The following is a 112360-nucleotide window of genomic DNA, read 5'->3' on the forward strand; positions in this document are numbered from 1 at the left end:
TTTCGTGCACGTCTACAGGACAGGACCGGTAATATCGGAGATTGGACCGGCTGGATTAAGGGGCAGTCTAACGCGAACGCTGATGACTATCTTGAAAGTATTGGTGATGGTTTCCTGACGGATAAAGACGGCGACCGCCTTACTGGCGACATTGATACAAACATTGAGGCCATCATTCAGAACGCGCTGGCCAACAACGCGACGGTAGAGCACCAATGGGCGCAGTATGGCACGGTGCGTGCCGATATCCTCATTGTAAAAACTACCATAGCGGAAGTTGATCGCGGCCTGGCGGAATTGAGAACGCAGGTTCAGGTCCAGATTGACGATGTGACGGCGGTACTTGAGGACAAGCTAACCGCAACGATAGATGCTGATGGAGCTACGGCTATTCATACGTTGAAAGCTGGAATTCGCATTAACGACGTTTTCTACAATGCCGGTATGTCTATCGCGGTGCTCGCAGAAACCGGTAAACCGGTGATTACCCGGATTGGCTTCAACGCTAATCAGTTCGTGCTGATGAGCGGCAGCGGGGACAAGCAGTATTCGCCCTTTGCTGTCATCAATGGCCAGGTGTTTATCAGCGATGCATTCATTCAGGACGCCTCTATCACATCGGCAAAAATCGCGAACGCCTCAATAGGAACCGCGAAGCTGTCCGACCGTTTGTCCTCTGATAATTATTCACCTGGTATGCAAGGACTGAGTATCAACTTCAGAACGGGTGAGTTTGAGCTTAACGGGAATAGTCCAGGCCAGGGGCGTCGTGTTATGACGAACATCCGCGATGATTATTACAACGGTTCAAATCAGTTGGTATTACGTATTGGTAAACTGAGGTAAAAAATGGCAAGCGAGTACGGAATAATCACACGAGCGCAAAATGGTAAAATGATTGAGTTTAACTCCGGGCTAAGGATGGTTCGGCAGTTGCTTGATGGGCCGGTAAATTATGACACTAGAAATGGTAACGCCTGGACACCGTTACCTGGAATCTCAGCGGGAAGTGATATTTTTATTATTCCTGTAGATAAATACTACTACGAGATACCTAATGTTTCCTATCTTACTGGATATGCACGTGAAAATGATGGGCTAAAAATTTGGAGTGATAGTTTCCGACAGGGAGAGCCAGGTACATTTCGATGCAAGATATTTGAAACGCTACCACCGAGTGACCCGCCAGACTACGGTATTCTGATGACCGACTCCGTACAGTTCGCCACGCTGGGGAAATCTCAGACTTCATATATTACCCATATGGAAGAGATTAACTTTACGGGATACTGGCGTATACCTGAAGGTGTTCAGGGGCGAGCTAATTCCGTGATTTACGTTAGCTGGACGAATGCGAATGAAGAACTGACTATTCGTCCTGATGGGATAGATGCGATTAGAGGTTGGCGCATTATCAATAATGGGCATGATGCAACCAGCGATGGCATCAGTGCCACTATGCGTATTTGTGTGGTCGCCTCGGTGCCAGATTTGCAAATGCCTGATTATGGGATTGCTATCTGGAATAACTGGGGTGAGTTGGTTTTCACCACAGGATATACGCCGTTGTCATATAGTTCCTACCAGGTTATGAACGGTACCGGATCCATTGATACGGGGCTGGCGAGGCCAATGGTTCCGGTTTTGGACTATGGATTCCTTGGTGAAGGCACTGCCAACTGGACCGAGCTATTTTATCTCGGTATTGGTATTCAAGGGGGCAGAGTTTACGGGAGGAAAGGAGAAAAGTTTGGTGCCGGTAAGAATTTGATTGGCCGGACAATGACGCTCAATCACCGCATGATTATTTTAGATTCTGACCGATATTTTTAGCACCTACCCCGTTAAATTACCTGGCCACCATGCCGGGTTTTTTAATGCCAGAATTCAGGAGAGTATTATGCCAGCAGGCACTCTAACCATTACCAATAATTCAGCAGTCGTAAAGGGCGCAGGGACGGCGTTTAATACTGAGCTGAAATCCGGTGACATGATTGTAAGTATTGTCGGTGGTGTCACCTATACGCTGCCAGTGAAAGCTATAGACAGCGCCACACAAGTAACACTGATTAAAGCTTATGACGGTCCGACACAAGCTGGGGCTGCATGGTATGCCATACCACGTGATGCGATGAACCTTATCACCGCCCAGTTGGCCGCTGAGACCGCTAAGGCTATGCGCGGCATGAACTACGACAAGGATAACTGGCAGCAGGTATTCAGCAGTACCGGAAACATTGCGGTGACGTTACCTGACGGCAGCACTTACACCGGCCCGGCCTGGTCAGCATTGACGGAATCACTTAAATCTAAGGCAGATAGTTCATCTTTAGAAGAAAAAGCGGATAAAGTTAATGGCGTAGTACCTATTAACCAGGGCGGCACAGGTAGTAGTACAGCGCGAAATTTATTCACGAACAGCATTAATTCTGGGCAGAACTGGCAATATCCAGGTGTCACAACATTTGATAATAATCTTTGGGGGGTGCCTGATAAGTGGGGTTTTGTATTAACTATGTCAAATGGTGATACATCAGGAAATGGCGCAGATGGTCGTTGGTATGCCTATTTACAAATAACTACAACGGGGCTGTTGCGAGTAGCTGTAAATATCAATAATAAATTTGTTGGAGCCTATGATGTATGGTCTACAAGAAATACTACCGTTGATGGTAATGGGTTTATTAAAAAAGCATCGCCGATTGTCAAATTGTTTGGTGATGGTATATGCGAGTTGAACAACGAGAGCGAGGGTGTGACTACGGAGAGAGTGAGTGATGGGGTTTACCGTGTATCTGGCACCCTCGGTTTCAATGCTGATGCCGAATGGGGTGGCCCGGATGGTGGTATCGAGGTGCCGCTAGACCGCAACAAGCAGCCGCTAATCTGGGTAGATTACGAGGTTGAGGAAACCGGTAATCTGCTGATTAAAACTTATCACCGTACGCACCCGACGGCGCCGGAATTCGCCCGCAATGAAGTGCTGGGATATGAAGAAGGGATGCCGATCGATATTCCAAAGGGGCGCTGGGTTGATCTGCGTGTAGAAATGCCAACCAATATGGAGAAACAGAAATGACATTAATCAGCGGTGTATTAAAGGGACCCTACGGTGATTCTCGCTCCGGCGTAACCATTACGATGCGCTCAATGAAAACATCGTCAACGGTGCTGAATCTGGCAAAGTCACAGTCTGTCACCGACGATACTGGTCGGTATTCTCTTAATGTTGAGCCTGGTGCCTATGAAATCATTATTTCTGTCTATGGTGCCCAGCCAGAGCGGGTAGGTACGATTGAGGTTTATACAGACTCGCTACCCGGCACGCTCAATGATTTCCTGCGCCGCCCTGGTGAAAGCGACATCACGCCCGAAATTGTGCAAACTGTTGACCGCATGCGTCTTGAGGCAGCAGCGTCAGCCGCGGCAGCAAAACTCAGTGAACAGAATGCTGCAAATAGTGTTAAGCCCGTTGTTGCTGCTGGTTTTGGTTCTGGGCCGCTTCACACAGCTGATGTATTTGCAAAGGATAATAAATCCTCAATCCAGCGATACACTGTCGCTACTATGAATAGGCCAGGTAACGTATCTGGCGCGGTAATGTCGCTGCCTATTGATGGCGTCCCAAGTTGCGCATACTTTGCCATAGCCGTCGGGCGTCAATCCTGGGTTGGTTCATCCAATTCCGAATCACCTGGTGTGGTTGCCTGGGCAAAGCTTTTTAGTGATGTAGATAAGCCAATGGTTGAGGATATACCCAACCTCAAAGACTGGGGGCTGACAAAAGCAGTGACCGCGGCAGTTCGGGGTGATTTTGGCAGACAGATGAAAAGCCGCCGGGGGTATGTGGCGATAGACCCACTAGGGAATCCATTTAAAGACACCGGAACTTATTTTCTCGATACGCGTTCGTGGGCGGTTACGCAAGCCGAAACCGACGAGAGTTATCGCACAGTGCAAACCTGCTTTGGCTACGGGGCCAATGGCAACCAGCTTGGAAAAATAGCAGTCCGTGGTTGGACTGGTTCAGCTTTTACGCCTTGGCTGTGGATGTGGTCTGAGGCCAACACGACGGTAGACAGCAACGGGTTTATTAAGAAGGCATCGCCGATTGCCAGGTTGTCTGGTGTACCTGAAAAAATGGCTGATGACTATCTGGACGGGTTTACCCTTGCTGGTTGTGTTGCTGTAAATGCCGAGGCGGAAGGCGTATCTGCCGAACGGGTTTCTGTGGGGGTGTATAAATTATCTGGTTCTCTTGGTTTTGCGGAGGAGGGCTGGAATATCGAGGTACCGCAGGACGTGAACGGTAACCGCCTATGCTTTGTGGAAACCAGTACAAATCGAGACGGCACAATCTATGTGAAGGTCAGCAAACGCCGCTTTGATGTTGATACAGCGGCGATAGTGGCCGGTGAGCCGATGGATATTCCAGATGGTCGGTGGATTGACTTGCGGCTTCAAATGCCTGTCGCGGAAGAGATGGAAGAACAAACAAGCGAACCGTAACTATAAGAGGCCGGGACAACCCGGCTATTTCTTGTTGAGGTCGGTGATCTCGAAAGCGAGCGCGGCGTCTATAGCTAAGTTTTCTGTAGAGTAAGGAGTTTCTGAAACTAATTGCCAGCCTCGGTTGTGATAAGTGTACAGCCAGCCCTGACCTTCTTCATCTTCTCTAATCGCCAGCATGATCGCGCTGTTGTGATCAGGCGCTGGGAAACGTTCATTTTCTGTTAGAAAGAAGATTTGTTTAGCGCCTATTCTGAAACTAGCCATCACTTTTTCTTTGCCTCCTGTAACGCCGCAAATTTTTCATGTAGCGACTTCGGATAAAGCTCTGTATAGACCTGCCAAAGAGTATTAAGATTTTTATGGCCGGTTACCTGGGCTACTTCTTCAATGCTAAAACCTGCCTCAAAAAGCCTGCTGGCTCCCTCTCTTTTAAGATCGTGATACCGTAAATCTTCAATCCCAACCTTATCTTTTATCTGTACAAAAGCTGCGCTAATTGATTTTTCATTAAAGGGGAAAATTAGCTTAGAAGTTTTCTTCTGGCGCATGACTATGTCCCAAGCTTCCCCCAAGAGGGGTACACTCATATGATTACCTATCTTCTTTCTCGGATCCTTCCTATCCCTTACCAATACTGACTTTTGAATATAGTCAACATCATCCCATTCTATGCGGCAAACTTCGCCAATACGCATACAAGAAAGTATGGAAAAGTTAAAAATGTCCACAAAGGGAATTCTTGCGCGGGGATGCTCCTGCCTTTTTAGGAGTGCTTCAGTTAGAATTTCGATCTCAGTCTTGTCTGGTCTGCGTGAGCGTCTATTGGATTTTGAAATTAACCCCATGTTAGACAGTAGTGGTCTTGCCTCGTCGATCGGGTTGGCTGTGTAGTCAATGCCGTATATAGGCTTAGCAGCCTTTAATACGGTGCCAAGGTAACTCAAGTCATGGGAAACCGTTGACGGTGAGGTGCCGGTGGCAACGCGACGCCGACAATGCTCAATGATGTCGTTCGCTTGTAACTTTGAAAGAGTCGAAACGCTCAGTTCTGCCGTAAGCAATTTTGTAAGAGTGGATGTTTTATCCTTGCCAGCCTTGCCGCCGGTTTTTGGATCCTCGATGTATTTTTGAATGAGTTCAGCAACGGTGATCCTGTCAGCATCACTGGCATTGGGGATGCCATTCTTTTCCAACTCAGCTACACGATTAATTCCCCAGGTCTTGGCATGTGCCTGTTTAGTGAAGGTTCTGTTTTCACGAAACATATAGCGGCCTTTTTCACGCACACCGACTGTGCATCTATACCTGGTAGTGCCATCTGCCTTGGTTCTTTTTTCGATACTGTAATAGGCCATATAGTAACCACTTTCCGGGATGCATTGGGGGTGCTGTTAGGGGTGCTGATGATAGGAAAATACATTAAAGCTGATTGTAATGCATTAAAATAAAGCTATTTAATTAGTGCGTTACATGTTGATGTGATTGGTTTTTATATAAAAATACTGTATTTACATACAGTTATGAATCCGATGGTACACCGGATAAGCGATGGATAAAACCGCACATATTTCACCTATAACACAGGGTTGTTATGTCACGGATGTGAGGTAAGCTAGGGGAAACCGAAAAACCTGAAACCGGTTTCTCTTTTACCCTATGCAAGGAGAACACATGAAGCAAATCGTTTATGTCGCCAGCCCGGAGAGCCAACAAATTCACGTGTGGCAGCTCAGCGATACAGGTGCGTTAGCACTGTTGCAAACCGTTGACGTCCCCGGTCAGGTTCAACCGATGGCGATCCACCCGGACAGAACACACCTGTATGTGGGCGTGCGTCCGGCTTTCGGTATTGTCAGCTACCGCATTGAGGCGGATGGCACGTTGCAACAGGCCGGTATGGCACCGCTGCCAGGCAGCCCGACCCATATTTCTACCGATTTGCAGGGACGTTATCTGTTCTCCGCATCCTATAGCGGCAACTGCACCAGCATCAGCCCGATCGGCCATGACGGCGTAGTGGTGGCCCCTATCCAGCAGATTGATGGTTTAACCGCGCCGCATTCGGCGAATATCGACCCGACCAATCAGCTGCTGTTGGTTCCCTGCCTGAAAGAAGATCGCATCCGTCTGTTCAATCTGGATCAGCAAGGCACCTTGACGCCGCATGCTCAGGAAGCCGTAGCGACTGCCGTTGGCGCTGGTCCGCGTCATATGGCATTCCATCACAATGACAAATATGCCTATTGTGTCAATGAGTTGGATGGCACAGTGGATGTGTTCGCCATCAGCGAAAACGGCGGCAAATATACTCTGGTGCAAACTCTGGACATGATGCCGGCTGATTTCAATGGCACCCGCTGGGCGGCAGATATTCATATCACGCCGAACGGCCGTTTCCTGTACACCAGTGACCGCACCGCCAGCATTTTGACGATTTTCAGTGTGTCCGAAGACGGTAGCACCCTGTCGGTCGTGGGCTACCACCCGACCGAAGAGCAGCCGCGCGGTTTCAATATCGATCACAGTGGTCGCTTTGTGATTTCGTCCGGTCAGAAGTCCGATCATATTGGGGTGTATGAAATCGATCAGGCCAACGGCAAGCTGACTACCCTGGCGCGTTACCCGGTGGGTAAGGGCCCGATGTGGGTCAGCATAGTAGATACCCGTCATATTTGAAGTTGCCTCTGTGTTGGCTGCGTTTGCTCACCCCAGTCACTTACTTGAGTAAGCTCCTGGGGATTTACAAACTTGCCGCGTTACTCGGCAAAGCCTCGCCCCGTTGGGGCCAGCGCAAGCGCTGTTCAACAAAGCCGTGGCTTTGTTGTGATGCAACTCCAATTATTTGGGATATAGAAAAGGAATATTACGCAAGGTATGACAGGTGGTGATGTAGATTGGCTTTTGCAGTCTCATCTTCATCATATCTATGTCGAGCCAACATTCCCATCGGGGCGGGTATATCCGCCCCGAATCAAATCAGCTGTACGTCACCGTCAGCGTGGCGCTGCCGAGGCTGTGGAAGTGCACGTTAAAGCCGACCAGTGCACCGCTGGAGCCCTCATCCACCTCAATGTTTTCCACATCCAGCGCATGTACAGTGAAGTGGTAGCGGTGGCTTTCGCCCTGTGGGGGAGCCGCGCCGCCATAACCGGCGGAACCAAAATCGGTACGGGTCTGGATAGCCCCGGCCGGTAACCCCCCTTTGCCTGAGCCTGCTCCCTGCGGCAGTTCGCGCGCAGTCGCCGGGATATTGGCGACCACCCAGTGCCACCAGCCAGAGCCGGTCGGCGCATCGGGATCGTAAACCGAAATCACAAAACTCTTGGTGCCTTCCGGCACGCCATCCCAGGCCAGATGCGGAGACAGGTTATCGCCGTGATAACCCATGCCGTTAAAGACCTGAGGCTCCGGCATTTTTGCGCCGTCCTGCAGATCGTTGCTGTACAAACGAAAAGCCATGGTGACTCCCAGTTGTCGGTAAAAGCAGAGCCCCTAAGCTAGATCGTTTTGCCGCAACAACACAAGCATCATTGTATCTCGCCAGCTGTGTCACCAATGGGTTACCATAATTAACGCCGAGGCTACAAACTCGACATCTACAATTCACAGAACGATATAAAGTAACCATGATTTCATTAAAAAAACGCACGCCGTGGTTTGGCTGGCTGCGCCGCTGGGCCAAGGGCATTAAGCGCGACATTTATGCACTGTGGTTGGCGGCCCGTGACCGGCGCACGCCATGGTATGCAAAATTGATTGCCCTGTTGGTTGCGGGTTATGCCGTGTCGCCTATCGATCTGATCCCGGATTTTATCCCGGTGTTGGGCTATCTGGACGACGTGATCATCGTGCCGCTGGGCATCATGCTGGCGGTACGCCTGATCCCCCGGCCACTGATGGCGGAATTTCGTGAGAAAGCACAGCGGCGTATCGATAATCCTACCGGCCGCATGGCGGCAGCCATGATTATTGCGCTGTGGGTGTTATGTCTGGTGATGCTGGCCCGCTATTTGGACCAGCATTGGGAATCGATTACTGCACCGCTGCCGTGATGGCGGAGGTCAACTGGCTGAGCTGATCGGGTTCAATGATGTATGGCGGCATCAAATAAATCAGTTTACCGAATGGCCGGATCCACACGCCACGTTCAACGAACCCACGCTGTAGCTGTGCCACATCTACGGATTCACGCATTTCCACCACGCCGATAGCCCCCAACACTCGCACATCCGCCACTTTTGGCAGTGACTTCAGCGGTAATAGCTGCTGTTTCAACTGGGTTTCGATAGCGGCGACCTGCTGTTGCCAGCGATTTTCCGCCAGCAGTGACAGGCTGGCGTTGGCCACCGCACAGGCCAGCGGGTTACCCATAAAGGTGGGGCCGTGCATAAAGCAGCCTGCCGCGCCGTTACTGATGGTTTCCGCCACATGGCGGGTGGTCAGGGTGGCGGACAGCGTCATATAGCCGCCCGTCAGCGCTTTGCCCAGGCACAGAATATCCGGCACCACGTCGGCATGCTCACAGGCGAACAGCTTGCCCGTGCGCCCGAAGCCGGTGGCGATTTCGTCGGCAATAAGCAGCACTTGATGGCGATCGCAGAGTTCACGGACTCGCTTGAGGTAGGTCGGATGGTAAATACGCATGCCACCGGCTCCCTGAACCACGGGCTCCAGGATCACCGCGGCCACTTCTCCGGCGTGCTGTTCCAACAGCGCGGCGAACGGCGCGATATCATGTTCATCCCAGGCTTGGTCGAAACCGCATTGCGGCGCAGTAGCAAACAGGTGTGGCGCGAGGTAGCCTTGGTACAGGCTGTGCATTGAATTGTCAGGATCGCACACCGACATCGCACCGAAAGTATCGCCGTGATAGCCATGCCGCAGGGTCAGAATACGCTGCCGCTTTTCCCCACGCGCCTGCCAATATTGCAGCGCCATCTTCAGCGAGACTTCCACCGCCACCGAACCGGAATCGGCCAGAAACACACACTGCAACGCTTCCGGCGTCATATCCACCAGCTTGCGACACAGAGCAATCGCAGAGGGATGGGTAATGCCACCGAACATCACATGTGACATTTTTTCCAGCTGCTGTGTGGCTGCCTGATTCAGTTGTGGGTGGTTATAGCCGTGGATTGCCGCCCACCAGGAAGACATGCCGTCAACCAAACGACGGCCATCTGCCAGTTGTAGCTCAACGCCGCTGGCGGACTCTACGGGGTAACAGGGGAGCGGATGGCTCATTGACGTGTACGGGTGCCAAATGTGGCGCTGGTCAAATTCGAGGTCGGCAGCAGTGATAGACATACTTGTAAACCAAATCGTTTTCGTAATGGTTGACAGTATATCCACAATATCTAAACTGACGACACTTTTTTCATTTTTGGAGACGCCGTGATGGCCGATCGCATTCACTGGACAGTGGGTCTTGCCCAGACCCTGTTTGATAAACCCCTGCTTGAGCTGTTGTTTGAAGCACAGACTGTCCACCGCCAGCATTTTGACCCGCGTCAGGTGCAGGTGAGCACGCTGTTATCAATCAAAACAGGTGCCTGCCCGGAAGACTGCAAATATTGCCCGCAAAGTTCACGTTACAAAACGGGCCTGGAGTCTGAACGGTTGATGCAGGTGGAGCAGGTGCTGGAGTCTGCACGTAAGGCCAAGGCGAATGGGTCGACGCGTTTCTGCATGGGGGCGGCGTGGAAAAACCCGCATGAGCGCGATATGCCTTACTTGCAACAGATGGTGCAAGGGGTGAAGGCGATGGGCATGGAAACCTGCATGACGCTGGGCACGCTGGACGGCACTCAGGCGGAACGGTTGGCAGAGGCGGGGTTGGACTATTACAACCACAACCTGGACACCTCGCCGGAATTCTACGGCAGCATTATCACCACCCGCAGCTACCAGGAACGTCTGGATACGCTGGGAAAGGTACGCGGAGCGGGCATTAAAGTGTGTTCTGGCGGCATTGTTGGGTTGGGCGAGACGGTTCGCGACCGCGCCGGGTTGTTGGTGCAGTTGGCCAATTTGCCAACCCCGCCTGAAAGTGTGCCGATCAACATGTTGGTGAAGGTAAAAGGTACGCCACTGGCGGACAACGAAGACGTCGATCCTTTTGATTTTATCCGCACTATCGCGGTTGCACGCATCATGATGCCGGGTTCATACGTACGCCTTTCTGCCGGGCGTGAGCAAATGAACGAGCAAACCCAGGCGATGTGCTTTATGGCTGGTGCCAACTCCATCTTCTATGGCTGTAAATTGCTGACGACACCTAATCCGGAAGAGGATAAAGATCTGCAATTGTTCCGTAAGCTGGGCTTAAACCCGCAGCAGACCGAAACCGAGCATGGCGACAACCAGCAACAAGAAGTGCTGGCTGCACGACTGATGCAGGCCGATACCGCTGAGTTCTATAACGCGGCGCTGTAATGAGCTGGCAACAACGAATTGAACAGGCGCTGGATGAGCGGCAACAGAGTGCTGCTTATCGGCGCCGGCAGGTTAATCAGGGCGGCAATAGCCGCCATATTCAGCTTAACGGCGAGCGCTACCTAAATTTTTCCGGCAACGACTACCTTGGCCTGAGCCAGGATGCGCGAGTGATCGCCGCCTGGCAGCAGGGCGCGCAGCAGTATGGTGTCGGCTCTGGCGGCTCTGGCCACGTAACGGGGTTCTCTGCGGCGCATCAGGTGCTGGAACAACAATTGGCGGAATGGCTCGGCTATCCCCGTGCGCTGCTGTTTATTTCTGGCTATGCCGCAAATCAGGCGCTGCTTGCGGCGTTGATGCAAGCGGAGGACCGCATTTTAGCGGACCGCCTTAGCCATGCCTCGCTGTTGGAAGCCGCGGCGCATTCTCCCGCCCAGTTGCGGCGTTTCCGCCACAATCAGCCGCAAGCATTAGCCGATTTGCTGACGAAATCCTGCGGTGGCCAAACGTTGGCGGTCACTGAAGGCGTTTTCAGCATGGACGGCGACAGTGCGCCATTGGTAGAGCTGCAACGTTTGACCCGCCAAGCGGGCGCCTGGCTGATGGTCGACGATGCGCACGGTATTGGCGTTCAGGGTGAACAAGGGCGTGGCAGTTGCTGGCAGCAAGGGGTGCGACCGGAATTGCTGGTGGTCACCTTTGGCAAAGCTTTTGGCCTCAGTGGGGCAGCCGTGCTGTGTGATGAAGCCACGGCCGAATACCTACTGCAGTTTGCCCGCCATTTGATTTACAGCACGGCAATGCCACCGGCACAGGCCTGCGCACTGCAAGCGGCTTTGCACTGCATCCAGCAGGGCGACGAACTACGCGCCAGATTGCAGGACAACATTCAACGTTTCCGCCAGGGGGCAGCTCAGTTATCGCTTACCCTGACGGCGTCGGTTACTGCCATTCAGCCGCTGCTGGTTGGCGATAACCAGCGTGCACTCGATCTGGCACAGCACTTGCGTGCGCAAGGCCTGTGGGTGAGTGCTATCCGTCCGCCAACGGTGCCGCCAGGTAGCGCGCGTCTGCGCATTACCCTGACGGCGGCACATCAAGCGCAGGATATTGACCGGTTGTTGGAGGTATTGCATGACGTCAGCGTTTGAGCCGGTTAATAAGCACGCCGTAGCCTCGGCTTTCAGCCGTGCGGCGGGCAGTTATGACGCTGCAGCGGTGTTGCAACGTGATGTTGGTGAGCGCTTGCTGGGGATGGGGCAGGAGCACCGCGGTGAGCAATTGCTCGATGCGGGCTGTGGCACCGGTCACTTCAGCCGTCGTTGGCGCGCATTGGGCAAACAGGTCACTGCGCTCGATCTGGCTCCGGGCATGTTGGCGTTTGCTCGCCAGCAACAGGCGGCGGATCATTACCTGCTGGGGGATATCGAAAACGTACCGCTTCCCGCGGAGGCAGTGGATATGTGCTTTAGCAGCCTGGTCGTCCAATGGTGCAACGATCTGCCGCGTGCGTTAGCGGAGTTATACCGCGTCACGCGCCCAGGCGGCATGATTCTGTTTTCAACCCTGGCGGCTGGCTCGTTACGTGAGTTAGGCGACGCCTGGCAGCAGGTGGACGGCGAACGCCATGTGAATGATTTCCTGCCGTTGGCGCAGATCGCGTCGGCCTGTGCAGACTATCGTCACCGTCTGGACGTGGAATGGCAAACCCTGAACTATCCGGATGTCATGGTGCTGATGCGATCGCTCAAAGGGATCGGGGCGACCCATTTGCATCAAGGACGCGAGGCCGGGCTGCTGTCTCGCCGGCGGCTTGCGGCCTTACAGGCGGCCTACCCCTGTCAACATGGGCTATTTCCGCTGAGTTATCATCTGGTTTATGGAGTAATTTATCGTGATTAAGCGTTGGTTTGTCACCGGGACTGATACCGAAGTCGGCAAAACGGTGGCGAGCAGTGCCTTGCTGCAGGCCGCCAATCTGGCGGGTTACCGCACTGCGGGTTACAAGCCGGTGGCTTCCGGCAGTGAAATGACTGACGAGGGATTGCGCAACAGTGATGCGTTGGCATTGCAGGCTAACAGTGCGGTGGCGCTGAGCTACCACGAAGTGAACCCTTACGTTTTTGCCGAACCGACGTCACCGCATATTGTCAGCGCTGATGAAGGCCGACCGATCGAACTGGCGCAGCTTTCTGCTGGATTACGTCATTTGGAGCAGAAAGCAGACTGGCTGCTAACGGAAGGGGCAGGGGGCTGGTTTACACCACTTTGCGAGCAATATACCTTTGCGGACTGGGTACAGCAGGAACAGCTGCCGGTGATTTTGGTGGTGGGTATTAAACTGGGCTGCATTAACCATGCAATGCTGACCGCGCAGGCGATTCAGCAGGCGGGGCTGTCGCTGGTCGGCTGGATTGCCAATGACATCAGTGCGCCGGGCCGCCGGCATCAAGAATATCTGACTACGCTGCGCCGCAGGTTGCCTGCACCGTTATTGGGCGAGATCCCACATCTGCCTGAACCTGAACGACAAGCGTTGGGGCATTACCTGGATTTGAGCGTTTTATCCCTTTGAGTGTTAAATCCTCCGTCCCTGGACTCGCCATGGACGGAGATAACCTGATTTACTGTTTCACATGGCGGTGATGCAAGCATTATCGAGGTAAAGCACCCCGTTTTTCGCTAACGCATACAAATTGAAAGACAAGATGACATGGGTTGCCCAAACCGGCACTTTTCGTCTGTTGCTGTTAAAACGATACTCTTTGAACTCGGCATAGTCAGTGACCCTGAGCGTGCCGTCCCAGGCGGCGGTATCCGATTTGGCGATGATTGATACGCCGTTGCCTTCCGTTTCCTGAATGCAGGCGTACTGGAGTGAGCTATAGATATTGCTGGTGCCGCCATTCAGTATTTTCATCGTAAAACAGGCACCGAGTTGTTCATATTGCGAAACGGGAACAACCAACTGCACGCCCGCCCTGGAATTGGTATTGCCCAGCTTGGTCACTTTTAGTGCATTGCTGCCGTTAATGCCAGCCCCTGATTCGATGGCGAGAGTAATGGCATCTGAAGTGAAAGGATCGTTGATATTACCGCCGGAGACTTCCCAGCCAAAGGGTTTGGTGGTAAATGAAAAATTGCCGTCCTTTATTTTGTTATTGTTCTCGGTGGTCAAGGTTTGAATACCGGCACCCGCGCCGCCGCCGTCGAGACGGCTATTGCTAATCACGAAGTCGCCGGTGCCGCCGAAATAACGACCGGTCAGGGTTCTTACCCCATAGAATTTAACGTTTTCGACAATGATTCCGCTGCTACCCGTTTCGGCGTAAAAACAATAGTCTTGAGGCAAAGAGCCTTTCAGCGTGATGATCTCTCCACCTTGAATGAGTAATGAAGCATTCTGGTTAGCACTACAGCGGAATGGGATATCTGTGATTAGGCTGTTTTCATTGTTGAACTCGATATGACAGCCGTGCAATTCGACGCTGCCGGCTTTCACATTCACAATGGCACTGGCGTAATCTATTGATGTTCCAAAGAAACGAAATGCACCGTTAGGATTCTGGTTGCCGATAGCAAGCCCTTGCGAATTACCAAGGGTACCGCCAAAGAAATTGATACCTTCCCCAAAGTTTTTAGCCCCAGAGTCAGCGTGTGGCATATGTACGCATTCAAAGCAGCGGACGATCTCACAGGCATAGTGATGTCCAATATAGGCGTTGGTACCAAAATACATGCCGTAATAAAAACCGGAAATATAAACGCTGCTTACGGCGAAGTTTCCCAGCAAACTTTCCGGTGATTGAAAAATGATCCCATCAATAAAATTATACACTGGAGGCTGACCCTCCACTTCGGGTTGTTTTGCTCCTATTCCTTTGACAGTAAAGTTTTTCAGGATAGGTGCTGGACGAATGGGGATCCCATTATCCAATGCGAGAGACGTTGCGTAGCAACGCATAAAGTAGTTGTGATCGCTTTCAGTACCACCTGGAATATTAGTGGTAATTTTTACGCCATTACCGTCGATATAAACGAAGCCTACGTCGATATCGGTCTTGGGCGCGACCCATTCCTCAAAGGGCGCAGTGAATTTGACGATTGCCGGTCTTTTTAATGTGTCTTTAATGAAGGTTTGCGCTTTGATCAGTTCGTCACGTGACTTGACGTAAATGCCTTCCACATCGAGGCGTTCTTTTAACGTCCAGTGCTTATTGTCCAGATCGCTATATTGAATAAATTGTGCGTCATTATCAGCCATGGTCTAACCCTCAATTCAAGTTTAAATGGTGTGAAAACCCGTTGAATATGAAGGGAAGGCTTGGCAGTCGCCAGACTGCATGGTTCTGCCAGTGTTGGTACAACAGCGGGTGTCCTTAGCAAAGCACCCGTTCTCGATCTTCAATAAGAAGTGGGGCGAAATATTTCACGCCCCGCCTGTCACACTGCCAAATAGGCATTGATCAATTCCTCATCCAACTGTTCCAGTGTGCCATCTGCCACACTGCGTCCCTGATCCATGAGGCAAAAACGATCCGCTACGCGACGAACAAACGGCAGTTTGTGCTCGACTAACAGGATAGTCATACCCAGTTCGCGGTTAAGTTTACGAATCACGTTAGCGATGTCGCCAGCGATCGTCGGCTGAACGCCGTGAGTGGGTTCATCGAGTATCAGTAACTCAGGTTCCAGTACCAGGGCTCGGCCAATCGCCAGCTGTTGTTGTTCACCGTCGCCTAAGTCGCCGGCGCGGCGACTGCGCATTTCCCGCAGGTTGGGGAACAGGGCGTAAATCAATGGCGGAATACGGCGGGTCTTATCGCGGCCGGCCATGAGTGCTACCTGCAGATTTTCTTCTACGCTGAGTTGAGAAAAGATCTGCCGGCCCTGGGGTACATAGCTGATTCCCAGAGCGGCTCGGGTTTCAACCGGTTGCTGTAATAGATTCTGCGGAGGTTCGCCGGCCAATTGCCAGGTCATGCTGCCACTGACGACAGGCAAGTGACCCATAATACAGTTGACCAGTGTGGTTTTTCCCACGCCGTTACGGCCAATCAGCACCGTACATTGGCCGCGTTGCAGCTCAAGATTGATGTCCCAAAGGGTGTGATTTTGGCCGTAGAACTGATTTACTGCCCTTAAACTCAACATTTGGCATTTCTCCTCAAAGACCTGTATTCCACTCGTGGATGTACGCCCCCTTGGGGCGCTGGCGGAACGTCCCCTTAACGGGCCGTGCCGATCGCACCGGGTAGTGCGACAGGACGACCGGCGCAGGAACGTTAATCGAACTCTCTACTTCCTTGTTTTTTCCAATCCTTGTTGCCGTTTCCGCGTTTGCGGTTTCTTTCCCGAGTGTCTTAATGTCCAGAATAAAATGCTGTTAGGCTACCTTTAATGAGGTAGTTAGGTTCAGGCTTAAATCAGCAATGGATAGCCAAAAATGGCGACTAATAGCCGTTTATCAGCGTTCTTTTGTTTTTTACACGCAAATGATGGCTATTTCGTGCTGCCTTTTGAGTGAACGGATAGCCGATCATTTCCCCGTTCATTGGTGGATATTTATCCCGGCAGTCATTGGGTATGCAAAGGTAATGCAAGCTATGGGCCAACTTTTAAAATCAGTTAAAAATGAGGGATTGTTATTGCCTTGTTAACGGCTGGCCGGGCTAAGGCAGGGGCGTTGAACAAGTGAGAAAAGCGGCGGAAAGTTAACGCGGACGATTTTTGCACTCTTCCAGTGCTCTGCAGGATGGTCATGGTGCAAGCTGTTTCGGCGGTTGTGGAAAGATGCAACAGGTGACGGCAACAATGAGATAAATCTGTTTTTGGCAATGGGGCTTTTTAGCATTAATCGGCATAAACAAAGCGATATTTCTGTGAAAAAATAACTAAAAAAGCCGCTCAGGCAATGAGAAATGGCAAAAAGCGTTCTTTCTGCAACTCCCGTCGCTGGCGGGGCGGTGAGAGTTATCCACTATTCCTGTGGATAACCTTGTGCATTAGATTTAGAAAAGCGGTTTGAAGCGAGAGCTGACGCGGGTTCTGTTCGCTTTGTCCGCAATCTCGTCTTTTTTATAAATTAGTTATTTATCAATAAATTAATTAAAATCAAGCGGCCGATGTATTGATGAAGTCTCTATGTATGATTTTTCACCGCAGTGCTATCAATAAGTTAATTTGTGGCGGATTTTGGGGATAAATCTGTTATTGACAATAAAAATGTCACGCCGCTGTAACCCTGCCGGTGCATTCCGCCTGGTTTGACGCACGCTAAACAGACGAATCGCTTGAAGCTGGTTTTATATCCAGTATCATAGGCACTGGCGAAAATCGCCGGGGCTTTCCATAATTAGAGGCCATTCATCGAGCATCAGCTCTATGGCCGCCTGAGCGCGCACATCTCCACAGGGTAGCCGAGTCAATGAGTAAAATTTTCAAACTGCATTCTGATTTCAAACCGGCCGGCGATCAGCCGCAAGCCATCAGTAAGCTGGAAGAGGGCCTGGAAGACGGCCTGGCTCACCAGACGCTGTTGGGCGTTACCGGTTCGGGTAAGACCTTCACTATCGCCAATGTGATCGCCGATCTGAACCGGCCAACCATGGTGCTGGCACCCAACAAAACGCTGGCGGCACAGCTTTACGGCGAGATGAAAGAGTTCTTTCCCGAGAATGCGGTCGAGTATTTTGTTTCTTACTACGACTACTACCAACCCGAAGCCTACGTCCCGAGTTCCGACACGTTTATTGAGAAAGACGCCGCGGTGAATGAACACATCGAACAAATGCGCCTTTCTGCGACTAAAGCGTTGCTGGAGCGTCGTGACGTTATCGTGGTGGCGTCGGTGTCCGCGATCTACGGCTTGGGCGATCCGGATCTGTACCTGAAGATGATGCTGCATTTGACCAAAGGCATGATTATCGATCAGCGTTCGATTCTGCGCCGCTTGGCAGAGCTGCAATATACCCGTAACGATCAGGCCTTCCAGCGTGCAACTTTCCGCGTACGTGGCGAGGTGATCGATATTTTCCCGGCTGAATCAGACGAGTTGGCGCTGCGCATTGAGCTGTTTGACGAAGAAGTTGAACGGCTTTCGCTGTTTGATCCCTTGACCGGGCAGATCGAGCAGATAGTGCAGCGCTTTACCATTTATCCAAAGTCGCACTACGTGACGCCGCGTGAGCGGATCCTGCAGGCGATGGAAGAGATCAAAGTGGATCTGGCCGAGCGGCGAAAGGTGTTGCTGGCCAACAATAAACTGCTGGAAGAACAACGTTTGACGCAACGCACCCAGTTTGATCTGGAGATGATGAACGAACTGGGCTATTGCTCCGGCATTGAAAACTACTCGCGCTATCTGTCAGGGCGTGGAGAAGGCGAGCCGCCCCCAACGCTGTTTGATTATTTACCGGCGGATGGCCTGCTGGTGGTCGACGAATCCCACGTCACCATTCCGCAAATCGGGGCCATGTTCAAGGGCGACCGTTCGCGTAAGGAAACCTTGGTCGAATACGGTTTCCGTCTGCCTTCGGCACTGGACAACCGCCCGCTGCGTTTTGAAGAGTTTGAAGCACTGGCTCCGCAGACGATTTATGTGTCAGCTACGCCAGGCAAGTATGAGCTGGAGAAATCCGGTGATGACATCATCGATCAGGTTGTGCGGCCGACTGGGCTACTGGATCCTCAGATAGAAGTGCGGCCTGTGACGACGCAGGTGGATGACCTGCTTTCCGAGATCCGTAAGCGGGTGGCGATCAACGAACGCGTGTTGGTCACCACCTTGACCAAACGCATGGCGGAAGACCTGACGGAATACCTGGAAGAACACGGTGAGCGCGTACGTTACCTGCATTCGGACATTGATACCGTAGAACGTGTCGAAATCATTCGTGACCTGCGTCTGGGCGAGTTTGATGTGCTGGTGGGTATCAACTTACTGCGTGAGGGGTTGGACATGCCTGAGGTGTCACTGGTGGCGATTTTGGACGCCGATAAAGAAGGCTTCCTGCGTTCTGAACGTTCGTTAATCCAGACCATTGGCCGTGCGGCGCGTAACCTGAACGGCAAGGCGATTCTTTACGGCGACAGAATTACCGACTCAATGGCCAGGGCGATCGGCGAGACTGAACGCCGCCGCGCCAAACAGCAGGCGTTCAACGAAGAAAACGGCATTGTGCCACAGGGCCTGAACAAGAAAATTTCCGATATACTGCAGCTGGGCAAACCGGGTAATCGCGGTAAAGGCCGAGGAAAGGGCAAGGCGGCGGAAAATACCGAGCAATACCAGAACCTCACGCCGAAAGCGCTGGATCAAAAAATCCGCGAGCTGGAAGCGCAGATGTACACCCACGCACAGAACCTTGAGTTCGAACAGGCGGCGGGCTTGCGCGACGAGATTCACCAGCTGCGCGAGCAGTTTATCGCTATTTCGTGACCGGTTGGGGCGCCGCGGAGCGCGGCGCTGCCAAACATAAAGTCCTTGTCGCTCCCGCCAAAGCTGATTATGGTGTGCGGCCAATTCACTACAACGAGCTACCGATCATGACCGAACACCAGTCCAAAGACCCGCTGCACGGCGTCACTCTGGAACAACTTCTGAATAAACTGGTGGAGAGCTACGGTTGGTCGGGGCTGGCTGAACGTATTCGCATCAACTGCTTCAGCAGTGATCCCAGCATTAAGTCCAGCCTCAAGTTTTTGCGTCGTACCCCTTGGGCGCGCAAGCAGGTGGAAGATCTTTACATCGACATGATCGAAAAAGCCGCCAGCGATAACCCGTGGTTGCGTGGCGGCAAGTAAGTGCTTAGGCGCGGGTGCCTAATTCGATCAACGCCTGATCCAGCGCCTGGCGCAGCAATTGACGATCGTGGCGGTAGGGGATATCGGTCGCTTCCAGCGGTTGTTTGATCACCACGCGATCTTGCACTTCACTGGCATCCACCGAGGGGCCGACAATCAGCGCGTCGATCATCTGGCGACCAATCTTCTCTTCCATCAGCTCCAGCTTATTTTTCAGCGTCAAGGCTGCAGCCGCGACGCTCAGTTCCCGTCCCAGGTTACCGATATAAATCATATTGGCGCTGCTGCGGCGCAAGGCCTGCGTGAGGTCATCAAGCAGCAGCAGGGGCATCAGGCTGGTCAGGAAGCTACCTGGCCCGATCAGAATCACATCGGCCTGTGCAATGGCATCCAGCGCTTCGCGCGTCGCGTTGACGCGCGGTGACAGCATCAACTCTTGCGGCATGTCGGTCAGTTGATCGACATTCACTTCACCGTAGACATGGTTGCCTTCGTGATCGTGCGCCATCAGATCCACGGGCTGCTCGGACATCGGGATCAGGGCTGCATCTACCTTCAGTAAGCTTCGCACCAGATTGATCGCTTCCAGTGGGCGAACGCTGAGGTGATCCAATGCCTTCAGCATCAGGTTGCCGAGGTTGTGTCCCGAGAGCTCACCATTGCCGCTGAAACGATATTCAAACATGGCGGAAGCCACGCTCGGTTCCGTGATCAACTGATTGAGGCAGTTACGGGTGTCGCCCCAGGCGATGCCGCCTTCTGAACGTCGGATACGGCCGGTTGAGCCGCCGTTATCGGTGGTGGTGACAATACCGGTTAAACGGGATCCTAAAGACGACAGGGAAGACATTACGCGGCCCAGGCCATGGCCACCACCTAATGCCACCACCCGATCGAGATCGGCCAGGGTACGATTACGCATAAATTTCCTTACAAAGGGGCTTAACTGCCCGCATAAAGTAGCGGATTTGGCGCAAAAACGCGAAAAAGAGTGTGATTCACGTGATTCCGGTCAATTCGTCTGCGTAAAGGGCGTTTATCATGGTTTATCAGATTTGGAGCCGCCTAAAATCGCTGTATACGCAATTATATAGCGAAATTGCGCGTTGGCTATCCTGTTTGTTTAGCGCTAGAATTCTGATGAAAACCACGGTTTCGTTCCGGCTACTCAATCAGTAGGAACTGAAACCAAAACTCCTAGCCTCTGGGCCTACGTTGTTCTCGCGGATGATATGGCGCTTTGGCCGTGGCGAAGTTAGCCACCAGGGTGCAGAGTGGAAACGCTCGCGCCTCCCGACTTTGGAAGGTGTTATGGTGCCGCAACTCATTGATGCTTATGAGCGTAAGTTCTATTACTTGCGCCTGTCGATTACCGACGTGTGTAACTTTCGTTGCACCTACTGCCTGCCGGATGGCTATCGTCCTAATGGTAGCCCAAAAACCTTCTTGTCACTGGATGAGATCAGACGTGTTAGCCGCGCATTCGCCGAGCTGGGCACAGAAAAAGTGCGCTTGACCGGCGGCGAGCCCTCGCTGCGTCGCGATTTTACCGAGATCATTGCCGCCGTGCGTGAAAACCCGGCTATACGCCAGCTTGCCGTGACCACGAATGGCTACCGTCTGGCGCGCGACGTCGCCGGCTGGCGTGATGCCGGCCTGACGGCAATCAACGTCAGCGTCGACAGCCTGGATCCCCGACAATTTCATGCCATCACCGGCCAGGATAAATTCCGTCAGGTGATGGAAGGTATCGATGCCGCTTTCACTGCCGGTTTCAACAAGGTCAAGGTTAATGCCGTGCTGATGCGTGATGTTAACCATCAGCAACTGGGTACCTTCCTGCACTGGATAAAAGACCGCCCAATCCAACTGCGTTTTATCGAGCTGATGGAAACCGGCGAGGGCGGGGAACTGTTCCGCAAACACCACGTGTCTGGCGATGTGATTCGCTTACAGTTGGAGCAGCAAGGTTGGCAGCGCCAGCCACGCGGCCGTAGCGACGGTCCGGCCCAGGTGTTCAGTCACCCGGACTATCAGGGCGAGGTGGGCTTAATCATGCCGTACGAGAAAGATTTCTGTGCCAGTTGCAACCGACTGCGGGTGTCCGCCATCGGTAACCTGCACCTGTGTCTGTTTGGTGAACAGGGCATTACCTTGCGCGATCTGCTGGCGGATGACAGCCAGCTTGAGGAATTGAAGGGTCGCATTCAGGGCGGGCTGCTGACCAAAAAGCAAACCCACTTCCTGCACCAGGGCAACAGTGGCATCACGCAAAACCTGTCGTTTATCGGCGGCTGATACCCGGCATATTTCAAGCCGCAGCCTTGTTGGCTGCGAGCGTGCACCCCAGTCACTGACTTGAGTCAGCGCCTGGGGATTGACGCACTGGCCGCCGAGCTGCAACTTGAAATCTATTGGGCATCCTAAACAGGAGCATATTGAACAATGAGTCATGCCAGCAGTGAATTCATTCCGGCACATATCGCTATTTTGACCGTTTCAGACAGTCGTGGTGAAGCTGAAGATACCTCCGGCCAATACCTGCAGGAAGCCGCGCTTGAAGCGGGGCACCAGGTTGTGGATCGCGCCATCAGCAAAGACGACATTTATCAAATCCGTGCACAAGTTTCCGCGTGGATCGCCGACGAAAAAGTACAGGCAGTGCTGATTACCGGCGGCACCGGTTTTACGGCCCGTGATAACACGCCGGAAGCCCTGTTGCCGCTGTTTGATCGTGAAGTGGAAGGGTTCGGCGAGCTGTTCCGCATGGTGTCTTATGAAGAGATTGGCACCGCCACCATCCAATCGCGTGCCTTGGCTGGGATTGCTAACCAGACGGTGATTTTTGCCATGCCTGGATCGACCCGGGCCTGCCGTACGGCCTGGGAACGTATTATTGGAGAGCAACTGGACGCACGCCACCGTCCGTGCAACTTCCTGCCACATCTGAAGAAATAAAAATATGACGCAGCTAACTCACATTAACGCCGCGGGCGAAGCCCATATGGTCGATGTTTCCGCTAAAGCTGAGACGGTGCGCGAGGCGCGTGCCGAGGCTTTCGTGGAGATGCTACCCGCAACTCTGGCGATGATTATCGACGGCAGTCACCACAAGGGTGACGTATTCGCCACGGCGCGCATAGCCGGTATTCAGGCGGCAAAACGCACCTGGGAACTGATCCCACTGTGTCACCCACTGATGCTGAGCAAAGTTGAAGTGCAGCTGGAAGCACAGCCGGAACACAGCCGGGTACGGATTGAAACCTGCTGCCGGCTGACCGGTAAGACGGGGGTTGAAATGGAAGCCCTGACCGCAGCCTCGGTGGCTGCGTTGACCATTTATGACATGTGTAAAGCGGTACAGAAAGATATGGTGATCGGCCCGGTGCGGCTACTGGCGAAAAGCGGCGGTAAGTCCGGTGATTTTAAGGTGGAACTATGATTAATATTCTGTTTTTTGCGCAGGTGCGCGAACTGGTCGGCACCGGCGATTTGTCTATGCCGGCGGACTACCCAACGGTAGAGGCACTGCGTAAGGCGCTGTGTTCCCGGGGGGATCGCTGGGCGCTGGCACTGGAGTCCGGAAAGCTACTGACCGCGGTGAATCAGTCGCTGGTGGCAGCGGAACACCCGCTGCGCGCAGGTGATGAAGTCGCTTTCTTTCCACCGGTAACCGGAGGTTAATGGTGGAAAATACCCGTATCCGCGTAGGTGAAACGCCATTCAATGTGGGTGATGAATACCAATGGTTGGCGCAGTGCGATGACGATGGCGCTGTCGTGACGTTTACCGGCAAGGTGCGTAATCACAACCTGGGCGATAACGTCAGTGCGCTAACGCTGGAACATTATCCGGGTATGACCGAGAAAGCGTTGGCGGAGATCCTGGACGAAGCCCGTAGCCGCTGGCCGTTGCAGCGTGCAACGGTCATCCACCGCGTGGGAGAGCTGTTTCCTGGCGATGAAATCGTGTTTGTTGGCGTGACCAGTGCGCACCGCAGCATGGCCTTTGAAGCCACCGAGTTCATCATGGATTACCTGAAAACTCGCGCACCCTTCTGGAAGCGTGAAGCGGTTGGGCAGGGTGACCGCTGGGTCGATGCGCGTGACAGCGATCGACAGGCGGCGGAACGCTGGCATAAAGCGGTTAAATAGCCGATAAACAGCGGAAACAAATCAATACCTTTGCTGCTTTCGCGTTAGGTTTTCTGTGGTACGCTTATAGCAGGTAGATCCTTGGGATACCCTATGAATTTCAAGTTACCGCCAGGCAAACTGGGGCTTGAAAGGTGATGGGTATCGGGGGATTTAAATCTTGTTTCACACATAAAAGGTAACCGTCATGGACCGATATCCACGCTCTAATGGTTCAATCGTCGAACGTGCCAACAGCGGCATTCAGGCTTACATGGCGCAGGTTTATGGCTGGATGACCTGCGGCATGCTGTTGACGGCGTTTGTTTCCTGGTACGCGGCTAACACGCCTGCGATCCTTAACTTTATCTTCTCCAGCCAGATCACCTTCTTCGGCCTGATTATCGTGCAGTTGGGGCTGGTGTTTGTCATTTCCGGTATGGTCAACCGCCTGAACGGTACGGTAGCCACCGCGCTGTTTATGCTCTATTCGGCACTGACCGGGTTGACGCTTTCCAGCATTTTCATCGCTTATACCTACAGTTCAATCGCCAGCACGTTTGTGGTGACTGCCGGTATGTTCGGTGCAATGAGCCTGTACGGCTACACCACCAAGCGTGATTTGAGTGGTTTCGGCAGCATGCTGTTTATGGCGCTGATCGGGATTGTGCTGGCTTCACTGGTCAATATCTGGCTGAAAAGCTCGGCGCTGATGTGGGCGATTACCTACATCGGTGTGGTGGTATTTGTTGGCCTGACGGCGTACGACACCCAGAAGCTGAAAGCCATGGGCGAGCAGCTGAACTCGGATGACAAAGACAGCTTCCGTAAATACGCCATTGTCGGCGCACTGACGCTGTACCTTGATTTCATCAACCTGTTCTTGATGTTGCTACGTATTTTCGGCAACCGCCGCTAAATCCGTCTTCTTTCAAACTGCAGCTTGAAATCCATAGAATTTATAGTGAATAGTAAGACTCTGCGATCCCTATCGCAGAGTCTTTTTTTATGCAATTTTGCGTCGGAACATGGCGTAGGCGGCGCTGCCGGTGGTGGCGGTAATCACCAACAGCGGCCACAGGCTGTGCCAGATGATGCTGAAACTGGCGTCCTTCAGGTAAATCTGTTTGGTGATGTCGGTAAAGTGGCGGATCGGGTTGAGCCAGGTGAGGTTTTGCAGCCATACCGGCATGTTTTCCACTGGCGAGACATAACCGGAAAGCAGGATAGCCGGCATCATAAACACGAATACACCGATAAACGCCTGTTGCTGAGTGGCGCACAGCGACGAAATCAACAAGCCGAACCCCACCAACGACAGCCCGTAAACCAGCATCGTGCCGTAGAACAGCAGCAGTGAACCGGCGAACGGAATCTGATAGATAAAGATACCAATCAACAACACGATGCTGGCCTGGAAGGTCGCGACGATCAGCGCGGGGACTGCTTTGCCGATAAATATCTGCCAGGTGGTTAACGGCGACACCAACAGCTGTTCCAGCGTACCCTGTTCGCGCTCACGTGCTACTGACAGTGAGGTGACAATCAGCACGCCGATGGTGGTGATCATGGCAATCAATGACGGCACCACAAACCATTTATAGTCCAGGTTCGGGTTATACCAATTGCGTATTACCAACTCGCTGTTGTTAGGCTTGGCGCGCCCACCGATCAGCTCATTTTGATAGTCCTGCACAATTTGCTGCACATAGTTGGCAGCGATCTGCGCACTGTTGGAGTTGCGCCCATCCAACAACAGCTGCAGCGGAGCGGTATTGCCAGTGGCGATATCACGCGAGAATTGCGCTGGGAAGCGGATCAGCAGCAGGGCTCTTTGATTGTCGATGGTGGCTTGGATCTCCTGTGGGCTACGCAACAGCAGCACCTGGGAGAAGGCTTTTGCTTTGGCAAAACGCTGGGTCAGTTCGACGGAGGCATGGCCGTTGTCTTCGCTATAAACCGCGATGGTTGCATTGGTCACCTCCAGCGTAGCGGCGAACGGGAACAGCAGGACCTGCAAGATCACTGGCATAATCAAAATGGTACGCGTTTGCGGATCGCGCAGTAACGTCTGCATTTCCTTGATGATTAACGTCCAAAGACGGTGAAACATCATCTAGCTCCTTAATCCAGCCGTCGCTGGGTTTTCCAGGCGGTCAGGCCAATAAATACCACCGCCGAAGCGATCAGGAACAACAGGTTAACCATCAGCACTGTGCCGACGTTGCCCGCCAGAAACAGCGTTTGTAGCGTGCTGACGAAGTAACGCGCCGGAATGATGTAGGTTACGGCCCGTACGATGGCCGGCATGCTGTCTATCTGGAAGATAAATCCAGACAGCATGATCGACGGCAGAAAGGCAGCATTCAGCGCCACCATTGCTGCGTTGAACTGGTTACGGGTGATGGTCGAAATCAGCAGCCCCATGCCGAGCGTACTGGCAAGGAACAGGCTACTGATGACGAATAAAATCAGCAGCGAGCCGCGGTAGGGGACGCCAAGTACCCATACCGACACCCCCATGCACAACACCATGGCGATCATGCCGAGGAAGTAATAAGGCACCAGTTTGGACAGCAGCAGTTCGGCACGCGTGACCTGAGTGGAGAGCAGTGCCTCCATGGTGCCACGTTCCCATTCACGGGCGATCACCAGTGAGGTAAGGATAGCGCCGATCACCGTCATGATAATGGTGATGGCGCCGGGGATAATGTAATGCCGGCTGATCGCCGCCGGGTTGAACCAATAGCGCATCTGAACATCAATTAACGGCTTTTCCTCACGCCCGCGATCGGTGGCGCGTTGCTGCTGCCAGATTTGCCACACTCCCTGGGTATAACCTTGAACAAAGTTGGCGGTGTTTGGCTCGCTACCGTCGGTAATAATTTGAATCGGTGCGCTATCCTGTGGCCGTGCCATGCGTTGAGCAAAATCATTGGGGATCACGACCAGCCCGCGGATACGGCCCGCCTGCATCAGTTGGATTAACTGTTGGCGATTATCGCTAATGGTCGGTTCGATATAGGGTGAGCCGGCAAAGGCATTCGCCAGATCGCGTGCATCTTCGCTTTGTTGTTCCATCAGGATCCCCAGCCGTAGCTTGCTGGAGTCCAGATTGATGCCGTAACCGAAGATAAACAGCAGCATCAGTGGAATGACAAAGGCGATCAGCCCGCTGCTCGGATCGCGCAGGATTTGCCGCGTCTCTTTCAGGCACAGTGCGCGCAGGCGTCGCCAGGAAAAACCGCTGTCGTCGCGGGTGGCCATTTTGCTACTCATTGCTGCTCCTCCTGATCATAACCTTGCACCAGTTCGATAAACGCCTGCTCCATCGACGGATTGGGATTCTCGGCGCTGGCGATCTGGTGCTTGAGATCGTCCGGAGTGCCTGCGGCAATGATCTTGCCGCGGTACACCAGCCCAATGCGGTCGCAGTATTCCGCTTCGTCCATAAAGTGGGTGGTGACCATCACGGTCACGCCTTTGTCCACCATGCCATTAATGTGCAGCCAAAATTCACGGCGGGTCAGCGGATCGACGCCGGAGGTCGGTTCATCGAGAAACAGAATATCCGGCTCGTGCATAAGTGCGCAGGCCAGCGCTAACCGCTGTTTGAAGCCAAGCGGCAGCGAATCCGGTGTTTGGTCGAGGATGGGGCCAAAATTGAAGGCGTTGGACATCTCGCCGATTTTTTCGCGCTGCGCCTTGCCGCTCAGGCCGTAAACCCCGGAGAAAAACTTCAGGTTTTGCGCCACGGTCAGGTTACCGTACAGCGAGAATTTCTGCGCCATATACCCCAAATGCTGGCGAGCCTTGCCGGAACTGGTTTTGAGATCCATACCCAGCACCAGTGCTTTGCCTTCGGTTGGCACCAATAACCCGCACATCATTTTAAACGTGGTGGATTTACCGGCACCGTTCGGGCCCAGCAGGCCAAAAATCTCACCGCGTTGCACTGTGAAGTCCACGTGATCGGTGGCGGCGAAGTCGCCAAATTTCTTTGTCAGCCCCTGCGCTTCGATCACGGTTTCAGTTTTTTCGCCTTCAACGGTAGGCATGATCTCCGCCAGCGCTGATTTACTGTTCGGTCCACCGCCGAGCAAATCGATAAACGCATCTTCAAACCGAGGATCCGCCTCGCTCAATTCGGCGTCCGGCAGATCCAGTGCCTGTAGCAATTGCCGATGATCTTCACCTTCTTTGAGGATCAATCGCAGGTATTTACCCTGGATCACACCGTCAGTGACTGCAGGCAGACAGATCGCCCGTTGCAGCACGGCCCGGTGATTACCGGCGGGCGGCGCGATCAGCACGGTGCGCCCAGCCATGCGCTGGGTAAGATCCTGGGGGGCGCCACTAAAGAGCAGCTCGCCCTCATTGAGCAGCAAAACTTCGCGGCACTGTTCAGCTTCGTCCAAATAAGAGGTGCTCCACAGGATCAACATGCCGTCGTTGGCCAGTTCGTGCACCATGCGCCACAGTTCGCGCCGTGAGATCGGATCGACCCCGACGCCAGGCTCATCCAGCAGCAGCACCTGCGGCTGCCCGACCAGCGTACAGGCCAGCCCGAGCTTCTGCTTCATGCCGCCGGACAGTTTGCCCGCCAACCGGGTAGTGAAGCGGGTGAGATCGGTAAATGTCAGCAGCCGATCAAACGTCTGTTTACGCAGATCACCGGTCACACCGCGCAGATCGGCGTAAAGCGTCAGGTTTTCCATCACCGTCAGATCTTCATACAGGCCAAATTTCTGTGGCATGTAACCGAGGATGGCGTGCAGCTGGCGATCCTGGGCGATCGGATCCAGCCCGGCGACACGCAGTGTGCCGCTACTGGGTTTCAGTAGCCCTGCCAGCATACGCAGCAGGGTGGTTTTACCCGCGCCGTCTGGGCCAACCAGCCCGGTGACGGCACCGCTGGTCAGTCGGGTGGTGAGGCTGGCGACCGCCGGCTTTTCCAATGTCGGGAAACGTTTTTCCAGCGCTTCAAGTTCAATCACCTGTTCCATCACCACCCCCTTAAGGTTTGGCAAAGCGAACGGTGACCGGCATTCCCTGGCGCAATGCATCATCGGCGTCAGTGACGATAACGCGTAGCCGGTACACCAAATCGGTGCGCAGGTCCGGCGTTTCCACGCTTTTCGGCGTGAATTCAGCAGTGGGCGACACAAAGCCGATTTTGCCGTGATACGGCTTGTTTGGCCGGCTGTCAGTATAAATTTCCAGTTCGGTGCCGGGGGCTGCTTTGCCCAGACTGACTTCGTTGACATAGGCGCGCACCCACACCGGGCGCGTCAGCGACAGGGTAAATACAGTGCCACCGGCGGCAAGCATGCTGCCCGGTTCGACCGCACGGGTCAGCACCGTGCCCGCTGACGGGGAAACCAGACGGGTATCTTGTAAATTCAGCTGCGCCTGAGCCAGCGCGGCTTCGCTTTGCGCAAGGTTAGCTTTGGCTTCTTCAATCTCCTGTGGGCGGTTACCGCTCAGGTATTGCGATAGCTTGTCTTTCGACGCTTGCAGGTTGGCCAGGGCTTGATTGCGTGAGGTACGGGCATCTTCCAGCGCGTCGGCGGAGGTGGCGTTTTTTGCCCACAGCCCTTGTTGCCGCTTCAGGAAGCTATCGGCGTAGTTAAAGGCCGACAGACGTTGAGCCACTTCTGAGCGTACCTGCGCAATTTCCTCGGCGCGATAACCGGCCAGCAGCAGTGCCAGCTTGGCTTTGGCGCTACCCACATTAGCCTGCGCCTGCTGCAATGCGTTGAGGTATGGGGCATCGTCCAGTTTGCCAAGCAATTGCCCAGGCTGGAGGGTATCGCCTTCATCGATCGTCAGCGACGCCAGCCGCCCATCAACACGGAATCCCAAATTCACTGTGCGAATATCTACGTTGCCGTACAGCGTCAGCGGTTTTTCTTGCTGCTGTTGGTAATACCAAACCCCGTAAATGGCCGCGGCGATAAGTACAATAACTGCAACAATGAGGGCACTGCGTTTCTTATTCATAACACTCCCTGCCTGAATTTACGCGCCATAGCGTTGGCGCAGCCCATTAACCAGAATTTCAATGTGTTCAGCCAACACTTCGCTGATTTGATCCGCCTCGGCGGTGCCGATTTGCTGCCAGCCAGCCTGCCGGCGTACGGTTTCCCTCGCCACGCGGAACGACAACACTTCGCCGATCAGTGCGTGGGTATGCAGCACGATTTTGGTCGAATGCGGGTCGATGCCTGTGTAGGCCGCCAGCAGTCGGCAAAGCTTGTCATGCAAGGGGGCGACCACTTGTTGGTGAATCAGAGGATAGGCGTCAGTGGGGGAAAGCTGCTCACGCGACATAATCTTGCTGAGGTTGAGCGTCTGCGGTTGCGTCATCAGGTCGCTGAATGCCAGTAGGCCGCGTTTAAGGTGCTCGAGGTAGTATTCCCGCGGGCGTTCGGCCTCTGGCAACTGCCAGAAGCGATCAATCTCGTCGGCCAGGGGGCGAAATGCCTGCTGGATAAAGTCGGCAATCCACTGTGCGACGGCCAGGTAAAGGCCCTCTTTGGAATTGAAGTAGTAGGTGATGGCCGCGATATTGTGCCCGGCGCGCTGCGCAATATCTCGGGTGGTGGCACCCTGAATGCCGTATTCACCGAACATCTCGATGGCGGCGGCGATCAGCTGCTGGCGTGCCTGTTCACCGCGAGCCCGGCTGGCCGTTTGATTGTTTGGCATTGATGACGCTCGCTAAAGTTAATCAATCATATGATTAACTTTATGCCAGATTGCACGAAATGCAATCAGTAACCGTGATTTATTTAAGGGCTTTTTTTCGGACTAGGCTGAATTCTCGGCATATTGTGCTCTGAGTCACTTAAATTACGTTTTCTTGTTCGACTTCTGCTACAATCGCCCGCTTGGTGCACTGCAGTTTGTGCCAATCCCTCGTGGTCATGCTTAATGTCCCGTCTGATAATCCTCCCAGGAAACTGCACCGAACACTGTTAGGTTAGGGGGGATCTGGAGTTTTTCTCTTTATGTCATTTGAAACCCTCGGCTTAAGTGCTGAAATTCTGCGCGCTGTTGAAGAACAGGGCTATCGCGAACCTACGCCAATTCAACGCCAGGCGATTCCTGTCGTATTGGAAGGTCGTGACCTGATGGCCAGCGCCCAGACCGGTACCGGTAAAACCGCTGGCTTTACCCTGCCGCTGCTACAGCTGCTGAGTAAGCATGATCATGCGGTCAAAGGTCGCCGTCCTGTGCGTGCACTGATCCTGACGCCAACCCGTGAATTGGCGGCGCAGATCGGCGAAAACGTCGAATCCTACAGCAAATATCTGCGTCTGCGTTCGCTGGTGGTATTTGGCGGCGTGAGCATCAACCCGCAGATGATGAAACTGCGTGGCGGTGTTGATGTTTTGGTGGCAACACCAGGCCGTCTGCTGGATCTGGAACACCAACGTGCGGTTGACCTGTCCAAAGTTGAAATTCTGGTGCTGGACGAAGCGGACCGCATGCTGGATATGGGCTTTATCCATGATATCCGTCGCGTGTTGGCCAAGCTGCCTGCCAAGCGTCAGAACCTGCTGTTCTCTGCGACCTTCTCCGACGACATTAAAGCATTGGCTAACAAGCTGCTGCATAACCCGGCATCGGTTGAAGTGGCGCGTCGTAATACCGCGTCCGAGCAAATAGAACAGAGCGTGCACTTCGTTGATAAGAAGCGTAAGCGGGAACTGCTGTCCCAGATGATCGGTGAAGGTGACTGGAAGCAAGTGTTGGTGTTCAACCGCACCAAGCACGGCGCTAACCACCTGGCCGAACAGCTGAACAAAGACGGCATCACTGCCGCAGCCATCCACGGCAACAAAAGCCAGGGCGCCCGTACCCGTGCATTGGCCGATTTTAAAGATGGCAAAATTCGTGTGTTGGTGGCGACAGACATCGCGGCGCGCGGGTTGGACATCGACCAACTGCCACACGTGGTGAACTACGAGCTGCCGAACGTACCGGAAGACTATGTACACCGCATTGGCCGTACCGGCCGTGCAGAACGTACCGGTGAGGCTATCTCGCTGGTGTGTGTGGATGAGCACAAACTGCTGCGTGATATCGAACGTCTGCTGAAGCGTGAAATTCCGCGTATTGCCCTGCCAGGCTACGAGCCGGATCCAAGCATCAAGGCGGAGCCTATCATCAATGGCCGTCAGGGTGGCGGACGTGGTGCTCCACGCGGCAACGGCGGTGGTCAGCGTTCCGGTAACGGCGGTGGCCAGCGCAGCGGCAATGGCGGCCAGCGTGAAAATCGCGGTGGTGGCAGCGCCCGCCCGCAGGGTGATGGCAAGCCGCGTTCAGGTGCGCCTTCGCGCCGTCCGCGCAGCCGCCCAGCGGAGTAAATTGCGCTGCTGTCAGCGAATAAAAAGCCACCGTTTACGGTGGCTTTTTTTTATCAAAAAATCAGGATGATGCCCAATATCAGCGCATCTCAAGTTCCGGTACGACCGACATACCGACGCGCAGCCGCGCCAACGCCGGCTGATTGGGCTCCAGCAGAATTTTCACCGGCAGGCGTTGCACCACTTTGGTGTAGTTGCCGGTGGCGTTATCGGCGCTGATGGCGGCAAACGTGGAGCCTGTTGCGGGCGCAATGCTGTCTACGTGGCCCCGTAATGTCACCCCAGGCAGCGCATCTACGCTGATCGACACCGGCTGGCCGGCAGAGACGTTGGCCAGCTGGGTTTCCAGAAAGTTGGCGACCACATAGCTTTGTTGCAGCGGTACCACCGCCAGCAAGCGTGTTCCTGCGGAGACCCAGGCACCCTGACGTACCGCGCGCTGGCCGACAGTGCCGCCAATTGGGGCAACAATCCGCGTATAGGAAAGGTTCAGACGTGCCTGATCAACGCTGGCCTGTGAGGCGGCAATGTTCGCTTCTGCCTGTTTCCGGCTGGCCTGCAACACGCCAACCTCCTTGCGTGCAGACACCACGGCGGCCTGGTTCTGTTTCAACTGCGCTGCGGCGGTTTGCATCACGGAAGCGGATTTTTGCTGTTCATCCGCGGTGGCAGTACCGGTTTTTAACAACCGGCGATAGCGATCGGCATTTTGTCCGGCATAGTTAAGCGTAGCCTGGCTCGCGCTGACGCTGGCTTCTTGCTGAGCAATATTGGCCTGTTGTTGATCCAGCTGTGCTTGAATGCTGGTGAGTTTGGCCTGGCTAATTTGCAGATTGGCCTGTGCCGTTTCCAGCGCAACGCGGTAATCCTGGTCGTCGATGGTTGCCAGCACTTCACCGGCTTTCACCTGCTGATTATCACCGACATTCACGCTGCGGATATAACCGGAAATTTTGGGGGCCACCAGCGTGTAATCAGCACTGACTACCGCGTCATCGGTACGAAAATGATGACGATTGAGAGAGGCACGAATAAAGAAAGCGATAGCCAGCAGGACTAACAGCAGCAACGTCAAAGTTAAGGTTCGTTTTGCAGGGGTGAAGCTCATGGTTATGATCCTGATGTTTTTGGAACTAAAGGTAAAAGCGTTTGCGGTGGATAGACCCGCTTCGGCAACCAGGCGGTCAACAGCACCAGCAGCAGGGCGAAACCAATAATCAGCAGATAGGCGTCACTGATGCTGAGGATCACCGCCTGATGTTTTAGCAGCGTCGAAAAATGCCCAAGATTTTCCGCTGAACTGACCGAACCATCCGGCAACAGGGGCATAGCACCGCTGGCGCGATCGGCGTTCTCTGCCGTCATCAACCACGGGTGATTGCCCAACCGATCAACCAGCACCTGAGAGTGAAATTTCTCCCGGTGGGTAATAACGTTTTCTACCAGGCAGCTTGCCGCCACGGCGGAAAAACCGCGCACGGTGTTAAACATTGCCGAGGCAAAGGGGCCTTCTGGGGCCATGATCACGCTGGTAGACGTCATTAACACCGGTAAAATCATCATCGGTTGGCCAAACGCCTGGAGGCTTTGGATCAGCCAGAAATTTTGTCGCGCCCAGTCGTCTGTCAACTGCATTCCGAGCAGACAAGAGCAGGCTATTAGCGCAGCACCGAGGGTCAGTACCCAGCGGGCATCTATCCAGCGCAGGTTCAACAGGGTGGCGATTAAAGGCGCGATGACCAATTGTGGCAAGCCAACGGCCAACGCCAAGGGGGCGAATTGCACGGTGCGAAAGCCTTCCACCTGCGAAAAGTAAAAGGATGGCAGCATCGAGCCTGACAGCGCCAGCAACAGCACGCCAGCCAGCGTCAGCAGGCTATAAGAAAGATTTATTCGCTGCAGTAGTTGCAGTTTTAGCAGTGGCAACGGATGGAACCATTCGTTGATCAAAAATACCACCAACAGCGCAATAGAAACCGGCAACATCAGGCTGATCAATGGCGAATTGAACCAGTCGAGTCGTTCTCCCTGGGTTAGCGAAAGAATCAACAGCGCGATGCCACTACAGCCGGTGATCATGCCGAACAGATCGATTTGACGAAAACGTTCCAGGCGCAAAGGATCCTGCGGCAACCCCCAACTTATCAATAAGAAGGCGATCAGACACAGCGGGATCGCTTGCCAAAAGACAAACTGCCAGCCCAGATTGTCGGTCCATAACGCCGCCAGCGGTGCGGCGACATTGGGGCCAAAGGTGGCAGTGAGCGCATAGGCGGCCAGCCCGTAAAGCTTGATGGTGGGGGGCAGAAAACGCAGCGCCACTGTCATCAGCAAGGGGGGCAATGCGCCGCCAAAAAGACCTTGCACGACGCGCAACACAATAAACAGCCCAGGGTCTGTGATTAACGGCTGGATTACGCCGACGGCGGCAAAACCGCCGATCACCACCAGAGCAAAGCGGCGCAGCGAGAAGGTCACGGCAAACCAAGGGGCGATCATCATGGCCGAGACTTCCGCCGCCTGATAAACCGAGGTGATCCAACTGCCTTGATCGAAACCTATACCGATAGCCGTACGGATATCTGCCAGCGCCAGATCGCTTGTCCTGTCATTCAATCCAGAGGTCAAGGCGGCAATCAGCACGCCCACCAGCCCTAATGCCAGACGCAGAGTGAAAGGATGCGGCGCAGCGGCGGGGGGCGCAGGCTGAGCGTTCATAGTATGACTCCAGAAACGAAACTTACGATGCACTGTATTGTATGGCGATACATTGTGACGCATGCTACATTGTGATGCGTTGTATTGCAATGTGGTACATCGTGCCGACGGCCAGAAAAAAATGTTACAGTGTGGCCAAAAGTAAGGAAAAGAACCCCTATGTCTGAACCCTCTACATGCTGCGATGACGAAAGAACCGGCGGAATTCAAGTCATTACCCGTGCAGCGAAAATTCTCGATGCGCTGGGCGCAAAGCCAAATGGCATGAGCCTGGGCGAAATTGCGCTGGCGGTCGATCTGCCGCGTTCAACCGTACAACGTATTGTCAACGCGCTTGATTCTGTGCAGTTGGTGCGAGGCGGTGCCGGTGGCGTGCGTCTGGGGCCGTCGTTGCTGCGGCTGATTGCCAGCGTGCACACCGAAATGGTCGCGATTGCGACGCCCTGGCTACAGGCATTGAGTGACGCGACTGGCGAGACGGTTTCGCTGGGACGCGCCAGTGGCCTACAGTTGGCGGTGGTGCACTACATTGTTGCGGATCGCGAGCTGCGGGTGGTACCGCGCATCGGTATGAATCTGCCGCTGTACAGCACCTCCGGCGGACGCGCGCTGTTAGCGCTGAACAGCGATGATGCGGCCCGGGAGTTGCTGGGGGAGGCCTATATGGCGGTGACCGATATGACGGTGCGTGATTTCCCGGCATTGCTGGAACGCCTGACCGAAATACGCCGCACCGGCCTGTCCTACGATCGGGAAGAAACGCTGGAAGGTGTCTCCACCATGGCGGTGGCTATCGACACCATTCTGGGGCGCTTCTCCATCAGTTTGTTAGTACCCAGCACGCGTTTGGCCAAGAATGAAGCTCGCTTCCGCGAGGAAATCCTTAAGTGTAAAGACGCGCTGATCGACGAGATTGGCAAGGTCGCGTCGCGAGATTAACCGGAGAAGGTAATGAAAACACTGTTGGTCGCGGTTGATAACTCCGCCAATGCGCGCAAAGTCATTTCACTGGCTGCTGAACAGGCATTGGCTCAACAGGCGGCGGTCGTGGTGTTGTGCTGCGTAGACCTTAGCTATTCCATTGCCGGTCCGTATGACATTGAAGCGGGTGAAGATCCGGCGGATTTTGGTTGCGCACTGGATGAACAACAGGCCGCTGCCACTGTGGTACGCCAGGCGCTGAACGAGCTGCAAGGCGCGGGCGTCAATGCGCGTGGGCGTGTCGTCGCCGGTGAACCGGCAGAAACCATTGTTGCCCAGGCTAATGCGCTGAACGCGACGATGATAATTATGGGTCGCCGCCATCTTTCCCCCTTTAGACGACTGTTGAAAGGGTCGCATAGCGCCTTGGTGATTGAAAATGCCGATTGCCCGGTATTGGTTGACGTGCGTGCCGACTGACTGTGTTTGATCCCTGGAGCCTAAGATGAAACTAAAATGTGCCATTCTTGACGATTATCAGCAGGTCGCGCTCAACATGGCGGACTGGTCCGCCATCGCTGACCGGGTTGAGGTGTTCGCAATCAATCAACATTTTACCGATGAAGCGGAACTGGCAGTGCATCTGCAGGACTGCGACATTCTGGTGATCATGCGTGAGCGTACGCCGATGACGGCGACATTGCTGGCTCGCCTGCCCAAATTGCAGCTATTAATTACCTCAGGTATGCGCAATGCCTCGATTGATCTGGCCGCAGCAGCACAGCGCGGGGTTGTCGTCTGCGGTACCGACAGCGGCTCTGCAGCGCCGATGGAGCTGAGCTGGGCATTATTGCTTGGGTTGGCTAAACATCTGGTGCCGGAAAATGACGGTCTGCGGCACAACGGGCCTTGGCAGCAATCGCTGGGTGTGACGCTGCAGGGTAAAACGCTGGGTCTGCTGGGGCTGGGCAAGATTGGTCGTCAAATGGCCGTGGTGGCGCACGCTTTTGGTATGAAAGTGCAGGCCTGGAGCCAAAACCTGACGGCGGACAAGGCCAATGAGGTTGGCGTTACGCTGGCGGGATCAAAACAGGCATTGTTTGAACAGAGCGACTTTGTGTCCATTCACCTGGTGCTGAGTGATCGCAGCCGTGGGCTGGTTGGTCAACAAGAGCTGAAGGCAATGAAAAAAACCGCGTATCTGATCAATACGTCACGCGCAGCGATTGTCGATAGAACCGCGTTGATTGATGCGTTACAGCATGGGCAGATTGCCGGTGCCGGGCTGGACGTATTTGAGGTTGAACCTTTGCCGGCCGATGACATTTTCCGCCAATTGCCCAATGTGTTGGCGACGCCGCATTTGGGCTATGTGGCTGACAGCAACTATCAAACCTATTTCCGCGAGGCGCTCGAGGACATTGTGGCGTTTCTCGCCGATGAACCGATACGCCGTCTGAGCTAGACGCTTTTATTTCCCTGGATGCTTGTCTGATACTGGGGTTCGCCCGTATCATTGCGCGTCTTTTTTAGCAGGGGTAATCATGCGCGTATTATTGGCTCCGATGGAGGGCGTTCTCGATTCTTTGGTGCGCGAATTGCTCACCGAGGTGAACGACTACGATCTGTGCATCACCGAATTCCTGCGCGTGGTTGATCAACTGCTGCCTGCCAAATCTTTTTACCGCTTGTGCCCAGAATTGCATCACGCCAGCCGCACACCGTCTGGCACCCTGGTGCGCATTCAACTGCTGGGGCAATACCCGCAGTGGTTAGCGGAAAATGCTGCGCGTGCGGTCGAACTGGGCTCTTACGGCGTCGATCTTAACTGTGGTTGCCCGTCGAAATTGGTGAACGGCAGCGGCGGTGGGGCGACGTTGCTCAAAGATCCTGAGCTGATTTATCAGGGGGCTAAGGCCATGCGTGCGGCGGTGCCAGCTCACTTGCCGGTGACGGTAAAAGTGCGACTGGGGTGGGACAGCGACAGCCGCAGCTTTGAAATTGCCGATGCGGTGCAGCAGGCCGGCGCCACGGAGCTGGCGGTACATGGCCGCACTAAAGAGGACGGTTACAAGGCGGAGCGTATCAACTGGGCGGCGATTGGCGAGATCCGCCAGCGCCTGACCATTCCGGTGATCGCCAACGGCGAGATCTGGGATTACCAAAGTGCGCAAGACTGCCTGCAAACGACGGGCTGCGATGCGGTAATGCTCGGACGCGGCGCGCTGAATGTGCCAAATTTGAGCCGGGTAGTGAAATACAATGAACCGTGTATGGCCTGGCCGCAGGTGGTGCAGCTACTGCAAAAATACGTTCATTTGGAAAAGCAGGGCGATACCGGTTTGTACCACGTGGCGCGCATCAAGCAATGGCTGGGGTATTTGCGTAAAGAATATGATGAAGCGACTGAGCTTTTCGGTGAAGTGCGCGCACTGACCAATTCAAAAGATATCGCCCGGGTGATTTGCCGCTCGTAATAGTCTACACCCGCCAACCAAGCCTACACCAATACCTCGCGTAGGGGCGCTGCAGGTTGCGCCCGCGTTAGCTCAGCGTTTCAGTCGTCCAGATCAATCGAGAAATAGCGTATTAATGCTTCACGGCGTTCTTCTTCCGAATGCAGCGTCGACTCCCGACGGTGGTGATCTTCGGTGATAATCAGTTTGTTCTCGCTGATGGTCACTCGGCCGTTTTCCGTGGCGTGGGAGCACACCAGTTTCTGGGTAAAATGCGACTGCGGCGAGGTGCTGTGGTAATGGCACATGTCGGTAAATTCGTCGAGTTGGCGTTTTTGCAGGCTGAAACGGTAGAGCGTTTTGGCATGCGAGCGCTGATCGCCATTGCGACGCTCCAAAAAATAAACCTCGCCTTCCTGTTCCAAATGGAAGGTGCCGGTGCTTTGTGGCTGTTGCTCGGCCGTCGTGATCCTTAGCGGGGTCAGGAAGGAATCACCAAATCCCACGTCCACCAGATAGGGCTGATCCAGCTCGACCAGCAGTGCCATATGATCGAACGGCGGGCCAAAACTGCCGTCACGGGCGCGGATCTCGCCGGAAATAAAATGCACGCTAAAGCCAATGTCCTGCAGCAACAAAGCAAATAGCCGGTTTAGCTCATAACAAAAGCCGCCGCGGTTGTGTTCAACAATTTTACTGAACAGCGCCTTCTCTTCCAGATGAATGCCCTGATGATAAATAATGCTCAGGTTTTCAAAGGGAACCTTGAGCATATGACCACGGTGTAATTGTTGCAGCGTCGGAAGGTCGGGTTGGGGGATGCCTGCGAATCCAATATGTTGCAGGTAACGTTGTCTGTCCACGGCGTGTCTCACAGCAGAAAAATTGAACATAAAATAGTTGGATTTGGCAACGTTGTGGGGGCAATAAGTGCTATGTCAGAACGCCGGGGATTTGCCGGCGGCCTGCAGCAACAGATTTACCCAGCGGCGGGTGGTGGCGCTAACGAACGCGCTGTCTGCCCAGCAAAGGCGATACTGGTAGGCGGCAGGCAATTGCCGACCCTCGTCAAACACCCGCACCAGCTTGCCGGTGGCCAGCGCATCCTGCGCGACGGCCAGGCTTCCGAGTACAATGCCATTGCCTTCTATTGCTTCCTGCAGCGCATGACCGACGCTATTGAACGTGAGAATGCCGCGCGGCGCCGTAATACCCTCACCAAAGGCCATGAACCAGTCTTGCCAATTGGCGATCCCCAGCCCCTGAGCATCTTTCCACGGTGAGTGAATCAACTGCGATTGGGCGACATCTGCAGGGGTGGCGAGTTTAGGGTGTGCAGCGAGAAATGCTGGGCTTGCCAACGGCGCGAAGGCATCGGCGAGCAGCTCACGGGAGTGTGGCGGCGGGGTGCGCGTTGGACTGTAACGAATGGCGATATCCGCTTCGCCATTGGCCATATCGCGCAGGCTTTCATTGGCGTCCAGCACCAGCGAAACATCAGGATCGGCACGGCGCAATGCCGGCAGGCGCACTGCCAACCAGTGGCTGGCAATCCCCAGCGTACAGGTCAGTTTCAGTGTTTGCTGTTGCTCTGGCCGAACGCGATCGCTGGCTTTTTGTAGCAGCGTCAGTGCACGGGTAACGTCGATCGCTAGCCGTTTTCCCGTCTCATTGAGCGCAACGGCGTTACCTTTACGGTGAAATAGCTCGACCCCCAGCTCGTTCTCCAGATGGCGTATCTGGCGGCTGACCGCACCCAGTGTCACGTTCAACTCTTCTGCGGCCTCGGTAAAACTGGCGCAGCGCGCCGCAACCTCGAATGTATGCAAGGCCTTCAGCGATGGCAGACGTGGTTGAGCGTTCAGCTTGAGTTTCATTCAACCATATTGCCAATCTATCGATGTTCCACAAGTGATTTTTTGCATACTTTTGAGGCAAAGGTTCAAGAGGAATACGACGTGGATATACTGATGGGGCTGGCTGCCGCGCTGTGCTGGGGCGGTACGGATTTTTTGGTTGGGATTAACGCCAGATCGGTGGGGGTACGCAGGGCAGTATTTTTTTCTCAAGCGATCGGCTTTGTGATTTTTACTGCGTTGCTGTTGGTCTCAACGTCACCTGTCTTTGTGGCTTCAGGCGCAGTTTGGGGGTTGGCGCTACTGGCTGCCGGTTTGATGGTGAGTGGTTCGTTAGCCTTGTCACAGGCCTTTGCCATCGGCCAGGCGGCGATGGTGGCTCCACTGGTCACCTGCTATGGCGCTGTCACTACGTTGTTGTCGTGGATCAGTGGAGAACAGCTTACTGCGTTGACGCTGGTAGGGTTGGCGATCTGCCTATTGGGCGTAATGCTGACGGCGATAAGCCCAGGGCGGCAGCCGGGCCACCGGTCATCATCGTTACCGGCAATCGTCTTCGCGTTGCTCGCCGCGTTCTGTTACGGCACGGGGTTCTGGCTGCAAGGAAAATACACGCTGCCGGTATTGGGTCCCAGCGTTAGCCTGTGGCTCGGTTATACCCTGGGGTTGCTGGCTCTGCTGACGCTAACAACGCAGCGGCGAGCGCTGGTGTCGCGACCCGATTGGCGGCAGGCCGGGTTGCTGCTGGCAGCCAGTTTGCTCAACCTGGGCGGCTTTAGTGCATTTTCCGTGGGCGCCAGCGGCGGATCGGTGGCTGTAGTTACCGTGCTTAGCACCCTGTCCGGCGGTATTGCCGCACTGCTCGCGGCGCTGTTATTGCGCGAACGGCTCTCCGTTTTGCAGTGGGTGGGGGTCTTTACGGTATTGGCCGGGGTCGTGGCGCTGCACGTGAAATCGAGCTAGTTTGCCGCCTATCCGTTTTCTCATTTGGGTCATGGCCGTGCGTGATAAGCGATTGACGCGCCTATTATAATGCCTGCGCCCACAATAATAATATGCCTGTCCGGGAGACCCATATCGGCTTTCTTTCTCGCATGCACCGGGCGCAAACTGCCCCATAAATTAGATATCATGCAGATAAATGTGCGGTTGCGCTGTCGAGCAGCTGACGCCCCTTAAAGGCGCGCCTCGGCAGTGGGCCGGGGGCACCCAAGGCCCAGGACTTTCAACCGGCGTGCTGGGAGCGTCTGAAATAGGTCAACGGATTCAGCGAACGCAGGTGCAGTTGCAATACCACGCCGCGGCGGAAGAGGTAGTTGAGAACGGTCAACGACAACAGCTCAGTCAGCAAAGTGCTGTAGGCGGCGCCCATCATGCCGTACTGACGGATCAGGCAATACGACAGCGGGATATTGATGACAAACACCAGGAACATCTTCTTCGACAGGAAGCCGTAACCGGAGAACATCACAATGTATTTGTAGGCCAGGGTACCCAGCGCGGAAAGCAGGGTGGCAACCGCCAATACCCCCATAGCAGGATAAGCGGCTAAGTATTGTTCCCCGTACAATAAGACGATCACCGGTTTGCCGAGCAAGACAATGCCGGCCACGATCGCGGCGGAGATCGCCAGCACCAACCCATTCAGTTTGGCTGCGGTACGCATGGCATCATTGCGGTGATAAGCAAATATTTTGGCGAAAAACGAGGTGATAACCGCATCGGTGACAAACATCCAGGCGGTTGCCAGGGTAATGGCGACGGAGTAAATACCCAGCGCTTCGGCGGAAACAAACCACATCAGGAACAACTGCGCCAGTCGGGTATAAATGGCGATGGAAACATTGGATATTGCCAGCGGCAGGCCACTGGCGAGCAAATAGCGCACATATTTACGCCGAACGCGCCCAGGTGCGATAAAGCGCGGATGGCGGCGGTGGTACATGTGGTGGCGAATCAGATAGGGGATCAAATAAACCATCACAATCGGGATCGCCAGGTAATACAGGTGCAGATCAAAATACACAATCAAATAACGCACCAGCAGCGCACTGCCCAGCCCGGCCACGTTGGCCAACGTATTGAAGCGCGACTCCAGCCGGGCATCATGGTAAATGGTGAAGACGTCTCTCAATGAGAAAAAGCTGGCGACAAAAGTGGCGGCACAAAAGTAGAAGGTAATGAAGTCTTCTCGCAGGCCGGTGTAAATCAATATTGCTGCAGAGAGCACGATGAAACAGCCTTGGCGCAGCCGATTGGTGGAGAACATCAGCGCAGTTCCAGAGCCTGGATTGCGGCTAATTCGCTTGAACAGAACGGTATCGGAACCCAGTAGCGCCAGCGTTTGGGTAATGGCGAAAATGGCGGTAGCAAAGGTGATCTTGCCGAAGCTTTCCGGGCCAATATATCTTGCCATATAGGCGGTGATGAATATCACGCCCAAGATGGACACCATCTTTTCGGATATCATCCAAAACGCATTGCTCACTATCCTGATATCTATGAAATTTAATTTCATTCGCGCTTTCCCTGTCGCATCTTTTAATAGGAATTATCCGATTATTTCCTTAACCTCTGTAGGGATGACTCGCAGGGTTTTATAATTGAGATGCTATAACCGGAGTGTCAGAAGCATTTCTACGTATGCTATGTTCATGGAAGAAAGAGAAGAATGAGAAAACTCGTAAAACGACTCTATCGGGCCGCGCCCGATTTTATTTATTATCAAGTCAGCCATTACCTTGTCCACGGCTCTTTTGTTAACTTCAAATCCCCAAAGACATTTTCAGAAAAAATCTATCGACGCATGCGCTATCCGCATAATGATTTCAGTATGTTAGCGGATAAGATGGCGGTCAGGGAGTATATTGCCCAGCGGGTGTCGGATAAATACCTAACGCCTATTATTATGGCGACGCCTAATTTCACTGAACAAGACTATCTTTCTTTGCCACAATCATTTGTTATCAAAACAAATAATGCGTCACAACAAGTCAAGATAGTGAAAGATAAAAGCACGGTATCCTATCAAGATATTGCGAATATTCTTAAGCAATGGTCTGCAATAACCTATTGGAAAAGGTATCGAGAAAAGCACTACGCAAATATTCCGCAGCAGGTTATCGTCGAAGAGCTGCTGGATATTGAATGTGACGGTGAATTGATTGACTACAAGGTGCATGTATTTAACGGAAAACGGCCTTACGTGTTTGTCGAATTGCTGCGTGGTGGCCCTGAGCCGAGCTCGCTGGAGTTTTTAGATGAGCATGCACGCCATTGCTTTTTTACTCAGGCAGACATTCCGCAAGTCAATACGCTGTATGAAAAACCGGCTTTCTGGGATGAGATGATTCAGGTCGCTAAAGCGGTTTCCGCGGATTTGGACTATTGCCGCGTCGATTTTTATCTCACACGTGAGCAAATATACATCGGCGAATTGACGCTTACCCCAGGTGCTGGCAACGAAGTCTATTTGCCACGTGCCACCAATCTTCTGCTGGGCGAGATGATGTCTAAAGCGTGGTGATCCTTGTGGCAGGTTACTGCCCGCCGCCTGCAGGCGAGATGCTCTGTAGCCACGCAAGAAACTCAGCTGCTTTGGGTTTTTCCAGCGTACGTTGAGGATAAACCACGTAATAGGGCTTGCTGAGCGGTAGCGCCGGTTCTGCCAGCGGCACCAATGTCCCCTTGGCCAGTTCCCGCTGAATAAGTTGTTGCTGGCCAAGTAAAATACCCAGGCCTTCCACAGCGGCATCTATTGCCAATGAGGTCAGGTTATAGGTCAGGCCACGTCGCTGTGGCGGAGGCAAGCCGGCTGCGTTAAACCATTCATGCCACCCCGGCAGGAACTGGCTTTCCTTACCCCAATCGACATGGATCAGCGGCTGGTGCGTCCAGTCGCCAGCCGCCTGCAACTGCGGGCTGCACACCGGTTGAACAGCGTCCTGAAACAAACGCACTTTTTCCAATAGCGGGTAGTCTTGATCGCCAAAACACAGGGCAAAGTCTGCTGTTGAGCTGGCGAAGTCCACTTCGCCGTGGGTAGCATGCAGCCGGATATCGACCTGCGGGTGTTGCGTCAGCCAGCCCCCAATCACCGGGTTTAGCCATTTTGATGCCAGTGCCGGTAGGGCAAATAGCGTCAGCGTCTCCTTGCCTCGCTGGCGATCGACATGCTGCTGCGCGATACGCAGTGTCTCAAATGCCTGCTGCACGTACGCCAGGTAATCCGCGCCCTGTTCGGTTAGTGTTACGCCGCTTTTGGCTCGGGTGAACAGCAGAATGCCCAGGTGCTGCTCAAGCTGGCGGATTTGCTGGCTGACGGCGGCGGCGGTCAACGCCAGGCTGTCTGCCGCTTTGGCTAAGCTGCCGGTGCGAGCGGCGGTTTCAAAAGCCAGAATAGCGCTCAGTTTGGGCAGGCGGCTACGGGTGGGTGCGTTCATGGCAGTTATCGCTAAGAATTGGTTAACATATCCTTAACGCATTTTTGTTATTACGGCAATGTGACATTCGCTACAGTGGGGTTATCCGGCCTAATGCCAACAGGAGCCTCTGATGCAACCACTCGCTCATATCATTGATTTATCCGCCAACCCGATTGGCGACGCCGCTTTTCAGGCTCGCTGTAAAGCGACGCTGGATACGTCCGGGGCGCTGGTATTGCCGGGCTTCCTGACGGCAGCGGCCTTGGCAAGGGTGCGTCTGGAAGGGGCGCAGAACAGCCATGCTGCGTTTTACGCAGCCAGCAAGCATAACGTCTACCTCAAACCACAGGACGAAACGTTACCGGCCAATCATGCACGCAACCGGCTGGTTGTTTCATCCAAAGGCTGCATTACCGACGAAGAGATCCCGGCTGAGTCACCGTTGCGCACGCTGTACGACGCACAACCCTTCCGTGACTTTCTCTGTGCGGTACTGGAAGAGCAGCGCCTTTACCCTTACGCGGACCGGCTGTCTTCTATCAACCTGCATTATGCCCACCGAGGACAAGAGCTGGGTTGGCATTTTGACAATTCGTCGTTCGCCATCACGCTGCTGATCCAAAAACCCCAGGCCGGGGGGCGCTTTGAATATGTGGAAAACTTGCGTGATGCCGATCGTGGCGAGATGAATTATGCCGGTGTTTCCGAGGTATTGGACGGTGAGCGGGCAGCGAAGCCGCTGACGATGGAAGAGGGGGATTTGGTGCTGTTCCGTGGGCGCAATGCCATGCATCGCGTCACGCCGACGGAGGGGGATACCACCCGGATGCTGGTGGTCCTGGCCTACAATGCCCAGCCGGATATTGCGCTGTCGGAGAGTGCCAGAATGACTTTTTACGGCCGATTGTAGAGATAAAAAGAACTGCCCCGAAAGGGGCAGTTCAGCGGCTTAGTGGTGAGCGTCTTCGTGTGCTTGCTGTTCCAGTTTCACTTCCTGCGCGCGTTTGCGCAGGCCGAACCAGCCCAGCGTCAGTAACACCGCCAGTACCGGAATGGTGGCAATAGTCCAGGTGCCGTTCGGGTAGTCAAACGCCATCATGATTACGACCGCCAACAGGAACGCTAGCGTCAACCAAGAGGTGACGGGCGCGCCAGGCATTCTGAAAGATACCGGCTGGGCGCGGCCTTCACGCACGGCTTTACGCAGGCGCATCTGGCACACGATGATAAATGCCCAGGAAGCGATAATGCCCAGTGACGCGATGTTCAGTACGATCTCAAATACCCGCGAAGGCACCAAATAGTTCAGCAAAACGCCAATCACATAGATGCCGCAGGTCACCAGGATACCGGCGTAGGGCACTTGCTGGCTGCTCATTTTGGCCATGAATTTCGGCGCTGAACCGCCCATCGACAGCGAACGCAGGATGCGGCCAGTGGAGTACAGGCCAGAGTTGAGGCTGGAGAGTGCGGCAGTCAGTACCACGATGTTCATGATGGTGCCGATATAAGGCACGCCCAGCTTGCTGAAGAAGGTCACGAACGGGCTTTGTCCCGCCTGGTAGGCGTTCCATGGCAGCAGCAGCACCAACAGAACAACCGAGCCGACATAGAATAGACCAATGCGCCAGATAACGCTGTTGATAGCCTTTGGCATCATTTTGGCCGGATCCTTGCACTCACCGGCAGCGGTGCCGATCAGCTCAATCCCGGCGAAGGCGAAGATAACCCCTTGGACTAACACCAGCGCAGGCAGTAAGCCATGTGGGAACATGCCGCCGTTTTCGGTAATCAGGTGCAGGCCCGTGGTGTTGCCCGCTACCGGGGTGCCTGTACCGAGAAATACCACGCCAACCACCAGGAACAACGCGATGGCGACGACTTTGATCAGCGCAAACCAGAACTCCATTTCGGCAAACCACTTCACGCCGATCATGTTCATGGTAGCGACCACCCCAAGGGCGCAGAGTGCGAACAACCACTGCGGGACGTCGGCGAAGGTGCCCCAGTAGTGCATATACAGCGCCACTGCGGTGATATCGACGATACCGGTCATCGCCCAGTTGAGGAAGTACATCCAACCAGCGACATAAGAGGCTTTTTCGCCGAGAAACTCACGGGCGTAAGACACAAAACTGCCGCTGGAAGGGCGGTGCAGAACCAATTCGCCCAATGCGCGCAGAATGAAGAAAGAGAAAATACCGCAAACCAGATACACCAGCGCCAACGCCGGGCCGGCCAATTCCAGGCGGCCGCCGGTGCCGAGGAACAAGCCGGTACCGATCGAACCGCCGATGGCGATCATCTGTATTTGCCGATTGCCCATGCTTTTGTGATAACCGGATTCATGGGAGTCTAACCATCGTCTTCTGGCTGCGTGTTTGTCATGCGCAGACTTTTTATTTGATTGCATCATCCGTCCTGTTTACCTGTCTGTAGAGTTACCCTGCTCTGGTTACAGAGCAAACGATTGCTATTGCCAATCGTTATAAGAATGAGGTCATGGCATCATTCTGTTGTTTATTGTGTATACAAGCCGCCATTAAATAACGGCGGAGCATGCTACCTTTTCTCTGTAAAGGTGGCAAAAATTCCTGCGTATAAATCGTGAGCAATTGTGTTTGTTTTTTGCGCTATATATAAAAGAATATATTATTCAATAAGATGGTGGATTTTATCAAGACGGAAATAACGAGGAATAAAAAGTGATTAAAATCACACAATAATAATTACCGCGCAAACTACAGGGTGTTTGGCTTATTTATTCGCGATGAGAAAAAAGGGGGGAATAAGCGTCTCCCTGCCTGCGGCGATATTCTGGGCAGGCAGGGAGCAAAGGGGGGATTAACGGCTAATTCTTAAGCTGACTCGCCGGCTGGCAGTGCCGAGGTGGGCAGCCCGAAGATTTTGTCGAAGGCCCAGTTAAATACAAAGGTATAACAAGGGATAATCACGATCAGTGCCATATCCAGCAGTAGCGCCTGCCAAAGCGTAATCCCCATCCACCAGGCGATCAGCGGGATCAGATACACCACCAGCGTTAATTGAAAACCGATGGCATGCAGAATACGGCGTTTAAGCGTACGGCCGCGTGATGCCTGGCGGCTTTCCCACAGTTCAAACAGCGAGTTATAAATAAAGTTCCAGCTTACGGCGATCGTCGTGATGATCACGGCCAACGGCCCGGTGCTGCTTGGCGCATTGCCGGAAAGCAGGGCTAATCCGAGTGCGGAGATCGTCATGCCGATAATTTCATAGGCGGTGACATACACCAGTTTGCGTTTAACGCCCTGCATTACTTATCTCCTGATCCTGACTGAATTTTTGGCTTTGCGGTCGGGTGACCTTTTGCCGTCTGGCGAGTAAGATAGCGTCAATCATATTGATAGAAAAAGTCAGGAGCTGTCAGTTTTACTGACAGGTAATGCAATGAATTTTTCCAGCGATAATATTGAGCTGTTTCTGGCGGTATTGGATCGCGGTTCGTTTTCCGCTGCTGCTCGCTCACTGCGCCGCGTGCCTTCTGCGGTCAGCATGGGCATCGCCAACATGGAAGCAGAGTTGGGGTTTCCATTGTTTGACCGTTCGCACCGTGAACCCGTACCGACGCCGTTGGCATTGGCGTTGGCACCGCACGCGCGGCTGATTGCCGACCAGCTTAAGCAATTACAGAACCATGCTATCGAGCTGTCGCAAGGGTTAGAGAGCACGTTATCAGTCGGTGTCGCCTCGGACATCAATAGCAGCGGTCTGCTGGTGGCGATCAAAACGCTGGCTGAACGCTATCCCCTGCTGAATATCGAAGTGCTGACGGCCCCGCAGGATGATGTGCTTCATATGCTGCACCAGGGCAGGGTGGGTGTCTGCCTGGCGTTTGGTGGCCTGAATATTAACAGCCAGGAACAGTTTCATTTCGTGGGTGCGGAATCGTTGGTTGCCACACTTTCGCCACTGCACTCATCGCTGAACGGTGTGGCGGATGAGCTGTTTCTCGAGGATTTGGTCAACGTACGGCAGATTATGGTGGCCAGCCGCGACCTGCCTATTGCCGATCTGCGGCCTCGCGTGGCGGAGTCTTACTGGCGTACCGACAGCCTGCCGATGGCGCTAAGTATGGTTGAGGCCGGTTTGGGTTGGGGGAATTTTCCACTGTCGCTGACTGCACCTTTGTTGGCGCAGGGGCGTCTCATCCGGTTGAAGTTCAAAAATACCAAAAATGAACTGCGCTTGCCGATGCATCTGATCTGGTTAAAAAGCCGACCGCTGGATAAGGCCGCCGGTGAACTGGTAGCGTTGATGCGTGATATGTCGCAAACAGAATAATTCCCGCTATCTCATTGCTTTTATTTTCATCGCTGCGCTACTTTGAGCAATGGGATGTCAGGGGGCGCAGAAAATATGATGAGCGAAACGGCATTATCGGTATTAAGCATTAGTGGGGCGATTACGCTCGGGGCGATGAGCCCAGGGCAAAGCTTTGTTCTTGTCGCGCGTACCGCCGTTGCCTCTTCGCGCCGCGACGGTATGGCGGTTGCATTGGGCATGGGCGTCGGCTGTTTTATCTTTGCGCTCATCGCCCTGCTGGGGTTGCAGTCACTGCTGCTGGCGCTGCCGTGGCTCTACACCACACTTAAAGTGTTGGGGGGTGCTTATCTTATCTATCTGGCCTGTAAAATGCTGCGAGGCGCCAACCAGCCGCTGAGCGTAGAGGCGGTTGGTGAGCAACACCTGGGGTTCCGCAAGGCATTTACCACCGGCTTGCTGACGCAACTGGGCAACCCCAACACCGCCATTGTATTTGGCAGTGTGTTTGCCGCGTTGCTCAGCCATAAAATTTCGCCGGTGATGTATGTCGTGCTGCCAGTGATCGCACTGACGATCGATGTCGTGTGGTATGCCTTCGTGGCATTTGTCCTGTCGTCACCGCGCCCGCGGCGCACTTATCTGCGTTTTAAAGCCGGGTTCGATCGGCTCGGTGGCGGTGTGCTGGCGCTGCTCGGCCTGAAGCTGATGCTAAACCGATAGTGCCTTGCCCGCTTGAAGTGGCATCTTGGCTTGCTGCCTGCACTTACCCCGATCACGTACTCTGTGTACGCTCTCGGGGGCGGTTCGTCGCCGCCTCAATGCAACGCCAATTATGTTGGGTATAGCCTTAATCGGCATGGCGGCGGCGCCACCAAAACCGTAGCAGCAAGATAGCGGCGATCACCAGTGCGCAAAACAGCACGCTGGTGAGTCGTTTGTCGAAGCCGGAAATAAAGCGGGTAATCGCTTCACCACCGAAATACCCCAGCAGTACAAAGATCGTTGCCCACAGGATGGCACCGAGAATGTTCAGCGGCACAAAGCGTGACGGCGGCAACTTGCTGGCTCCGATCAACACGGGCCCGATAATGCGGAAACCATACATAAAACGAACGCCAATCACGAACAGCATCGGGTGACGAGCTATCAATTTTCTGGCCCGTTCGATACGTTTTTCCTGGCTTTTCATGCGTGAAATCACCCGTCCACCAAAGTGGCGGCCGAGGAAAAACAGCACCTGATCCCCCAGTGTGCCACCCAAGGCCACGACGGCAATCACCCAAGGTAAATGCAACAGTCCCTGATGCGCGGCAATGCCACCGAGCAGCGTGATGGTCTCGCCTTCGGCCAGGCAGCCGATGAACAACGCCCAATAGCCGTAGTCCGTAATATAATGGGCTAAATCCGCCATCCTGATTCCCTATGTCTATAACACATAAGGTTTAGTATACGCCCTGTGGACTAACCGCGGGAGGCAATCTGCGCCACCAGTGCCTGACGTTGCCGCAGGCTGTCAGCCATTTGTGCCTGAACGCGCGCCAGAATATGCGCAGGTGCCAGCTCAGATGTTCCCCCGAGGAACGGCGGCGCCGGCGCGTATTCCAGATACAGTTGAATCGTCTGCGCGGTTTCCTCATCATGCAATTCGGCGATCAACGCCAGGGCAAAGTCGATACCGGCGGTTACGCCGCCGCCACTGATCACGTTGCCGTCGCGTTCTACCCGTGCGTGGCTGGGGATGGCGCCAAACAGCGACAGGCTGTCGCGCATGGTCCAATGACAGGCTGCGCGTTTGCCCTTCAACAGACCCGCCGCGGCCAGGATCAACGAGCCGGTGCAGACCGAGGTCAGATACCGGGCATCGGGCCCCAGGCGGCGGATCTGGCGCATAAAGTCGTCATTCTGTAGTGCCTGGGTGCAACCGGCACCGCCGGGCACGCAGAGTACGTCGCAGCGAGTCACCTCTTCGAGCTTCTGTAATTGGGTAAAGTGCAATCCTTCAGCGCTGATATCTGCGCCACCGACTGAGGCGACGACAATCTCTGCGCCTGGCATGTGCCGTAAAAACTGCAGTGGGCCGGTAAAATCGAGCTGGGTGACGCCCTGATAGATCGGAAAAACAATCACTAACGGTTCAGACATGATATTCGCCTCAGTTTTATCATTTAACTTGGCTCATAATAGTCGCCCTGTTTTTGTCTTGTATGACATATAACCCTCAAAAAGCGCCATGATGAAAAATATCGGCTTTGTGGTTTTCCCCGGTTTTAACCTGCTGGACTTTGCTGGGCCATTGGCGGCGTTCGATAACGCCAATCAGTTCACGGCGACCCCGGTTTATCGCTGTGTGCCGTTATCAGAACTGGGGGGCAGCGTGATGAGTTCATCGGGTGTGGAAGTGCTTACGCACCCGTTCGACGAGGGGCACTTCGACACCTTGTTGGTTGCGGGGGGAAGCGGTAATGTCGTCGCTGCGCAGTCTGCGGCGTTGCTGGCGTTTTTGCACCGGCAAAGCCATCAGGTACGGCGTATGGCCAGTGTGTGCACTGGGGCATTTATTCTGGCCGAAGCAGGCTTGCTGGACGGTAAGCGAGCGACCACCCACTGGTACCATGCTGCACGTTTGCAGCAGGGTTATCCGCGCATCCGCGTTGACAGTAATCGTATTTATATCCGCGATGGCGCGGTCTGGACTTCCGCCGGGATCACTGCCGGTATCGACTTGGCGTTGGCGATGGTTGAGGAAGATCTCGGCAGCGAACTGGCTGCCAACGTGGCGCGGCAGCTGGTGGTGTACCACCGTCGCCCCGGAGGCCAGTCGCAGTATTCGCTGCTGTTGGAATTGAACCCGTCCTCAGATCGCATTCGCAGCGCGCTTTCTTATGTTCGCGAGCATCTGCATCACCCCCTGACGGTGTCGGGGTTGGCTGATGCCGCCTGTCTGAGCGAACGTCAATTTGGACGGCTGTTCCGCGCAGAAACCGGCCAGACGCCGGCCAAAGTGATTGAGCAACTGCGGGTTGAGGCGGCCAGAGTGCGGATTGAAGAGGGCAGTGAAGCGCTGGAGTCAATTGCTCGCGCCGTGGGTTTTAGCGATCCCGAGCGCATGCGGCGGGCATTTATTCGCGTCTTTGGCCTGTCGCCGCAGGCGATTAAGCGCCTGAGCCGCGCCGGTTAAATTATCCCGTCGCGCCCTGGTGGCGTGGCGCAGTAGAGGAGTGACAGATGTATCAGGATTTTGAAAGTGAACTGGATTGGGCCATGCGTCATATGCCACGAACCCGTGCAGCCGTTGCCGCGTTGCCCGATTTAAGCGGTGTGCGGTTGGCCTGCAATATGCACTTGGATCTGAAAATGGCACCGCTGGTGGCAGGCTTACTGGATAAGGGCGCAGCGATATACTTAACCACCTGTAACCCGACGACGGTGCAGGATGATGTGGTGGCCTGGTTAGAACGCCGCGGCGCGCAGGCGTATGCCTGGCGTGATATGAGTGACGCCGACTGGTCTGCATCGTTTGACCGTGCCTTGGCCTGGGAACCGACCCACCTGTGTGAAATGGGCGCGGACCTGACCACACGCCTGCACCAGTCAACCGAGGGGCCGCAGATTATCGCCGGGCTGGAGGCGACCGGTTCTGGTATTAGTCGGCTGAACGGCATGGCGCCGCGTTATCCGATTTTCAACTGGGATGACTTGCCGGTCAAAGAAGGGCTGCATAATCGCCATATGGTCGGCCTGACCGCGTGGCACACGTTCTTCCAGACAACCCATCTGACGCTGCATGAAAAATGCGTAGTGGTGATTGGTTATGGCCTGGTTGGGCAAGGCGTCGCTGCGGCGGCAAAAGCCTATGGCGGGCAGGTGATTGTGGCAGAGATCGATCCGGCACGCGCACTGCAAGCACGTTACGATGGCTGGGCCGTGGTCGATTTGGCGAGCGCAGTCAGCCAAGCTGATGTCATTGCCACTGCCACCGGGGCTAAAAACGTATTGTCGGCACAACACTTACAGCACGTGAAGGATGGCGTATTCATTCTTAACGTCGGCCATGTGACGGCGGAAATTGACGTCGGCTTCTTGCAGAGCCTGCCGCACAGCGAGCCTATGCCGTTTGTGAATGCCTACCAACTGGGTGATAAAACGGTTTATTTACTGGCTAACGGGTCGATGTTTAACCTGACGGCGGGCTACGGTGACAGCCTGAATGCCTTTGACGTAACACTGGCGGTGATGGCTGCGGGCATTGGTCATATCGTTGGCGAGGGGGCTCGCCAAACGCCCGGTTTGTATCTGTTACCGCAGTCGGCCTGGCAACCGGCACTGTAACTTTTTTATCGCGGGCGCTCACCCCAGAGCGCTCGCGGTTTGCGCAATTTTCTGTCCGACAGAATTTGTCACAAATCGGCTCGCATAATCCCAGTGCCAACTTAAGATCCCTCACATATAATTCGGAAAAATAAGACCTTCATCTTCTTCAGTGACAGAGTAATGCATGTGAAAATACGTGTTTTGGTACTAACCCTGCTCGCTTTGCAGGCAGGAGCAGGCATCGCGCCGCGCGCGCTGGCCAGCGAAAATAATGCCGTCACCCGTGCCGCCGAGCCTGAATTGGCGTCCGGCAGTGCGATGGTCGTGGATATGCAGACCCACAAGGTGATGTATGCGCGCAATCCTGATGAAGTGGTGCCGATTGCCTCCATCACGAAGCTGATGACCGCAATGGTGACGCTGGATGCTCATTTGCCGATGGATGAAATGCTGTCGGTAGATATTCACCAGACACCGGAGATGAAAGGGGTCTATTCGCGCGTCCGCCTGAACAGCGAAATCAGCCGTAAAGATATGCTGTTGCTGGCGCTGATGTCGTCAGAGAACCGTGCGGCCGCCAGCCTGGCGCACCATTATCCGGGCGGGTACGGCGCGTTCATTAAAGCGATGAATGCCAAGGCGAAGTCTCTGGGCATGACCAATACACGCTATGTGGAGCCAACCGGGTTGTCGATTCATAACGTGTCGACTGCACGTGACCTGACCAAACTGTTGATCGCGACCAAACAATATCCCCTGATCGGCCAGCTCAGTACTACCACTGAACGCATGGCGACGTTCAAGGATCCAAACTATACGCTGCCATTCCGTAACACCAACCATCTGGTGTACAACCCGAAATGGAACATCCAACTGACCAAAACCGGGTTCACTAACGAAGCGGGGCATTGCCTGGCGATGCGTACTGTGATCGGCAGCCGTTCAGTATCGTTGGTAGTATTGGACGCTTTCGGCAAATATACCCACTTTGCTGATGCCAACCGCCTGCGCAGTTGGATTGAAACCGGTAAGGTCACGCCGATCCCTGCGGCGGCTCGTGACTATCGTCGCCAAAAAGACGCCCGTCTGGCGAAGAACGACACCGAATAATCTGTTCTGCGGCCTGCGGAGCCTTTCTGCAGGCCGTTATCGCCCTTCAGGGCGTCTGATCACAAATCCTCGCTCTCGATCGCCGTCGAACCCGGCGCGCAGATACAGCTGATGTGCGCCGGTACGTTGCTGGCCGGAGAGCAGCATCACTTTGTAGCACCCTTTTCGCCATGCCAATTGCAGCGTGTATTCGAGCATCGCTAATGCAATGCCTTGCCCGCGATGCGATGGGGCTGTGATCACGTGTTCAATAATGCCGAACGGCTGCGCTTGATGGACCAGCCCCGGTACCATGGCCAGCATGCAGGTTGCTATGGGGCGTTCGTCCAGAGTGCTAACGACCAGACGAATTGCCGGATTGTCCAGCAGGCGTTGCAATGCACGCAACGCAGTGTCTGGGCGCATCGGTTGATCTTGCGGGCGCAATTCCTGATACAGTGCCAGCAGGCTGGCAAGATCGCTCAACTGGGCCAGACGGTGGGTGATGGTCATCTTTCCTCCTTTCAACCGTCGCGGCGGCTTATCCATCCGCTATCATCAATGAATACCCTATCGTACGCAGAGGGAACATCCAATGAGTAACGTTTCAACCTTTGTCATGTTTCAGGGCGATGCCCAACAGGCGATTGATCTTTATAGCGAACTGTTCCCCGGTTTCCGGGTTCAGCAGGTGCAGCATTATGATGAGCAGGATACGGGGCCGCGGCGGATCAAGTACGCGGCTATCGATTTTGAACGGCATAACCTGGTCTTTACCGACAGCCCAGTCAGCCACGATTTCAGCTTTACCCCCGCGGTGTCACTGCACGTTAATCTCGCGACCGACGCGGAACTGGAGCGGATTTTTACCCGTCTGGCTGCGGGCGGTGAGGTCTTGATGCCGATCGATGATTATGGTTTCAGCGCCCGTTTCGGCTGGCTGAATGACCGCTTTGGTTTGTCCTGGCAGTTGAACGTGCCGGCCGGTGATTTAGGCCGATAACCTTGGTGTTTTCAGCGATCGCCCCATACCCATTCAGGGGTGTTTAACACTATGCTAAACGGATAATGACCAATGACGTTGAAAAGGATGGATCACTTTGGCCGGAAGTAGCTTACTGACTTTAATTGATGATATTGCCTCACTGTTGGACGATGTCTCGTTGATGACCAAAATGGCGGCGAAAAAAACTGCCGGGGTCTTGGGGGACGATCTGGCGCTGAATGCGCAGCAGGTGTCTGGGGTAAAGGCCGACCGCGAGCTGCCGGTGGTGTGGGGCGTGGCCAAGGGGTCGTTTATTAATAAAGCGATTCTGGTGCCGCTGGCATTATTGATCAGTGCATTCGCGCCTTGGGCGATCACTCCGCTGCTGATGGTGGGCGGTGCCTACCTGTGTTACGAAGGTTTTGAGAAGGTGTTTCATAGCTTGACCCACAGCAAACAAGCGGGTGAAGAGAAAAAAGACGCGTTGGACGCCACGGAAGACGTGGTGGCCTACGAAAAACGCAAGGTAAAGGGCGCGATCCGCACCGACTTTGTGCTTTCTGCCGAGATTATCGCCATTACATTGGGTACCGTGGCTGGCGCGACCTTCAGCCAACAGGTGATCGTACTGTGCGGTATTGCGATTGTCATGACGGTGGGGGTTTACGGCATTGTGGCCGGCATCGTTAAACTCGATGACTTGGGGCTGTATCTGAGCCGAAAAAGCAGCGAACTGGTACGTTCGATCGGCAATGGGATTGTCAGTGCCGCGCCTTATCTTATGAAGACCCTGTCCGTTGTCGGTACTATCGCCATGTTTATGGTCGGGGGCGGCATTTTGACCCACGGCCTACCGCCTGTACATCATCTGTTTGAAGACTGGGCATCTTACGCCACCGTGGTGCCGACCTTCGGTCATATCCTACAGGGCGTTATTCCCGCCTTACTCAATGTGGCGTTCGGCCTGGTTGCCGGCGGTGCAGTGCTGCTGGTGGTGTCGGCTCTGGGTACGATTCGCGGTCGTTTAAAAGCCTGATCATTTCGCCGGGTGCATCTTCTGCACCCGGTTTATTTATTATTCTGCGGCAAACTATGATTACCCTCTCCCAGCATGCGCTGCATGATATGGGTGTCACGCCATTCACCGAACTTAAAGCCTACCGCTTTTAATGTGCCTACGCTGGTAAACCCCAGTTTCTGATGCAAGGCCAGCGAGCCATGATTATCCTTGGCATTGCCGACGGTCGCCAACATTTGACGCCAGGGGCCGCGTTCGCAGCGGGCAATCAGTTCTGACAGCAACGCTTTACCGATACCTTTCCCCTGCTGACCCTCGGCGATATAGACGGAGTCTTCCACGGTGAACCGGTAGGCCGGGCGCGGTCGATAAGGTGTGGCATAGCAATAACCCACCACGAGATGTGCTTGTTTGGCGAGCAACCAGGGTAAGCCCGCTTCCTGCACTTTGCTGAGGCGCTGTTGCATTTCTTCCAACGTCGGGGGCATTTCTTCAAATGACGCTGCGCCGTACAACACATGATGGGTGTAAATCTGCAGTACGGCGGCCATGTCGTCTGGCGTAGCGTCGACAAGCATCAGCGGAGCTGCTGGAGGCATAGGGATACCTGTTTACCTTGAAAAATAAGAAGATAAACGCATTATGCACCCTGTTCTACAACAAGGTAAATTGGGCTTTCTTATGCTGAAGATAAGAAAAACCTATGGTTAACCTATGGCCGAGCGCCGTGGCATAAAACGCATGAATATGCCCGAAGCCAAAAGCACGCCAAGGATCACCCAGGCTGCCCCGGCCAACTGCCAAGCATTGGGGGCGGTACCTGTGACTGTTGCCACCAACATGGTGAAAACCGGCGCCAGATTAAAGAAAATTGCGGTGCGTACCGAACCGATTTTTTCCAGCCCGTTGAACCACAGCAAGTAGGCCAGCAGTGACCCACACAGTGCCAGATACGCCACGGCGGCATGTACGCCAAGGCTGGCTGAGGCCAGGTTTTGCAGTGGGTTCTCGAAGATAAATCCCAGGGGCAGCAGGGCCAGGGTGCCGAACAGCATTGAATAACTGGTGTTTTCGATGGCAGTGGCATGACGGACCAGACGACGGGTGCCAACCATATTCAATGCCCAGGCGAGGCTACCGAGTAAAATAATGCCATCGCCGGGGCTCACCTCCAGACGCAACAGCGTTTGAATATGGCCTTTGGTGATCACCAACACCACGCCGATAAAACCAGCCAGCAGACCGGCGATGCGTGATCCGTTCAGTTTTTCATTCTCCCAAATTACGCCAAAGACCAGTGTCCATAACGGTGTCGTGGCGAGGATCAGCGCGCCATTGACCGGCGTGGTGGACTGCAGACCGAAAAAGGTGCACAGATTGAATATCGTGAACCCCAGTACACCCAGCACTAGATAAGCCAGCCAGTTGCTTTTCAGCGTACTCAGGCGCAGCTGCCCGCGCAGGCCGAAAAACACCAACAGCGCCAGCGTTGCCAAACTGAAACGTTCGATAGATGCGCTGATTGGTGGCTGATGGGCGATGATGTAGGCACCGGCATTAAAGTTGGTGCCCCAGAAAAAGGTGGCGACAATGACGCCCAGATAGGCCAGCGGCAGCGAGGTTTTCATCATGGTTTCCTGTGGTGACAAAATAAACAGAAAACAGTTTGCGCTCTAACTCTTTGCGTTAATATTCCCCATATGTTCACTTTTGATGTGAGAAAACGCCCATGTTTAATTGGGAAGATCTGCACTACTTCATGGTGTTCGCGCAGGAAAAATCGCTGTCGGGTGCCGCCCGCAGCTTGAAGGTCGATCACGCCACCGTCGCTCGGCGTATTGCCAGTCTGGAAACGTCGCTCAAGTTAAAGTTGGTGGATCGTCGCCCGCGCAGCTACTTGCTGACTGCCGACGGACAACGAATCGCCGCAGAGGGCGACAGCATGACCCTCAACGCTTTTGCGGTCGGCCGCGCCGCACTCAGCGGCCGACAGGGCATTGCAGGGGTCGTGACGCTAAGCGTACCGCCCGTGATGGGGCTGAAGCTGATCGCGCCGCGCATTGTCCAGTTACAGCGGCGTTATCCCGATTTACAGCTGACCTTACTGGCGGATACGGCTAACGTCTCGTTGCTGCGCGGGGAAGCGGATATTGCCATTCGCCTCAGTCGCGCCAGTGAGAGCGATCTGGTCACCCGAAAGATTGGCACTGTTGAATTTGGTCTGTATGCCAATGCGGGGTATTTACAGGCGACGCCGGAGACAGAATGGGGGTTTATCGGTTATCACGATCCGCGGGCGGCTTCGGTCCAGCAGAAATGGCTGTTGGAGCAGGCTGGCGAGCGAGCGCTGGTCATGCGCAGCAACGACTTGATGATTCAGGCCGCAGCTGCGGAAGCCGGCACGGGCATTGCGCTGTTGCCTCATTTTATCGGCCAGGAACTGGGGCTTGATCGTCTTGCGGGAACGCGTTCGCTCCAGCGCGAGATTTGGCTAACGGTGCATAACGACATCCGTCATGCACCGGGCATTGCCGCCGTGACGGCATTTTTATTGGACTGCTATGCGGACGTTGTCGGTATTACCCGGCTGGTGGACACCCTCGGCTGAGTGAGGCTAACCACGCATCAACTGCGCCACCGCCTGCTGCAAATAACGCAACAGCGGCGGTGTTAGCCAGGTGCCCTCAACCAACGTAGGTTCACGCTCCATTGCCTGGCGGATTTTCATTTGAGTGGCGGGGTCGGTACCCGCATAGGATTGGAACAGCTCAAGCCATTGAGCTGCCAGGCGTGTCGCCCGTTCAGATTCTGGCGGTACACCGTCATTCAATGCCTGGTGGAACTGGGCTATCAATGCCGGCCATTCCTGCAGCCGGGTGAAATAGTGCCGGCGGACATAGGCGTACTCTTCTGCCGACAGGTATTTTTGGTAAATAGACAGCTTGGTTTCAGCAAATGCGCGGGTGACGTAATCAGTCATTGCCGGGGTGATGCCCGTTTGTTCGCGCATTGAAGGCTCTTCGGCATGCATGGCATTTAACCGAGTAAGAAATGCCGGGTTGTTTGCGGTATCGCGTTCCAGCATCAGCATCCAACGTCGGGCCAGATCCTGAGCCTGTGGCGCTTGCGGCGCAACGCCGTTTTCGATCAGCTGGCGAATACCGCTGACCAGTTCGCCCCATTCCCGGTTACGCGTTGGGTTGGCCTGATAGAAAGGCAGTTGTGCCAGTTCGTCTGCGGTAAAATATTTATCGTACATGGTCATTAACTCCAACGTAGCCAGCCAGTCGTTCAACTCAGGTTCGTCACCGACGGAAAGCTGTGCGTGCATTTGCTGTAAACGGTCGCGCAGTGTGGCGGTCTGCACCAGTTGCCGATTCAGCATGGTGATTTGCTGTTCGATCACGGTGGTGAGTGCCATCCCTGAACGCGCCAGAATTGCCCCGACCTCCGCCAGCGTCACCCCCATTCGGCGCAATGCCTGAATATGGTGCAGGCGAGTGATGTCGGCCCGGTTATATAAGCGATAGCCGGCGTCGGAACGCGCAGAAGGAACCAGCAAACCTATGCTGTCGTAGTAATGTAACGTCCTGACCGTGATGCCGGAACGGCGAGCCAGTTCGCCAACTTTCAGTAACATGAAGTGTGCTCCTCCCTTGTGCGTGCAGAAATACTAAAGCCTGACGTCGCGTTAGGGTCAAGGGGGAGGATGGGGATATTTTGAGGGAGGGGTACGGGTTCTGCGATGAGAACCCGCAATTGACATTACCAGCCTTTTACCGCACCACCGTTAAAGATTTTTTCGGCGGCCTTGGCCACTTCATCCGACTCGTAGGCTTTGATGAAGTTTTGTACGTTAGGTGCATCTTTGTTGTCTTCACGCGTCACTATGATGTTGGTGTATGGTGAATTCTTGTCTTCGATAAAGATGCCGTCCTTGGTGGGTGTCAGGCCTGTTTGGTTGATGTAAGTGGTGCTGATGACAGCCACGGTGACTTTGGGATCGTCCAGCACCTGAGGCAATTGCGCCCCTTCCAATTCCATAATCTTATAGTTATGCGGGTTGGCGCTGATATCCAGCGAGGTTGGCAGCAGCCCTTTGCCCGGTTTCAGCGTAATCAAGCCGGTTTTCTCCAGCAGGAGCAGCGCACGGCCGAGGTTGGTGGGATCCAGGGGAATGGCAATGACCGCGCCATCCTGCAATTCTTTCAGTGATTTGATTTTTTTCGAATAACCGGCCATAGGAAACACGAAGGTATTGCCGACCGCGACCAGTTTATATCCGTGATCTTTATTCTGCTGTTCGAGGAACGGGCGGTGCTGGAAGACGTTAGCATCCAACTCACCTTTATCGGTAGCGTCGTTGGGCAGCAGTGAACCGCTGAACCCGACCAGTTCGACGTCCAGGCCGTATTTGTCTTTAGCCACCTGCTTGGCGACCTCCGCCACGTCCTGTTCTGCACCGTTGATTACCCCGACCTTGATATGGTTCTGATCGGTTTTTTTCTCGCAGCCTTGAAGCGCCAGTACGGCGGCGAACGCTGCCAGCAGAGGGGTATAACGCCAGTTTTTGGTCATCAAGTTTTCCCTGAAAAAAACAATAAAATCAGTTGGTTTTGTACTGCTAGCTAAGCCTGAACCTGCGGGGAAGTCAAACACTTGCTCAGCACAAAGAGGTATAGCTAATAACCGGACGTTTTATTGTGCACCTTTATTTTGCGCGCAAAACCACGATGCCTGGCGTGGCCAGCACGTAATCCATAAAGGGCGAGTCCACCACCTGCATATTCTCTTTGCGTGAAGAGGCATTACGCAGCACGGGGCCGTTTGGGGTCATGATATAGATGCCGGTATGGGTAACGTCCAGGCCGGCCAGATTGGTGTAAATACCGATATAATCACCGGTGTGCAACTGGGCCAACACGTGGTCATCAATAAAATCACTGGGCAGGTACGTGATACTGCGCTGTACGTTTTTCAGGCCCGGCAAATAGCTGCTGCCGTCGGACTTCTGGTTCAGGTTTTTCGTCAGCGTGACACTGTGCGGGCTGAGTGTAGCGGTAATATCCGTCACGTTGGTTTTAGCCTGGTGTGACCAGTCGGTAAAGAAGTGTTTGCGTTGCAGGAAGTTAATGTCGCCGTTGGCGTAGCGAATGTGAATCAGCCGCTGGACAAAGTCTGCCTGGTTGTTTGCCTGACTCAAGGCATCGACATAATCGATATAAGTAAAGCAATCCAAACCGCGGAAGTCGATCACCAATTTTTCCGGTGTATCCTGCGAACCCACCAGCATATTCGCGACGTAGGCTGTACCAAGGAATGGCCGGGATAGCAGGTCGATCATGCGTCCGTTATCTTTTTGCACGTCTGCCGGCGCGGCAGCGCGCAAGGAAAGAAGAGCGTTGAGTTCATTTAACGTGTGATTATCCATGCTGGCCTTGAGATTTGCAGGTGGGGTGGAAATGGGTTCAGGCGTTTGCCTTACGGGGATTTTATCTGCACAACCGGCAAGCGCAATAGCCAATATCAATGAAACAACCTTGTACATTGTACCCCCCACGGTTTTGGCGTGTTAACAGACAAATGTTAACAGTTCTCACCTTGGTCCGGCGTTTTAATGCTTAAACACAGCCTCAACGGTCGGCTATCACTCAATACCCCATTTCGCTGTTAAACGGCAAATACCAGAATAGCGCGATCTCGTGATCGGCGAGGTCAGGATGAGCGCGATACAGCAAATGGTCGATACCGCCGAGGATAAAACCAAAACGTTGATAGCAGCGGCAGGCGGGCAGGTTAGTATTTTGCGTTTCGAGCATCAGGCCGGAAGTTTCGTGGCGTTGTGCCCAGAGCTTCGCTGTTTCAAGCAGGGCTGTCGCAATCCCCAGGCGGCGCACATGGGCACTGACGACGATCTCTTCGATGAGCGCATAGCCATTCCAGTTATTGCTGAGCGTGATGTGACCCACCGCCTCGCCACGATGACGGGCCAAAAAGGTTTCGCTTTCCTCATTGACGAACGGGGCTAACGGGTAGTCTTTGCGGAATGGCGTGACCGGCAGCAGCGGCCAACTGTCGATCGGCGTGTCGAAAGCCGGCTGGGCATAGCGTGCAATCTGAAAGCCAAAGTCGCAGCTTGTCAGGTACCCGTCGGGTAAACGGGTGACGGGAGTAATTTGGATCGCTGGGCTCATGGGGCAAGCTCCCTCAACAAACGCGCCGGATTACCGGCATAGATCCCTTTGCGGGTGATGTTTTTGGTGACGACTGACCCGGCACCGATCACGGTGCCGCTGCAAATTTCCACTGCCAGCACCGTGGTACCGGAGCCAATAGAAACATGATCACCAATCAGTGTGCGGCCCCAGCTTGCGGCATCGGCATTGGGGGCGCCTTCTTTAAACAGATCGTTCGCGAAGGTGACATTGTGGCCGATGAAACAATCGTCGCCGATGGTGACATATTCACAGATAAAGCTGTGTGACTGGATTTTGCTGCGGGCACCAATGCTGACGTTTTTTTGGATTTCGACAAAGGGCCCGACGAATACGCCCTCGCCGAGCCGGCAGCCATACAGATTGCAGGGCTGAACGACGGTGACATTTTGTCCGGCGTCGACATCGACAATGCCAACATGGCGAACGGTAAGGACAGATGACATGGCGTTTCTCACGGCAGTGGCGCAGTGGGCGAATTATAAAACAAACTGTGGTTACGTCTGTGCTTTCCGAACGTTTTTTCAGCGAAAGACTATAATTAATACAGGGGAGAGAGCCCCGTGGCCGCAATCCTCGTACGGTTAGTCATCCGTCAGAGGGGTAAATTCGTTCGCCGATCGCGACCTACGGCGATGAGGAGGTGTCTCATGGTTAATCATGTTTGGGGACTTCTGGCGCATCCAAGCACCGAGTTCGAACACATTAAAAGCGAGAACGAAAGCGTCTCGCACCTTTACACCCATCATGTCCTGTTATTGGCGCTGATCCCGGTGGTTTGCGCGTTTATCGGTACCACCCAACTGGGCTGGCTCTCCGGCGAAGGACATGCCATCCGGCTCAATACGTTCACCGCATCTTATACGGCTGTCGCTTTTTATTTGCTGATGCTGGCGGGCGTGGCAATCATGGGGAAAGTCATCCACTGGATGGCACGGCGTTATGAAGTCCGTCCGAGCTTGCACCGCTGCATGGTGTTTGCCGGTTATGTTGCTACGCCGATGTTCCTCAGCGGTATAGTGGCGTTGTATCCCGTTGTGTGGCTGTGCCTGTTTGTCGGCGTGATTGGCCTGTGTTATTCGGGCTATCTGCTGAATCTGGGCATACCGCACTTCCTGAATATCGACAGTAAAGAAGGGTTTATCTTCTCCAGCTCGACCTTTGCCATTGGCATCTTGTTGCTTGAGCTGCTGCTTGGGGTAACGGTACTGCTGTGGGGGTATGGTTCCTGGTTATTCTGATGTCATTTTAATATTGCCCCTCATGCCGGTTTGGCGTGAGGGGCTTTTGCTATTTAGGGCTGGCGAAATACCAGCATGACGCCGGCCAGAATCGCCGCCATGCCCAGCATACTGATGGCTGCCAGCGCGTGCCCGAGCAGCAGATAGTCCAGTAGCGCGGTCACCGCCGGGATCAGGTAAAACAGGCTAGTGACTTGCACCAGGTTGCCGCGTTGAATCAGCTGATACAGCAAAAAGGTGGCCAACACCGAAATTACCACGGCCATCCATAGCAGAGGCACAATAAAGGCCATGCTCCAGTCGACGCGGAGGGGTTCAAACGGCAGCACCAAGGTGCACATCAACAGTCCGACGGCGTACTGTAACGGCAAGACCGCCAAAGGCGGCTGTGCCAGACCTTTTTGCAGCAGCGTACCGGCGGTCATGCAGCCGAGAGCGATAAAAGCGCACAGCATGCCAACCAGCGAAAAATGCGCAATCATCAGACTTTGATACACCACCAGCGTTAAGCCGCCCATGGCCAACAACAGGCCAAGACCACGCAGCCCCGAACACCGGCGTTCAGTAATGAACTGAGTGAGTATCGGCTGCACGCCAAGCAGGGTTGCCAGTACACCAGGGGTAATACCTTGTTCCAGCGCCAGCAGATAGCAAATCTGATAACTGCCAATCATTAACAGTCCGATCAGTGCGACACGGCGGCGGGTGCCAGGGGCGGGCAGGTATTGCCGTTGCCACAGGCCTATCGCCAGCAGCAATGCCAGCGCGATAGCACAGCGGAAGAACAAAAAAGCAAAGGCGGATGCATGTTCCAGCCCCCAGCGTGAGAAAATTGCGCCGCTGCTCCAGAGCAGGACGAATAAGGTCGCGAGGCCCGCGTTGGCCCATTGAGACATAAATCGCATTGAGTTTTCACCTGTCGTGAAAATAATAAGCTCCAGCAGACACGGCGTTCTATGCCGGGACGCACATCAAGCAATGCTGGAGAAGAGAATTCGGTTTGGCTTAGCGCACAACCACAGAGCGTGGCGGGTAAGCGGCAACCGCAGAGACGACAGAGAAAACGGCGGGTGGGGCAGAGGATGCGCACAGCAGAACGACGGCCGGAAGGGTCGTGTTCGCAGAATCTTTCATGTGCGCAAACTGAATCATGGGCATTCCTGAACGCAGGGCGTGATTAACCAAACCAAGATAGTGAAGTTTGGTTGACTGCGCAACATAAAATTAACATGCGTCTTGCCAGACGAGGTGGCCCCCGAATGTCGGGGGCGCAATCTGAGAGATGGCTTATTACGCCTTGTTATCGGCCCAGTGCTTCCGCTTGCTGGTTTTGCCGAGGCCTGGGTTAAAGCTGTTGGTGGGATCGGCAGATCGGTAAAACGCTTGCAGGTCGGGTTTGGCCGGATAGAGGTGGCCGACGTTATGTTCCGCAGGGTATTCCGCACCGCGCTGGTCGAGGATTTCGAGCATTTTTTCTTTCAGCGCGTGGCTATCGACGCCTTTTTTCACCACATAATCCTGATGGAACACGTGGCACATAAAGTGGCCGTAATACAGCTTGTGCACCAGTTGGCTGTCGATTTCCGGCGGCAGGGTTTCAAACCAGTCGGTGTCGTTACGGCGCAGCGCAATGTCCAATGCCAAAATGTCCTCTACCTTGTCGGCATGAACCGCATGGTAACGCACCGCGGCACCTGCGGCGGCGAAACGGTGCAAGAAGGCTTTCTTGCCTTCGTCTGGGGTGCAGACGAAGAACTCTCCGTTGCCATGGGCAAAATACTGACTCAGATACTGTTGCGCCTCTTCAACGCCCGGACCGGCCATTTTCAGCAGCAGGTGATGTTCAAAACGCTCGCGGTACGCTTTCATCCGTTTTGGCAGGTGGCTGGGGGCCAGGTGACTCAGGCCCTGCATCAACCTGTCGGTCAGGTTATGCGGCAGCAACGGCAGCTTGTTGAGGCTGGCGTCCATGCGGCCTTTTAAGGTAAAGAAGCTCGGCATTTGATCGGTTCCGAGCTTGTCGATCATCATAAAGGTGTCTTTGCCATACACTTCGGCGATATCAAAAATATCTCGGTGCATGTATTCGCCAGCGACCGGCAGGTTGTCGAAGGTGCTGAGCATGTGGCGGCGTAGTTCGGTCAATACGGCAGTGTCGTTGGTGCCGATGTAAAACACCTGTTCTTTGCCTTCTTTTTCAAACGTATCCAGCCGTACTGCAAATACGGCTAGCTTGCCGGCGCAGCCGGAAGCCTCAAACAGGCGGCGTTTGTCGGCGTTAAATCGGGAAGGGGTATCGGCATTGACGTCACGTACCCGGCTGGCATATTCGTTGTCGGACGCACGCAGTTCACCATATTCAACATCCTCTGGCCGGTAATCGCCTTTTTCCAGGCGGGTGAGGATTTCCTCCGGCGTATTGCCGAGTTTAATGCCCAAATGGTTGACCAGCCGCAGTTGGCCGTCTTCACCCAACTGTGCGTACAAAGCCATCTCGGTATAGGCTGGGCCGCGTTTGACCAGCGAACCGCCAGAGTTATTGCACACGCCGCCGATCACCGAAGCACCAATACATGAGGAACCGATCACCGAATGGGGTTCGCGGCCATACGGCTTGAGTAATTTTTCCAGCTGATTCAGTGTACTGCCCGGGAAACCCACCACCTGCTTGCCGTTATCCAGTACCTGCACATGGTTAAGTCGCAGGGTACTGACAATCACAATATCGCGGTCATAGTCATTGCCGCTGGGCGTCGAACCTTCAGTCAGGCCGGTATTTGCCGCTTGCATAATGACAATTTTATCGGCGGCGACGCAGGCCTCCAGCAGTTGCCACAATTGCAGCAGACGCGTGGGGAACACCACCGCCAACGCTTTGCCTTCGCCAGAACGGAAGCCTTTGCGATAACGTTCGGTGCTGCGTTCGCCTGTCAGCAGCTGTGGGCCACCGACGATGCTTTTGAGCTGATTGAGAAACGCCTGGTTAGTCGCGCTGGTAAACTGCGTCATGCCGATCTCCCTGTCGTACCCCATGCCTTTCCCGTTCGCCGTATCGTCGGCGGTAAAGTGAGAGCCATAGGGTAATAATGTAATGGCCTATTAGCTTGTTAGCTTATTAAGTTGATAGCTTGCGTGAATTAATAACGTTCCAGGTAGCCAGCCCGACGCTCTTCGTCTCGCAGCGTCAGGATTTCCACGCCGTCGGCGGTTACTGCGACGGTATGCTCCCATTGGGCAGAGAGCTTCTTGTCGCGGGTCACTACCGTCCAACCGTCTTTTTTCTGCTTAATCCGATGATCACCTTGGTTGATCATGGGCTCGATGGTAAACACCATGCCTTCCTGTAATACCATGCCGGTGCCCGGCATGCCAAAGTGCAACACCGCGGGTTCTTCATGCATGTCGCGACCAATGCCGTGGCCGCAGTATTCGCGCACAATGCTGTAGCCGGCTTTTTCGGCGTGCTGCTGAATAGCATGGCCGATATCACCCAATGTGGCTCCGGGTTTCACTACGCGGATGCCTTGCCACAGTGACTCATACACCGTGTTTACCAGCCGCTTGGCCAAGGGCGTGGTCTGCCCGATGCAGTACATTTTACTGGAGTCAGCGATGTAGCCGTCATTTTCCAGCGTAATGTCTACGTTAACGATCATGCCGGAACGCAAAATTTTACTGGCAGAAGGAATACCGTGGCAGATCACATCGTCGATCGATGTATTAAGCACATAAGGGAAGTCGTACTGGCCTTTGCTGGCCGGGCGCGACTTCAACTCATTGACGATAAAGGCTTCGGCGCGGTCGTTGATCTCCATAGTAGAGATGCCTTCGACAATCACCTCATCGAGCATAGCAAACACCTGCGCCAGCAGGGCGCCAGAGTGACGCATTTTGGCAATTTCTTCCGACGTTTTGATCACAATCTCTTTCACCCGACAATCTCCTTCAACGTCAGCGCGTTATCTTTCATCATTTTTTTTACCAATTGGGGGTAGGTCAGTTCCGGATGGAATTCCGCCAACATCCCGATCTTGATCCAGTATTCCGCCTGCGCGTTGATTGAACGCGTCATCGAGAGACTTGCGAGGCGAAGATCGTCATGCAGTGCGTCTGAAATTTTCACAATGCCCATAATCAGCTCCATAAGCGATTTATATACGAAGTATATACGTTTGGGATGTTGAGAATTGTGCAATCCGTGGCATAGGAAGATTCCGGGTCACAATGATTGCCGCCGTCGGGCAATGCGTTTATTGTGATAAACGACTTTTTTTGCACTGATTTTTCAGAAGGATTTAAGGCGTGGCTAAATTACGTGTTGGGGTGATCTTTGGCGGTAAATCGGCGGAGCATGAGGTTTCGCTACAATCGGCAAAGAACATCGTGGATGCAATCGACAAAGAGAAGTTTGACGTCACGCTATTGGGGATCGACAAGCAGGGGCAATGGCACATTAACGATGCGTCCAATTATCTGCTGAATGCGGAAAACCCGGCGCTGATAGCACTGAACCGCTCAAATAAAAATGTGGCTCTGATCCCCGGCCAGGAAAAACAACAGCTGATCGAATCTGGCAGCGCCAGCACGCTGGGCCAGCTCGACGTTATTTTCCCCATCGTTCATGGCACGCTCGGGGAAGACGGCTCGCTGCAGGGGTTGTTGCGGATGGCCAATTTGCCGTTTGTCGGTGCCGGTGTGCTAGGGTCGGCGGTCAGCATGGACAAAGATGTCACGAAACGTTTATTGCGTGATGCCGGGCTGGCAGTCGCGCCGTTTGTGACACTGACACGCGTTAATCGCGCGAAATTCAGCTTTGAACAGCTCAGCGAACGCCTGGGATTGCCCTTGTTTGTTAAGCCCGCTAACCAGGGGTCTTCGGTGGGGGTCAGCAAGGTCCAGGATCGCGCCGGCTTTGAGGCTGCCGTGACGCTGGCGTTCAGCTTCGATCATAAAGTGTTGGTGGAGTCGGCGATTGTTGGCCGTGAGATTGAGTGCGCCGTATTGGGCAACGATGAACCGCAGGCCAGCCTATGTGGTGAAATTGTGTTGAGCGATGCCTTCTACTCCTACGACACCAAGTACATCAATGAGCAGGGTGCTCAGGTGATCGTGCCGGCGGCGATTACGCCGGAGGTGAGCGACAAAATACGTGACGTAGCGCTGAAAGCGTTTCGTGCGCTGGAATGCTTCGGTCTGGCGCGTGTGGACGTGTTCCTGACGCCGGACAACAACGTGGTGATCAACGAGATCAACACGCTGCCGGGCTTCACCAACATCAGTATGTATCCCAAATTATGGGCCGCCAGTGGCGTCAGTTACAGCCAACTGATTACCCGCCTGATTGAACTGGCGCTGGAGCGCCATCAGCAAGATCGCGCGTTGAACAGTTCGGTGTTCGATCGCTAAAGCAAACAGGGGCGAAGTGATTTCCGCCCCTGGTTTTTTTACTTCACTGTCACATCAATATCGCCAAAGTATTTCTTTGCCAACTGGCTCACAGTGCCTTGCTGTTTCACTTTGACGATGGCGTCATTCAGCTTTTTCTTCAGTGCGTCATCCCCTTTACGCAGGCCGAAGGCAATGCCCTCACCCAGGATCTTGTCGTCACTGACCGCATCGCCAACAAAGGCGAAGCCTTTGCCGTCAGGCTGGGACAGAAAACCGCTTTGCCCTGAAGGAGCCATCACCAGCGTGGCGTCGAGGCGTCCGGCGGTCAGATCAAGGTAAGCCTGGTTCTGATCCTGATAAGACACGACGTCCACGCCTTGCGGTGCCCAATGTACCTTGGCGTAGGTTTCCTGAATTGAGCCTTGCAACACGCCGACATGCTTGCCAGCCAATGAGGCGGCATTTGGCAGCAGGCCGCTGTCCGCCTTGGCGATCAGCCGGTTCGGCACCTGATAGATTGCGTCGGTGAAATCTATGGCCTGACGACGTTGGTCAGTGACGTTCATTGCCGAGTTAATGGCGTCAAATTTGCGTGCTTTTAACGCCGGGATCAGGCTATCGAATGAGGTTTCGACCCAAGTGCATTTCAACTGTGCAGTGGCGCATACGGCCTTACCCAGATCGATATCAAAACCTTCAAGCTGACCGCTGGCAGATTTGGATTCGAATGGAGGATACAGTGCTTCCAGGCCGAAGCGCAGCGTATTTTCCGCCGCCAGCGTGGAACCGGCGGCCAGCAGGCAGCCTGCGGCGATCAACGTTTTCAGTGATTTCATATTCAGAGCCCTTTTCCCATGGTCAAAGCAAAAATGAATACATTACACCTGACACAGACGGCGTGCGCCTTCCAGCAGGGTTTCGTTATCTTTTGAAAAACTCAGTCGAATAATACCGGTGTCGGTTCCGTCGCTGTAAAACGCCGACAGCGGGATAGTCGCCACTTTGGCTTCGCGGATCAGTCGTACCGCAAAATCGTTGTCGCTTTCCTGACTGAAGCCGCTAAAACGGGCCAATATAAAGAAACTGCCACGGCTGGGCAGCAATTCAAAGCGAGAATCTTGCAGCGCGCTGGTCAGTAAATCACGTTTCTGCTGATAAAAGGCCGCCAGTCCCAGATAACTCTGCGGGTTGCTCAATGCGTCAGCGAAGGCATATTGCATCGGTGTATCGGCAGAGAACACCATAAACTGATGCACTTTACGGATCTCGTCCATCAAGGCTGCGGGTGCCATACAGTAACCGACGCGCCAGCCTGTCACGTGATAAGTCTTGCCAAATGACGAGACAATCACACTGCGTTCGGCTAATTGCGGGTGGCGTGCCATGCTGTGATGAATGTCACCGTCGAAAACAACGTGCTCATACACTTCATCGGACAGAATAACGATGTCGGTGTTACGCGTCAGGGCGGTCAGTCGCTCAATGTCATGCTCGCCAAATACGCTACCCGTTGGGTTATGCGGGCTGTTTACGATGATCATCCGCGTTTTGCTGTTGATGGCGGCAGCGACCTCATCCCAGTCAATGTGCAGATCCTGTAACGAAAGCTTGATGGCAACCGGGGTGGCACCCTGCAGACGTACAATAGGGGCATAGCTGTCGAATGCCGGTTCGAAATAAATAACCTCATCGCCCGGGTGCACCAGCGCGCTGATGGCGGAGTACAATCCTTCACTGGCGCTGGCAATGACCGTGATTTCTTCGTTGGCGTCGTAGCGCGCGCCATACAATTGTTCGACTTTATCTGCCAGTGCCGATCGTAACGCCGCTACGCCACTCATCGGGGCGTATTGGTTATGACCTGCACGCATGGCTTGCGCTACCGCCTCAACCAACTGCGGTTCACAGGCAAAGTTGGGTGCGCCCTGCGACAGGTTCAACGCCTGATGTTCAGCACTGAGCTGGCCAATAACGGTAAAAATAGTGGTGCCGACGTCCGGCAACTTCGAGCGGTGTGAGCAGGCGCTCTGCATGAGTGGCTCCAGGGAGAAGGGGGAAGTATCGTTTGATTAAGCATCAATGACGGTAGGCCAACAAGGGAAAGTTTGTCATACTTGCCATGCATGCAGATCATGCCTAATTCCCCTTCATTCTTGAAACGATCTCGGCGTTGGTTGCGTGATTTGGCCCATCCTTGGGCCTCACCCCTAAGGGAGCGGCTGCAAGCAACGTTCAAATATTTGCCGCTTAGCCGAATCACTGGCTCATGTCAGCTCATCGGGCTGCGTTCATTGGCCGCCTGGATGTCGTTCCAATTATTTGGGGGAATCTTTGTAATTTTGAGTATCCAGAGGAGCTCGCTATGCAGACACCATTACCGTCGCTCGATGTGTTAAAAACCTTTGTGGTGGTGGCTCAACGGCTGAATTTCACCCATGCCGCTCAGAGTTTGCACCTGACGCAGGGGGCCGTGAGCAGGCAGATCCTCGGGCTGGAGCAGCATCTAGGCTACCCATTATTTAGCCGTCAAGCACGTGGCCTGGCACTGACCCCACAGGGCGCACTGCTAGTGGTTCCGGTGCAGCAGGCTCTGGGGCAGTTGGATGAGGCGTTATCGCGCGTTGGGGCGCAGTCAGGAACCCTGCGTATAAAGTGCCCGACTTGTGCAATGCGCTGGGTGTTACCGCGCATTATTCGGCTGCAAAACGAACGACCGGAAATGCACATTGAGCTGACCGCTTCGGTATCGCACGGGCTGGATTTCGGCGCGGAACATTTCGATGCCGCCGTGGTGTTCGGGCGGCCTCAGGGCAAAAAGTTGACGGTGCATCATCTGTTCGATGAAATCCTCACGCCGGTCTGCACGCCGTCTTATCTGCCCGAATTACCCCAGCCACCAACCCTGGCCGATCTGTCAGAGAAAACCCTGCTGCACCCGACACGCGATCGTCGCGATTGGCTGTTGTGGTTGAAAGCGGCAGGAAAAGAGGCGCTGCCTTCGCGCAAGGCGCAGCATTTCGATACGCTCGATCTGGCGATGAGCGCCGCGCTACAGGGTTTTGGGATCGCCATCGGCGATTTGTGCTTGTTGGAAGAGGATATTCAGGCGCAGCGCATCGTCACACCTTTCGCACTCAGCGTTGTCAGCGGCGCGGCATACTATTTGGTCTATCCTGAACGGGCTGTGCAACCACTTGCATTAGCCACGCTGGTCGATTTCCTCGGCGACGAGGCTGCGCAAAGCCGTGTCCGGTTGCAAAACTATCGCCCAGCCTCCGCTAACAGCTTGTAACCTTTAACATTACAAATTATTTCTGCGGTGAAAAGGAGTATGGCACACTGCTTTTCACATTGATTGATCATCCCCGCCGCGGCCTGCGATGGGAACATGCCTGAGATAAAAAATATGAAATGGCTTTGTGTGGTGAGTATGTTGTCCGGTCTGGCCATCAGCCCGGTTTTTGCGCAGGAAAGCACCGTCATGCAAGGTGTCAATGCGCAGCAGCGCGACGCCTTTGTCTCCAACCTGATGAAACAGATGACGCTGGAAGAAAAAATCGGGCAGTTGCGATTAATCAGCGTGGGGCCGGATAACCCGAAAGAGGCGATCCGCGACGGTATCAGTAAGGGCCAAATTGGTGCCATCTTCAATACGGTTACCCGACCGGATATCCGCGCGATGCAGGACCAGGCCATGCAGCTCAGCCGCCTGAAAATCCCGTTGTTCTTCGCCTATGATGTGGTGCACGGCCAGCGTACCGTATTCCCGATTAGCCTCGGATTGGCCGCCAGTTTTGATCTCGAAGCCATTGCGCTCAGTGGCCGCGTATCGGCCCAGGAAGCCAGCGACGACGGCCTGAACATGACGTTCTCCCCCATGGTGGATATCACCCGCGATCCGCGCTGGGGCCGGGTATCGGAAGGTTTCGGTGAAGATACCTGGTTGGTGTCTACAATAGCCAAAGTGATGGTGGATGCGTATCAAAACGGCGATCCTTCCAAGCCCGGCGCAATCATGGCCAGCGTGAAACACTTTGCACTGTACGGTGCCACCGAAGGGGGCCGCGACTATAACACGGTCGATATGAGCCCGTTGAGAATGTACCAGGACTACCTGCCGCCGTATAAGGCGGCGGTGGATGCAGGCAGCGGTGGCGTTATGGTGTCGCTCAATTCGGTGAACGGCATTCCGGCGACCGCTAACCCGTGGCTGCTGAAAGATCTGCTGCGCGACCAGTGGGGCTTTAAGGGCATCACCATCAGTGACCACGGCGCGATTAAAGAACTGATCAAACACGGTGTGGCTGAAGATCCGCGCGACGCCGTGCGGCTGGCGATCACCTCTGGTGTCGACATGAGCATGAGCGACGAATATTACGACCAATACCTGCCGGGATTGGTGAAGGACGGGCTGGTGTCGGAAAGCGACATCGATCGCGCTTGTCGGGACGTGTTGAATACCAAATATGACATGGGTTTGTTCAAAGACCCGTATACCCACCTTGGCCCGGTGGGGTCTGATCCACAAGACACGAATGCCGAAAGCCGCTTGCACCGTGCCGAAGCGCGCGTGGTTGCGCGTAAAACCATGGTACTGCTGAAGAATGACAAGCAGACGCTGCCGCTGAGCAAGCAGAGCACCATTGCGCTGGTCGGCCCGATGGCCGACAGTCAACGTGACGTGATGGGCAGTTGGTCAGCCGCTGGGGTGGTCAAACAGTCGGTGACCCTTCGCGAAGGGCTGGAGCGTGCGGTGGGTGACAAGGCGAAGATTCTCTACGCCAAGGGTGCCAACGTCACTCAGGACAAGAGCATTATCGACTACCTGAACGAGTATGAACCGGCTGTGGTGTTTGATACTCGCCCGCCACAGCAGATGATTGACGAGGCGGTGCAGGCCGCGAAGAAAGCCGATGTGGTGGTGGCCGTCGTCGGTGAGTCGCAGGGTATGGCGCACGAGGCCTCCAGCCGCGCCGATATTACCATTCCACAAAGTCAGCGTGACCTGATCGCCGCGCTGAAAGCCACGGGTAAGCCGCTGGTGTTGGTGTTGATGAATGGTCGCCCACTGGCGCTGAGCTGGGAAAGCCAACAGGCCGATGCGATGCTGGAAACCTGGTACAGCGGCACCGAAGGCGGCAATGCGGTGGCCGACGTGCTGTTTGGCGACTACAACCCGTCAGGCAAACTGCCGATGACCTTCCCGCGTTCGGTCGGGCAGATCCCGATGTACTACAACCATCTGAATACTGGCCGTCCATTTGGCAAGGAAAATCCGGGCAAGTACACCTCCCGTTACTTTGATTCACCCAATGGCCCGTTGTATCCGTTTGGTTACGGCCTGAGTTATACCAGCTTTAGCCTGTCGGACCTGAAACTCTCCAGCCCGACAATGGCGCGCAACGGCAAGATCACCGCCAGCGTTACGCTCAAGAACACCGGTAAATATGACGGTGCGACCGTGGTGCAGTTGTATCTGCAGGACGTGACCGCGTCGGTTAGCCGCCCGGTGAAAGAGCTGCGCAACTTTAAAAAAGTCACGCTGAAAGCGGGCCAGGCGCAGACCGTTGAGCTGCCAATCACTGAAGACGATCTCAAGTTCTATAACGCCAGCCTGAAATGGGGCGCAGAACCGGGCAAGTTCAACGTGATGGTGGGGCTGGATTCCGACAACGTACAGGCGCAAAGTTTTACGCTGAAGTAAGAATCCCGATACCTGCGTTGACCACCCCAGTCACTTTCCTGAGTGACTGGGGACTCTCAAACTGCCCGCATTGATTTTAATTCTCTCGCCTACCACAGGCGATAAATCCGCCCGCTTGCGCATAGATCCCTTTGTTTTGATCCCGCTGATTGTTTCGCCAGGGTTATCGCTATATGATTTTGTATATAACGATAACTCACCGGAATTTCCCATGTTCAAACGCTTCCCTCGGATGCTGCTATTTATCATCCTGTTTTCTTCCGCCGCGCAGGCAGATCGCCAGGTTACCGATCAACTCAACAGGCAGGTCACGTTGCCCGATACCATCACCCGCGCTGTAGTGCTGCAACACCAGACGTTGAATCTGTTGGTGCAACTTGATGCTATGCCGCAGGTCGTGGGTGTGCTTAGCAGTTGGAAAAAGCAACTTGGGCCAAACTATCTGCGGCTGGCACCGGAACTGGCGAACATGCCGATGCCGGGCGATCTCACGTCGGTGAACATTGAAAGCCTGCTCAAATTGCATCCGCAGGTGGTGTTTGTTGCCAACTACGCGCCGCCGGAAATGATTGCTCAGATAGCGGGTGCAGGTATCCCTGTGGTCGCGGTTTCGCTGCGCCGTGAAGCGGCGGATCAGGCCGGGAAAATGAACCCGGTGCTGAACGATGAAGACCAGGCTTACAATCTTGGCCTGCAAGACGGCATTCGTCTTATTGGTACGGTAATGGGCCATCAACCGCAGGCTGAAGCGCTGATTCGGGACGTGTTCCAACAGCGGACGCTGGTGGCCGATCGGCTGCGGGACGTGCCGGAAGATCAACGCGTACGGGTCTATATGGCTAACCCGGATTTAACCACCTATGGCTCAGGCAAATACACAGGGCTGATGATGCAGCATGCGGGTGCGCTGAACGTGGCGGCAAAAGATATTCAGGGATTTAAGCAGGTGTCGATTGAGGACGTGTTGAAATGGAACCCGGCGGTGATTTTTGTGCAAGAGCGCTATCCTGAGGTGGTGAAACAAATCCTCAGCTCCCCGCAGTGGCAGGGTATTGATGCGGTGAAAAATAAACGTGTCTACCTGATGCCTGAATACGCCAAGGCCTGGGGCTACCCCATGCCGGAAGCGCTGGCGTTGGGCGAACTGTGGATGGCGAAAAAGCTTTACCCACAGCGCTTCAGCGACGTTAATTTGCAGCAGCGGGTGGACGCCTATTATCGACAGTATTATCGCAGCAGTTGCTGCCAGAGCGAGCAATGAAGCTTGGCTGGCTGATACTACTGACAGTGCTGTGTGCGTTAGTGTCCTTGGGCATTGGCCGCTATCCGGTATCGGCGACGCACAGTTTGATGATTCTGCTGGAGCCGCTTACCGGGCCACAGGGAGGGATTGATGCGGTCCAACGCCAGGTGATCCTCGGGGTACGCGTGCCCCGGGTGCTGCTGGCGATGGGCGCAGGTGCCGCATTGGCCTTATGCGGCGCTGCGCTGCAAGGGGTGTTTCGTAACCCGCTGGTGGACCCGCATATTATTGGTGTCTCTTCCGGCGCCGCATTTGGCGGCACATTGGCGATTTTGCTCAGTTTGCCGATGGTGATGCTGCTGCTGTCTGCATTCGTGTTCGGCATGGCGGCGTTACTGCTCATTTTCGCGATGACCAGTGTCATTGCCAGGCGCAATATCTTGTCTCTGGTATTGGCCGGGGTGATCCTCAGTGGATTTTTCTCTGCCTGCGTCAGCCTGCTGCAATATCTCGCCGATACCGAAGAGAAACTGCCGAGCATCGTATTTTGGCTGTTGGGCAGTTTTGCCACCGCGAATGATAGCAAACTGCTGATGTTATTCCTGCCGCTGCTCTTGGCTGGCGGGATGCTGCTGGCATTGCGCTGGCGCATTAATGTGTTGTCGATGGGGGACGAAGATGCTGCTGCGCTGGGGGTTAACGTCGAACGCACTCGCTGGCTCATTTTGACGCTGTGCGCAGCGATCGTTGCTGCGCAGGTGGCGGTCAGCGGCAGTATCGGTTGGGTAGGGTTAGTGATCCCACACATTGCGCGGCTGTTGGTCGGCCCCGATCATCGGCGTCTGCTGCCGGCCTCTATGTGCCTGGGGGCGCTGTATATGGTTTTGATCGACGATCTGGCGCGTACGTTGAGCAGCAGTGAAATTCCGTTAGGCATCTTAACGGCATTGATCGGTGCGCCGCTGTTTGCGTTGCTGTTGCGCCGCGCGCAACTGAGAGGTTGGCATGGGTGATACGTTATTGGCCGTCAACGATTTGAGTTTTGGCTGGCCGGGTCAGGCACCGTTATTTAGCCAACTGAATATGCAACTGCGTCGCGGTGAGGTGCTGGCGGTGCTCGGCCCGAATGGGCGTGGTAAAAGTACCCTGATGCAGCTGCTGCTGGGTACGTTGCCGCTGCAAAAGGGCGCTGTTGAACGGGGAAACGGTATTGGCTTTGTGCCGCAGCATTTCGCGGCTCCCTTTGCCTATCGCGTATTGGATATTGTGTTAATGGGGCGTGCGCGTTACGTGGGGGTGTTCCGTTCGCCGTCGGCGCAGGATCATCGGCTGGCTAAAGAAGCCCTGCAGTCGCTGGATATGCTGAGCTTCGCCGATCGCGAGTTCGGCAGTTTGTCCGGCGGACAGCGGCAGCTGGTGTTGATAGCCCGCGCCCTGGCGATGAGCTGTGAGGTGTTGATGCTCGATGAGCCGACCTCGGCATTGGACTTGCACCATCAGGATCGGGTGCTGAGCCTGATCTCGCATTTGGCACGGGAAAGACGGATGGCGGTAATGTTCTCTACTCATCAACCTAATCATGCGCATGCGGTGGCCGATCGGGCTTTACTGCTGGGGGCCTCGGGGCAACATCAAATTGGGGCATGCGCCAGGGTACTCACCGCCGAGAGCCTGTCACCGCTGTTTAATTTGGCCATTGAGCGGGTGGCTGTAGAGATTGACGGTCGGCAGTTTGAAACGCTGGTGCCATTGTATCGTAGCCAACGGGAGCGGGAACGTGAGTAATATTTTGCTGTTTGCTGCCGGTAGCCTGCGTGGGGCGTTGGGTCCCTTGCTGGCGGCGTTTCAGGCACAAACCGGTGAACAGGTAGACACCCTGTTTGGCCCGGCGGGTCTGTTGCGCCAGCGAATCGAAGCGGGAGAGCATCCGCATATTTTTGCGTCGGCCAATCTGGCACACCCACAGCGCTTGGTTGATTTGCGGCTATCACCGCGGGTGCAACGTTTTGCACAGAATCGGCTATGCGCCACCGTGCGCAATATTACCGAGTTAACTAAACCGCCATTGTTGTCGGTGTTACTGGATTCACGCTGGCGGATTGCGACGTCCACGCCAGGCGCCGACCCTTCCGGTGACTATGCACAACAGTTGTTTGACCGCATTGAAACGATAACACCGGGAGCGGGGGATTCACTGCGGCAACGGGCGCTGGCATTGGTGGGGGGGCCTGACTCGGCACCGCTGCCGCCGGGCCGGCTAGCGGCGGAGTATCTGGTTAACAGCGGCCAGGCAGACATTTTTCTCGGTTATGCCAGCTATGGCAGCGTGTTAGCTGAATTTCCCGAACTGGCGGTAAGGTATTTCCCGCCGTCGCTGGCGATTAGGGCTGACTACGGCCTGTGCCTGTTGGATGAACGAGCGCAGCGTTTAGCCGCGTTTATTCTGGGGGCGCAGGGGCAGGCGATATTGCAGGAACAGGGGTTTTTACCTGCCAACGTGGTGAGCTAATAGCTTATTAAGCTGGCAGGTTGTGAAGTTAACTACAGCTTTTTCAGCAGTTGCATAAGGTGTTCTTCGCTTTTTTCCGCCAGCCTGTCAATCGCCAGCTTGATAATGTCTGAACGGGTAATGCGCACCACGCCATTACGTGCGGCCTGCATAATAATTTCATCGATAGCATCGATATGGTTATCGGTCAGGCTGACTGAAATGGCTTTATAAGTGCGTTTGCGGCCCTGTGGTTTGGCTTCGGCTGCGGGCACCAACAAGGTGTGCGAGGTGGCGCTGTTGATAAATTCGTCTTCTGACATGCGGTGGGTTGGGGTGCGCTTTTTCACAGAATCACCTCTTTTACCAGGCTTTCGATTTCTGCCTGCGCTTTTGCGTTATGTGCCTCGTGCACGGTAATCGCTTCACCCCAGGCATCACGGTAGATCTTGCGATCACACAGACGGTTGCTCACTAACGTCAATTCTGGGTATTCACTCAACACCTGCGCCGCTTCGTTGGCTTCATTAATAAAGATGTTGGTTGGGCACATGTTCAGCACAATGTAGCCTTTCACCTTCTCGTTATACTCCTGCGCGGTGGCAAACATTTCCGACAGATAGCCGACGGTGTCGAGATCCATCTGCGATGGGCGCAACGGGGAGAGGAACAGATCGGCAGCCAGCAAGCCGGAACGCAGTTCGGCGCTATCGCGGCCCGCGGTATCGACAATCACATAGTCGTAATGGCGATCCAGCTCCAGCAGCGTTTCTTTGATTTTGCCTGAGGCGGCGACCACAGGGATATGCGGCAGGCCTTCAACATTCTGGCGGTCGTTATACCAGGTCATGATTGATTTCTGATCGTCAGCATCAACGATGATGGCCGTTTTCCCCTGTTTAAGAATCAGATACCCGGCGATATTGACCGCCTTGGTTGATTTTCCTACGCCACCTTTTTGCGAGCCAATCAAAACAATCATGCTGCCATCTCTTAATTTATTAAGCTGATAACTTATTAAGTTAATATGCTTGTTAGGTTGATAATTAAACAGGTTAACAACAATAACGCCTGAACAATATGCACCAACTGCGGCGGCTTGCCAAGCCGTATGCGGTTAACTTTACAGCCTATTTTGCTGGTAATTGAGTCAGTGGGTAAGTAGGAATGTTCTGGGAAGATGTGGGAGGTAGGGGGATTATTTTAATTTGGTAGCTTAATAAGTTATTAAGCTACCAGTAATGAAGAGCCTTGGGCGCTACTTTTTCAGCATCGACTTCAGATTGGCAAACGGGTTGTGGGTCGCGAGGCCGATGTCTTTTTGCGCGTCTTCACCGGCGATCACCGTTGAGCCATATTGGTCGGCTTCGGTATATTTTGAATGTTCATGATCGTGGCAGTACAGGCACAGCATTTCCCAGTTGCTGCCATCTTCCGGGTTGTTGCTATGGTCGTGATCGATATGGTGGACCGTTAGTTCGCGCAGATTTGAGTAAACAAACTCGCGCGAGCAACGCCCGCAAACCCAAGGGAAGATTTTCAACGCTTTTTCGCGGTAGCCGGTCTCCAGCCTCGCGTAGTTTTTTGGGATATATGCCATGGTCGGTGCCTGTCGGGTGATAACAATAATGCGTCTAATAATATCACAAAGCGCCGGGTTACAGCGTGCGGTACTTCATTGTCAGCGACGGTTATCGGCTATTTAAACGTCTCGACGGCCCAATCGATAAACACGCGCATCTTGGCGCTGAGATGGCGGTTGGAGGGATAGACCACATACATCTGTTCGTTTGGTGGCTGCCAATCCTGCAGCAGGCTGACCAGCTCGCCGCTGTCCAGATGCTGCTGCGCCATAAAGCGGAAGGTCTGGATGATACCCAGGCCGGCCAGCGACGCCGCCAGCAGGGCATTGCCCTCGTTAACGCTGACGTGATAGCGATGTTGAATATCAATCTCCTTGCCCCGATCGACAAAGTGCAGCGGCTGGATGCGATCGTTCAGCGCATGGCGGTAGTGTGCCAGCGGATAGCCCTGCTCCAGGTCGCAAGGGTGCTGTGGCGTACCGTAGCGTGCCAGGTAGGCCGGGGTTGCGCAGGTCACCCATTCAAGCGCGAACAACCGGCGGGCAATCAGGCTGGAATCTGCCAGCGGACCGCTGCGGATCACGCAGTCGGCGCTGTCGTTAATCAGATCGATGAGCCGGTCGCCTACGCCCAGATCGATCTGGATTTCCGGGTAACGTGCGATAAAGTCCGGCAGCGCGGGCAGCAGCAGTTGGCGTGCGGTCGAGCCACCGGCGTCAATGCGCAGCACCCCCTGCGGCGCGCTTTGCGACTCGGTCATGCTGCCTTCCATTTGTTCCAGTTCAGCCAACCACTTAACCGTGCGTTGGTAATAGCATTCGCCTTCGGGCGTCACCGACACGCTGCGGGTGGTGCGTTGGAACAACTTGGTTTGCAGATGATCTTCCAGGTTTTGAACCAGCTTGGTGACGGTGGCCTTAGGCATCCGCAGCGAATCCGCGGCGCGAGTGAAACCGCCGGTTTCGACTACGCGGTTAAATACCCGGATAGCGAGTAAATGATGATCCATAACGCTCTCAGTGCAAAACCCCGACCAATGCCGGGGTGTATTTCTGCGGATGAACAATGATTATGACTGTTTAGCGCCAATCATGCCGGAGCGCAAGGTCAGACCGAAAACCAGCGCGGCGGACAGGGTGAGCGCGCCACCGAACAGCATCGCGCTGCTGACGCCTTGCCAGTCGACCACTTCTCCACCCAGCAGTGCGCCAGAGGCTAAAGCAATCTGAATCACGCAGACCAATAATGCCTGGCCCGCCTCCGGGGCTTGGGGTACGGCGGCGAACATCCAGTTGGTTGCGCAGACCGGCACCGCGCCAAACGCCAGCCCCCATACCATCACCATCAATGTGGCACCCGCGATACCGCTGAGGAACGGTGAGACGATCAGGATCGCGGCCAGCATCGCGGCAATCAGGATAAAGGTGGCTCGTAGGCTGCGTTCAGCCAGCCGCTCGCCAAGGAAAGTACCGAGCAAACCAATGGCACCGTAGGCCAGCAGCTGCAGTGAAATCGCCGATGGGCTGAGAACAAACACCTGTTGCAGCAGCGGTTTCAGGTAGGTATAGGCGGCAAAGTGGCCGATAAACAACAGAACGATGGCGATAAGCCCGGTACGTGCCATCGGCAGACGCAGCGGGAGCAGCAGATCGCGTGGGGTCACAGGGCGGGTAGGGGGGACCGACGTCAACAGGCGTAGTTGCGCCAACAATACCCCGACCGCCAGTACGGCACTGCCAAAGAAGGCTGCACGCCAGCCGAACAGGTCACCGATCAATGCGCCGGCGGGAACACCGCACACGGCGCCCACTGAAATGCCGCTCAGGATCAGGGCAGTGGCGCGGCCCTGGCTGGCTTCAGGGACCAGATGGCGGCCGTAGTTGGCGGCGAAAGCCCAGAAGCCACCGACGCAAATGCCCAGCAGCACACGGCCCAGCAGCATCATCGGGAAGTTAACCGCCAGGGCAGAGACCAGATTGGAGACCGTGAGCAGCACGCTCAGCGCCAACATCAGCAGGCGACGATCAAGTCGACCGGCCGCCAGGCTCAATGCGGGCGCAGCGATGGCCGCGACGATACCGGGTACGGTCACCATGAGGCCGGCCTTGCCGGTGCTGACATCCAGGGAGGGGGCGATGTTGGTCAGCAGGCCGATCGGCAGAAATTCGGTGGTGACCATCACGAAACAGGCGACGGTGAGCGAAAAAATCGCCAGCCAGGGTGATGGTGCAGGTTTATCATTATTATTCAGCATAGTACCGTTCGTCCCAAGTGTAAGTGTAAACCGCGCGGCCAGCGCGGAGTGACAGAGATCACAATTTACGCAGGCATCTGCGGCGGATAAATCCGTTTTCGGTGGTTACACTGTTTCTGTGGGGGAATAATCACGGGAAGCGAGCGGGGCGGCGGCTGGCGCTGGGGCGTCAGGCCAACGATGTAATCGGCATAAGATTATGCAAAGGGCGCAGCTGGCCGCGCCCGAGTGAAGATTATAACCCCGGCGCTTTCCACATCGAGGTGGTCAGCCCGTGATCAACCAGAGTAAGCTGATCGGCGTAGACCTGTTGCCAGGTCTCTTTTTGCCGCTGATATAGCGCATGATTGGCCATATTCGGCTGATATTCGCGCTCCCAGCGCACCAGTTTTTCGCCGGTTTGCGCCAGTGATTCATACAGTCCTGCGCCCACGCCGGCAGCAATTGCGCAGCCTAGCGCCGTCGCTTCTTTCACCACGGGGACGCGTACCGTCAGGCCAGTGACGTCGCTGAGGATCTGGCTCCATAATTTGCCCTTTGAACCACCGCCGGCGAATACCAGTGATCCCGCCTGCACGCCGGAGAAACGGGCGATCTGCTCCAGATTACACGCCGACACAATGGCGGCGTTTTCTTCCAGCGCCCGGAACAGCGTCTGCTTATTACAACGCTCGGGGTCGAGCGACAGGTTGATAAACGACGGTGCGGCGTGGTACCAGGTTTTAAAATGCATGGCATCGGAAAATATCGGCATCACGCCGTAGGCTCCGGGTGGTACTCGCGCCGCCATCTCTTCCAACAAGCTGTAGGCATCTACGCCGAGCCTTTCCGCCATCAGCTTTTCTTCGGCACAGAAGGCGTCGCGGAACCAGCGCATGGTCAACCCGGTGAAGAAGCTGATCGATTCTGCCTGTGCCATACCGGGGATCACGTGTGGATTGATGCGGATGTTCATCTCTGGATCGGTTGCCGGTTCCGGCAGATTGACGATCTGTTGCCAGAAGGTACCGCCCAGCACCGCGGTCTGCCCGGCGTGCACGATCCCCAGCCCCAGGCTACCCAGTTGCACATCCCCACCGCCCATCACGACTGGGGTACCGCGCAACAGCCCGCTTTGTTCTGCCGCCAGTTCAGTGATATACCCCAGCACGCTGCCCGTCTCTTTCACCGGGGAAAGCATGTCGGCACGCAGCCCTGCCATGTCGAGCAATGCAGGACGCCAGTCGCGGCTGACTAAATCCAGCATGCCGGTGGTACCGGCATTAGAGGGATCCACCGCCAGTTCGCCGCTTAGCATATTCGCCAGCCAGTCGCTGATCATGGTCAGCGTCGCCGCTTGTCGGTAAATATCCGGCCGGTGATGCGCGAGCCACAGCAGGCGTGGTATGGCGCTCAACGCCAGCGTTTGGCCTGAATACTGGTAAACCTCACGTTCGAAATTATGGTTGTGCAGTTCTTTCAGTTCGCTGACTTCCTGGCTGGCACGTGCATCAACGTTGGCGCAGGCCCAGATAGGTGCGCCGTTACGATCGTAGAGCACAATGCCTTCGCGCATGGAACAGCAGGCTACGGAACGGATCGCCTGGCCAGTCAGGCCGGCGTTTTGCAGCGCCTGGCGGATGCACTGACAGGTTAATTGCCAGTTGTGGGTGAGATCAAACTCCATTGAGCCGGGTACGTCAGGTACCGCCAAATGCCGCCACTCGGCCTGGCCCTGGGCTATCTGGTTGCCTGCCAAGTCAAAAATTACCGCGCGAATGCTACCGGTGCCGGCGTCCAGCGCCATCAAATAGTTATCCATAGCTCACACTCTCTGGGGTTTGAATCTTAACTATAGATGTCGCTTCCCTCACGCTTGTGGGGGAAGTGAAGGGGGGCGCGGGATTTGTGAACTGCGCAGCAAAATTGCCGCTGCGGGGGGTAAATCGGCGGGAATAAATCTATGGTTGGAAAGCACATTGACCTTCAAAGTGAATCAAGGAGCAGTCATGCACGTCACTCTGGTAGAAATTAACGTTAAACAGGACAAAATCGACGAGTTTATTGAGGTCTTTCGCGCCAATCACTTGGGGGCGATCGAGGAGCCGGGTAATCTGCGTTTTGACGTGCTGCAGGATGAAACTATCCCAACGCGTTTTTATATCTATGAGGCTTACCGAGACGAGCAGGCCGTCGCCGCGCACAAAAAAACGCCACACTATCTGCAATGCGTGGAAAAGCTTGAAGCGCTGATGACAGGCCCGCGTAAGAAAACGACTTTCATCGGCTTAATGCCGGGTTAGGGCGTAACGCTAGGGTAATTTTGTTCAATACAGCGCGCGCCCGAATCGTCAGGCTGGCATCTGTGAACTCTTTCTCAGGTGCCCGTAATGAATATCTATCTTTCGATGGCCGCTTTTGCGCTGGCCGCCTCGATTACCCCCGGTCCGGTCAATATTGTTGCGCTGAGCGCCGGGGCACACTTCGGTTTTCGCGCCACCCTGCGCCATGTCTCTGGCGCCACACTGGGGTTTACTCTGTTGTTAATCCTGATAGGGCTCGGGCTGCACAAGTTGTTGCTGTTGTGGCCGGTGCTGACGCAGGTGCTCCAGTGGGCTGGCATCGCATTTTTGCTGTTTATGGCCTATCAATTGGCGTTTGATGACGGGCGGCTGGGTAACGGCAGCCAGGCGCAAGCGCCGTCTTTTTGGTATGGCGCACTGTTGCAGTGGCTAAATCCCAAGGCTTGGCTGGCTTCGGTGGCAAGCTTGGGGGCCTTTGTCGCCGACGGCGATCGGTTGCTGTTGTGGCAGTTCGCGGTGATTTACTTTGTGATTTGTTATGCGTCGGTGGCTTGCTGGGCCTATGTGGGTGCCATGCTCACGGGCCTGCTGCAACAGGCCCGTAATGTGCGGCGTTTTAATCGTTTGATGGCGTTGTTGTTGGCGGCCAGCGCCTGCTATCTGTTGGCCGACGGTGTTTAGCGTGGGTTTTGATACTGGCCGGGGGTTGCGGCCAACAGCAGTTTGAAGGTGCGCTGAAAGTGCGCCTGATCGGCGAAGCCGCTTTCGCTGGCGGCTGCGGCAATGGGGTATCCACGTTTTAGTAGCCGGTGGCCGAATTGAATACGTCGATTAACCAGATAGGCGTGTGGTGTCATACCGTAACGCTGTTTAAAAGCGCGAATCAGGTAAGACGGTGACAGTGAGGCGGCCTGACAAATGGCTTCTAACGTCAGCGGCTGAGTGCAATGCGTGCTGATAAACGCCGCCGCGGTTTCCAGCCTGGGGTGCTCGGTTGTTGGCGTGCGAGCGTTGCCCTGATGGATTTGCAGTTCAGAGAAATACTCTATCAGGGCAATGTGTTTTTCCAGATGGCCGCGCTGTGGGTCAATCAAGAGCGCATAAAGCCGATTCAGGCCATTGAACAGGGCAGGATCACGGCTGAGCACCGGGTTGAACGGGATAAACCCCCCTTCGCCCCCGCTGATTTCCTGCTGCAATTTACCCAGCCAAACGGCGTCGATATAAAACATGATGTACGACCATCGCTGGTCACCGATTGGATTGCAGGCATGGGCTTGCTGCGGGTTAATTATCACCACATCCCCGGTACTGACCTGCAACTGTTGGCTACCGTTAATATAAATGCTGGTGCCATCGGTGATGGCACCGATGGAAAAGATCTCATGGCTGTGTAAGGCGTAGCAGACCTTGCGGCCATCTTCAATGGCACGGGCTTCCACGAACGGGAGCAGCGGGTCACGCCAGAACTGCGGTACATTTTCGGTCATTGGCTTTCCTTTCTGGCGCGAGGGGCTAGCTTGTTATAGCGTAAAATATGCGCTGGAGGGAGTGCGATGATGATTTTTAACGTGTTCGGTCGCCTGCTGGGCGTCAAACGGGTGGGAGCAGAATGGCAGCTCTTTCGCGTGACCTTGCCGGAGCGAAAATATGCGCGTAGCCACGACATCGTGTTGCCAGATGAATTGGCCGAGGATGACATTGCCGGTTATCTGGGGGACATTTACCATGAGGCAGCGTCGGAGCGCCATCCTGACGTCTTCAGAATTGAATAGCCCTCGGTCACGGGGACATGACCGGGGCAGCGTTTAATCTTCTTCGTTGCGGGCCATCAGCTGGCGCTGGTGTTCTTCGCTTGCCGCCTGGATTTCTTCCAGAACTGAGCCGACATCCGCGCGTTTATTGCTTTCGATAAACTTGCCTGTCAGCACGCTTGCCGGCGTTAGATTGCCTTCTTGATACAACGCCCAAATCTCTTTAGCGTACTTGCTGCCAAGCAGTTCGGGCGCGTACTGGCCGTAATAATGCGACATGTTATTGATATCGCGTTCGAACATACTTTTGGCGTGGTTATTGGCGGCGGCGTCCACGACCTGCGGCAGATCGATAATCACTGGCCCGTTTTTGTCCATCAGCACGTTGAATTCCGACAGGTCGCCATGTACCAGCCCGGCGCACAGCATGCGCACGGCGTAGTTCATCATCAGTGCGTGATCGGCCCTTGCCTGTTCCGGCGTCAGGGTCACATCGCTCAAACGCGGGGCCACCAGGCCTTCTTCATCGGTAATGAGTTCCATCAACAACACGCCATCCAGACAGATGTCTGGTTGCGGCACGCGCACGCCCGCTTTGGCGAGCAAATACAGCGCATCGACCTCCGTATTCTGCCAGGCTTCTTCTTGCTGCTGGCGACCGAACTTAGAGCCTTTGCTCATGGCGCGTGCATCGCGGCTGTTACGTACTTTACGGCCTTCCTGGTAGTTCACGGCCTGCTTGAAGTTACGCTTGTCTGCTTCTTTGTAAACTTTGGCGCAGCGGATCTCTTCGCCGCAGCGCACGATAAACACGTCGGCTTCTTTGCCACTTTTCAAACGGCGGATGACGTCGTCGATTAAACCATCATCTACCAATGGCTGGAGTCGTTTTGGAATTTTCATGCAGCCTTGTACCCTATTTAGGCTCCGGTGTGAATGGTTTGCTAAGGTGTTACCCTCATTTAGACCCGAAAGGCAAAATTTAGTTTGTCGCCGCTGCGACACATTGCCGCAACGGCGCATTCTCTACAGGGTTTCTGCCAAAACCCAAACGCTGACGCTGCCGCCGTTAACCGGAAAAGTCGCCTTCCCGTTTTCATCGGTGGTGACCTCATCCTGCCGATTATCAAGCAGATCGCGCCAGTTTTTATGTGCCAGTTCAGCACCCAGCGAAACCGCTTTGCCGCTTTCAGCCCCATTGGTCAGCACCACGACGCAACCAGGAGCGTCGGCGGTACCGCTTCGGCTGAAAGCCACGCAGTTTTTATCATCAAAATAATCGGTTTGCACGCCGTTGGCAAAACGTTGTCGCGCCTGAATCAACTTTTCGAGTTCAGGGATGATCGGCATATCAATTTGGTATTCCTGGCCGTCGCTGCCTTTGTCTTTATAGCTGGCACCGTACAGATCGGGATAGAACACGCAAGGCACGCCCTGTTCGCGCAACAGGATCAAGGCGTAAGCCAGTGGCTTGAACCAGGGTTCGACTGGCGCTTCCAGCGACTGTAGCGGTTGAGTGTCGTGGTTGGCGACCAGCGTGACCGAATGTGCGGGATCGGCGGCAGTCAGGGTATCGGTGAAAATTTGTGCCATGTCGAACCCGTCCCCCTGTTTCGATGCCTGGTGAAACTTTAGGTGCAAGGCTACGTCGAACAACATCACTTTGCCATCGACCAGGTCAATATACTGCTGAAGGGCGGTCAAATCGTGCGACCAGTATTCAGCAACGATAAACAGATCACGTTGTGCGCTGTCACGTATGTGGTCAGCCCACTCTTTAAAGAACCAGGCCGGAATGTGTTTGGCGGCATCCAGACGGAAGCCATCGCACGGCAAGGTTTCCATCAGCCAGCGTGCCCAGTATTTCAGTTCTTCCACCACAGCCGGATTGCGGAATTCAACGTCGGCGCCCATCAGATAATCGTAATTGCCTTTCTCGTCGCCGACCTGATCGTTCCAGCCGTCGTCGCCGTAGTCATTGGCAATTTTAAATACGCCTTTCTCATCAGGCTGTTCGACGTAATCAACGCCACCAAAGCAGGTGTAATTCCAAATGAACTGAGAGTAGGTGCCTTGTCGGCCGGGGAAGGTGAAGCGGGTGTAAGCCAGTGCATCGAAGCCCTGATCGTTAATATCATTGCGGTTATTGGCGTCCGCCTTATACACGTGCACCTGTTCTTTCTCGTCGGCGCCGAGTTTATGGTTGAATACCACGTCATAAATTACCCGCACGCCGTTGTCGCGTAACGTCGTGGCGGCTTGGGCCAGCGCCTCTTTGTCACCGTATTTGGTCGCGCGGCTGCCTTTTTGATCGAACTCGCCTAAATCGAACAGATCGTAGCTGTCGTAACCGACCGAATAGCCGCCGGATGCGCCCTTGTACGCGGGAGGGAGCCACAGATCGGTAATGCCCAATTCGGCAATCTGTGCGGCGCGTTCGGCGGCTTCCTGCCATAACGTTCCGCCGTCGGGATAATACCAATGGAAAAACTGCAGCAACGTGGTTTTTTTCGTCATGAGCAAGCCGCCCTAATTGGCCAAAAGGAGGTGCAAGATGAGCCGCAACCCATCCTATCCTGTTACAGCATGGGCTACTTTTGGCAAAAGGGAAACTCGATTCGGGCGGCTGGATGCGCCGCCCTGAGGGTTAACGCTGACTGGCGTAATGCGGTGAGCGCGGGCCATACAAAATGGCACCATTATTACCGTTTGCCGACAGTAGGCGCGTATTGGCAATGGCGCCAATATCGAAGCCTTTGTCGCTGATGGTGTCGGCAATTTGCGCGATGGCCGCGCTGATCACCATACCCAGCAGACCGCCGCTAGCATTGTTGTTATTTTCGCTGCTGGAGGCAGTTGCGCTGCCAGCCCAGAGCTGTTTGCCGTTACGCAGATCGACCAACCTGGCGTTTACGGTAACGCGCGTTTCACTGTTAATCACGATATAGCTGGTGCCATATTGAACGACGTCCAGATACAGCACCGCGTCGGCACCGAAGATCTTATGCAACTTTTGAATGCTAACGGCGCGTATATCGTTGGCGTTAGTCAGGCCATTTTGCTGGAACGTCTCCTCGACCACGGCGACGGGCAGGACATAGTAACCTGCTTCTGCAAGCGGCAGCGTAGTACTGGCAAGCACGCTGTGGCTGGCTTTGACATCCGGCGACTGATTGACCGGCGGCAGTACCAGGATTGATTTTGGCTTACTCTCGTGGAACGCCGCATAATCATATGGAGCCTGTTTGGCGCAACCGCTCAGCAGCAAAGTGACAGCGATGCTGAAGAAACCTAATGCACGGTTCATTTAAAGCTCCCCTTATCCTTGGCCATCAGGAAATTCATAAACGGCGCCGATTCCGGGAACAGCGTTTTTTCCGTATTGAATTCGGTCATGGCTTGCCCGGTATTACCGGTTTTGCTGTACAGCAGGCCCAGTTGCGCATGCAGGCCTGGCGGCACGGCTTTATCCTTGGCGCGGGATTTTTCCACGATTTCCTTTAGCGTCAAAATCTGTTGCTCAGGGCTGAGGCCATCCTGCTGGTAATATTGATAAATCGAGGTTTGGTAGCCATCCCAGTTATAGAGCGTTTTTGGCGCGGCACAGCCTGCCAGCAGGGTTGCTGCAACCAGCACCCCACCCATTTTTTTAGTTATCATCTTTCTGCTTCTATTCCGTTAGTTAGCAGGGCGCCATGCGCCACTTTCGATACCGGCAACCAGGTTATTGACCGCTTCACGGACTGCCAGATCCAGAACTTTGCCGTTGAGGGTGGAATCGTAGCTGGCGGTGCCACCGAAGCCGATGATTTCACGGTTGGAGAGCTGGTACTCACCGGCACCCTGAGTGGAGTAAACCACTTCTGAGGTCTGTACGTTGACCACGTTCAGGTTGACCTTGGCATAGGCCACCTGTGTTTTACCGCGTCCCAGAATGCCCCACAGCTGGTGATCGCCCACTTCTTTGCGGCCGAACTCGGTAACATCACCGGTGATCACGTAATTGGCGCCTTTCAGCGTCTGGGTTTTGCCCTGAATGCCCGCTTCGGTTTTCAGTTCATCCATATTGGCGCGATCCAGGACGTTGAAACGACCGGTCTGCTGCAGATGAGTGATCAGGATAGTTTTGGACTGGTTACCTAAACGATCGACGCCATCAGAGAAAATGCCGTTCATATAGCTGGAACGGTTATCGAATTTGCCGACGGAGATAGGGCTGCGTTGGCCTTGGTAGCTGGTGTTGTAAGACGCCACTTTAGGGACGTCCAGAGAACGCGAGGATTCTGTGGCACACCCGGTCAGCAGGCTGACAGAAAGGGCGACTGAACAGATAACGAGTGATTTATTCATTGAGGTGCAATCTCTCCATGATGATAAAACAGCGCAAGACAAACCGCCTTACGCCCAGGGTTTAAACAGGCGGGGGAATCACTGCGACTATTTAAACGCCGTGATCCTGCCATGGATGTGTAACAAAATACAACTTAATATCGACATATTGGTTGTCATCGTAATTTTAATAACTCATTTAAATACAATGAATTGAGTAAGGTCATTATTCTTATCTTATCCGTTTTACTTTATTGGCTGTTTTTTAACTGATTAATTCTTTATTTAACCTAAATTAATTGGCTTTTTATTTTTTCAATTTAGCTAAATGAAGAAGGTAATTCTGCTGACGCTATCCTCTGGCCCTTGCCGTCGTGCCTGATCGATATTTATCCCCGAACAAATATCCGTTATGGTAGTGAAAATTAGATAACACTATCAACTAAGCGGTGGGTTTCACTGCCCGCCGAGACAGGAAGATTGACTATGGACATCAGAGATTTCAGGGCATTGTCACGCAGTCTGGTCAGAGAGCTGGGCATGTTGAATAAACAAAGTAATGGGACGCGTTTTTCGCCGTTGCAGATCCACATTCTGATTGAGATCAGCACGTTGCCGCTGGGCGTTACCTGCCTGGCAACCCGGCTGTGTATTGATAAGGCCAGTGCCAGCCGTGCAGTGCGCAGTCTGGTTGCCGCCGGCATGATTGAGGCTGTGGATTATCCCCATGATAAACGGCATAACCTGAACCAACTCACCAAACTGGGGCGCAAAACGCTGGCGTCGATTGATGCCAATGCCGACGGTTTTATGCAGGACGCCTTGGCACAGCTGGACGACGATGAGCTGGCAGACACGACCGCGACGATGAAAAAGATGGCTGCGGCATTACGCAGTGCTCGCAAACAGCGTGATGCCGCTTTACGGGTTCGCCCGATAACCGAGGCAGATGACGCAGCGATGGCGGGTATTATTTGCGCTGTATTCCGTGAATACTGCATGGACAAAATGGACGGTGTAAGCCTGCACGATCCCGATCTGGATCGTTTGACGGGCGTTTACCGGGATAACGGTGGCAAGTATTGGGTGCTGGAACAAGAGGGGAAAGTGGTTGGTGGGGTTGGTATCGCACCTTTGGTGGGGGGAGATGCGGGTTACTGTGAGTTGCAAAAGCTGTTTTTCAAACCCAGCGTGCGTGGGCTGGGTATGGCGCGCTATATGGTGGTACAGGCGCTGAAAGCCGCGCGAGCAGCAGGGTTCCGTTATTGCTATCTGGAAACCACGGAACAACTGAAGGAAGCACTGGGACTATATCATGCGCTGGGTTTCACCTTGTTGACGGAGAAACGCGGTAACACGGGCCATCACGGCTGCAATATCTATATGCTCAAGAACCTGCGAAGCGACTGATGTTCGCATTATCCGCAACGTGTTTCAGCGCAGTGCATTTTCGCCGCCGACAAAGCAGTCTTCGTCCAGCGTCACGCTGGCGATTTTATGCACCGGCCCGAGCATGGTGACGTCAAAGTCGTCGCTGATCCCAATCTGTAGCTGGCCGCCGGGCATATGTACGCTAACTTTATCGCCAACCTGATTCAGTTTGCGCATCACGCTGGCGGCGGCACAACTGCTGCTGCCAGAGGCCATGGTAAACCCGGCGCCACGTTCCCAAATGCCAATGCGCAGCGTATTGCGATCTATCACTTCCACCAATTGCACGTTGGTTCGCTTGGGAAACAGCGGATGATGTTCGATCTGTGGCCCCAGTCGGTGAACCTGAGCCAGATCAAGCCGGGCGACGGGAACCACGCAGTGCGGGTTGCCCATCGACACCAAAGAAACCTTGACGCTTTCGTCAGCTAATTGCAGCGGGTAGTTGAGAACTTCAGGCAAGTCGATCAGTGCCGGCAAGGCTGCCGGTGCAAAATTGGCTCGGCCCATTTCTACTCGAACCTGGTGTTTATCCTCACTGACCTGACAGCGTACGTCGCCGCCTGCAGTGTGTACCAAAAACGGCAGGTGGCTAACGCGACCAATATCGAAAAGATAACGGGCGTAAATACGCAGGCCATTGCCACTTTTTTCCGCTTCGGAACCGTCCGGATTAATAATGCGCAGCGTAGGATTTATGCGGTCTCCGCTGTCTATGAGCAAACCGTCCGAGCCTATACCGTAATGGCGATGGCACAGCATACGTATCTGTTGGTCAGTCAGCCGTGCGGCAACTGAATGATGACATACCAAATAGTCATTACCCAGGCCCTGATATTTGTGGAATAGCAATGGTGTCATGGACGTTGTTGGGAGGTTGTTATGGGGGCGTGTTTACAGACTACAACAGATCTTGAAAGTAGGGGGAAAAAACAAAAGGCGGCCAAGGCCGCCTCTTTGCACAATTGCCGAATCAGCAATTAATTGTAGATGATCGCAGTACCGTGCAGTTTGTTGTCGCCGGTTGTTGAGATGATCTGGAATGATTTAGCGCCGGCTTCATCTGCTTTGGCTGCCAGCTTGTTTTCCAGGCTGGTCAGGTCGGAAGCACCACTGACGGTAACCACCCCGACTTTTTGCAGATCTGTCGGTTGAGCGTTAACCAGGTCGGCGGCGAAGCTGCCGAAAGAGGCAGAAGCAAGTGCGATAGCAGCGATGGTGATTTTCAGGTTTTTCATGGTCTTATTTCCTATCTCAATATTCTGTACGATGTTTTTTCGTTGGGTCGTTAAATTAATTAACGATCGATAATTTAATGTTAGACGCCTGTTCGGCGATTTGCAACTATTTTTTTAATGTTCGTTAATTAATTTGTTTTTAGGCTTCTTCCGCCAAGAGGTCGGTTACGATCGTCTTGGCAGTGAATTACGTATAACCTACTGTTATTGATAGATTACTGCGGTTCCGTGAAGTTGGTTATTACCCCCGGCACCAATGATGCGGAATGATTTTGCGCCAGCTGCATCCGCTTTGGCTGCCAAACTGGCTTCCAGTGAGCTGAGATCGGAAGCGCCGCTGACGGTAATCACACCGGATTCTTGCTGATCCGCCGGCTGGTTATGGACCAGGTCAGCGGCGAAGCTACCGAAAGAAACCGAGGCCAGAGCAAGAGCTGCAAGAGTCATTTTTAAGTTTTTCATGATGTTATTTCCTATTCTAGGTGCGTAAACTGGGTTGATTACTCTGTGTCGTTATGATTACTTAACGATCGATAATTAAATGTTAATCGCTTCTCGACGGGAGCGCAATATTTTTTTATAATGATCGTTAATTTAATTCGTAAGCCCTGCTGCGGGGCAGGATAAGAGAGGGTCTATGAGTATCAATGAAGACGTCTGTGCCAAAAAAACGCGTGGCAGACCGAAACAGTTTGATCGTGACCGTGCGCTCGATAGCGCACTCGATCTGTTCTGGCGGCATGGTTATGAATCGACGTCGCTGTCCGATCTGGTTGAGGTGACCGGGGCCAAAGCGCCGACGCTCTATGCGGAGTTCGGCAACAAAGAAGGGCTGTTCCGCGCGGCAGTGGAACGTTATCTGCAAAAATACACCACTTGCACCAATCAGCTGTTGGAGCGGGATCTGCCGGTCGCTGAAATCGTTGAAGCCTATGTGCGTTCTTCGGCTGAAGTATTTACCGACCCGGATACGCCTTCCGGCTGCTTTATGGTGTGTGCGTCTGCGGCACTGTCGTCGTCGTCTGATGACGTCGCCGAGATGCTGCGTAAAAAACATCATTCGAATGAAGCCAGCCTGCGCGCGTGCTTTGACCGCAAGGTGCAGCAGGGGGAGTTGTTGGCGAAAACCGATACCGCGTTGTTGGCCAAATATATCGTTTGTACTGTCGAAGGGATGTCCGTTCAGGCGCGTGAAGGGGCAAGCCGTGAGGATTTATTCCGTTTGCTGGATGCATTGATGCTGGTGTGGCCGCGCCTGAGTCAGGTGGGCAATAAAGTCTAGGGCAGAGCGGGTGTCATTCAACAAGGCGAAAGGCCGCATTACTGCGGCCTTTGTGTGTATTACTGGTTAACAGGGATCACGGCGCCTTGGTATTTTTGGCGGATGAAGTCCTGAATCGCTTTGGAATGCAACACGTTTACCAGTGCCACAATCTCTGGTTTGTTAACGTCGGCTTTATGTACGGTGATGATGTTGGCATAAGGATTGTTTTCACCGCTTTCGACCGCGATTGGATCTTTGGTCGGATTCAGCCCGGCATCGATGGCGTAGTTGGCGTTAATCACTACCGCATCCCCTTCATCGTTGTTGTACATCTGCGGCAGTAGCGCCCCTTCCACGTTTGCCAGGAACTTCAGATGTTTTGGGTTTTCCACCACGTCGGAGATACGCGCATCCACCTTGCTCACGCCCGGCTTCAGCTTAATTACGCCTTCCTTCTCAAAGATTGACAGAATTCGCCCCTCTTCTGCCACGGCGTCACGCATGATGATTTTGCCGTTGTCTGGCAGATCCTTCAGGCTTTTATACTTCTTGGAGTAGATGCCGATAGGTTCGATATGGATGGCACCGGCGCTGACAAAGTCGTAGCTTTTATCACCGGCATGGTCCTTCAGCACCGAATTCAGATAAGGCACATGCTGGAAATAGTTGGCGTCAATGTCGTGGCTGGCCAGCGCGGTGTTTGGCAGGATGTAATCCTGGAAAGGTTTGATCACCAGATCAATGCCTTCCTTCGCCAAAATCGGCTTCGCTTGCTCGAGGATTTCCGCGTGGGGCACATTGGATGCGCCGACCACCAGCTTGGTTTCCGCCGCTGCACCAAAAGACGCCAGTGCGGTCAGAGAGGCGAAAGCCAGCATCATCATTTGCTTTTTCATCATCATTATTCCCTGGTTATTTATCGTTTATCGAGCGTTGTTGTAATGGTGTCGCCGATGAATTGGATAACGAAAACGATCAGCAGGATCGTCAGCGTTGCCACCAGCGTTACGTCACCGTGATTGCGTTGAAAACCTTCCAGATAGGCCAAATTACCCAGACCGCCTGCACCAATCACCCCTGCCATCGCGGTATAGCTCACCAGCGCTATCAGTGTGACGGTAATGCCGGAAACCAATGCCGGAGAGGATTCCGGCAGCAGCACGCGGAAGATAATGGTGCTGGTTTTAGCGCCCATGGAGCGGGCTGCTTCGACGACCCCTTTATCCACTTCGCGCAGGCCAATCTCAACCAGCCGCGCATAGAATGGCGCCGCGCCAACAATCAGCGCCGGCAGCGCAGCATCGGCCCCTAAAATGGTGCCGATCAGCGTCTTGGTGAATGGGATCAGCAACACGATTAAAATGATGAATGGGATAGAGCGGAACACGTTGACCAGTACTGAGATTAGCGAGTAGACGACGCGGTTTTGCAATAGTTGCCCACGAGAGGTCAGGAACAAAAGCACGCCCAATACAATGCCAAGCACCAGCGTTGCCAACCCGGCAATGCCCGTCATGTACAGCGTTTCCCAGGTGGCGCTCAGCAGTTGGTCAATACGCAGGTGAGGGAACAGTGATTCAATCATGTTTAATGACCTCAACGGCGATTTCTTGTGTTTTCAGTAAGTTCAACATGCTGTCGATTTGCAGACAGTTGCCTTCGGCGTGGATATACAGCTCACCAAAGGATCCATTCAGAGTTTGGCTAATTTTGCCGTGCAGGATGTTAATGCTCACCCTGTAGCGCAGGATCACCTCTGAAATCACGGCCTGATGGGTTTGTACGCCGACAAACGTCAATTTGAAGATTGCGCCTGGCAGATGTTTAGCGAGCAGGGGATTGAAGCTTTCCTCGGTCTCCTGATACTGCGAAACCTGCCTGACGAACTGTTGGGTAATCAACTGCTGTGGACGGGTGAAAACATCGATCACTGGGCCTTCTTCGACGATGCGGCCATTTTCCATGACGGCTACGCGGTGGCAGATTTTTCGTACCACGTGCATTTCATGGGTGATCAGCACAATAGTCAGGTTGAGTTTGCGGTTGATATCCAACAGCAACTCAAGAATCGCATCGGTAGTCTGGGGATCGAGCGCCGAGGTGGCCTCATCGCACAATAAGACCCCTGGGTTATTGGCCAATGCGCGGGCAATGCCGACCCGCTGTTTTTGTCCGCCGCTCAGCTGTGACGGGTAGGCATCTTCACGGCCTTGCAGACCCACCAGCGCAATCAGTTCTGCCACGCGCGGCTTAATCTGTGCCTTGGGCACGCCGGCAATTTGCATTGAGAACGCGATGTTCTGGCTAACGGTGCGCGACCACAACAGATTGAAGTGCTGAAACACCATACTGATTTTCAGCCGCGCCTCGCGTAACGCGTTGCCTCTGGCACCGGCGATATCGAAACCGTCGACCTGAATACTGCCACTGGTGGGGGATTCCAACCCGTTAAGCAAACGGATGAGGGTGCTTTTACCTGCACCGCTATAGCCAATAATGCCGTAGATTTGCCCGGCTTCTACCGCAAGGCTCACATCATCCACCGCGACAACGCGGCCCTGTGTGCTATCAAAAGTTTTGCAAACGTTCGAAAGAACGATCATAGAGAAGCGAATCCTTATTAATACATCACAGCATTCCGCCTGGAACGCGTAACACCGGACAGGGTTCGGTTTCTGGGGATAAGGGCAGGCGGGACGTCTGTTGCTGGTGAATACAGGGCAATCCTACCGGGGGTTGATAGTGACAGGAAGAATGTAAATTCTATTAGTTATTCTGATTTGATATATAAAATGATGAGCGGAAGTGATGGGAAAATGGCGGCCAGAACGCACGCTGACCGCTTGGAGTTATTTAACGTTTGGTCAGTTTCATGTGCAGTAACGGGAAAGGATTACCCTGACCGTCGAGCGCAGAGCGACCGGTAATTTCAAAACCGTAGTGGCGGTAAAATCCGCTGGCCTGCGGGTTTTGCTCATTGACGTCCAACTGCAATTCGTTATGCAACGATTCCGCGTGTGTCAGCAGCGCTTTACCAACGCCTTTGCCACGCTGCTCGGCATCGATAAACAGCATCTCTACCTTGTTGCCATCAAGCCCAATAAAGCCGCAAGGATGGCCTGGCCTATCTTCCGCCACCCAAACGTTGACCGAGGGCAGATAGTCGTTGAGTACCAACGGGTAAAGTTGAGCGATGTTTTCTTCAGTGAGAAAATGGTGAGTGGCGCGCACCGACCGCTGCCAAATCTCCGCCAGTTGCGCATTATCTTCCGCTGCGCGTGCTCTGATAGTGATCATAGAAATCCCCATGATTGAACCCACTTATTTTAAACGCGCCCCCACAGTTTGGCGACGGTCAGGGCGATAAAAGCTTCCAGTTTGGCTGACTGCCGCCGTTCCGGCAGATAGACCAAATGCATCGATCGCGGGTGTGGCCAATAGTCGGGTAACACCTGTATTAATCGGCCGGCGGCGATATCGTCATCCAGCAACATGTTGGCATGTAACACGACGCCAAAACCGGCTAACGCAGCGCGGCGCACCCCTTCGCCAGAGTCCATCCGCAGACGTGGCCTGACCGGCACGCTGACTTCCCCGTGTGGCCCCTGTAATCGCCAAACGTGGTTGCCCTCCCACTGGCTGAAACCGAAACAGCTGTGCGTACTAAGCTGTTCAGGCCGCGTTGGTACGCCGTGCTGTGCCAAATAGTCTGGCGAAGCTGCCAATGTCATGCGGTAATCGGGCAAGGCTCGTGCGACCAGGCCGTCATCCGCTACTGGCCCAATGCGAAACGCGGCTTCGTAACCTTCCTCAATCAAGTCCACTTTGCGATCTGATAGCACCACTTCGGCTTCTACTTCCGGGTGCTGCTGGAGGAATTCGGTCAGGATTGGCGTTAAAACGCGGTTGCCAAAGGTGACGGGGGCACTGATGCGCAGCAGGCCACTCGGGGAACTCAACAGGGCTCGTGCACTTGCTTCGGCGGCGTCGGCATCGGCCAGCAGGCGACGGCAGCGTTCATAGAACACCCGGCCGGCCTCGGTCAGCCCTTGCCTGCGGGTGGTACGGTTGAGCAGCGGTGCATTCAGCCGTTGTTCCAGGTGGCGGATATGTTTGCCTACCATGGTTGGGGAGATAGCCATCTCCTCGGCGGCGGCGACAAAACTGCCTTTTTCCACGACGCGAACAAACACCGCCATGCTGGTTAACCGGTCCATTATAAACCTCGGGTGTTTTCTGAATGCGCTGTGGGCCACTGTGCTTGATTATAGCGCTTTGCGATAATCATTCTATCGACCGTCAGTGCGTTATTGGCGGAAATTTCCCGGAGCAGCAACATGCATGCATTAGCGTTTGAACAATTTGGCGGGCCAGACGTGCTCGAATACCTTGAACTGCCGACGCCTGCGGTACCGGCGGGTGCTGTGCAGGTGCGAATGGGGGCTGCCGGGTTGAATTTTGCTGACATCTACCGTCGCAAGGGCAATTACGTGCTGCACGGCAATCCGCCACATATTGGCGGTTACGAAGGTGTGGGCACCATTATTGCCGTGGGTGAGGGTGTCGAAGGTTGGCAGATCGGCGAGCGAATCGGTTTTGCCGATGTGCCTTTCTGCCATGCTACGCGCATCAATGTGCCGGTAGAACATGCATTACGGCTGCCCCAGGCGCTAAGCGACGTAGAAGCCGCGTCTATTTTGTTGCAGGGGCTCACGGCGCAGTATCTGATAAATGACAGCGTGCAGGTTAAGGCAGGCGATCGCGCGCTGGTGCATGCAGCGGCGGGGGGCGTTGGGCAGATCCTGACTCGCATGCTGGTTGCACGCGGCGCGCAGGTTTACGCCCTAGTGTCTTCAGCACATAAGCAACAGATTGCGATGAATAACGGCGCAGCGGCGGCCTTCACCTATCAGCAAGACTGGGTTGCACAAATTGCCGCATTGACCGACGGCGGCGTGGAGTACGGTTTTGACTCGGTGGGTATCACGTTGCAACAGAGCATTGACGCACTGCGCCCCGGTGGCCGAGTGGTGACTTTTGGCATGGCGGGCGGCGAGGCACCGGCAATTTCGGCTTACAGCTTGATGATGGACTCCAAAGGCGTGGTCGGTGGCGATCTTTGGACATATCTCAACAGTGGCAAAGCGCGGCGTGAACGTGCCGAGCGTTTGTTCAGCAGTTGGCAGAACGGCGAATTTGCTGTGCCGCATATCGAAACCTTCCCACTGAGCGACGGGGCCGCGGCTCATCGCCGGCTGGAGGACCGTAGCTTTGCCGGCAAAATTGTCTTGCTCAACGATCGCGACCCGCAGAGTTAAAAGCGCCTCCCCACGACGTGCTACACTGACCGCCAAAACGTAAGCGGGGTCAGCGGAATGGAAGTCATACGCGCAGCAATAGAAAAACAGGTAATCAGTCTGACCGGGCTGGCACTCGGCGGTATCGATTTTGAGAATCCGCCGGGCGATCCGGGCCTGTTTGGGCCACAGTCGGTCATCTGGCGGGTGCACAGTGATTTCACCTCAATGCTGTGCGGCGGCGTCAGCGCCTTATTGTTGCAGATGCTGCACCCCTTGGCGCTGGCCGGGGTGTGGGATCATTCCAACTTCCGTGACGATATGCTTGGACGTTTGCGCCGCACCAGCCAGTTTGTCTCCGTCACCACCTTTGGCCCTACCGCAGAGGCCGAACGGCTGATCGCCAAAGTGAAAGCGATTCATCTGAAGGTCAACGGAATTAGCAGCGATGGCAGGCCCTATGCCGCCAGCGATCCTGACTTGCTCACGTGGGTACACGTGGTGGAAAGCAGCTGTTTTTTGGCCAGCCATTTGCGCTACCGCAACCCTCATCTTCCTTGCGATCAGCAAGACCGTTATTACGGTGAAACGGCGCGCGTAGCCGCTGCCTTGGGTGCACGCGATATTCCAACCACCTGTGCGGCGGTGGAGGACTACCTACAACGGATGCGGCCTCAGTTGGTGTGCGATGAACGCACGCGGGAAGTGGCGCGCATTCTGCTGGCCGCCCCGGCACCGAGCACGCTGGCACGGCCTTTTGGTGCCCTGGTGATGCAGGCAGGCATCGATCTATTGCCGGATTGGGCGCAGCGGCAGTTTGGTTTTGAACCCGGTGTATTGCGCCAGCGGCTGGTACGCGTCGGTACCGCGGGCGTCGGTAAAGTGCTGCGCTCCTCAATGCGCAACGGGTCCTATCAGCGAGCCTTACGCCGAATTGGCCGGTCTGTCTGAGCCATCACACCCTATAATTGTCATCAAGAATCCCAGGTTTAGGACCACTTTTGAGACTTTTACGGGTGATCCGGCCGTTAATGCGCTTTACACTGGGCATAAGCCAATTTCCATTTTATTTAGCGTGCAGCAATTATTCTGCACCTCGACCCTATTTGAGGTTATATGAACGAGTCACACGTACTTGCTGAAGTCAGTAATGAGAACCAGACGCTGGTGGCGGTGGTTCAGCAAGATCATCGGGCTGCCTATTTTTATATTTATCCCTCAGAACAAGAAAGCGAACGTTTTCAGGTGAGTGCGTGCTGGTTACGTAACCTGGCGGCGGCCCCGCAGCAAGAAGACAGCGCAGCGCTGGCGCTGGGCCAGCCACCGATGCTGGCGGCCGAGTTTTGCCGTAATCTGGAAGGCGAAGCACCATTGAATCCAGAAGGATTGATGGTGGTCTGGACAGAGAGTGATGACGGTGCGGCGCTGTGGTATTACGGTCAATTGTTGGCGGTGATCCCCGGCTGGAGTCTGTATATCGACCATTCGGTGTGTTATTCCGCCAGCTGTATCAAAGAGAGCCCGTTGGCTTATCCACTTGGCTCCGCGTCGACCAATACTCAGTATGCGCTGGCGGAAAATACCCGCCAGTTCTGGCGTAGCTGGCAGCGTGAAGAAGGCAACCCGTGGCCAAAAATGCAGAGCGATTATCAGGCGCGTTACGAGCAGCATTTTGGCCCTTCGGTGAAATACTATGCCATCGATCAGGGCAAATGGCCGCCGATGGCCATTACTCAGCATGAACGTGAGGGTATCTACTATTTTCTCACCATGGGCGTCAGCATCCGGCCGATGCCGTGGGTGGAAATCCTGTTTAATGACGACGCATCTCGCTATCGCCGTATGGAAATGGGCATCGCCATCGATGGTCAATACATGAACGAAGAGAATGCGGTACAGATGGCCAGCGCATTGGCCGGGTTTGCTCATGCGCCTTGGGCGAAAATTACCTGGTTTGGTGAAGGGCATACTCTGGAGTCTGACGTTGCGCCGCAGGGTTATGAGGGCTACGTGCTGTCTTCGTCGTTTTATCCGTACAGCGAGCATCTGAGTTTGCCTAAGCAGTATGGCGACCCGGTCAATATTTTCTGGGCCAGCCCGGTCTTTGAAGCGGAGCGTTTGTTGGCACATGCCACGCCGAATGGGGGCCATGAGTTGGTGAATAAGCTGCGTGAGCAGGGGGTTGACCATATCTTCCGCCCGCGCCAACCGGTATGCTAACTTCCGATTCTATTCACTGGGGTTATCATGAAGTCAGCGCTGTTGATTATTGATGTGCAGAAAGGGCTGTTTACGCCGCCGCCGGCAGATGCCGAGGCCACGATCGATCGTATTAACACCTTAAGCGCCAGTGCCCGCCAGGCTGGCGTCCCGGTTATTTTCATTCAGCATCAGACCGCAGGCGATGAATTGGCTCATGGCAGTGAAGCCTGGCAGGTTGACCCACGCTTGCAGGTGAACGACGCCGACCATCGGGTGGCAAAAACCACGCCGGACTCATTCCTGCGCACCGGGCTTGGTCCACTGTTGGTTGCCAATGGCGTGTCGCATCTGGTTATCTGCGGTTATTCCACCGAGTTTTGCGTAGATACCACCACCCGCCGCGCGGCAGGATTGGGGTATCCCGTTACCCTGGCGGCCGATGCGCATACCAGCCATGACAAAGCGCATGCCACCGGCCAGCAGATTCGCGATCATCACAATGCCACCCTGTCTGGCATCAAAAGTTTCGGCGTACTGATCGATGCGCTGCCGACGGCAGAAATTCGTTTCTGACTGCTTTTAAGCTCCCTGGCATGCTTCGGTTATTGACAACATTTATACCGGGGCGTACCGTAAAAACATGAATATACCGATGCACTCTATTTGCAGCCAGTCCTGGTGGCGCCTCTTCTAAAGGCGGCACGGGTATTCACACCTCTTTTAAATGCCGCCGGTTCTGGCGGCATTTTTATTGCGTTGATCCGGTGGTGTCTTTACTTTCAGGAGCAATGCAATGAGCTACACCATTCTGACCGGCGACCGCCCAACCGGATCTCTACATTTAGGCCACTACGTCGGATCGCTGCGCCAACGCGTTGAGCTGCAACATCAGCATCAGCAAACGGTATTGGTAGCCGATTTACAGGGGCTGACCGATAACGGCAGCGATCCGCAAAAAATCAGCACCAACGTGCTTAATCTGGTGGCTGATTACCTGGCTGTCGGTATCGACCCGCACAAAACCACGATTTGCCTGCAATCTGCACTGCCGGCGCTGGCCGAATTAACGATGTATTACCTCAATCTGGTCAGCGTGGCGCGGCTGGAACGCAACCCGACAGTAAAAAGTGAAATTATCGAAAAAGACTTTTCCCGTAGCCTGCCCGCGGGCTTTCTGGTTTATCCGGTCAGTCAGGCGGCAGATATCACGGCTTTTGGCGCCACCCATGTTCCCGTCGGCGAAGATCAACTGCCCATGCTGGAGCAGACCAACGAAATTGTGCGGCGTTTCAATCGTATTGTCGGCCGAGCGGTATTGACGGAATGCCAGCCTTTGCTGAGTAATGTGAGCCGCCTGCCGGGCTTGGACGGGCAGGGCAAGATGTCAAAATCGCGTGGCAATACCATCACCCTGGGTGCCGATGCCGACCAGGTGCATAAGGCGGTAATGAGCATGTTTACCGATCCAGGCCACCTGAACGTCAAGGATCCTGGCCGGGTTGAAGGCAATATGGTGTTCACCTACCTGGATGCTTTCTGTGAAGATACGGCGTTGGTGGCAGAGCTGAAAGCGCATTACCGCCGTGGTGGGTTGGGGGACATGAAAATCAAACGCCTGTTGGAAGATTGTCTGCAAAGCCTGCTGGAGCCGATCCGCACCCGACGCGCAGAATACATGGCTGACAAGGGGGAGTTGCTGCGCATTCTGCAACAGGGCACCCAACGTGCCGACCAGGCCAGCCGACAAACGCTGGGACAGGTGAAGGCCGCGTTGGGGCTGGATTTCTTTACGCTGAATTGAACATTCCCCCCTCGACAATAAGAGGGGGGGGGGGGTCAGGCTGCCTCCTCAACAATCGGGTGTTTAACCACGAAGATATAAGACAGTGCACCGATGACGGTGAAGCAGGAACACAGCGTGAGCGCCAGACTGAAAGAGTGAGTGGTATCCAGGATCCAGCCGGTGACGACCGGCGCGAACGAGGCAAAGATAAAGCTGGCGAAGTTTTGAATGCTACCCACTGAGGCGGTCATACGTGAAGTGACCGCGACGTGGATCAGGCCCCAGCAGGAGGTACCGGCAAAGTGGATGCAGAACAGCGCCATGCCGATTAATAACACCGCACTGTAGGTCGTGGTGGCTTGAGCAACGACGGCGGTAAAGGAAGCGGAAAGCAGCATGCCTGCGACGATGCATATTTTACGGCTTTTAAGCGGAACCATGCCGCGGCGCACCAGAAAATCGGTGACGAAACCATTCGACAACATACCGGCGGCACCAAACAGAAAAGGGATGGCACTCATCAGCCCGGTGCTTTTTAGATCCAGATGATAGGTGGTTTGCAGATAGCCCGGCAGCCAGGCCAGGTATAGCCAAGCGGTATAGTTGATGCCGCTAAAGCCAATCATCATGCCCCACATGGTGCGGTTCCTGAATAGCGCCCGCCATTCGCGGAAGTTCATCGGCTCAGGCCGTGTTCTGACGCTGCCGGCGTTCAGATAGGCCTGTTCTTGAGCGCTCAGACTGACGTCCTGTCGGTTGCGGTACAACATGTACCAGCCTATCGACAGTGCGATCCCCAGCACGCCGATAGTGATAAACATGCCGCGCCAGCCGAAGGCCAACATCATGGCTGTCAGGATCGGCGGGCTCACAGCCAGCCCAATGGTTGAGGCGGCATTGAAAATCCCCATGGGCATACCGCGATCTTTGATGTTGAACCAGTCATTGATCACTTTCACCCCACAGGGGTTCATCGGCGCTTCACCTATCCCCAACCCGATACGCACCCAGATAAACTGCGTGAAGTTATGGATCATGCCGGACAGCGTTTGGAACACCGACCAGACAAACATGCCAATGCCCAGCATGATACGCGGGCCTTTTCGGTCCAGTAAGAGGCCGCAGGGCAACTGGGCGATACCGTAGGCCAAGGAAAATGCCGATAGCAGTAAACCAATTTCGGTCCCGCTCAGGCCCATTTCTTCCCGGATGGTGGAGTTCGCCACTGAGAGAGAACTGCGGTCAAGAAAGTTTATTATTGCGGCCATAAATAACAGGATCATGGCCGTGGTTTGAATTTTTTTTATTTTTGCTGAGCGAACCAGCATTCCTTCAGGTGGCATCGGAATTATGTGGTCGGAATAGGTTTCGGGCTGTTCCTTTCCGGTAGTCATCGTATTACTTCTTTCCATTCAGTCCTCCAGAATTACGCATTAATAATATTTATTATTCCGGGTGTTCCCCTGGACAGTATTTTAATGAAGGCATTAGCAGGTGGTCGGCAGTAAGCCTAGAGGGCGAAATATTTTGGTGGGCTGTTTTGTCACGGTTCCGTGCTGCAGTTACTACTTTGCTGTTCTTTATCGGTTCTAAATGGCGTAGTGATGCTTTTTATTAATAAAAAACATCACGGTTTGTCATGGGAACGTTTGATTGATTGAACGGATCATCGACTGCTTGGCCGTATCCAGATGGCGATGCAGGCCGTTGATCGCCTCTTGATCATTGCGGCAGATAAGTGCACTGAGAATGGTCATATGTTCTTCAATTGCCACGATATTGCGTTGTTTAAGATCGGTTTCATCCCATTGATAATGGAAGTGGAAAATCACCGAAATGATCTCCAAAGATTGATTGAAGAACGGATTATTAGCGGCTGAGAGAATCAAGCCGTGAAAATCGCGATCCAATTGGGAGAACAGGCGGTAGTTGTCGCTGATGTTTTCCCGCAGCTGGCGGTGGCGGCTCAGTAGCTCTTTCGCCTGCAACCAGCGAGCATCCTGTGCCGGAAGGTTGATAAAGTGGGACAGAGCGTGCGTTTCCAGCATCTGCCGTAGTTCAAAAAGTTGCTCGGCATAGCGCTGGTCAAACTTCTTCATGCTCCATTGCCCGCGCTTGACGCTGTCGATCAGATTATACCGACTAAAATGCAGCAAAAATTCCCGCACCACCACAGGACTCACGTTGACTGCACGCGATAGCTGGAGTTCGGTGAAGGTATCTCCGGCACGGAGTTGTTTCTGATTGATCATCTGATAAAACGCTTTTTCGAACCTTTGGCCTTGTTCGTCCAGGGCGGCTCTTTGGCAGTCGAAACCGTCCTCTGCTGCAGGTTGGCGCAAAATGACGTAGTCATCGCCCACCTTTTCCAGTACGCCGCGCTGGAAAAAATGCGTTAGCGTATGGCGCACTGTGGTGCGGCTGATGTTGTACATTTCGGCCAGGGCTGCCTGAGAAGGAAGCGGAGAGCGCAGGTGACCATTATTGATACCGTCGATCATCTGGTTAACGACATTGTGGCGCAGGTTTTGGGTTCTGCTCATGGTGAGTCTCGGATGTTTTTTATTTATTTAAAACCAATTTAAAGCGGTTTATTTTGTACTGCCTCACAGATTTTCTTTCCGGCTTAATATCGCAGGGTCATTTTGTTTAATAACGTTCCCAACGATCTAAGGGGACGCCATGAAAACAATGAAGGTATTAGTGTGTGAACAGCCCAAAAAATTAATTTATCAACAACGCCAGACACCCGTACCTGCGGATACGGAGGCGGTGATAAAAATGATTACCGTCGGTATTTGTGGAACGGATATTCATGCCTGGTCTGGTCATCAGCCTTTCTTTAGCTATCCGCGGGTTTTGGGCCACGAAATATGCGGTGAAATTATTAGCTTGGGGAATAAAACCACAGGTTGGCGACTGGGGCAGCGTGTCGCGGTAATACCGTATCTTTCGTGTCATCATTGCGGTGCTTGCCTGAGCGGCAAAACCAACTGCTGTGAGAATATTTCGGTGATTGGGGTGCATCAGGATGGTGGTTTCAGCGAATACCTCAGCGTGCCGGTAAATAATCTGCTGGCGGTGGATGACGTAGCGCCAGAGGCGGCAGCGCTTATCGAGCCGTTTGCTATCAGTGCGCACGCGGTGCGTCGTGCCACTGTGGCGCCGGGTGATCATCTGCTGGTGGTGGGGGCCGGGCCTATCGGGTTGGGGGTGGCGGCGATTGCCAAAGCCGACGGTGCACGGGTGGTGGTCGCCGATACCCGCGATGAACGGCGCCAGCATGTCGAACAAGCATTGCAACTGCCCACATTGAACCCGCTGGATGAGCGGTTTGAAACGGCATTGCGCGCGCAGTTCGGCGGTATGCTGGCGGCTAAAGTGATTGATGCGACCGGGAGCCAACAGGCAATGAATAATGCCGTTAACCTTATTCGCCACGGTGGCAGCATCATCTTTGTCGGATTGTTCAAAGGGGACCTGCAGTTCCCAGATCCTGAGTTCCATAAAAAGGAAGCCACCCTGATGGGCAGCCGCAATGCGACCGAAGAGGATTTCGTCAAAGTCGGCCGCCTGATGGCGGCAGGGAAGATCACCGCTGAAATGATGTTGTCCCATCACTTTGATTTTGACGGCCTGGCACAGGCTTACGAAGCGCAGGTGATCAACAACCCTCAGCTCATTAAGGGGGTCATTCACTTTTAATCGTCCAATCGGGAAATGGCGTTATGCGTCATTTCCTAGCCATAAAACCATCATCCCGTTGTCACAAAGTTATTCGTTAATAGGTGCCCATAATGATTAGCCACTGAAACCAGAGAAATCATATGGCTCAGGCACTGTTAAAACTTGCACCGACTGACTTTCCAGGGCAACAACCGATCCCCTCTCGCAAGGTGTTATCGGTAAAAGGCTTAGGTAAAGCGTATAAATCTCAGCAACAGGTGCTGGACGATATCAACTTCGACCTGCACGCGGGTGAGTTTGTAGCGGTGATCGGGCGTTCCGGCGCCGGTAAATCCACGTTGCTTCATACCCTGAACGGGACGATCCCTTCGAGCTGTGGTGAGATGCTGCACTTTGAAGACGACGGCATCGCGCAGGATATCGCTCAGCTTTCCGCCCGTCAGATGCGTCAGTGGCGCGCCCGTTGCGGCATGATCTTCCAGGACTTCTGCCTGGTACCGCGGTTGGATGTAATGACCAACGTGTTGTTGGGCCGTCTGAGCCACACCTCTACCCTGAAATCCTTCTTTAAAGTGTTTGATGACGCCGACCGTGCACGCGCTATCGAACTGTTGCAATGGCTCAATATGCTGCCGCATGCATTACAGCGTGCCGAGAACCTGTCAGGTGGCCAGATGCAGCGCGTGGCTATCTGTCGTGCGCTGATGCAAAACCCCAAAATTCTGCTGGCCGATGAGCCGGTGGCGTCACTCGATCCGAAAAACACCCGTCGCATTATGGATGCGCTGCAAAAAGTCAGTGAAAACGACATTGCGGTCATGGTGAACCTGCATTCGGTCGAGCTGGTGAAAGAATATTGCACCCGGGTGATCGGCATTGCCCAGGGCAAGATCGTGTTTGACGGGCACCCTTCGCAATTGAACGAACGGATACTGCACCAGTTGTATGGCGAGGACGCCAATCAGATCCATTGAGTATTTATTCACTTTTACCTTTACCTTTACACACACAAGGCATCGTAATGAAAAAAGTATTGAGTCTGACCACCCTGATGGCCGGCGCGATGATGGTCTTTAATGCGACGGCAGCGGACGCCCCTAAAGTACTGAACCTGGGGATTCTCGGCGGGCAAAACGCCACTCAGCAGATCGGTGATAACCAATGCGTGAAGCAGTTCCTGGATAAGGAACTGAACGTGGATACCAAGCTGCGCAACTCTTCTGACTATTCCGGTGTGATTCAGGGCCTGCTGGGCGGCAAGATTGACCTGGTGCTGAGCATGTCACCGTCGTCATTTGCGTCGGTGTATATCAAAGATCCGAAAGCGGTGGACATTGTCGGCATCGCGGTTGATGACGTTGATCAGTCACGCGGTTACCACTCGGTTGTGATCGTTAAAGCGGGCAGCCCGTATAAAAAACTGGAAGACCTGAAAGGTAAGGCGGTGGGGTTCGCCGATCCGGATTCCACGTCCGGCTTCCTGATCCCAAACCAGGAATTCAAGAAACTGTTCGGCGGCACGGTCGACAACAAATACAACAACACGTTCTCTAGCGTCACCTTCTCTGGCGGCCATGAGCAAGACGTTCTCGGTGTGTTGAATGGTCAGTTCGAAGGCGCAGTGACCTGGGCGTCGATGATCGGCGACTACAACACCGGTTACACCAGCGGTGCATTCACTCGCATGATCCGTATGGATCATCCAGACCTGATGAAACAGATCCGGATTATCTGGCAGTCGCCGTTGATCCCCAATGGCCCGATCCTGGTCAGCAACGCGCTGCCGGCTGAATTCAAAGCCAAAGTTGTCACTGCGATCAAGAAGCTGGATAAAGACGACCACCAGTGCTTTATCAAAGCGATGGGCGGCAAACAACACATCGGCGACACCACGCTGGCGGAATACCAGAACATCATCGATATGAAGCGTGAGCTGACTAAAGGCGACCGTTAATACTGCCGGGGTTCGGCCTGTCTGAACCCCGTTGAATAACTCACGTCGGAAGCCAATACCCAATAGATTTCACATCGCAGGTAGGCGGCAACTGAGTGAGGCCTCAGGAGCTTGGCCTCACCAAGTGACTGGGGTGAGTGAAGGCAGTCAACACCCCTGCGATTTGAAAGATGAAGGGTATATTTTGAATAAAGATTTTGCGCACTATTACCAGCAAGTCCGCAGTAAACAAAAACGCGAGACGTTGATCTGGTCGCTCGGTCTGGTGGTGCTCTATCTGGGTGCCGGCAATATCGCCGAGTTCAATTTGCACACCGTCTGGGTGTCTATCCCTCATTTCTTTGATTACCTGGCAGAAACTATTCCAACATTGCATTGGTCGTCGCTGTTTGCCGATAGCCATACCGAAGGGTCATTTGCCTACTGGGGCTATCGACTGAACATCCAATTGCCGCTGATTTGGGAAACGTTGCAACTGGCACTGGCGGCGACCATCCTTTCCGTACTGGTGGCCGGCGTATTGGCATTTCTGGCGGCCAATAACACCCATAGCCCAGCAACGTTGCGCATGGCGATCCGTACGCTGGTGGCATTTTTGCGCACCATGCCAGAATTAGCCTGGGCGGTTATGTTTGTCATGGCCTTCGGCATCGGTGCCATTCCGGGCTTTTTGGCTTTGGCGCTGCATACTATCGGTAGCCTGACCAAACTGTTTTATGAGTCGATTGAAACGGCATCCAACAAACCCGTACGCGGTCTGGCAGCCTGCGGCGCGACGCCGCTGCAACGCATGCGTTTCGGCATGTGGCCACAGGTGAAGCCGGTATTCCTGTCTTACAGTTTTATGCGGCTGGAGGTTAACTTCCGTCAGTCGACCATTCTTGGACTCGTGGGGGCGGGCGGCATCGGTCAGGAACTGATGACCAATATCAAACTCGATCGCTATGACCAGGTCAGTATGACGCTGTTGCTGATTATCGTGGTGGTTTCGTTGCTGGATTACGCCTCCGGTGAGCTACGCAAACGGGTCGTGGAGGGGAAAAAATGATGTCAGCACCAAGCATCTCGGCTGAAAAGCTGCAGACACTCAAACAAGAACACCCAGAGATTTTCTCACAGCAACGCCGTTACCTGCGTACTGTTGGTATCATCGCTGCGGCTATCGTTTTGTATTATCTATTTTTCTTCCAGTTTTTTGGGATCTCCTGGCCGCAGTTTATTAACGGTTGCCAACAGCTCGGCCGCTACTTTATGCGTATGTTCGTTTGGCATGATTTTGTTAATTGGCCGTTTATGTACTATTTCCAGCAAATCTTCATCACTATCGGCATTGTGTTCGCCGGGACGATTACCGCGTCATTGATAGCCTTGCCGCTGTCGTTCTTTGCTGCGCGTAACGTGATGTCGACGCCATTGCTGCGGCCGCTCTCCGTGGTGGTACGTCGTCTGCTGGATATTCTGCGCGGTATCGACATGGCAATTTGGGGGCTGATTTTTGTACGCGCCGTCGGCATGGGGCCGTTGGCCGGGGTGCTCGCGATCGTGATGCAGGACGTTGGGTTACTCGGCAAGCTGTATGCTGAAGGCCATGAAGCTGTGGAGAAATCCCCAAGCCGGGGCCTGACGGCAGTCGGTGCCAACGGTCTGCAGAAACACCGTTACGGTATCTTTACCCAGTCGTTTCCCACTTTCCTGGCGCTCAGCCTGTATCAGATTGAATCCAATACCCGCTCCGCAGCGGTACTGGGGTTCGTTGGGGCAGGGGGTATTGGTCTGGTGTATGCGGAGAACATGCGCTTGTGGAACTGGGATGTCGTGATGTTCATCACCTTGATCCTGGTGGTCGTGGTGATGATTATGGATAAAGTGTCCTCGATTCTGCGTAATAAATACATCATTGGCGAAGATATTCCGCTGTATCAGCAAAAAAGCCAAATCGATTGAGAAACCCCGCTCTGATCCCTATACTGCCGCACATATTCAACTGTGCGGCGCTACCCGTCATACTTGAAGCTGCCTCTTTGTGGCTGCATTTGTGCGCCCCAGTCACATAGTTATCTATGCTCCTGGGGACTTACAAACTTGCCGCCGCGATGCAACTCCAATTATTTTGGGTATAGGTGTATTTTCATTTCACACTGCGCGCAGTTCTTCCGGTTTACAAGCTAAAGGCAATTCTATGATCAACAATGACGTGCTGCGCAGCGTGCGCTACATGCTGAGTATTAACGACGCGAAAATGGTTGAGATTATCAAATTGGATAATTTCGACGTTGCTGTCTCGGCGATGGGTGCTTACGTCATCAAGGAAGGTGAGCCCGGTTTTGAAAACTGCCCGGACGACGTCATGGCGCATTTCCTGAACGGTCTGGTGTACTTCAAGCGCGGTAAAGATGACAAATTCCCTGCGCCGGAGGTTGAACTGCCGATTACCAACAATTTGGTGTTGAAAAAGCTGCGCGTGGCGTTTGAGTTGAAAGATACCGACATGCATGAGATCTTTACCGCCGTTGATTTCCGCATCTCCAAGCCGGAACTGAGCGCGCTGTTCCGTAAAGAAGGCACCAAAAACTTCCGCCCGTGCGGCGATCAGATGCTGCGTTACTTCCTTAAAGGCTTAGCGCAACGCCTTCGCAGCGTATAATCCTGCCCTGGCTTGCCGATCCCCAGGCAAGGCAGG

The 112360-nt window shown here is 54.3% G+C and carries 116 protein-coding genes and 1 riboswitch; of the genes, 58 read left to right on the plus strand and 58 right to left on the minus strand.

Features of this window, described 5'->3' with window-relative positions:
• The 4 genes from JOE25_RS00005 to JOE25_RS00020 form a co-directional block, all read left to right on the plus strand.
• Positions 1 to 846, plus strand: an 846-nt coding sequence (locus JOE25_RS00005) for a DUF1983 domain-containing protein (protein ID WP_209632181.1), incomplete at its 5' end; no start/stop codon positions are given.
• A gap of 3 nt (positions 847 to 849) precedes the next feature.
• Positions 850 to 1833, plus strand: coding sequence for a DUF6453 family protein (locus tag JOE25_RS00010; RefSeq protein ID WP_209632182.1), 984 nt, complete (start codon positions 850 to 852; stop codon positions 1831 to 1833).
• A gap of 67 nt (positions 1834 to 1900) precedes the next feature.
• Positions 1901 to 3079 carry a phage tail protein gene (locus JOE25_RS00015; protein ID WP_209632183.1) on the plus strand — a complete coding sequence of 393 codons (1179 nt, stop codon included), beginning with the start codon at positions 1901 to 1903 and terminating at the stop codon, positions 3077 to 3079.
• Positions 3076 to 4509, plus strand: a complete 1434-nt coding sequence (locus JOE25_RS00020; RefSeq protein WP_209632184.1) for a prophage tail fiber N-terminal domain-containing protein — start codon at positions 3076 to 3078, stop codon at positions 4507 to 4509. Before JOE25_RS00015 ends, JOE25_RS00020 begins: the two co-directional genes overlap by 4 nt.
• A gap of 24 nt (positions 4510 to 4533) precedes the next feature.
• Here the strand turns inward: JOE25_RS00020 and JOE25_RS00025 are convergent, their stop codons facing one another.
• On the minus strand, positions 4534 to 4776 hold the full coding sequence (locus JOE25_RS00025; protein WP_209632185.1) for a hypothetical protein: 243 nt from the start codon (positions 4774 to 4776) through the stop codon (positions 4534 to 4536).
• Positions 4776 to 5867 (minus strand): site-specific integrase, encoded by a 1092-nt coding sequence (locus tag JOE25_RS00030; protein ID WP_209632186.1) that lies wholly within the window; start codon positions 5865 to 5867, stop codon positions 4776 to 4778. Before JOE25_RS00030 ends, JOE25_RS00025 begins: the two co-directional genes overlap by 1 nt.
• Positions 5868 to 6183: 316 nt before the next feature.
• Here JOE25_RS00030 and pgl point away from each other — a divergent pair, with 316 nt between their 5' ends.
• Complete coding sequence (gene pgl / locus JOE25_RS00035) at positions 6184 to 7188, plus strand: 6-phosphogluconolactonase (RefSeq protein ID WP_209632187.1); 1005 nt, start codon at positions 6184 to 6186, stop codon at positions 7186 to 7188.
• A 300-nt stretch (positions 7189 to 7488) separates the two neighbouring features.
• On the opposite strand, the gene JOE25_RS00040 is transcribed toward pgl, so the two are convergent.
• Complete coding sequence (locus JOE25_RS00040; protein WP_209632188.1) at positions 7489 to 7971, minus strand: kinase inhibitor; 483 nt, start codon at positions 7969 to 7971, stop codon at positions 7489 to 7491.
• Positions 7972 to 8138: 167 nt separating this feature from the next.
• Here JOE25_RS00040 and JOE25_RS00045 point away from each other — a divergent pair, with 167 nt between their 5' ends.
• On the plus strand, positions 8139 to 8564 hold the full coding sequence (locus tag JOE25_RS00045; RefSeq protein WP_209632189.1) for a YkvA family protein: 426 nt from the start codon (positions 8139 to 8141) through the stop codon (positions 8562 to 8564).
• On the opposite strand, the gene bioA is transcribed toward JOE25_RS00045, so the two are convergent.
• A complete protein-coding gene (gene bioA, locus JOE25_RS00050; RefSeq protein WP_209632190.1) occupies positions 8545 to 9819 on the minus strand; it encodes an adenosylmethionine--8-amino-7-oxononanoate transaminase in 1275 nt (424 codons plus the stop codon). The two genes, JOE25_RS00045 and bioA, sit on opposite strands and share 20 nt — an antisense overlap.
• A 90-nt stretch (positions 9820 to 9909) precedes the next feature.
• Between bioA and bioB the strand changes: the two genes are divergently transcribed.
• Genes bioB through bioD form a run of 4 tightly spaced genes read left to right on the plus strand, consistent with a single transcriptional unit; the run spans position 9910 to position 13522 of the window.
• Positions 9910 to 10947 carry a biotin synthase BioB gene (gene bioB, locus JOE25_RS00055; protein WP_209632191.1) on the plus strand — a complete coding sequence of 346 codons (1038 nt, stop codon included), beginning with the start codon at positions 9910 to 9912 and terminating at the stop codon, positions 10945 to 10947.
• Complete coding sequence (bioF, locus tag JOE25_RS00060) at positions 10947 to 12098, plus strand: 8-amino-7-oxononanoate synthase (protein ID WP_209632192.1); 1152 nt, start codon at positions 10947 to 10949, stop codon at positions 12096 to 12098. The genes bioB and bioF overlap by 1 nt, the downstream gene beginning before the upstream one ends.
• Positions 12082 to 12849, plus strand: coding sequence for a malonyl-ACP O-methyltransferase BioC (bioC, locus tag JOE25_RS00065; protein ID WP_209632193.1), 768 nt, complete (start codon positions 12082 to 12084; stop codon positions 12847 to 12849). The genes bioF and bioC overlap by 17 nt, the downstream gene beginning before the upstream one ends.
• The gene (gene bioD / locus JOE25_RS00070; protein WP_209632194.1) at positions 12842 to 13522 is read left to right on the plus strand and encodes a dethiobiotin synthase; all 681 of its coding nucleotides are present in this window, start codon (positions 12842 to 12844) and stop codon (positions 13520 to 13522) included. The genes bioC and bioD overlap by 8 nt, the downstream gene beginning before the upstream one ends.
• A gap of 57 nt (positions 13523 to 13579) precedes the next feature.
• Here bioD and JOE25_RS00075 read toward each other — a convergent pair whose 3' ends face one another.
• Both JOE25_RS00075 and JOE25_RS00080 read right to left on the minus strand, forming a co-directional pair.
• Complete coding sequence (locus JOE25_RS00075; protein WP_209632195.1) at positions 13580 to 15211, minus strand: hypothetical protein; 1632 nt, start codon at positions 15209 to 15211, stop codon at positions 13580 to 13582.
• 179 nt (positions 15212 to 15390) lie between these two features.
• Positions 15391 to 16101 carry an ATP-binding cassette domain-containing protein gene (locus JOE25_RS00080; protein WP_209632196.1) on the minus strand — a complete coding sequence of 237 codons (711 nt, stop codon included), beginning with the start codon at positions 16099 to 16101 and terminating at the stop codon, positions 15391 to 15393.
• Positions 16102 to 17374: 1273 nt separating this feature from the next.
• Between JOE25_RS00080 and uvrB the strand changes: the two genes are divergently transcribed.
• Together uvrB and JOE25_RS00090 are read left to right on the plus strand one after the other, a co-directional pair.
• The gene (gene uvrB / locus JOE25_RS00085) at positions 17375 to 19387 is read left to right on the plus strand and encodes an excinuclease ABC subunit UvrB (protein ID WP_209632197.1); all 2013 of its coding nucleotides are present in this window, start codon (positions 17375 to 17377) and stop codon (positions 19385 to 19387) included.
• 107 nt (positions 19388 to 19494) lie between these two features.
• The gene (locus JOE25_RS00090; protein WP_209632198.1) at positions 19495 to 19752 is read left to right on the plus strand and encodes a VF530 family protein; all 258 of its coding nucleotides are present in this window, start codon (positions 19495 to 19497) and stop codon (positions 19750 to 19752) included.
• Positions 19753 to 19756: 4 nt separating this feature from the next.
• On the opposite strand, the gene yvcK is transcribed toward JOE25_RS00090, so the two are convergent.
• The gene (yvcK, locus tag JOE25_RS00095; RefSeq protein ID WP_209632199.1) at positions 19757 to 20674 is read right to left on the minus strand and encodes a uridine diphosphate-N-acetylglucosamine-binding protein YvcK; all 918 of its coding nucleotides are present in this window, start codon (positions 20672 to 20674) and stop codon (positions 19757 to 19759) included.
• 260 nt (positions 20675 to 20934) lie between these two features.
• A riboswitch (molybdenum cofactor riboswitch) is annotated at positions 20935 to 21077 on the plus strand.
• Here yvcK and moaA point away from each other — a divergent pair.
• The 6 genes from moaA (at position 21064) to JOE25_RS00125 (ending at position 24804) form a co-directional block, all read left to right on the plus strand.
• The gene (moaA, locus tag JOE25_RS00100) at positions 21064 to 22050 is read left to right on the plus strand and encodes a GTP 3',8-cyclase MoaA (RefSeq protein ID WP_209632200.1); all 987 of its coding nucleotides are present in this window, start codon (positions 21064 to 21066) and stop codon (positions 22048 to 22050) included. Its footprint overlaps the riboswitch before it by 14 nt.
• A gap of 147 nt (positions 22051 to 22197) precedes the next feature.
• Entirely contained in the window at positions 22198 to 22710 is a 513-nt protein-coding gene (moaB, locus tag JOE25_RS00105; protein ID WP_209632201.1) for a molybdenum cofactor biosynthesis protein B, read from the plus strand.
• A 4-nt stretch (positions 22711 to 22714) separates the two neighbouring features.
• Positions 22715 to 23194, plus strand: a complete 480-nt coding sequence (gene moaC / locus JOE25_RS00110) for a cyclic pyranopterin monophosphate synthase MoaC (protein ID WP_122077649.1) — start codon at positions 22715 to 22717, stop codon at positions 23192 to 23194.
• Positions 23191 to 23436, plus strand: coding sequence for a molybdopterin synthase sulfur carrier subunit (gene moaD / locus JOE25_RS00115; RefSeq protein ID WP_209632202.1), 246 nt, complete (start codon positions 23191 to 23193; stop codon positions 23434 to 23436). The genes moaC and moaD overlap by 4 nt, the downstream gene beginning before the upstream one ends.
• A gap of 2 nt (positions 23437 to 23438) precedes the next feature.
• The gene (gene moaE / locus JOE25_RS00120) at positions 23439 to 23906 is read left to right on the plus strand and encodes a molybdopterin synthase catalytic subunit MoaE (protein ID WP_209634112.1); all 468 of its coding nucleotides are present in this window, start codon (positions 23439 to 23441) and stop codon (positions 23904 to 23906) included.
• 187 nt (positions 23907 to 24093) lie between these two features.
• Entirely contained in the window at positions 24094 to 24804 is a 711-nt protein-coding gene (locus JOE25_RS00125) for a Bax inhibitor-1/YccA family protein (protein ID WP_209632203.1), read from the plus strand.
• Positions 24805 to 24891: 87 nt separating this feature from the next.
• On the opposite strand, the gene JOE25_RS00130 is transcribed toward JOE25_RS00125, so the two are convergent.
• Genes JOE25_RS00130 through cecR form a run of 5 tightly spaced genes read right to left on the minus strand, consistent with a single transcriptional unit; the run spans position 24892 to position 30596 of the window.
• Positions 24892 to 25998 carry an ABC transporter permease gene (locus tag JOE25_RS00130; RefSeq protein WP_209632204.1) on the minus strand — a complete coding sequence of 369 codons (1107 nt, stop codon included), beginning with the start codon at positions 25996 to 25998 and terminating at the stop codon, positions 24892 to 24894.
• Between the two features lie 11 nt (positions 25999 to 26009).
• The gene (locus tag JOE25_RS00135; protein WP_209632205.1) at positions 26010 to 27164 is read right to left on the minus strand and encodes an ABC transporter permease; all 1155 of its coding nucleotides are present in this window, start codon (positions 27162 to 27164) and stop codon (positions 26010 to 26012) included.
• Complete coding sequence (locus JOE25_RS00140; protein ID WP_209632206.1) at positions 27161 to 28891, minus strand: ATP-binding cassette domain-containing protein; 1731 nt, start codon at positions 28889 to 28891, stop codon at positions 27161 to 27163. Before JOE25_RS00140 ends, JOE25_RS00135 begins: the two co-directional genes overlap by 4 nt.
• Positions 28892 to 28901: 10 nt before the next feature.
• A complete protein-coding gene (gene hlyD, locus JOE25_RS00145) occupies positions 28902 to 29888 on the minus strand; it encodes a secretion protein HlyD (RefSeq protein ID WP_209632207.1) in 987 nt (328 codons plus the stop codon).
• 18 nt (positions 29889 to 29906) lie between these two features.
• Positions 29907 to 30596 carry a transcriptional regulator CecR gene (gene cecR / locus JOE25_RS00150; protein WP_209632208.1) on the minus strand — a complete coding sequence of 230 codons (690 nt, stop codon included), beginning with the start codon at positions 30594 to 30596 and terminating at the stop codon, positions 29907 to 29909.
• 302 nt (positions 30597 to 30898) lie between these two features.
• Here cecR and rhlE point away from each other — a divergent pair, with 302 nt between their 5' ends.
• Entirely contained in the window at positions 30899 to 32260 is a 1362-nt protein-coding gene (gene rhlE / locus JOE25_RS00155; protein WP_209632209.1) for an ATP-dependent RNA helicase RhlE, read from the plus strand.
• Between the two features lie 79 nt (positions 32261 to 32339).
• On the opposite strand, the gene JOE25_RS00160 is transcribed toward rhlE, so the two are convergent.
• On the minus strand, positions 32340 to 33368 hold the full coding sequence (locus JOE25_RS00160; protein ID WP_209632210.1) for an HlyD family secretion protein: 1029 nt from the start codon (positions 33366 to 33368) through the stop codon (positions 32340 to 32342).
• Positions 33369 to 33370: 2 nt separating this feature from the next.
• Positions 33371 to 34978, minus strand: a complete 1608-nt coding sequence (locus JOE25_RS00165) for an MFS transporter (RefSeq protein ID WP_209632211.1) — start codon at positions 34976 to 34978, stop codon at positions 33371 to 33373.
• A gap of 159 nt (positions 34979 to 35137) precedes the next feature.
• Here JOE25_RS00165 and JOE25_RS00170 point away from each other — a divergent pair, with 159 nt between their 5' ends.
• The 4 genes from JOE25_RS00170 to dusC all read left to right on the plus strand — a co-directional run bounded on the left by JOE25_RS00170 (position 35138) and on the right by dusC (position 38376).
• Positions 35138 to 35917 carry an IclR family transcriptional regulator gene (locus JOE25_RS00170; RefSeq protein ID WP_209632212.1) on the plus strand — a complete coding sequence of 260 codons (780 nt, stop codon included), beginning with the start codon at positions 35138 to 35140 and terminating at the stop codon, positions 35915 to 35917.
• Positions 35918 to 35929: 12 nt separating this feature from the next.
• Positions 35930 to 36379, plus strand: a complete 450-nt coding sequence (locus tag JOE25_RS00175; protein ID WP_209632213.1) for a universal stress protein — start codon at positions 35930 to 35932, stop codon at positions 36377 to 36379.
• A gap of 25 nt (positions 36380 to 36404) precedes the next feature.
• Complete coding sequence (locus JOE25_RS00180) at positions 36405 to 37364, plus strand: D-2-hydroxyacid dehydrogenase family protein (protein ID WP_209632214.1); 960 nt, start codon at positions 36405 to 36407, stop codon at positions 37362 to 37364.
• 79 nt (positions 37365 to 37443) lie between these two features.
• Positions 37444 to 38376: a tRNA dihydrouridine(16) synthase DusC gene (gene dusC, locus JOE25_RS00185; protein ID WP_209632215.1), complete on the plus strand. Its 933-nt coding sequence runs from the start codon at positions 37444 to 37446 to the stop codon at positions 38374 to 38376.
• Between the two features lie 80 nt (positions 38377 to 38456).
• Here dusC and JOE25_RS00190 read toward each other — a convergent pair whose 3' ends face one another.
• Together JOE25_RS00190 and JOE25_RS00195 are read right to left on the minus strand one after the other, a co-directional pair.
• On the minus strand, positions 38457 to 39218 hold the full coding sequence (locus JOE25_RS00190; protein ID WP_209632216.1) for an arylamine N-acetyltransferase: 762 nt from the start codon (positions 39216 to 39218) through the stop codon (positions 38457 to 38459).
• 75 nt (positions 39219 to 39293) lie between these two features.
• Positions 39294 to 40232 carry a LysR substrate-binding domain-containing protein gene (locus JOE25_RS00195; protein WP_209632217.1) on the minus strand — a complete coding sequence of 313 codons (939 nt, stop codon included), beginning with the start codon at positions 40230 to 40232 and terminating at the stop codon, positions 39294 to 39296.
• A gap of 81 nt (positions 40233 to 40313) precedes the next feature.
• Here JOE25_RS00195 and JOE25_RS00200 point away from each other — a divergent pair, with 81 nt between their 5' ends.
• On the plus strand, positions 40314 to 41174 hold the full coding sequence (locus JOE25_RS00200) for a DMT family transporter (RefSeq protein ID WP_348539648.1): 861 nt from the start codon (positions 40314 to 40316) through the stop codon (positions 41172 to 41174).
• A gap of 262 nt (positions 41175 to 41436) precedes the next feature.
• Here the strand turns inward: JOE25_RS00200 and JOE25_RS00205 are convergent, their stop codons facing one another.
• Positions 41437 to 42729 carry a flippase gene (locus tag JOE25_RS00205; protein ID WP_209632218.1) on the minus strand — a complete coding sequence of 431 codons (1293 nt, stop codon included), beginning with the start codon at positions 42727 to 42729 and terminating at the stop codon, positions 41437 to 41439.
• Positions 42730 to 42882: 153 nt separating this feature from the next.
• Between JOE25_RS00205 and JOE25_RS00210 the strand changes: the two genes are divergently transcribed.
• Positions 42883 to 43737 (plus strand): ATP-grasp fold amidoligase family protein, encoded by an 855-nt coding sequence (locus tag JOE25_RS00210; protein WP_209632219.1) that lies wholly within the window; start codon positions 42883 to 42885, stop codon positions 43735 to 43737.
• Between the two features lie 13 nt (positions 43738 to 43750).
• Here JOE25_RS00210 and JOE25_RS00215 read toward each other — a convergent pair whose 3' ends face one another.
• Positions 43751 to 44653, minus strand: coding sequence for a LysR substrate-binding domain-containing protein (locus JOE25_RS00215; RefSeq protein WP_209632220.1), 903 nt, complete (start codon positions 44651 to 44653; stop codon positions 43751 to 43753).
• Positions 44654 to 44765: 112 nt separating this feature from the next.
• Between JOE25_RS00215 and JOE25_RS00220 the strand changes: the two genes are divergently transcribed.
• Positions 44766 to 45545, plus strand: coding sequence for a 2OG-Fe(II) oxygenase (locus JOE25_RS00220; protein WP_209632221.1), 780 nt, complete (start codon positions 44766 to 44768; stop codon positions 45543 to 45545).
• Between the two features lie 39 nt (positions 45546 to 45584).
• Here the strand turns inward: JOE25_RS00220 and ansP are convergent, their stop codons facing one another.
• Both ansP and JOE25_RS00230 read right to left on the minus strand, forming a co-directional pair.
• Positions 45585 to 47048: an L-asparagine permease gene (gene ansP, locus JOE25_RS00225; protein WP_209632222.1), complete on the minus strand. Its 1464-nt coding sequence runs from the start codon at positions 47046 to 47048 to the stop codon at positions 45585 to 45587.
• Positions 47049 to 47493: 445 nt separating this feature from the next.
• Complete coding sequence (locus JOE25_RS00230) at positions 47494 to 47931, minus strand: PACE efflux transporter (RefSeq protein WP_130379645.1); 438 nt, start codon at positions 47929 to 47931, stop codon at positions 47494 to 47496.
• 133 nt (positions 47932 to 48064) lie between these two features.
• Here JOE25_RS00230 and JOE25_RS00235 point away from each other — a divergent pair, with 133 nt between their 5' ends.
• On the plus strand, positions 48065 to 48958 hold the full coding sequence (locus tag JOE25_RS00235) for a LysR family transcriptional regulator (RefSeq protein WP_209632223.1): 894 nt from the start codon (positions 48065 to 48067) through the stop codon (positions 48956 to 48958).
• A 78-nt stretch (positions 48959 to 49036) separates the two neighbouring features.
• Positions 49037 to 49660: a LysE family translocator gene (locus tag JOE25_RS00240; RefSeq protein ID WP_209634116.1), complete on the plus strand. Its 624-nt coding sequence runs from the start codon at positions 49037 to 49039 to the stop codon at positions 49658 to 49660.
• A 127-nt stretch (positions 49661 to 49787) separates the two neighbouring features.
• On the opposite strand, the gene JOE25_RS00245 is transcribed toward JOE25_RS00240, so the two are convergent.
• Positions 49788 to 50351 carry a DedA family protein gene (locus JOE25_RS00245; protein ID WP_209632224.1) on the minus strand — a complete coding sequence of 188 codons (564 nt, stop codon included), beginning with the start codon at positions 50349 to 50351 and terminating at the stop codon, positions 49788 to 49790.
• A gap of 50 nt (positions 50352 to 50401) precedes the next feature.
• Positions 50402 to 51082 (minus strand): DJ-1/PfpI family protein, encoded by a 681-nt coding sequence (locus JOE25_RS00250; RefSeq protein ID WP_209632225.1) that lies wholly within the window; start codon positions 51080 to 51082, stop codon positions 50402 to 50404.
• 91 nt (positions 51083 to 51173) lie between these two features.
• On the opposite strand from JOE25_RS00250, the gene JOE25_RS00255 reads away from it, so the two are divergent.
• The 3 genes from JOE25_RS00255 to pbpG all read left to right on the plus strand — a co-directional run bounded on the left by JOE25_RS00255 (position 51174) and on the right by pbpG (position 54361).
• A complete protein-coding gene (locus tag JOE25_RS00255) occupies positions 51174 to 52118 on the plus strand; it encodes a GlxA family transcriptional regulator (protein ID WP_209634118.1) in 945 nt (314 codons plus the stop codon).
• Between the two features lie 47 nt (positions 52119 to 52165).
• Positions 52166 to 53269 (plus strand): adenosylhomocysteinase, encoded by a 1104-nt coding sequence (locus JOE25_RS00260; RefSeq protein WP_209632226.1) that lies wholly within the window; start codon positions 52166 to 52168, stop codon positions 53267 to 53269.
• A gap of 162 nt (positions 53270 to 53431) precedes the next feature.
• Entirely contained in the window at positions 53432 to 54361 is a 930-nt protein-coding gene (gene pbpG, locus JOE25_RS00265; protein ID WP_209632227.1) for a D-alanyl-D-alanine endopeptidase, read from the plus strand.
• Between the two features lie 36 nt (positions 54362 to 54397).
• Here the strand turns inward: pbpG and JOE25_RS00270 are convergent, their stop codons facing one another.
• Complete coding sequence (locus JOE25_RS00270; RefSeq protein WP_209632228.1) at positions 54398 to 54853, minus strand: GNAT family N-acetyltransferase; 456 nt, start codon at positions 54851 to 54853, stop codon at positions 54398 to 54400.
• 82 nt (positions 54854 to 54935) lie between these two features.
• Here JOE25_RS00270 and JOE25_RS00275 point away from each other — a divergent pair, with 82 nt between their 5' ends.
• Both JOE25_RS00275 and JOE25_RS00280 read left to right on the plus strand, forming a co-directional pair.
• On the plus strand, positions 54936 to 55343 hold the full coding sequence (locus JOE25_RS00275) for a VOC family protein (RefSeq protein WP_209632229.1): 408 nt from the start codon (positions 54936 to 54938) through the stop codon (positions 55341 to 55343).
• Positions 55344 to 55440: 97 nt separating this feature from the next.
• Positions 55441 to 56361, plus strand: a complete 921-nt coding sequence (locus JOE25_RS00280; protein WP_209632230.1) for a DUF808 domain-containing protein — start codon at positions 55441 to 55443, stop codon at positions 56359 to 56361.
• Positions 56362 to 56393: 32 nt separating this feature from the next.
• On the opposite strand, the gene JOE25_RS00285 is transcribed toward JOE25_RS00280, so the two are convergent.
• Positions 56394 to 56942 (minus strand): GNAT family N-acetyltransferase, encoded by a 549-nt coding sequence (locus JOE25_RS00285; RefSeq protein ID WP_209632231.1) that lies wholly within the window; start codon positions 56940 to 56942, stop codon positions 56394 to 56396.
• Between the two features lie 108 nt (positions 56943 to 57050).
• Complete coding sequence (locus JOE25_RS00290) at positions 57051 to 57971, minus strand: DMT family transporter (protein ID WP_209632232.1); 921 nt, start codon at positions 57969 to 57971, stop codon at positions 57051 to 57053.
• Between the two features lie 101 nt (positions 57972 to 58072).
• Between JOE25_RS00290 and JOE25_RS00295 the strand changes: the two genes are divergently transcribed.
• Entirely contained in the window at positions 58073 to 58951 is an 879-nt protein-coding gene (locus tag JOE25_RS00295; RefSeq protein WP_209632233.1) for a LysR family transcriptional regulator, read from the plus strand.
• Between the two features lie 6 nt (positions 58952 to 58957).
• Here the strand turns inward: JOE25_RS00295 and JOE25_RS00300 are convergent, their stop codons facing one another.
• The 5 genes from JOE25_RS00300 to JOE25_RS00320 form a co-directional block, all read right to left on the minus strand.
• A complete protein-coding gene (locus JOE25_RS00300; RefSeq protein WP_209632234.1) occupies positions 58958 to 59983 on the minus strand; it encodes a MerR family transcriptional regulator in 1026 nt (341 codons plus the stop codon).
• A gap of 125 nt (positions 59984 to 60108) precedes the next feature.
• Complete coding sequence (locus tag JOE25_RS00305; RefSeq protein ID WP_209632235.1) at positions 60109 to 60921, minus strand: MetQ/NlpA family lipoprotein; 813 nt, start codon at positions 60919 to 60921, stop codon at positions 60109 to 60111.
• 133 nt (positions 60922 to 61054) lie between these two features.
• Complete coding sequence (locus JOE25_RS00310) at positions 61055 to 61891, minus strand: DUF1460 domain-containing protein (protein WP_209632236.1); 837 nt, start codon at positions 61889 to 61891, stop codon at positions 61055 to 61057.
• A gap of 103 nt (positions 61892 to 61994) precedes the next feature.
• Positions 61995 to 62537, minus strand: coding sequence for a GNAT family N-acetyltransferase (locus JOE25_RS00315; RefSeq protein ID WP_209632237.1), 543 nt, complete (start codon positions 62535 to 62537; stop codon positions 61995 to 61997).
• The gene (locus JOE25_RS00320; RefSeq protein WP_209632238.1) at positions 62534 to 63004 is read right to left on the minus strand and encodes an acyltransferase; all 471 of its coding nucleotides are present in this window, start codon (positions 63002 to 63004) and stop codon (positions 62534 to 62536) included. Before JOE25_RS00320 ends, JOE25_RS00315 begins: the two co-directional genes overlap by 4 nt.
• Before the next feature lie 204 nt (positions 63005 to 63208).
• On the opposite strand from JOE25_RS00320, the gene JOE25_RS00325 reads away from it, so the two are divergent.
• Positions 63209 to 63799: a Yip1 family protein gene (locus tag JOE25_RS00325; protein WP_209632239.1), complete on the plus strand. Its 591-nt coding sequence runs from the start codon at positions 63209 to 63211 to the stop codon at positions 63797 to 63799.
• Between the two features lie 53 nt (positions 63800 to 63852).
• Here JOE25_RS00325 and JOE25_RS00330 read toward each other — a convergent pair whose 3' ends face one another.
• The 4 genes from JOE25_RS00330 to JOE25_RS00345 form a co-directional block, all read right to left on the minus strand.
• Positions 63853 to 64704, minus strand: a complete 852-nt coding sequence (locus JOE25_RS00330; protein ID WP_209632240.1) for a DMT family transporter — start codon at positions 64702 to 64704, stop codon at positions 63853 to 63855.
• Between the two features lie 385 nt (positions 64705 to 65089).
• Complete coding sequence (gene dld / locus JOE25_RS00335) at positions 65090 to 66808, minus strand: D-lactate dehydrogenase (RefSeq protein WP_209632241.1); 1719 nt, start codon at positions 66806 to 66808, stop codon at positions 65090 to 65092.
• Positions 66809 to 66936: 128 nt separating this feature from the next.
• Positions 66937 to 67731, minus strand: a complete 795-nt coding sequence (gene map, locus JOE25_RS00340; RefSeq protein WP_209632242.1) for a type I methionyl aminopeptidase — start codon at positions 67729 to 67731, stop codon at positions 66937 to 66939.
• Positions 67728 to 67931, minus strand: a complete 204-nt coding sequence (locus JOE25_RS00345; RefSeq protein WP_208060662.1) for a ParD-like family protein — start codon at positions 67929 to 67931, stop codon at positions 67728 to 67730. Before JOE25_RS00345 ends, map begins: the two co-directional genes overlap by 4 nt.
• 170 nt (positions 67932 to 68101) lie before the next feature.
• Between JOE25_RS00345 and ddlA the strand changes: the two genes are divergently transcribed.
• The gene (gene ddlA, locus JOE25_RS00350) at positions 68102 to 69205 is read left to right on the plus strand and encodes a D-alanine--D-alanine ligase (protein ID WP_209632243.1); all 1104 of its coding nucleotides are present in this window, start codon (positions 68102 to 68104) and stop codon (positions 69203 to 69205) included.
• A gap of 38 nt (positions 69206 to 69243) precedes the next feature.
• Here the strand turns inward: ddlA and JOE25_RS00355 are convergent, their stop codons facing one another.
• Both JOE25_RS00355 and JOE25_RS00360 read right to left on the minus strand, forming a co-directional pair.
• On the minus strand, positions 69244 to 70023 hold the full coding sequence (locus tag JOE25_RS00355) for an ABC transporter substrate-binding protein (RefSeq protein WP_209632244.1): 780 nt from the start codon (positions 70021 to 70023) through the stop codon (positions 69244 to 69246).
• Between the two features lie 42 nt (positions 70024 to 70065).
• On the minus strand, positions 70066 to 71220 hold the full coding sequence (locus JOE25_RS00360) for a pyridoxal phosphate-dependent aminotransferase (protein ID WP_209632245.1): 1155 nt from the start codon (positions 71218 to 71220) through the stop codon (positions 70066 to 70068).
• Positions 71221 to 71549: 329 nt separating this feature from the next.
• On the opposite strand from JOE25_RS00360, the gene JOE25_RS00365 reads away from it, so the two are divergent.
• From JOE25_RS00365 to JOE25_RS00390, 6 genes are all read left to right on the plus strand, one after another.
• Positions 71550 to 72479 (plus strand): LysR substrate-binding domain-containing protein, encoded by a 930-nt coding sequence (locus tag JOE25_RS00365; protein ID WP_209632246.1) that lies wholly within the window; start codon positions 71550 to 71552, stop codon positions 72477 to 72479.
• A 114-nt stretch (positions 72480 to 72593) separates the two neighbouring features.
• Positions 72594 to 74891: a beta-glucosidase BglX gene (gene bglX, locus JOE25_RS00370; RefSeq protein WP_209632247.1), complete on the plus strand. Its 2298-nt coding sequence runs from the start codon at positions 72594 to 72596 to the stop codon at positions 74889 to 74891.
• 211 nt (positions 74892 to 75102) lie between these two features.
• Positions 75103 to 76152 (plus strand): ABC transporter substrate-binding protein, encoded by a 1050-nt coding sequence (locus JOE25_RS00375; RefSeq protein ID WP_209632248.1) that lies wholly within the window; start codon positions 75103 to 75105, stop codon positions 76150 to 76152.
• A complete protein-coding gene (locus JOE25_RS00380) occupies positions 76149 to 77147 on the plus strand; it encodes an iron ABC transporter permease (protein WP_209632249.1) in 999 nt (332 codons plus the stop codon). Before JOE25_RS00375 ends, JOE25_RS00380 begins: the two co-directional genes overlap by 4 nt.
• Complete coding sequence (locus tag JOE25_RS00385; RefSeq protein WP_209632250.1) at positions 77140 to 77919, plus strand: ABC transporter ATP-binding protein; 780 nt, start codon at positions 77140 to 77142, stop codon at positions 77917 to 77919. Before JOE25_RS00380 ends, JOE25_RS00385 begins: the two co-directional genes overlap by 8 nt.
• Positions 77912 to 78643 (plus strand): substrate-binding domain-containing protein, encoded by a 732-nt coding sequence (locus JOE25_RS00390; protein ID WP_209632251.1) that lies wholly within the window; start codon positions 77912 to 77914, stop codon positions 78641 to 78643. Before JOE25_RS00385 ends, JOE25_RS00390 begins: the two co-directional genes overlap by 8 nt.
• A 32-nt stretch (positions 78644 to 78675) precedes the next feature.
• Here JOE25_RS00390 and JOE25_RS00395 read toward each other — a convergent pair whose 3' ends face one another.
• The 6 genes from JOE25_RS00395 to lsrK all read right to left on the minus strand — a co-directional run bounded on the left by JOE25_RS00395 (position 78676) and on the right by lsrK (position 84260).
• Positions 78676 to 78972: a hypothetical protein gene (locus JOE25_RS00395; RefSeq protein ID WP_209632252.1), complete on the minus strand. Its 297-nt coding sequence runs from the start codon at positions 78970 to 78972 to the stop codon at positions 78676 to 78678.
• Positions 78969 to 79604: an AAA family ATPase gene (locus tag JOE25_RS00400; RefSeq protein WP_037425112.1), complete on the minus strand. Its 636-nt coding sequence runs from the start codon at positions 79602 to 79604 to the stop codon at positions 78969 to 78971. The genes JOE25_RS00395 and JOE25_RS00400 overlap by 4 nt, the downstream gene beginning before the upstream one ends.
• Positions 79605 to 79880: 276 nt before the next feature.
• Positions 79881 to 80222, minus strand: coding sequence for an HNH nuclease YajD (gene yajD, locus JOE25_RS00405; protein ID WP_037425115.1), 342 nt, complete (start codon positions 80220 to 80222; stop codon positions 79881 to 79883).
• Between the two features lie 98 nt (positions 80223 to 80320).
• Complete coding sequence (locus JOE25_RS00410; RefSeq protein ID WP_209632253.1) at positions 80321 to 81214, minus strand: LysR family transcriptional regulator; 894 nt, start codon at positions 81212 to 81214, stop codon at positions 80321 to 80323.
• Positions 81215 to 81274: 60 nt separating this feature from the next.
• A complete protein-coding gene (locus tag JOE25_RS00415; protein ID WP_209632254.1) occupies positions 81275 to 82459 on the minus strand; it encodes an MFS transporter in 1185 nt (394 codons plus the stop codon).
• Between the two features lie 235 nt (positions 82460 to 82694).
• Positions 82695 to 84260 (minus strand): autoinducer-2 kinase, encoded by a 1566-nt coding sequence (gene lsrK, locus JOE25_RS00420; RefSeq protein ID WP_209632255.1) that lies wholly within the window; start codon positions 84258 to 84260, stop codon positions 82695 to 82697.
• Positions 84261 to 84447: 187 nt separating this feature from the next.
• Between lsrK and lsrG the strand changes: the two genes are divergently transcribed.
• Both lsrG and JOE25_RS00430 read left to right on the plus strand, forming a co-directional pair.
• A complete protein-coding gene (gene lsrG, locus JOE25_RS00425) occupies positions 84448 to 84741 on the plus strand; it encodes a (4S)-4-hydroxy-5-phosphonooxypentane-2,3-dione isomerase (protein ID WP_209632256.1) in 294 nt (97 codons plus the stop codon).
• 87 nt (positions 84742 to 84828) lie between these two features.
• Positions 84829 to 85422: a LysE family translocator gene (locus JOE25_RS00430; protein ID WP_209632257.1), complete on the plus strand. Its 594-nt coding sequence runs from the start codon at positions 84829 to 84831 to the stop codon at positions 85420 to 85422.
• Here the strand turns inward: JOE25_RS00430 and JOE25_RS00435 are convergent.
• Positions 85419 to 86231 (minus strand): AraC family transcriptional regulator, encoded by an 813-nt coding sequence (locus tag JOE25_RS00435; protein ID WP_209632258.1) that lies wholly within the window; start codon positions 86229 to 86231, stop codon positions 85419 to 85421. The genes JOE25_RS00430 and JOE25_RS00435 overlap by 4 nt on opposite strands.
• Positions 86232 to 86297: 66 nt before the next feature.
• Here JOE25_RS00435 and JOE25_RS00440 point away from each other — a divergent pair, with 66 nt between their 5' ends.
• The gene (locus JOE25_RS00440) at positions 86298 to 86516 is read left to right on the plus strand and encodes a hypothetical protein (RefSeq protein ID WP_209632259.1); all 219 of its coding nucleotides are present in this window, start codon (positions 86298 to 86300) and stop codon (positions 86514 to 86516) included.
• 33 nt (positions 86517 to 86549) lie between these two features.
• On the opposite strand, the gene JOE25_RS00445 is transcribed toward JOE25_RS00440, so the two are convergent.
• The 5 genes from JOE25_RS00445 to JOE25_RS00465 all read right to left on the minus strand — a co-directional run bounded on the left by JOE25_RS00445 (position 86550) and on the right by JOE25_RS00465 (position 90845).
• The gene (locus JOE25_RS00445; protein ID WP_037425137.1) at positions 86550 to 87398 is read right to left on the minus strand and encodes a PA4780 family RIO1-like protein kinase; all 849 of its coding nucleotides are present in this window, start codon (positions 87396 to 87398) and stop codon (positions 86550 to 86552) included.
• A gap of 123 nt (positions 87399 to 87521) precedes the next feature.
• Positions 87522 to 89012, minus strand: coding sequence for an alpha-amylase (gene amyA, locus JOE25_RS00450; protein ID WP_209632260.1), 1491 nt, complete (start codon positions 89010 to 89012; stop codon positions 87522 to 87524).
• A 130-nt stretch (positions 89013 to 89142) separates the two neighbouring features.
• Entirely contained in the window at positions 89143 to 89802 is a 660-nt protein-coding gene (locus JOE25_RS00455; protein WP_209632261.1) for a DUF799 domain-containing protein, read from the minus strand.
• The gene (locus JOE25_RS00460) at positions 89799 to 90155 is read right to left on the minus strand and encodes a DUF4810 domain-containing protein (RefSeq protein WP_209632262.1); all 357 of its coding nucleotides are present in this window, start codon (positions 90153 to 90155) and stop codon (positions 89799 to 89801) included. The genes JOE25_RS00455 and JOE25_RS00460 overlap by 4 nt, the downstream gene beginning before the upstream one ends.
• 18 nt (positions 90156 to 90173) lie before the next feature.
• Entirely contained in the window at positions 90174 to 90845 is a 672-nt protein-coding gene (locus JOE25_RS00465; protein ID WP_209632263.1) for a CsgG/HfaB family protein, read from the minus strand.
• A gap of 465 nt (positions 90846 to 91310) precedes the next feature.
• On the opposite strand from JOE25_RS00465, the gene JOE25_RS00470 reads away from it, so the two are divergent.
• The gene (locus JOE25_RS00470) at positions 91311 to 92234 is read left to right on the plus strand and encodes a bifunctional helix-turn-helix transcriptional regulator/GNAT family N-acetyltransferase (RefSeq protein ID WP_209632264.1); all 924 of its coding nucleotides are present in this window, start codon (positions 91311 to 91313) and stop codon (positions 92232 to 92234) included.
• A gap of 24 nt (positions 92235 to 92258) precedes the next feature.
• Here JOE25_RS00470 and dapF read toward each other — a convergent pair whose 3' ends face one another.
• From dapF to JOE25_RS00485, 3 genes are all read right to left on the minus strand, one after another.
• Positions 92259 to 93116: a diaminopimelate epimerase gene (dapF, locus tag JOE25_RS00475; RefSeq protein ID WP_209632265.1), complete on the minus strand. Its 858-nt coding sequence runs from the start codon at positions 93114 to 93116 to the stop codon at positions 92259 to 92261.
• Positions 93117 to 93235: 119 nt separating this feature from the next.
• Positions 93236 to 93493 (minus strand): DUF1471 domain-containing protein, encoded by a 258-nt coding sequence (locus JOE25_RS00480; RefSeq protein WP_037425152.1) that lies wholly within the window; start codon positions 93491 to 93493, stop codon positions 93236 to 93238.
• Positions 93494 to 93697: 204 nt separating this feature from the next.
• Entirely contained in the window at positions 93698 to 93955 is a 258-nt protein-coding gene (locus JOE25_RS00485) for a YdgH/BhsA/McbA-like domain containing protein (RefSeq protein ID WP_209632266.1), read from the minus strand.
• A gap of 175 nt (positions 93956 to 94130) precedes the next feature.
• Here JOE25_RS00485 and JOE25_RS00490 point away from each other — a divergent pair, with 175 nt between their 5' ends.
• Positions 94131 to 94775: a TetR/AcrR family transcriptional regulator gene (locus tag JOE25_RS00490; RefSeq protein WP_209632267.1), complete on the plus strand. Its 645-nt coding sequence runs from the start codon at positions 94131 to 94133 to the stop codon at positions 94773 to 94775.
• A 59-nt stretch (positions 94776 to 94834) separates the two neighbouring features.
• Here JOE25_RS00490 and JOE25_RS00495 read toward each other — a convergent pair whose 3' ends face one another.
• The 5 genes from JOE25_RS00495 to JOE25_RS00515 form a co-directional block, all read right to left on the minus strand.
• Positions 94835 to 95653: a MetQ/NlpA family ABC transporter substrate-binding protein gene (locus tag JOE25_RS00495; protein WP_209634120.1), complete on the minus strand. Its 819-nt coding sequence runs from the start codon at positions 95651 to 95653 to the stop codon at positions 94835 to 94837.
• A 20-nt stretch (positions 95654 to 95673) separates the two neighbouring features.
• Positions 95674 to 96342, minus strand: a complete 669-nt coding sequence (locus JOE25_RS00500; protein ID WP_209632268.1) for a methionine ABC transporter permease — start codon at positions 96340 to 96342, stop codon at positions 95674 to 95676.
• A complete protein-coding gene (locus tag JOE25_RS00505) occupies positions 96335 to 97360 on the minus strand; it encodes a methionine ABC transporter ATP-binding protein (protein ID WP_209632269.1) in 1026 nt (341 codons plus the stop codon). Before JOE25_RS00505 ends, JOE25_RS00500 begins: the two co-directional genes overlap by 8 nt.
• A gap of 250 nt (positions 97361 to 97610) precedes the next feature.
• Positions 97611 to 98054, minus strand: coding sequence for an acetyltransferase (locus JOE25_RS00510; protein WP_061806970.1), 444 nt, complete (start codon positions 98052 to 98054; stop codon positions 97611 to 97613).
• A 29-nt stretch (positions 98055 to 98083) separates the two neighbouring features.
• Positions 98084 to 98974 carry a LysR family transcriptional regulator gene (locus JOE25_RS00515; protein ID WP_209632270.1) on the minus strand — a complete coding sequence of 297 codons (891 nt, stop codon included), beginning with the start codon at positions 98972 to 98974 and terminating at the stop codon, positions 98084 to 98086.
• A 120-nt stretch (positions 98975 to 99094) separates the two neighbouring features.
• On the opposite strand from JOE25_RS00515, the gene JOE25_RS00520 reads away from it, so the two are divergent.
• The 5 genes from JOE25_RS00520 to trpS all read left to right on the plus strand — a co-directional run bounded on the left by JOE25_RS00520 (position 99095) and on the right by trpS (position 104057).
• Entirely contained in the window at positions 99095 to 100075 is a 981-nt protein-coding gene (locus tag JOE25_RS00520; protein WP_209632271.1) for a quinone oxidoreductase, read from the plus strand.
• A gap of 57 nt (positions 100076 to 100132) precedes the next feature.
• Positions 100133 to 101005 (plus strand): oxygenase MpaB family protein, encoded by an 873-nt coding sequence (locus JOE25_RS00525; RefSeq protein WP_209632272.1) that lies wholly within the window; start codon positions 100133 to 100135, stop codon positions 101003 to 101005.
• A 165-nt stretch (positions 101006 to 101170) separates the two neighbouring features.
• On the plus strand, positions 101171 to 102274 hold the full coding sequence (locus JOE25_RS00530) for a suppressor of fused domain protein (RefSeq protein ID WP_209632273.1): 1104 nt from the start codon (positions 101171 to 101173) through the stop codon (positions 102272 to 102274).
• 27 nt (positions 102275 to 102301) lie between these two features.
• A complete protein-coding gene (locus JOE25_RS00535; RefSeq protein ID WP_209632274.1) occupies positions 102302 to 102829 on the plus strand; it encodes a cysteine hydrolase family protein in 528 nt (175 codons plus the stop codon).
• A 220-nt stretch (positions 102830 to 103049) separates the two neighbouring features.
• Complete coding sequence (gene trpS / locus JOE25_RS00540; protein WP_209632275.1) at positions 103050 to 104057, plus strand: tryptophan--tRNA ligase; 1008 nt, start codon at positions 103050 to 103052, stop codon at positions 104055 to 104057.
• A 35-nt stretch (positions 104058 to 104092) separates the two neighbouring features.
• Here the strand turns inward: trpS and JOE25_RS00545 are convergent, their stop codons facing one another.
• Both JOE25_RS00545 and JOE25_RS00550 read right to left on the minus strand, forming a co-directional pair.
• Positions 104093 to 105433 (minus strand): MFS transporter, encoded by a 1341-nt coding sequence (locus JOE25_RS00545; RefSeq protein WP_245209722.1) that lies wholly within the window; start codon positions 105431 to 105433, stop codon positions 104093 to 104095.
• A 243-nt stretch (positions 105434 to 105676) separates the two neighbouring features.
• Positions 105677 to 106582 (minus strand): GntR family transcriptional regulator, encoded by a 906-nt coding sequence (locus tag JOE25_RS00550; RefSeq protein ID WP_209632277.1) that lies wholly within the window; start codon positions 106580 to 106582, stop codon positions 105677 to 105679.
• A 139-nt stretch (positions 106583 to 106721) separates the two neighbouring features.
• Here JOE25_RS00550 and JOE25_RS00555 point away from each other — a divergent pair, with 139 nt between their 5' ends.
• From JOE25_RS00555 to JOE25_RS00580, 6 genes are all read left to right on the plus strand, one after another.
• A complete protein-coding gene (locus JOE25_RS00555; protein WP_209632278.1) occupies positions 106722 to 107744 on the plus strand; it encodes a zinc-binding alcohol dehydrogenase family protein in 1023 nt (340 codons plus the stop codon).
• A gap of 122 nt (positions 107745 to 107866) precedes the next feature.
• Positions 107867 to 108700 (plus strand): phosphonate ABC transporter ATP-binding protein, encoded by an 834-nt coding sequence (phnC, locus tag JOE25_RS00560; RefSeq protein ID WP_209632279.1) that lies wholly within the window; start codon positions 107867 to 107869, stop codon positions 108698 to 108700.
• Positions 108701 to 108747: 47 nt separating this feature from the next.
• Positions 108748 to 109680, plus strand: coding sequence for a phosphonate ABC transporter substrate-binding protein (gene phnD / locus JOE25_RS00565; protein WP_209632280.1), 933 nt, complete (start codon positions 108748 to 108750; stop codon positions 109678 to 109680).
• A gap of 184 nt (positions 109681 to 109864) precedes the next feature.
• A complete protein-coding gene (gene phnE / locus JOE25_RS00570; RefSeq protein WP_209634123.1) occupies positions 109865 to 110728 on the plus strand; it encodes a phosphonate ABC transporter, permease protein PhnE in 864 nt (287 codons plus the stop codon).
• Complete coding sequence (gene phnE / locus JOE25_RS00575; protein ID WP_209632281.1) at positions 110725 to 111624, plus strand: phosphonate ABC transporter, permease protein PhnE; 900 nt, start codon at positions 110725 to 110727, stop codon at positions 111622 to 111624. Before phnE (JOE25_RS00570) ends, phnE (JOE25_RS00575) begins: the two co-directional genes overlap by 4 nt.
• Positions 111625 to 111859: 235 nt before the next feature.
• Positions 111860 to 112324: a DUF1456 family protein gene (locus JOE25_RS00580; protein ID WP_209632282.1), complete on the plus strand. Its 465-nt coding sequence runs from the start codon at positions 111860 to 111862 to the stop codon at positions 112322 to 112324.
• Positions 112325 to 112360 lie beyond the last annotated feature (36 nt).

Origin of the sequence: Serratia sp. PL17 (genome assembly GCF_017832355.1) — a bacterium.
Classification (GTDB): Bacteria; Pseudomonadota; Gammaproteobacteria; order Enterobacterales; family Enterobacteriaceae; genus Serratia.

What these genes read in the sequence shown, in the direction of transcription:
- JOE25_RS00010 (WP_209632182.1), top strand. Translation starts at nt 850, where the DNA reads ATGGCAAGCGAGTACGGAATAATCACACGAGCGCAAAATGGTAAAATG.
- JOE25_RS00015 (WP_209632183.1), top strand. Translation starts at nt 1,901, where the DNA reads ATGCCAGCAGGCACTCTAACCATTACCAATAATTCAGCAGTCGTAAAG.
- JOE25_RS00020 (WP_209632184.1), top strand. Translation starts at nt 3,076, where the DNA reads ATGACATTAATCAGCGGTGTATTAAAGGGACCCTACGGTGATTCTCGC.
- JOE25_RS00025 (WP_209632185.1), bottom strand. Translation starts at nt 4,776, where the DNA reads ATGGCTAGTTTCAGAATAGGCGCTAAACAAATCTTCTTTCTAACAGAA.
- JOE25_RS00030 (WP_209632186.1), bottom strand. Translation starts at nt 5,867, where the DNA reads ATGGCCTATTACAGTATCGAAAAAAGAACCAAGGCAGATGGCACTACC.
- pgl (WP_209632187.1), top strand. Translation starts at nt 6,184, where the DNA reads ATGAAGCAAATCGTTTATGTCGCCAGCCCGGAGAGCCAACAAATTCAC.
- JOE25_RS00040 (WP_209632188.1), bottom strand. Translation starts at nt 7,971, where the DNA reads ATGGCTTTTCGTTTGTACAGCAACGATCTGCAGGACGGCGCAAAAATG.
- JOE25_RS00045 (WP_209632189.1), top strand. Translation starts at nt 8,139, where the DNA reads ATGATTTCATTAAAAAAACGCACGCCGTGGTTTGGCTGGCTGCGCCGC.
- bioA (WP_209632190.1), bottom strand. Translation starts at nt 9,819, where the DNA reads ATGTCTATCACTGCTGCCGACCTCGAATTTGACCAGCGCCACATTTGG.
- bioB (WP_209632191.1), top strand. Translation starts at nt 9,910, where the DNA reads ATGGCCGATCGCATTCACTGGACAGTGGGTCTTGCCCAGACCCTGTTT.
- bioF (WP_209632192.1), top strand. Translation starts at nt 10,947, where the DNA reads ATGAGCTGGCAACAACGAATTGAACAGGCGCTGGATGAGCGGCAACAG.
- bioC (WP_209632193.1), top strand. Translation starts at nt 12,082, where the DNA reads ATGACGTCAGCGTTTGAGCCGGTTAATAAGCACGCCGTAGCCTCGGCT.
- JOE25_RS00075 (WP_209632195.1), bottom strand. Translation starts at nt 15,211, where the DNA reads ATGGCTGATAATGACGCACAATTTATTCAATATAGCGATCTGGACAAT.
- JOE25_RS00080 (WP_209632196.1), bottom strand. Translation starts at nt 16,101, where the DNA reads ATGTTGAGTTTAAGGGCAGTAAATCAGTTCTACGGCCAAAATCACACC.
- uvrB (WP_209632197.1), top strand. Translation starts at nt 17,375, where the DNA reads ATGAGTAAAATTTTCAAACTGCATTCTGATTTCAAACCGGCCGGCGAT.
- JOE25_RS00090 (WP_209632198.1), top strand. Translation starts at nt 19,495, where the DNA reads ATGACCGAACACCAGTCCAAAGACCCGCTGCACGGCGTCACTCTGGAA.
- yvcK (WP_209632199.1), bottom strand. Translation starts at nt 20,674, where the DNA reads ATGCGTAATCGTACCCTGGCCGATCTCGATCGGGTGGTGGCATTAGGT.
- moaA (WP_209632200.1), top strand. Translation starts at nt 21,064, where the DNA reads ATGGTGCCGCAACTCATTGATGCTTATGAGCGTAAGTTCTATTACTTG.
- moaB (WP_209632201.1), top strand. Translation starts at nt 22,198, where the DNA reads ATGAGTCATGCCAGCAGTGAATTCATTCCGGCACATATCGCTATTTTG.
- moaC (WP_122077649.1), top strand. Translation starts at nt 22,715, where the DNA reads ATGACGCAGCTAACTCACATTAACGCCGCGGGCGAAGCCCATATGGTC.
- moaD (WP_209632202.1), top strand. Translation starts at nt 23,191, where the DNA reads ATGATTAATATTCTGTTTTTTGCGCAGGTGCGCGAACTGGTCGGCACC.
- JOE25_RS00125 (WP_209632203.1), top strand. Translation starts at nt 24,094, where the DNA reads ATGGACCGATATCCACGCTCTAATGGTTCAATCGTCGAACGTGCCAAC.
- JOE25_RS00130 (WP_209632204.1), bottom strand. Translation starts at nt 25,998, where the DNA reads ATGTTTCACCGTCTTTGGACGTTAATCATCAAGGAAATGCAGACGTTA.
- JOE25_RS00135 (WP_209632205.1), bottom strand. Translation starts at nt 27,164, where the DNA reads ATGAGTAGCAAAATGGCCACCCGCGACGACAGCGGTTTTTCCTGGCGA.
- JOE25_RS00140 (WP_209632206.1), bottom strand. Translation starts at nt 28,891, where the DNA reads ATGGAACAGGTGATTGAACTTGAAGCGCTGGAAAAACGTTTCCCGACA.
- hlyD (WP_209632207.1), bottom strand. Translation starts at nt 29,888, where the DNA reads ATGAATAAGAAACGCAGTGCCCTCATTGTTGCAGTTATTGTACTTATC.
- cecR (WP_209632208.1), bottom strand. Translation starts at nt 30,596, where the DNA reads ATGCCAAACAATCAAACGGCCAGCCGGGCTCGCGGTGAACAGGCACGC.
- rhlE (WP_209632209.1), top strand. Translation starts at nt 30,899, where the DNA reads ATGTCATTTGAAACCCTCGGCTTAAGTGCTGAAATTCTGCGCGCTGTT.
- JOE25_RS00160 (WP_209632210.1), bottom strand. Translation starts at nt 33,368, where the DNA reads ATGAGCTTCACCCCTGCAAAACGAACCTTAACTTTGACGTTGCTGCTG.
- JOE25_RS00165 (WP_209632211.1), bottom strand. Translation starts at nt 34,978, where the DNA reads ATGAACGCTCAGCCTGCGCCCCCCGCCGCTGCGCCGCATCCTTTCACT.
- JOE25_RS00170 (WP_209632212.1), top strand. Translation starts at nt 35,138, where the DNA reads ATGTCTGAACCCTCTACATGCTGCGATGACGAAAGAACCGGCGGAATT.
- JOE25_RS00175 (WP_209632213.1), top strand. Translation starts at nt 35,930, where the DNA reads ATGAAAACACTGTTGGTCGCGGTTGATAACTCCGCCAATGCGCGCAAA.
- JOE25_RS00180 (WP_209632214.1), top strand. Translation starts at nt 36,405, where the DNA reads ATGAAACTAAAATGTGCCATTCTTGACGATTATCAGCAGGTCGCGCTC.
- dusC (WP_209632215.1), top strand. Translation starts at nt 37,444, where the DNA reads ATGCGCGTATTATTGGCTCCGATGGAGGGCGTTCTCGATTCTTTGGTG.
- JOE25_RS00195 (WP_209632217.1), bottom strand. Translation starts at nt 40,232, where the DNA reads ATGAAACTCAAGCTGAACGCTCAACCACGTCTGCCATCGCTGAAGGCC.
- JOE25_RS00205 (WP_209632218.1), bottom strand. Translation starts at nt 42,729, where the DNA reads ATGAAATTAAATTTCATAGATATCAGGATAGTGAGCAATGCGTTTTGG.
- JOE25_RS00210 (WP_209632219.1), top strand. Translation starts at nt 42,883, where the DNA reads ATGAGAAAACTCGTAAAACGACTCTATCGGGCCGCGCCCGATTTTATT.
- JOE25_RS00215 (WP_209632220.1), bottom strand. Translation starts at nt 44,653, where the DNA reads ATGAACGCACCCACCCGTAGCCGCCTGCCCAAACTGAGCGCTATTCTG.
- JOE25_RS00220 (WP_209632221.1), top strand. Translation starts at nt 44,766, where the DNA reads ATGCAACCACTCGCTCATATCATTGATTTATCCGCCAACCCGATTGGC.
- ansP (WP_209632222.1), bottom strand. Translation starts at nt 47,048, where the DNA reads ATGCAATCAAATAAAAAGTCTGCGCATGACAAACACGCAGCCAGAAGA.
- JOE25_RS00230 (WP_130379645.1), bottom strand. Translation starts at nt 47,931, where the DNA reads ATGCAGGGCGTTAAACGCAAACTGGTGTATGTCACCGCCTATGAAATT.
- JOE25_RS00235 (WP_209632223.1), top strand. Translation starts at nt 48,065, where the DNA reads ATGAATTTTTCCAGCGATAATATTGAGCTGTTTCTGGCGGTATTGGAT.
- JOE25_RS00240 (WP_209634116.1), top strand. Translation starts at nt 49,037, where the DNA reads ATGAGCGAAACGGCATTATCGGTATTAAGCATTAGTGGGGCGATTACG.
- JOE25_RS00245 (WP_209632224.1), bottom strand. Translation starts at nt 50,351, where the DNA reads ATGGCGGATTTAGCCCATTATATTACGGACTACGGCTATTGGGCGTTG.
- JOE25_RS00250 (WP_209632225.1), bottom strand. Translation starts at nt 51,082, where the DNA reads ATGTCTGAACCGTTAGTGATTGTTTTTCCGATCTATCAGGGCGTCACC.
- JOE25_RS00255 (WP_209634118.1), top strand. Translation starts at nt 51,174, where the DNA reads ATGAAAAATATCGGCTTTGTGGTTTTCCCCGGTTTTAACCTGCTGGAC.
- JOE25_RS00260 (WP_209632226.1), top strand. Translation starts at nt 52,166, where the DNA reads ATGTATCAGGATTTTGAAAGTGAACTGGATTGGGCCATGCGTCATATG.
- pbpG (WP_209632227.1), top strand. Translation starts at nt 53,432, where the DNA reads ATGCATGTGAAAATACGTGTTTTGGTACTAACCCTGCTCGCTTTGCAG.
- JOE25_RS00270 (WP_209632228.1), bottom strand. Translation starts at nt 54,853, where the DNA reads ATGACCATCACCCACCGTCTGGCCCAGTTGAGCGATCTTGCCAGCCTG.
- JOE25_RS00275 (WP_209632229.1), top strand. Translation starts at nt 54,936, where the DNA reads ATGAGTAACGTTTCAACCTTTGTCATGTTTCAGGGCGATGCCCAACAG.
- JOE25_RS00285 (WP_209632231.1), bottom strand. Translation starts at nt 56,942, where the DNA reads ATGCCTCCAGCAGCTCCGCTGATGCTTGTCGACGCTACGCCAGACGAC.
- JOE25_RS00290 (WP_209632232.1), bottom strand. Translation starts at nt 57,971, where the DNA reads ATGAAAACCTCGCTGCCGCTGGCCTATCTGGGCGTCATTGTCGCCACC.
- JOE25_RS00295 (WP_209632233.1), top strand. Translation starts at nt 58,073, where the DNA reads ATGTTTAATTGGGAAGATCTGCACTACTTCATGGTGTTCGCGCAGGAA.
- JOE25_RS00300 (WP_209632234.1), bottom strand. Translation starts at nt 59,983, where the DNA reads ATGTTACTGAAAGTTGGCGAACTGGCTCGCCGTTCCGGCATCACGGTC.
- JOE25_RS00305 (WP_209632235.1), bottom strand. Translation starts at nt 60,921, where the DNA reads ATGACCAAAAACTGGCGTTATACCCCTCTGCTGGCAGCGTTCGCCGCC.
- JOE25_RS00310 (WP_209632236.1), bottom strand. Translation starts at nt 61,891, where the DNA reads ATGTACAAGGTTGTTTCATTGATATTGGCTATTGCGCTTGCCGGTTGT.
- JOE25_RS00315 (WP_209632237.1), bottom strand. Translation starts at nt 62,537, where the DNA reads ATGAGCCCAGCGATCCAAATTACTCCCGTCACCCGTTTACCCGACGGG.
- JOE25_RS00320 (WP_209632238.1), bottom strand. Translation starts at nt 63,004, where the DNA reads ATGTCATCTGTCCTTACCGTTCGCCATGTTGGCATTGTCGATGTCGAC.
- JOE25_RS00325 (WP_209632239.1), top strand. Translation starts at nt 63,209, where the DNA reads ATGGTTAATCATGTTTGGGGACTTCTGGCGCATCCAAGCACCGAGTTC.
- JOE25_RS00330 (WP_209632240.1), bottom strand. Translation starts at nt 64,704, where the DNA reads ATGCGATTTATGTCTCAATGGGCCAACGCGGGCCTCGCGACCTTATTC.
- dld (WP_209632241.1), bottom strand. Translation starts at nt 66,808, where the DNA reads ATGACGCAGTTTACCAGCGCGACTAACCAGGCGTTTCTCAATCAGCTC.
- JOE25_RS00345 (WP_208060662.1), bottom strand. Translation starts at nt 67,931, where the DNA reads ATGGGCATTGTGAAAATTTCAGACGCACTGCATGACGATCTTCGCCTC.
- JOE25_RS00355 (WP_209632244.1), bottom strand. Translation starts at nt 70,023, where the DNA reads ATGAAATCACTGAAAACGTTGATCGCCGCAGGCTGCCTGCTGGCCGCC.
- JOE25_RS00360 (WP_209632245.1), bottom strand. Translation starts at nt 71,220, where the DNA reads ATGCAGAGCGCCTGCTCACACCGCTCGAAGTTGCCGGACGTCGGCACC.
- JOE25_RS00365 (WP_209632246.1), top strand. Translation starts at nt 71,550, where the DNA reads ATGCAGACACCATTACCGTCGCTCGATGTGTTAAAAACCTTTGTGGTG.
- bglX (WP_209632247.1), top strand. Translation starts at nt 72,594, where the DNA reads ATGAAATGGCTTTGTGTGGTGAGTATGTTGTCCGGTCTGGCCATCAGC.
- JOE25_RS00375 (WP_209632248.1), top strand. Translation starts at nt 75,103, where the DNA reads ATGTTCAAACGCTTCCCTCGGATGCTGCTATTTATCATCCTGTTTTCT.
- JOE25_RS00380 (WP_209632249.1), top strand. Translation starts at nt 76,149, where the DNA reads ATGAAGCTTGGCTGGCTGATACTACTGACAGTGCTGTGTGCGTTAGTG.
- JOE25_RS00385 (WP_209632250.1), top strand. Translation starts at nt 77,140, where the DNA reads ATGGGTGATACGTTATTGGCCGTCAACGATTTGAGTTTTGGCTGGCCG.
- JOE25_RS00400 (WP_037425112.1), bottom strand. Translation starts at nt 79,604, where the DNA reads ATGATTGTTTTGATTGGCTCGCAAAAAGGTGGCGTAGGAAAATCAACC.
- yajD (WP_037425115.1), bottom strand. Translation starts at nt 80,222, where the DNA reads ATGGCATATATCCCAAAAAACTACGCGAGGCTGGAGACCGGCTACCGC.
- JOE25_RS00410 (WP_209632253.1), bottom strand. Translation starts at nt 81,214, where the DNA reads ATGGATCATCATTTACTCGCTATCCGGGTATTTAACCGCGTAGTCGAA.
- JOE25_RS00415 (WP_209632254.1), bottom strand. Translation starts at nt 82,459, where the DNA reads ATGCTGAATAATAATGATAAACCTGCACCATCACCCTGGCTGGCGATT.
- lsrK (WP_209632255.1), bottom strand. Translation starts at nt 84,260, where the DNA reads ATGGATAACTATTTGATGGCGCTGGACGCCGGCACCGGTAGCATTCGC.
- lsrG (WP_209632256.1), top strand. Translation starts at nt 84,448, where the DNA reads ATGCACGTCACTCTGGTAGAAATTAACGTTAAACAGGACAAAATCGAC.
- JOE25_RS00430 (WP_209632257.1), top strand. Translation starts at nt 84,829, where the DNA reads ATGAATATCTATCTTTCGATGGCCGCTTTTGCGCTGGCCGCCTCGATT.
- JOE25_RS00435 (WP_209632258.1), bottom strand. Translation starts at nt 86,231, where the DNA reads ATGACCGAAAATGTACCGCAGTTCTGGCGTGACCCGCTGCTCCCGTTC.
- JOE25_RS00440 (WP_209632259.1), top strand. Translation starts at nt 86,298, where the DNA reads ATGATGATTTTTAACGTGTTCGGTCGCCTGCTGGGCGTCAAACGGGTG.
- JOE25_RS00445 (WP_037425137.1), bottom strand. Translation starts at nt 87,398, where the DNA reads ATGAAAATTCCAAAACGACTCCAGCCATTGGTAGATGATGGTTTAATC.
- amyA (WP_209632260.1), bottom strand. Translation starts at nt 89,012, where the DNA reads ATGACGAAAAAAACCACGTTGCTGCAGTTTTTCCATTGGTATTATCCC.
- JOE25_RS00455 (WP_209632261.1), bottom strand. Translation starts at nt 89,802, where the DNA reads ATGAACCGTGCATTAGGTTTCTTCAGCATCGCTGTCACTTTGCTGCTG.
- JOE25_RS00460 (WP_209632262.1), bottom strand. Translation starts at nt 90,155, where the DNA reads ATGATAACTAAAAAAATGGGTGGGGTGCTGGTTGCAGCAACCCTGCTG.
- JOE25_RS00465 (WP_209632263.1), bottom strand. Translation starts at nt 90,845, where the DNA reads ATGAATAAATCACTCGTTATCTGTTCAGTCGCCCTTTCTGTCAGCCTG.
- JOE25_RS00470 (WP_209632264.1), top strand. Translation starts at nt 91,311, where the DNA reads ATGGACATCAGAGATTTCAGGGCATTGTCACGCAGTCTGGTCAGAGAG.
- dapF (WP_209632265.1), bottom strand. Translation starts at nt 93,116, where the DNA reads ATGACACCATTGCTATTCCACAAATATCAGGGCCTGGGTAATGACTAT.
- JOE25_RS00480 (WP_037425152.1), bottom strand. Translation starts at nt 93,493, where the DNA reads ATGAAAAACCTGAAAATCACCATCGCTGCTATCGCACTTGCTTCTGCC.
- JOE25_RS00485 (WP_209632266.1), bottom strand. Translation starts at nt 93,955, where the DNA reads ATGAAAAACTTAAAAATGACTCTTGCAGCTCTTGCTCTGGCCTCGGTT.
- JOE25_RS00490 (WP_209632267.1), top strand. Translation starts at nt 94,131, where the DNA reads ATGAGTATCAATGAAGACGTCTGTGCCAAAAAAACGCGTGGCAGACCG.
- JOE25_RS00495 (WP_209634120.1), bottom strand. Translation starts at nt 95,653, where the DNA reads ATGAAAAAGCAAATGATGATGCTGGCTTTCGCCTCTCTGACCGCACTG.
- JOE25_RS00500 (WP_209632268.1), bottom strand. Translation starts at nt 96,342, where the DNA reads ATGATTGAATCACTGTTCCCTCACCTGCGTATTGACCAACTGCTGAGC.
- JOE25_RS00505 (WP_209632269.1), bottom strand. Translation starts at nt 97,360, where the DNA reads ATGATCGTTCTTTCGAACGTTTGCAAAACTTTTGATAGCACACAGGGC.
- JOE25_RS00510 (WP_061806970.1), bottom strand. Translation starts at nt 98,054, where the DNA reads ATGATCACTATCAGAGCACGCGCAGCGGAAGATAATGCGCAACTGGCG.
- JOE25_RS00515 (WP_209632270.1), bottom strand. Translation starts at nt 98,974, where the DNA reads ATGGACCGGTTAACCAGCATGGCGGTGTTTGTTCGCGTCGTGGAAAAA.
- JOE25_RS00520 (WP_209632271.1), top strand. Translation starts at nt 99,095, where the DNA reads ATGCATGCATTAGCGTTTGAACAATTTGGCGGGCCAGACGTGCTCGAA.
- JOE25_RS00525 (WP_209632272.1), top strand. Translation starts at nt 100,133, where the DNA reads ATGGAAGTCATACGCGCAGCAATAGAAAAACAGGTAATCAGTCTGACC.
- JOE25_RS00530 (WP_209632273.1), top strand. Translation starts at nt 101,171, where the DNA reads ATGAACGAGTCACACGTACTTGCTGAAGTCAGTAATGAGAACCAGACG.
- JOE25_RS00535 (WP_209632274.1), top strand. Translation starts at nt 102,302, where the DNA reads ATGAAGTCAGCGCTGTTGATTATTGATGTGCAGAAAGGGCTGTTTACG.
- trpS (WP_209632275.1), top strand. Translation starts at nt 103,050, where the DNA reads ATGAGCTACACCATTCTGACCGGCGACCGCCCAACCGGATCTCTACAT.
- JOE25_RS00545 (WP_245209722.1), bottom strand. Translation starts at nt 105,433, where the DNA reads ATGACTACCGGAAAGGAACAGCCCGAAACCTATTCCGACCACATAATT.
- JOE25_RS00550 (WP_209632277.1), bottom strand. Translation starts at nt 106,582, where the DNA reads ATGAGCAGAACCCAAAACCTGCGCCACAATGTCGTTAACCAGATGATC.
- JOE25_RS00555 (WP_209632278.1), top strand. Translation starts at nt 106,722, where the DNA reads ATGAAAACAATGAAGGTATTAGTGTGTGAACAGCCCAAAAAATTAATT.
- phnC (WP_209632279.1), top strand. Translation starts at nt 107,867, where the DNA reads ATGGCTCAGGCACTGTTAAAACTTGCACCGACTGACTTTCCAGGGCAA.
- phnD (WP_209632280.1), top strand. Translation starts at nt 108,748, where the DNA reads ATGAAAAAAGTATTGAGTCTGACCACCCTGATGGCCGGCGCGATGATG.
- phnE (WP_209632281.1), top strand. Translation starts at nt 110,725, where the DNA reads ATGATGTCAGCACCAAGCATCTCGGCTGAAAAGCTGCAGACACTCAAA.
- JOE25_RS00580 (WP_209632282.1), top strand. Translation starts at nt 111,860, where the DNA reads ATGATCAACAATGACGTGCTGCGCAGCGTGCGCTACATGCTGAGTATT.